Consider the following 115,343-nt stretch of genomic DNA (forward strand, 5'->3'; position numbering starts at 1 on the left):
GAAAGCCCCTCCAACCGCCCCACCCCTCCCCAATGGAAATATTTTCCACAAGAAATTTGTTTTACCGGAAAATAAATCCCATATTTGCACCGTTATTGATAGGAACCAATTGAAAACATCATGAGACAACTACTTTTTACAGTCCTTGCACTTCTGGCATTCGCGACCGGAAGCCAGGCGCAGACAAACAACAAAAACACGAAGAATATGAAAACGACGACATTGACCAAAGCCGACTTTCTGAAGAAAGTCGCCGATTACGAGAAGAGCCCCCAGGAGTGGAAATACCTCGGCGACAAACCCGCCCTGGTTGACTTCTACGCTCCGTGGTGCGGTCCCTGCAAGGCCCTTGCACCGGTGCTCGAGGAGCTGGCCGCCGAATACGGGGATCAGATCCACATCTACAAGATCAACACCGAGGAGGAGCAGGAGCTTGCCGCAGCATTCGGCATCCGCTCGATCCCCACGCTGCTGTTCATCCCGATGGAAGGCAAGCCCCAGATGAGCCAGGGTGCCCTGCCGAAGGCTTCGCTCAAGGAGGCCATCGACAAAGTGATGCTGAGCAAGTAGTGACACTGACGATCGACGCCCAGCTATGCCCGCAGAACCACCGTTGCCCGCTGATTTCGATCTGCCCTGAAGGAGCGATCACCCAGGAGCGGAACAACTCCCTGCCGCGGATCGACTCCGTGAAGTGCATCGAATGTGGCAAATGCGTGAAATACTGCGACATGCAGGCGGTATATAAGGTGAAGGAACATGGACAAACTCTGTAGGATCCGCGATCTGCAGCGGGCCGTACACCAGTTCGAAAGTGCATTCGAAAAACGCTACGGCATCTGCCTGAACGAGGGCATGACGCTGTGCAGCCTCTCGAAAACCGGGCGTCTCTGCCCGGGAGAACTGGGGGAACTGCTGGGTCTCACGCCGTCCAACACCTCGAAAGTGCTCCGCTCGGTGGAACAAAAAGGGCTGGTGAGCCGCGAACTCTGCACCGAGGACCGGCGCCAGACATACTATTCACTCACACACCAAGGATGCGAACTACTCGCTTCGGTCTGCTGCCGGGAGGTGGAAATCCCCGAAATCCTGCGCGACTGGCTCTGCGGGTAGAACGTGACGCAACCGAACACAGCAACGGCTGTCTCCTGTACGGGAGACAGCCGTTCGTCGTTTCTGAATGTCCGGAAGGCTATTCGAGAAAATGGTCTTCCTCGTTGAACGTCGCCGCGAATTCGCTCAACGCCTTGAGGTGGCGGCGCAGCATTGCGACAGCCCCCTCCTCGTCCTGCTCGCGGACGCAGCGCAACAGTTCGCGATGTTCGAAATAGACCTCCTCCTGCGGAACCGTGCAGACCCGGTAGCGCTGGTAATAGCGCAGCACGTCGGGCGTGATGACCAGCAGCATCGAGGCAATCACCGGATTGTGCGCCCCGCGGGCCAGCGCCTGATGGTAGGCAAAGTCCTTCGAGACGCGCTCCTCGGTGTAGAATTTCTCCTCACACTCCTCCAGCGCCCGTTCGATGTTCTCCAGGTCCTCGGCCGTACGGTTGCGGGCGCAGAGTCGGATGGCCTCGATTTCGAGCAGCACACGCACGTAAACCAGCGACGCGAAGTCATACTGCCGGATCTGCAACGCATCGGTGATCATGCGTTCGAGCACCTGCATCTTCTCCTGCGCGACCACCGTGCCGCTCTGGGGGAAGGTCTGGACGATGCCGTAGAATTCGAGTTTCTGGAACGCCGCACGCACATGGGCGCGGCCGACGCCCAACATGTCGGCCAGCCGCCGCTCGGCCGGGAGACGTTCGCCCGGGTGCAAACGCCCGGAGTAAAGTTCCTTCTTGACGTATTTCAGGACGGTTTCCACCTGTTTGATATTTGGCGAGTTGTTCATGGGTAATTCTTTTACAGTACAAATATCGCAAAAAAACCAATCAAACCAAACTATTCCGACGATTTCGGCGCCCTCCTGCAAATTCCGCTCCGCCCAACCCCGACAAAATAGGATCGGACCCCGGATGGAATAAAAAGACAGAGGCCCTTACAGGGGCCTCTGTACTTCATTGCAGGCTATCGCAGTATTACTTCGCGAAGCCCTTGCCGATGGCGAGGAAATCCTCGGCCTTGAGGGCAGCGCCGCCGATCAGGCCGCCGTCCACATCCTCCTTGGCAAAGATCTCGGCAGCGTTCGAGGGCTTGCACGAACCGCCGTAAAGGATTGCCGTCTCCTGTGCCGCAGCACCGAACTTGGCGGCGAGTACCTGACGGATGTAGGCATGAATCTCCTGTGCCTGCTCGGCCGTAGCGGTCTTGCCCGTACCGATGGCCCAAACGGGCTCGTAAGCGATCACAAGGTTCTTGTACTGCTCCTCGGTGAGGTTGTAAACGACCTCCTCGATCTGGGCCTTCACCACGTCGAAGTGCTTGCCGGCCTCGCGCTCCTCGAGGTTCTCGCCGACGCAATAGATGGGGACCAGCCCGTTTGCATAAGCCTGTGCCATCTTCTTGTTGAGCGTCTCGGAGGTCTCGCCGTAGTACTGGCGGCGCTCCGAGTGGCCGAGGATCACATACTTGCAACCCAGAGCCGCGATCATCGAGGCTGCGATCTCACCCGTGTAGGCACCTTTGGCCTCGGTTGCGCAGTCCTGTGCGCCGAGTGCGACGTCCGAACCCTTCAGGGCCTCGGCAACCATCGCCAGATGGGTGAACGGCGGGCAGACGATGAAGTTCACACACGAGCAAACCTCTCCGCGGCCTGCGACAACGCCTTTGGCCAGTTCCACACCCTCGGCGGGAAGCGTGTTCATCTTCCAGTTGCCGGCAACGATTTTCTTTCTCATAGCTGTATAGTTTTGTTATGTTAAACAGTTAAACTTCCGTTCCATGCCTCCGCCCGCCGCATGCGCGGCCGACGAGGGCCTTTGCCCATCCGCCCCGTCCCCGGCTCCAGGCCGGACAGGGGTTTCACTGCGGAGGACGACACATCGGGTCCACCTTTGGCACGCCCCGCGCAAGCCGTCTTCCAAACCGCACCCGCGAGAGACTGCGCGACCGGATTGCCGCACCGAATACCCGATACCTACTCCGCCGCGCACCACGCCTTGACCTCTTCGATCGAGGGGGCTTTCAGGCCGAGTTTGTTTTTCTTGTTGAATCCGCACAGGTCGTTGAAGAACTTGCCGGGGGCGAGCTTGCGGAGCGACTCGACGGTCAGGTAGCCCATCTTCTGAATCACCGGGACCCACTCTTCGGGCACACCGATGGCGATATATGCCTCTGCGGGATCGCTCACGGCCTTCTTCTCGGGACGCATCTGCGGGAAGAACAACACGTCCTGGATCGAAGACTGCCCGGTCATGAACATCGTCAGCCGGTCGATGCCGATACCCATTCCCGAGCAGGTCGGCATGCCGTATTCCAGCGCGCGCACGAAGTCCATGTCGATGAACATGGCCTCGTCGTCGCCCTTTTCCGAGAGCCGCAGCTGCTCCTGGAAACGCTCAAGCTGGTCGATCGGGTCGTTCAGCTCCGAATAGGCGTTGCAGAGCTCCTTGCCGTTGACGAACAGTTCGAAACGCTCCGTCAGATCGGGGTTCGAGCGGTGACGCTTGCTCAGCGGCGACATTTCGCGCGGATAGTCCATGATGAAGGTGGGCTGCGTCAGCTCCTCCTCGCAGTACTGCCCAAAGATGGCGTCGATCAGCTTGCCCTTGCCGAAGGTCTCGTCGATCTCGACGTTGAGCTGCTTGCAGGCCTCGCGCAACTCCTCCTCCGAGCGGCCCGTGATGTCGTATCCGGTCTTCTCGAGGATGGCCTCGGTCATCGTCAGACGGCGGAACGGCGCCTTGAACGAGACCGGCTTGCCATCGATCGTCAGCTCCGTCGTGCCGTTCACAGCCAGCGCCACGCGCTCGAGCATCTGCTCGGTGAACTCCATCATCCAGAGGTAGTCCTTGTAGGCCACGTAGATTTCCATGCACGTGAACTCGGGGTTGTGCGTGCGGTCCATGCCCTCGTTGCGGAAGTTCTTGCCGAACTCGTAGACACCGTCAAATCCGCCGACGATCAGCTTCTTGAGGTAGAGCTCCGTAGCGATGCGCAGGTAGAGGTCTACGTCGAGCGAGTTGTGGTGGGTAATGAACGGACGCGCCGAGGCGCCGCCGGGGATGGGTTGCAGAATCGGGGTCTCGACCTCGACATAACCCCTCTCGTTGAAGAACTCGCGCATCGTGGACATGATCCTGGCGCGGCGGACAAAGGTCTCCTTCACCTGCGGGTTGACGATCAGATCGAGATAGCGCTGGCGGTAGCGCACCTCCGGGTCGGTGAATGCATCGAACGTCTTGCCGTCCTTCTCCTTGACGACGGGCAGCGGGCGGATCGACTTCGACAGCACGGTGAACTTGCGGCAGTGTACCGACAGTTCGCCCGAGTTGGTGTGGAAGGCGAAACCCTCCACGCCGATGAAGTCGCCGATGTCGAGCAGTTTCTTGAAAACCGTGTTGTAGAGCGTCGGATCGCCTTCGGGACAGATGTCGTCGCGGCGGATGTAGACCTGGATGCGGCCCGTGTGGTCCTGCAGTTCGAAGAACGAGGCGCTACCCATGATGCGGCGCGACATGATGCGGCCTGCGATGCGGACGTCCTGGAAATTCTGCTGCGCATCGTCGTAGTTATCGGCGATTTCACGCGCCGTGGCCGTCACTTCGTAACGGGCGGCCGGGTAGGGTTCGATGCCCAGGTTGCGCAACGCCGTGAGCGACTGCCTGCGAAGCTGTTCCTGTTCGCTGAGTTCGATTGCCATATCGTGTGATTTTTATGTATGCTTGTTATCCGTGCAAAATTAGTGAAAAAAGGACAAAATAGCAACTCTTTCGCCAATCGGTTGCACCCGCGGCGCAGCGACCCGGGAAAACCGCACACGGAGATGCCGGCTCCCTGTCGGCGCGGGATGGCCGAAAAAAAGAGCCGAACCATCGTTCAGCCCTTTTTCGCGAAGCCGAGTTTTCGGTAGGCCCAAAAGGCCGCCAGTCCCAGCACGACACCCACGGCGCTCCCCCACACGAGGTCCATCGGGTAGTGTTTCCCCAGGTAGATGCGCGAGTAGCAGATCAGAAGGGCCGAGAGAACCATCAGCCCCGTGAACCACCGCCGGCGGATGACCGAGGCCGACATTGCGGCCAACGTGGCGATGACCGCCGCATGGGCCGAGACAGTCCCGAAGCGGCCGCTCACGGCCTCGACGGGGACATGCACGATCCAGTCGCGGGTGATGCCTGCCGCGGCGAGCGAGTCGGGCATCAGCCGGCGCAGCTGGCGCAGCGAGTCGGAAGCGATCTCCAGCCCTTCGAGTTCGGGGGCGAACATCGGCCGCCAGCGCGGCTGGAAGTCGGGAAGCAGCCCGCCCAGCATGCCGTTGTGCTTGAAAATGCCTGAAACCATGTCCGAAAGGACCAGTGCGGCGATCATCAACACCGTGAAGACAAGCAGGTTGCGCCATCCGTCGCGGCGCCACACGAGCCAGAGAATCAACGCGTAGAGCGGCAGCCACATCGTCGTGCCCGAGACAATCAGCATGAGGCGGTCCAGGCCGGGGCCTCCGTCGAAATTCAGCGTCAGAAAGAGTTGGTGGTCAAAATTATACATCGGTTATCTAAAATTGGAAGTAGATGAAAGGCTGTATGTCGCTGGATTTGATCTGCATGACACACCAGATCATCGCCGCGGCCATCAGGACCTGCAGCATCAGCGGCGCATGGATCACGATCCGCCGCGCAAGGGCATCGACGGCCGACGGCATCAGGTGCAGGAGATACCCCGCGGCGATCAGCGCGAAGACGGCTCCATAGCCCGTGATCACCTGCGGAATCATCGCGGCGTTGAAGTTTTCGAAAATCTGGTGCAGCATCAGCGAGACGGTCTGCATCGACTCGGCGCGGAACATCAGCCACCCCAGGCAGACGATGTTGAACGTCAGGAGCATGCCCGCCGCACGGCTCCACCAGTGCATCTGCGCACCGGTGGCCCTGGCTCCCGGGACGAGCGCCATCCAGAGTTTGTGCAGCGCTAGGGCCACGCCGTGCAGCCCGCCCCAGAGGACGAAGCGCACCGCCGCGCCGTGCCACAGTCCGCCCAGCAGCATCGTGAGGATCAGGTTGCCGTAGGTCCGGATGCGGCCCTTGCGGTTGCCGCCCAGCGAAATGTAGAGGTAGTCGCGCAGCCAGCCCGAAAGCGAGATGTGCCACCGACGCCAGAACTCGGTGATTGTCGCCGACTTGTAGGGCGCGTCGAAGTTCTTCGGGAAGCGGAAGCCCTGCAGCAGGGCGATGCCGATGGCCATATCGGAGTAACCCGAAAAGTCGCAGTAGATTTGCAGCGCATAGCCGTAGATGCCCATCAGGCACTCGAATCCGGAGTAGAGCAACGGCTCGTCGAAGATGCGGTCGACGAAGTTGAGCGAGATGTAGTCCGAAATGATCGCCTTTTTGAACAGACCCGTAAGGATCAGGAAGACACCCGTGCCGAACATCTCCTTCGTGACCACGACGGGATTCTGCCGGATCTGCGGGATGAAGTCCCGCGCGCGGACGATCGGGCCGGCCACCAGCTGCGGAAAGAACGACAGGTAAAAGAGATAGTCGAGCCAGTTGGACAAGGGCTTCAGCTGACCGCGGTAAATATCTATGGTATAGCTCATCGACTGGAAAACGAAGAACGAGATGCCGACCGGAAGGAAGATGTTCCGGAACTGCAGGAAGCCCGGTCCGAACAACTGGTTGGAGATGTCGATGAGGAAGTTCGTGTACTTGAAGTAGCCCAGCATGCCGAGGTTCACCGCGATGCTCAGCACCACCAGCCAGCGTTTCGCCTGCCGGGAGCGGGCCCGCCAGATGCCCCGCGCGATCAGGAAGTCGCTCGCCGCGGCGAAGAGCAGCAGCAGGAAATAGATGCCGCTCGATTTGTAGTAGAAATAGAGCGAGAAGGCGATGACGTAGACGATGCGGGCCATCGGCGCGCGCCGCATGGCGCTGTAAACGAGCAGGAACCCCGCAAAGAGGAAGAGGAACAGCCCGCTGCTGAAAATCAGCGGCGAGGAGGCGTCGTAGGCAAACAGGGCCTGGAGCCTTTCGAGGATGCTGTCCGTTGCGGGAAAGGTCATTGCACGCGCAGGTTAAGGGAAGCGGAGGAGGGAAGGATCCGCCGGTCGACGGCGGCCCTGCGCGCCGAGTCGAGGATGGACTGCTCCGCACGGCGGCGCAGTTCGGCGATCTGCTGCTCGGCACGGACTTCCAGGACGCCGGCGTTGATGGCGTCGAACAGCGCCCATGCCACACGGCGCCCTCCGGCATAATTGATATGGGTGTAGTCCTTGCCCGCCCAGCCGTTCTTGACGAACTGCGCCATGCCGCCCAGGGAACGCATGGCCTCGCACGTGGGCCAGAAGGCCGCACCCGTGTTGCGTGCCGCACGGCGCTGGCAGTCGAGCATGTGGGGGATGGCGTCCATCGCCTCGAATCCCGCATCGGTCTTCACCGAGCGGTCGCTGACGCCCAGCACGAGCACCGCCGCACCCGGGAAGCACTGGCGGACGTAGGCGATCATCTTCTCGATCTGCCCGGAGTAGTTGGTGTAGTTCTTCACGCCCGACTGCATGATGTTCAGCCCGTACTGGAGCACCACCAGATCGTAGCCCAGCATGGCGTTGATCTGGGCGTTGACCGACGGGTTGGTCCAGAACATCGCCTGTCCGTTGTTGCTGCGCACGGAGTAGTTGTCGACCACGACGCCCCGTCCTTCGAAAACCGCCCCGTAGCCGACGAAGCCCTCCGTTCCGGAGAGCACCTTGAAGGCGAGCGAGCGGACACCGGGTGCCCAGACCGCGATCTGCCGCACGGCGCCGTCGCCCTCAATGGCAAATTCGCGGCGTTCGGCATCGTTGAGTGTCACCTCGACGCGGCTGTCGCGGGGCGAGAGGAAGAAGATGCGCGCCGTCGTGCACGAGTCGAGGCGCTGGCGGTAGTCGGTGCTCTCCCAACGGGTCGAGGCCCCGGCCGCAGGCTGGCAGACCCAGCCCGAGACATAGAAATTATCGCGCAGGTGTGCGGGTGCGGCCCGGCGCTGCATGATGTTGTATGCCGTCCAGCCTTTCGACTGGGTTTTGATCGTGCGCCGGAACGCCGTCAGCGGCGAGGCCATCGGAGCGAAGCCCGCACCGCCACCCGAGTAGGCCGTCTGAAGCCGTTCGCGCAGGTCGGCCGTGAGGATGTCGCCCTCGACGAACGAGTCGCCCAGGAAGGCGATGCGCACCGGGCGCGGGGCGTTGAGCAGCGTGTCGCAGAAGGCCCGGATGCGTCCGCTGTCGCTGAAGTCCTCGATTGGGGTCAGCGTCGCGACGAGGCGCATCGAGTCGGGCACGGCGCGTTCGCGGCGGGAGGAGTCGCGGGCCAGAAGCCATTCGTAGGTGATCTGCACCGTGCGCGGGGTGGAGTCGGCCTCGATACGTTCGGCCACGGCTGCCATGTCGATGTGGAACTCCTCCTCGTCGAAGAGCACCGGCTCGGCGGCCGATTCGGCCGCATCCGAATCGTCGAACGAAAGCAGGTCCGAGAGGATGTTGGCACGGCGGAGCTTCACGCCCCCGACGCTTTGCGGCGGAATGAAACTGACGGCCACAAGCACCGCAACAAGCGCCGCGGCAGCCAGCCAGCCGTGGTGGGTGTAGTCTTTTTCGGGGATGTTCATCTGCGGGTCAGTCGCGCCGGCCGAGGATCAGGAAGACGTAGTAAAGCACCGACGCGATAGCGCTCAACGCCGCGACGAGGTACGTGCGGGCCGCCCACGAAAGGGCCTCCCTGGCCTGCGTGAGTTGCACGCCCTGCATCGTGCGGCTCGTCTGGAGCCACTCCAAGGCACGGGCCGAGGCGTTGTACTCGACGGGAAGCGTGACGAGCGAGAAGACGGCCGACATGGCGATCATGCCCACGCCGATCCAGCACAGCAGCTCGTTCTGCGTCGAGGCCAGGAGGACAAGCCCCAGGATGATGACCCACGTGGCGGCCGTCGAGGCGAACTGCACGACGGGAACCAGCTGCGAACGCAGCACCAGCGGGGCGTAGCCGCGGGCGTGCTGCACGGCATGGCCGCACTCGTGGGCCGCCACGGCCGCAGCGGCGACACTCGTCGACGAGTAGACCGAGTCACTCAAGTTGACGGTCATCGTCTGCGGGTTGAAATGGTCGGTGAGGTGGCCGCCGACGTGCGTCACCTTCACGTTATGGATGTTGTTGTCGCGCAGCATCTTCTCGGCGACCTGGGCGCCGGTCAGCCCCCCGGGGAACTGCACGGCCGAATACTTCTTGAAGACCGACTGCAGGCGCGCCTGCACGATGAAGCCGACGATGCCGATGGCAATGATCAGAACGAACATGCCCATCGTCGCGGCGTCGTAGCGCACGGCATGAGGCGCTGCATGGTAACCTGCCTGAAGCAGGGCAATCAAAGGTAGTGTCATAGCGTTTGCTGTTTGGTTTTCCGGTGCGTATAATAGGCTCCCGCCTGCTGCGAGGGCATCAGCACCATATCATTAACGTTCATGTGGGCGGGTAATTGTGCCGCCCATGCAATTGCTTCCGCAATATCGGCGCCAGTGAGCGGTTCGACTCCTTCGTAGACCGCAGCGGCACGCTGCCTGTCGCCGTGGAAGCGCACCTGCGAAAATTCGGTCTCGACCATCCCCGGGCGGATCTCCGTCACTTTGATCCCGGACGAAAGCAGGTCGGCACGCATCGACTGCGAGAGGGCGTGCACGGCGTGTTTCGAGGCGCAGTAGACAGCGCCGTTCTCGTAGGCTTCGGTCCCGGCGATCGAGCCGATGTTGAAGATGTGTCCGCGGCCCGCGGCGACCATCTTGGGCGCGATGACCCGCGTGACGTAGAGAAGTCCCTTGACGTTGGTGTCGATCATGGCATCCCAGTCGCGCGTATCGCCCACGTCGATGTGTTCCAGTCCAGCGGCAAGACCCGCATTGTTGACCAGCAGGTCGATGTGTTCGAGCGGCGAGAGGTTGCGCCGCACCTCCTCCTCGGAGCGCACGTCGAAGACAAGCGTCGTGCAGCGTCCGCCCGCCGATTCGATCTCCGCACGCAGCGTCGCGAGCCGGTCGGAACGGCGGCCCGTGGCGATGACGGCGTATCCCTCCCGTGCCAGCCGGAGCGCCGTGGCGCGGCCGATGCCTGAAGTGGCTCCCGTAATCAATGCCTGTTTTTGCATGGAAAAAACGTTTGTTTCGGGCAAAGATACAAAAAAGTAGAATGGCTGCAAAACAGAATGGCAAGCGGATTTGCAAAACATTAGGGTGGATAAAAAGTGGCGCAACGATAGCGAAAATACGAAATTTATATGTTACTTTGTACAAATTTTCGACACGACAGCACACCGTGAATCTCGCCTTTTTCATCGCACGCCGCATGGCACAGCCCGCACCCGGAAACAAACCCGGGGTGATGGAGCGTATCGCCGTGGTGTCGGTGGCGCTGGGGATGGCCGTGATGATCCTCGCGATGGCCGTGATCATGGGATTCAAAGGCGAGGTGGCCCGCAAGATGACGGGCTTTGCGGCCCATGTCGCGGTGACCGACATAAGGGGCGTGAACGCGCTCGATGCACAGCCCGTGCACCGCAGCGAGCATGTCGAGGAGCTGATACGCCGGACCGACGGATTTGCGGCGATGGCTCCCTATGCCGTCAAGGGAGGCATTGTACGCACGGCCGATGCCGTGGGCGAGGTGATGCTCAAGGGTGTCGAAGCGGATTACGACTGGTCGTATTTCCGCGAATGGCTCGTCGCGGGGGAGCTGCCCCGGGTGGGCGATGCGGTCCGCACGAAGGACATCCTGCTGTCGCGGACGCTGGCCGACAAGTTGCAGCTGGGTGTGGACGACAAGGTCGAGATGCTGTTCGTGGAGCCGGGCGAGATGCCGCGCCGCGACCGGTTCAAGGTGGCGGGGATCTACGAGTCGGGGATGGAGGAGATGGACGGCGTGGTGGTGGTCACAGACATCCGCAACGTGCAGCGCCTCGCGGAGTGGGGGCCGGACGAGATTTCGGGCTACGAGATCCTGACACACTCGCTGGACCAGGCCGACACGTTTGCCCGGACGCTGGGCCGGACACTGCTGTACGACGATGACGAAGACGCCGAGAACCTCGCCGTAACGAGCATCCGGGAGCAGTACGCCCACATTTTCGACTGGCTGAAGGCCCACGATGTGAACGCCGCGGTGGTGATCGCGATCATGCTCGTGGTGGCCTTCTTCAACATGACCTCGGCGTTGCTGATCCTCGTGCTGGAGCGGACGCGGATGATCGGACTGCTGAAGGCGCTCGGAATGCGCAACGGCTCCCTGAGGCGCATCTTCCTCTGGCGCGCGGTGCTGGTGATCCTGCGGGGCCTGGCCTGGGGCAATGCCGTCGGACTGGGGCTGTGTCTGGTGCAGAAATGGACCCATCTGGTGAAGCTCAGCTCCGAAGGATACCTGCTCTCGGAGGTGCCCGTGGCACTGGACTGGGGCTGGTGGCTGGCGCTCAACGCGGGGTTTATCGCAGCGATCGTCGCCCTGCTGGTGATCCCGACGGCCGTGGTCTCCACCGTAAAGCCCGAAGAAACGATTCGATACGAATGAAACCATACAACACAAATCAGACCAAAAAGGAAGAGGTGCGCAAGATGTTCGACAACATCGCACCGAAGTACGACTTGTTGAACCATACGCTTTCGATGAGCATCGACCGCGTATGGCGCCGCCGCGTGGTCAACGAGGTGCGCCGCGCAAAACCCGGGCGCATTCTGGACGTGGCGACCGGAACGGGTGATCTGGCGATCGCCATGGCACGCCGCATCCGCGACGTGCAGGTGCTCGGGGTGGATCTCTCGGAGCAGATGCTCGCCGTGGCACGCCGCAAGATCGAGGCCCGCGGGCTGGACGGACGCATCGTCCTCGATCGGGGCGATGCCGAGCATCTCGCCGTGGCCGACGCCTCGGTCGATGTCGCGACCGTCGCATTCGGGGTGCGCAACTTCGGCGACCTCGAAACAGGACTGCGCGAACTGGCCCGCACAATAAAACCCGGGGGCAAAGTCGTTATTCTGGAGTTCTCGCGCCCCCGCAACCGGGCATTCCGCGCCCTGTACGAGTTTTACTCCTACAAGATCCTGCCCCGCATCGGCGGGCTGGTGTCGCGCGACAAGCAGGCCTACGAGTATCTTCCGGCATCGGTCGGAGAGTTTCCCGCGCCGGAGGCATTCATGGAGATGATGTCCCGGGCGGGATTCCGCAACTGCCGGGCGCGGAGCCAGAGTTTCGGAATCGCACAAATATATATAGGAGAAAGATGAAGACAATACAACGCTATTCGGTCTACGCACTGTTGCTGATCCTCGCCGTGTCGCTCGCGTCGTGCCGCCGCGCCGTGGAGAAGGCCCGGCAAAACATCCGCTTCGAGGGCATTGAAAAGGTCGAACGTCAGGGGCTGACGGGGGCCGAGGTGGTCGTGCGGGTGATGAACAACACGGGATACAAGCTGGTGCTCGAAACCGCGGAAATGGGCGTTTACTACGCCGACAGCCGCGTGGGGACGATCGTCCTGCGCGAGGCGGTCGAAGTGCCCCGGCACACGACGGACAGCTTCCGGACCTTGTGGCAGCTGAAAATATCCGATCCGCTGGCGCTCTACGTGCTGGCCCGGAAGGTCAAGTCGGGCGACCTGTCGCAGGTCGAGGTCTCCTACGCCGTGAAAGGGCGCGGAGGACCGGCTCCCGTGAAAATTTCGCACGAACGGATGCCGGTGTCCGATTTTTTGAATATCTTTGGACTGACGATCGAAGAAGTTAAAAAACAGTTGAAATAATGCGCAGATTGCTTTTCCTCATGCCGATTCTCCTGTGCGCGGCCGTTTCCGCACACGCACAGTCGCTCGACGCCTTCAAGCAGCGTCTGGCGGAGCCTACTCCCGAAGCGACGCTTTTCAACCGGGCACAGGTCGTTGTCAGAGAGCATGACGACGCCGCACGCGCCGTGGCCCAAGCCGCCCACGCCGGGCAGCGTCTCTATTTCGAGGGGTTTCACCGGGTCTGCGTCTTCTCGGACAACGGACCCGCGGCTCGCGACGGGGCCTTTGCCGCCAAGGAGCTCTTCGAAGAGACCTATCCCGATGTGAAGGTTTATGTGGATTACGAGATTCCCTATTTCATCGTTTCGGCGGGCAACTGTCTGACCAAGGAGGAGGCCATCATGCTCAAGGGGCGTGTGTCGGCGACCTTCCCGAAGGCTTTCCTCAAGCAGCTGAAGCGGGAAAAATCCCCAATATCCAACCTTTTGGACAAATAAAAGTCCAATTCAGAAAAATAATTCTTTTTTCTTTGCTTTTCCCGTGCGAATATTTAACTTTGCGGCGTTACGGAACAATTAACTATTAAACGTTTAATACCATGAAAAAGATTGTCTCTTTTGCCATCGTCCTGGCAGCTGTCGCAATGGTAGGCTGCTGTGGAAATTCGAACAAGAAAGCTGCTGAAGGCGCTGCTGCTGCCGCTGCTACGACCGAAACTTCGGCTTGCGCCGGCTGCACCGAGAAGTGCGACGCTGCAACCGAATGCTGCTCCGAGCAGACTGATTCGACCAAGACCTGCAGCGAGAAATCGTGCAGCGAGAAATCGTGCAGCGAGGAGGCCGAGGCAAACAAGTAGTCACCGGTTAGGTTTGAGAGAGGGTGATTCTTCGGAATCCCCTTTTTTTGTTCCCCCACGGAGGTGGCGGGGATTTTGGATCCGGCGGCGAAGCAGGTCCGGGATCGAGCAACGGAGAAACTGAGCAGGGACGGGACAGAACGGCCCCGAGTGGGTCCGGGACCCGGCAAATCCGGGGGCAAGCGAGGCAGGAATCAAGCGGGCGAAATGAGGGGTTTTATCTGCTGAAAAGCCGATCCGCAGGACGGATAAATGGAAAAAGAGCGCTGCTATTTGCAGAATCGGGAAATATTGTGTACTTTTGGGGCACATTTCGGAAAGATGCAGGAGTGGTTGAACTGGCCCGCCTGGAAAGCGAGTAAACCCCTAAAGGGTTTCAGGGGTTCGAATCCCCTTCTTTCCGCCAAAGAAAGACAAATAATCAAGCAATGCACTGTAAAATTCAAATTTACAGTGCATTTTGTTGTTGGACCCAACCAGAAAAATGCAGTTTTAAGCAGATTACCTGTGCCTGTTCGGTGGAACTGAATATGGCTAAAAACGCACGGCAATTTAGCTTTAATTTACTGACATATAACTATATGGTTTCTTTCCAAAATGAATCCGAGTACTTTAAAATAGAAACAAAAGCAATAAAAGGAATCGACCCTGAAAAACGTGAAGCTGCGTTAGAAACAATTATTATCATACCAAATAGTCATATTGTTTCCGATAAAGTTCGATTAGTATTATCGGACAAAAAATCCAAAATGCTTGTCGGAGAAAAAATCATCTGCCAACTGTTAATTGATTCTTCCGGTTCAATAAAAGGCATTAAATACATCATCCCAAACAAAGTCTTTCAACTATTGACCGCACAAGATTTTGATATAATTGATCGGTTATTAAGGGAAACTTTAAATTTTGAGATTGGCGATGAATCTGTTCCATATATGATGCCGGGTATAAAAATCGAGTTATGAATTTGCAAGGGAATCGCCTGACCACATACCTGGGCCACCCAAGGACAGGCAATGGATCATGACGGAGCGGCAGAAGGCCCTTATCCCGAGCAACATTCCCCTGCAGGAGATTCCGCAGCTCATCATCGAAAAACATAGGGGATACACGAAGAACGGACTGCCGTTGCCAATTTCCAATCAAAAGGCGAACATGTATTTGAAGGGAATTTGGGAAACTTATGCAAAGTTATTTTACACCGAAAATATTCGACAATTTTTCCAATGATTCCAAAAAATTTCGATTCAATTCCGCTTCTCGGCGCTCGAAAGCAATCATTTCATCGTAATCTTTTCCGTATCGCATTCGTTTGTTCCACAACTCCGGATCATAAGGATGACCCTGCCAGGTTATCATCTTCCGATCCAGTTTAATTCGTTTGGGGGTATCTCTGCAACCGGTGATGTAATATGCTTCGGCAAGATTATCGGTAAACATGGAAACAAATGCCTCTCTGATACGAGAACATTTCTCATTGATCGAATTGTTCCGGTGATTGGAAATTTTTAAAACACTGTCTTGTATTTTCGTATAATCGCTCCGGTTCGATAATGTTTTATAGATGAAGTTGAGTTTTCGCATATATTCCGGATTGCTTAAATCCCGGAACATAATTCCTCGCGGATAATCCAGAAAGAGAAAATAAACAGCCTTGGCCAACGGCGTCATCTTGATCTCCATATTTCCGTAGTCCGGCAGAAAAATACGATAGTCCGCCGTTATCTCCATACGGCTTAACTGCGGTTGGTGCATGTCCAAAATCTCTCGCAGCAACGTATCATACCCATACCGTTGCAGTATCTCGATATTCTTTTCGACCTCCATCGTCAGCCGATAGGCGATTTCGGAGAAGTCTCGATCCGCGTCTTCACCCGGATACTCATCCGGAAGTTCATCGGGGACGATCTGTAAACTATTGAAAACCTCATGGTTCTTTGCATTTTGCAGAAGCCGTGCAATATCGTCCGGTTTATCCGGAAAGACACAGATAATCTTTCTCTGGCCTCTTTTAAGGTCGTACGCAGCAGTCAACAACATCGGTTTATCCGAGCACGGCACTTTCAGCCGGTTGAATAATTTGTGGGTTAAATCGGCTGTAAAGGATTCTCCCGTCTTAGTCGTTCGATATTCCCCGGGATAATTGTAGCTCAATATTTCGGTTGCCGGTTTTTGGCCATAGTAGATAAAAGACCTGTTTTTGGTTCGAAGCATTTCCGACAATTCATGAAAATTAGCCCGAATATAGGTATGATATGGTTCGCAATATTCAGGTTCCAGATAATAGATGCTTCCCGATGCCAAAAATTGCGGACAACCGCCAGAAAAGGTGAGGGTACGACGCTGCATAATCCATTCTTTTCTGCAAAATACGAAATTATTCCGAGATATTTTTACCATCGCAAGCCTTGCAAAGATAAAAATGCAGTTTATTTCTCCATTACCTTTGTCCAAGCAACAGCCGAAGACGTCCTATGTTGGAATGAATGGAAAAATTAGTATATTTGCTGCGGGGATCTGCGACGGATCGCCGACATATCTTTCCACGAGGAAAGCGTTTGACTGATTCTTTCTAACGAAGTCTGGTAAATTTCAAGCAGGAGAATAGGCAAACCCGTTTCACGCCTATGGTATTTCAGGCGTGGGCTGTTGCTTATTTTACTGCAAGGTTTACCAGAGCCCGTTAGATAGAATAAGTTGACGGTACCACGCTTTCTTTTTGATTACTAACCAGCCGGGGTACGGGCGAAAAACAACTATCTTATGTTTAGTTTTTTATTTGGAAATTCCAAACAAGGAGAGCTCCTGCGACAGAAGTATGCAACGATTATTCAGCGCTTGTCTAATGAAGGGCAAGCCGTCATCTTCAAAGAAACTAAATCTGTAGTGGCATGGGGCGTGGCCAATATGGGCGGTAAAACTATTTTCAAAATTAAAGATAATGGAAGTTCCGACATCGATGTTTCATATTTGTCTGAGAGCCCTTTCTTTGGGAAATTTGAGAAAAGGTGGAGTTTTCCATCTGGCATGGAGCAGAATGAAATAGTTGATAAAATGAACATTGATATTCAAAAACTTTTTACAAATGGACGATAGAAAGAAAAATAGAATTCGGCATTATTGTAAACTATTGAGACTTCCTGCATGGGACACAAAAGACTTATTACAATATATTTCCGTATATTTTGACGCTCCGTGCTCAGTCGAATTCATGTCTATAAAAACAAAAATCCTAAAATTGGATATTATGAATGTTGCCGAACGGTTAATTGAATATTTGGAAATCGAAGAGCGAAATTTTAGGGAATATAAAGCGCAGTATTCAGACACTCCGGATGATATGATTTGGCTGAAGGTTTATCAAGAAATGGATAAGGTAATAAAGCATGAAATTAGCGATGCAAAGGCAATCGCAAATATTAGTGCCGCAAACAGAGGCTGCTATGTCATCGTTATTTTTATTATATTACTTCTCGTTTATTTCTGTTTATTTTAAAATTACAATATAATGAAAAAGTCACTTATTACAATGTTGTTAGGGTTAACTATAATATTGTTAGGAGCAACAATATTATTTCATTCCGAATACAAAAGATGTGGTTTGAACAGATACAGCAATGCGACAGTTTAAAGCGTGAAACTGGGCAAAAGCTAGTGAAGTGTTATTCTCTGATTCAACGGATGCAAACTTATAACTCGATACTGAATATCACATTATCAAACTATAAGATACCATTAACATATTTCAAATCTATATGCGATATGCATACTGATTGGGGCCCATCCATTTGGATTGATTTCGTTGATTATAAGAATGAGGCGGATCGGCAAACACAGGATTTAATCTCGCGGCTAAAGTCCGGGCAATCTAATGTAGAGATACTGAGAATCGAATCAATCCCAAATTGACAAAGACTTTTTATACATCGAATTTCCGTCATCTTCATTTCTGATTTTACTACTCGTAGTTCGTAGCTCTGTTCTGAGGAAAATATATACTTAAATCCTAACATATAAGTAGATCGTCTAAATAGATTGAATACATTATGAAGAATTTCCTATTGATCTTGTTGTTATTACTATGTTCCTGCAATGATACTAAACAAAATGAAATAGACGAACTACAATGCCGACTTTCGCTATTGGAATTGGAAATTGCGGAACGAGATACGCAAATCAAGACTTTGGAAGATAGGATTGATATACTGTCAGACGAAATTGCAAACAATGAATTGGCAAAGAAACAGGCAGAGGCAATTTTCGCCGCAACTATGAATACTGATGATTATTAATTTGTTTCTGTTCCACCATGTGCCGCATTATATTAATTCTTAGCATAACGATTTTTGTATCTTGCGTTTATCATTCTACGAAAGATGAAAATGTTGGCATGGAAGATTTAGCAGAAGAATCGTTACCACCACAATCTTCTTGGTTTGTCAAAAGCACCGATCCTGCCGATTCGGTATGGATTGGTGTGCTCGACCGGATTCCGTTGTCGCCGACTATTGACGAAGAGAGTCTGATCAACGTCTATTTCAAATACAAACAGCCGATAAAAGGCTATGAGGTGACTGCTCGCTGGATGCTTTCCAATGCCCACAGTCGGGATGGATATATCGTCATGAATTTCCGAGATACGAATTCCGGCGCATCATTTCATGTAAATTCCGATGAATACGCCAATTTCAATACGAATGAAGTTGCTCACGCCGACAATTTCAAGGAATATTACGATGGAGATGTTTACTATTTCGAGTATCCGGCCAAAGAGGAGTGGCAGGACAGCCTATATTTACTGGGACATACCCCGCCTTTTCAGTTTCTCGACGTGGATTTTGACGGCAAAGATGAACTGCTCATTTCCGAGTGGGGAAACTATCTCCCCAACAATTATCATCAGGTATATAAAATCCGGGGAAACACTCTTGTCAAACAGGATTATGTGCCGCTTGCCCGGCTTTCTAACAATTCTCAAATAGATACGGTTCATCAAATCATCGTATTGCGTGAACATAACGGGCCTGATGATATAGCGGATCTTTATTTTTCCAAAACCACTGCGCCGGTTCTAAAGATAGAGCCGCCGCAATTAAAAACATGGAGCGGACAATCCATCGTTGAAGAATACGCGAGATTATCATGCCATCGCTTTTCTTTGGATTCTATTTACTCATATCACAATGATTCTCTGTATAAATACCTGAACATTAGCATTGCCTCTAATGAACGACATCGGGAAAGATTGCGCGAATATGAAAAGATTTCCCAAATATTCGATAAATACTACGATCCGTCGTGGGATTTTCCCGGAGATTATACTATCGGAATCGCAGATTTTCCTATGCCTGAATCTTCCAAACGGTTAGTTCTTCGATACAAAACTCTCTTTGCAAAGGAAGCTGAAACTTGGGCAGAACTCATGGATAAGAGTTTTAGGAGATGGTTGTCAAAAGAAATAAAAGTCAAAGATTATTCGGTTGCTAACTATTGGCAGGAGATGAAGTTGATTCGGGCTGCGTCGCTACGGAATTTTTATATGTCCTTGTGTAATGGAGATTTCATTCCCGATCAAGATTACACCCCGATTGATACCGTGGAGATAAACCGGTTATCTTCGGTTGAAGAATATCAAAATACTACCGAGCAAAAGCGGTGGATAGCTTGGTTTAAGTCACGGGAACGAATTTCCCCATTTTTACCACCAAAACTTCGCAAAGTATGGGATAATTGCACCTATAAAGCATGTCATTTAAGGCTCAAACAACTTATGATTCGGCATATGCAAGCTGACTCAACCAAACAAGTTCAAAAAAGAAATTAATGCTTTTATCTTAACTTCACATAACATACAAAAAATTAAGTCCCCCTTTTGAATTATTTAATTTATCTCATAATTTGACTATATCACACAACTTCACTATCTTTGTGTTAACCAAGTGCAACACAGGGCGAAACGATGCAAATTGGCTGTGACTTATTCAGTGCACTTATTGGAGTCGAGACATAACAGACTTACATACAGCGGAATATGGGAAAGATTCTTTCCCCTCTCCTTCCGCAAGAAGCCGAAAGGAAGCATCCGAAGAAATATACATTGCCCCCTAGGGTTTGATTGTAGTTTTGCACACGCGAAAAGAATCAACCCCTAATTGTAATGAACAGATCCGAATTTGAAGAATTGGAATTTCAGTTTCAACAAAGCGAGCAGCCATTGAAGTTGTACCTGCAACAGGCAGGGTGTAAGTTATTCAACCTATCACTATTAGCGTAAAAAATGTGCTGTCGAAAAAGAGAGTATCAAACAGGAGTTGGCTCCCATCAGTTTCAAGCACCCCACTGCAGAACAGACTTTGGGAGAACCGGTAGTACAGGGTGTAGCCTTACTTTTCCCCAACGGACTGCATGCCCACTTCGGGAACGGATCCGAGAAACTGTTGCTGGAACTTCTGACCCATAGTCTTGAAAGTGGCCATGTTTAGCCGGAACGATACGATGCGCTACTTTCTGTGTCCCGGCAGGACAGATATGCGCAAGGGCATCAGTTCATTGTGCGGATTGATGCATGAGAAGATGAAGAGCGAAGCGCGGAACGGAGACGTGTTCATCTTTGTCGGGTCCGGCCGCAAACTCAAGAAACTGCTTCATGCGGAAGACGGTGGCATAGTGATGTACATCAAACGGCTGGAGGCGGGTCGCTTCAAACTGCCGGAATACGCCGCTGAATCAAACAGCTATCCCATGGAATAGTGTGATTCGGTAATGATGGTTGAAGGTATTCAGGGGAACCCGTGGCAGAGGCTCCTGCAAGATTGCAGACTCTTCGATTTAAATAACATGCGGTCGGATGCGCCCGACCCCAACCTGTAATTCCACGAGGATTCGGGTCGGGGTCAGGAAGCACTCCTATTGCTTATTCCTGTAATTTCGCGGTGAGACTCCATATTGTTTCTGGAACTCACGATAGAAATAGGACTTGTTCGAAAAACCGCTATTGTACATCGTCTCAAGCACGGTGTATTTGGTCGTCCGCAACAATTTGCTGGCATGTTCGAGTCGAAGCGTTCGGATAAACTCACTCGGAGTCTTGTGTGTCAACTCCTTAAACTTACGGTAGAGGGTCGCCTTGCTGACTCCGACAAAATCGGCCACCGCCGAAGGACTCAGCGATTCGTCTTCGATATTGGCCAAAATAAACGAAGATACCTCCTCTATCAGTTTTTCATCCTCAGGATGCAGTATGATACCATCCTTCACCCTGACGGACGAAATGCTCGAATTGAAATAATCCTTCAGCAAGTTTTGACGCGACAGCAGATTCTCCACAACCGTGACGATCTGGCGAGGATGGAACGGCTGGGCGATGAAGGCATCGGCCCCGTGGTCGAATGCCTTGATCTGCGCCTCAACCGAAGCATTGGACGAGATGCAAATGATGGGAATGTAGCTGATCCTGGAGTTGCTCCGGATACGGTCAATCAGCATAAATCCGTCGATGGTGTGCATACCCATATCGCAGACGATAATATCGGGATGATGGCTCTCAGTCAACAAAAGCGCATCGGCGCCGTCTTCCGACAGGATGACCGTATATTCCTGCAAGATATCCTTCAACAGATCCCTTATACCGGCCTTCTCCCCGACCACAAACACCGTCTTGTCCCGGGAATTCTCTTCCGGTTTCGCGTCCTGACCGGCAGACTCCTCCGTAACGGAATCCACAACGGCCAATGTCACTGCATCCAACGGAGGAATCGACACCGAAATTTCGACATATTTGCCCAACTCGCTGTTGATGGAAATCTCTCCTCCCAGCTGTTCAATCAACTTCTTTGTAAGATTCAAGCCGATACCGCTGCTCACCGAATCGGTCTGTTTCATGGTATCGAAAACCTTGTACTTGTTGAAAATCTCCGTCATTTGAGAATCGGAAAGTCCCGTTCCCGAATTCCGGAAGACCAACAAAAGACGGCCGTCCGGTGCACTCTGGCTGACAGCAACATGGATATAACCTTTGGGGGCCGTATATTTGAAGGCATTGGACAACAGATTGAAAATGATTTTCTCCAACGTATCGCGATCGGAGCAGAACGTCTCCACCCCGTGAACATCAACCACAAAATCGATTCTGTTGTCGTTCAGTATATCCGTATAGTTATCCGCTACGGAACTTATGATTTCGCTCACTCCAACATATTCGGGTTGCAGCTGCGGCATTTCGACATTGGAACGATGGAACGCCATGAGTTCTTTGATGAGCTGCTGCATCCGCTCGGCATTATTGGCAATGACCCGCAGGTATTTCCGGGTCTCATCCGAGAGGCCCGGCTGCTCCAAAAGATGCTGCGTGGGAGTATAGATCAGCGTCAGCGGAGTGAAAAACTCATGTGCCACGTTGGTAAAGAAATTCAACTTCGAAGCATAGAGTTTCTGCTCATGGCGTTTTTCCGTTTGTGCGATGAGAATCTGCTTGCTCATCTTGATGCGGTTGCGCACCACCGAACGAATCACGATAAAAAGGAGTATGGCTGCCAACAGATACAGACACAAAGCGACACGCCCCAACCACCATGGATAACCGACTTCGATGATCAATCCGTACACAGAATTGCTCCACACCTTGTCCCCGTTGCTGCATTTGAGTTCGAAATAATAAGTCCCTGGGGGCAGCTGGGCAAAAGTCACATCGGGATTGGTTCCCATATCCATCCACGCGTCGGACTGATTGACCAGTCGATAGGCGTATCTGCAATTCTTGTTGTTAATCAGATCATGGGCTATAAAATTCAAGGACACTTGACGCTCGTCATACTTCAGTTTCAATACCCCATCGATGATACGGTCGCTAATTTTCTGCTCACGGTTGTAAATCTTCAACCGGTTGAGGCTTACGCCCGCATTATACATCCTGCGGTGCACTCCCTTTGGATTGAGATAGTTGAGACCGCGCACTCCTCCGAAGAACAACAACCCGCGGCTGTCCTTGAAGAACGCTCCATCGGAAAATTGGTCGTTCTGCAATCCGTCCGTGAAATTATAGTCGACCACCCGCGAAGTCGCCGTCTCGATATGGGAAAGCCCCTTATTGGTGCTAAGCCACAAATCACCCTCATCATCCTTCAAGATGCCGAGAATACTTCGGTCGTTCCACTTTTCGTCAACAACCGGCACCGGGAGGTAATTCCGGTCCAGCCGGTTGAGACCGTAACTTGTACCTATCCACATGAAGTCTCTGTCGCAGAACATACACAGGATATCCCTATCGGTAAGCACGGATTTCGGATTCACGCTCTCCAATGCACGGATTTGCTCGTCGGAATCCACACAGAAGAGTCCCCCACCCCGTGTTCCCAACCAGAGACGATGGTTGTCGTCGGAGCAAAGCGCATAGATCACATCGTTGGTCAACACCTTGTCCTTCGACGAGACGTATTGCCGGACGGATGTCACACCATAAGAACCGTTTTTCTGCTCCAGATGCATCTTGAAGAGTCCGTAGCCGGAGGTTCCGACCCACAGCACCGTATCGTCGTGTGTAAATGCCAAACTGTAAACAGCCTTGAAGAAGGAGTAGTCGCGAGGAATATCCAATTGCTCGATTGCCCCGTTCCGTCTGATGATGGTAATACCGCAGCCTTCGCTCCCCACAAAGATATCGCCACAGCGGTTTTTACGCATCACATAGACCGAGTTCGACTTCAGACCGTCGGCCCGACTCAGATAGTCTTCAATCTCGTCAGTGGACGTCGATAGCATCTTGATGCCGCTACCTTTGGTGCCGACCAATATCCGGCCTTCCTCCACTTCGCAGAAACATCTCACGGCACTGGGCGTAAAGACCGTTCTGAAGGAAGAACTGTAGGGGTGCAGCTGGATGAGCCCCTGGCCGTCGGTACCCACCCACAATATATTCTGACTTCCGGCATAGATGGAGAAGACCGAAATCTGACGCGAAATCTCTTCGATGTAAGCAAAAGTATTCCAGGTCAGATCATAACTGATACATCCGCCGTCAATATAACTCACATACATCAGATTCTCGCGGAGAATGATTTGCGAAACCGTCTTTCCGACAGGAAGCCGAACCACATACTCCTCGTGCATCTGCGCATCATAGACATAGACAAGGCCGCTTTTATGCAACACCGTGTACTCCCCCGACCTGTAGATTTGGGTAGCAGAGGAATCAATCGTCTGAAAAAGGCAATCGGATGCATCGGCAAGAAACGAATTGAAATCCGATTTTTCCACTCCCCCGTTATTCATCAGAAAGATGATGTCTCCAGCATCATTGAGGACAAAGTTCTTCACCTTGTCGGCAAAATCGGTGTGCAGGGGGAGGAATCTGTCTTCGACAGACGAATAACTGAAAAAATCCACCCCTTTGACCAAACACACAATCTCTCCGCCGGGGCCCTTCTGCAGGATAAAGGACTTCTCCTTGTTGGGAATCGTCATCTCCCGAGTCAGAGCATAGCGCCTAACGGAGTAGGTATAACGGTCAACGGCATTGATCCCGTTGTCGGTCGACACCCACAAACGATTGCCCTGCTCTATGATTTGACGAATCACATTATTGCTCAATGATCCGACATCGTCTTTACGATATCGGAGCGTCGTAATATCTCTTCCATTGTAGATATTCAATCCATCCCAAGTGCCAATCCACAAAGTATGCGAACTGTCTTCGTGAATACAGTTGATGGAATTATTGCTCAGACCGTTGATGCCGGAAATGTATTGAACGGCATTCGCGGCACCGACTCCGGAAACCGTAGCAACAAGCAACAAACATGTCAGAAAAACACGTCGGAAATAGGGAGATTTCATATCGCTTTTACCCGTTGGATTGTGTATGAAAAAACAAATATAGTGAAAATTCCAGTTCTCCCATAGACAAGTCCGACCGAAAACAGGCTCCAAAAAAACCGCAAAAGAGTCTTTTGCTCGAGCCGATTCCTGCCTCTGGATTTCGGTGTTATATTTTGAGTTTTTTTATTAGTATACTCTTTTGAGAATATAGTACACCTGCCACAAAACACACAAAAACCAAAATATCAATACATTACAAATGTAATACATATTTCATAACATTCATGAAACATGATTTCTGAAAAATGGAGGTTGTAGACTGATTTGAGAAGCAATCGAACCGACAAATGGCTTTTATGAGGTAATTTTGCTCAAGAAACCCAAACCAAAACACGAAACAAAATGGACATAGCCCAAAGATGTGAAAAAAATCCGATATTGGTTCCCCGAGATTTGAAATCAGGGATCGACGGAATGGAAATTACCTGCCTGCTCAATCCGGGCGTATTCAGATATGACGGAAAAATATGGCTGCTCCTGCGCGTAGCCGAACGCCCCATACAGCAAGACAACAGAATCAGCTTCCCCATTTATAATAAGGACGGAAAAATCGAAGTATTGAGTTTTTCGAAAGACGATCCTGACCTGGATGCATCCGATGCTCGCGTCATTGGGTACAAAGGAAAGAATTATCTAACCACGATGTCTTACCTGCGTCCCGTGTCGAGTACCGACGGTATACACTTCAAGGACGACCCCGATTTTCCGCCCATCTTCGGACAAGGAGAGCTGGAGTCTTTCGGAATCGAGGATTGCCGCGTCGCCGTGATGGATGACGGCTATTACCTCACCTTCACGGAGGTGTCGGCTAAAGCAGTAGGAGTAGGACTCATCCGCACGGTCGACTGGAAGCACTTCGAACGCATGGGCATGATTTTTCCGCCCCACAACAAGGACTGCGCTCTCTTCGAAGAAAAAATCGGCGGCATGTATTATGCCTTTCACAGGCCCAGCAGTCCCGAACTGGGCGGAAACTACATATGGACGGCCGAATCCCCCGACAGGGTACATTGGGGCAACCACAAATGTATAGCCACCATGCGCGACAACATGTGGGACTGTGCCCGTGTAGGCGCCGGCGCTTCACCCATAAAAACCGAAGAGGGATGGCTTGAAATCTATCACGGCGCCGATTACGACAACCGCTACTGTCTGGGAGCGCTGCTCTTGGATTCGGACGATCCGTCAAAGGTCCTGGCCCGCAGTGAAGATCCCATCATGGAACCCATAATGCCCTATGAGCAGTCCGGATTCTTCGGCAATGTCATTTTCTCAAATGGACAACTTGTCGACGGCGACGACATCACCCTCTATTACGGAGCCAGCGACGAGGTCATCTGTCGGGCGGAACTCAAAATATCGGACATCATAAAAACGCTGAAATAATCTGCAGTGATGAACAAATTAAGAAAAGAGTATCTGTTCTTCAAGCAGCAGCCGCACAACATGAAGATCCTGCTCCTTACCAACATGCTCTACGCTCTGGTGCTCCCTGTCGTAGAAATATTTGTGGGAGCTTACATCATGCGCAATACCAGCAACCCCGTAATGGTGGCCTTTTATCAGCTGGCCATGTACATGGGACTCGTAGCCACGTCCGTTGTTAACGGCTTTCTGCTGAAACACCTGAAGTCCAAGGCGCTCTACGCCGCAGGAATTCTCATAAGCGGGATCTCCATGTTCGGCATGATGTCTTTCCGATCTCTAGGATTCACAGAGTTGGGGCTTGCCGGATTTATCATGGGCGGAGCTTCGGGGTTCTTCTGGGCCAACCGCTACCTGCTGGCCTTCTACAACACCAACGACGACAACAGAAATTACTTCTTCGGCCTGGAGTCGTTCTGTTTCTCCATCTCCTCCATCGGCGTTCCCCTGATTATAGGCGCATTCATCAGTCAGGCCGATGGACACGAACTACTTGGCGTCACGCTCGACATCAATGCCTGCTACCGGATCGTCACCATAATCATGGCCCTGATTACCCTGGCCGCATGTTGCGTGTTATGGAGAGGCAAATTCGAAACCTCTACCGAAAACAGGTTCCTGTATTTCCACTACCACTCCCTATGGAGGAAAATGCTGTGGATGTCAGGGCTGAAAGGCATGGTACAGGGCTTTCTGGTGACGGCTCCGGCTATTCTTGTGCTGAAATTCGTGGGAGATGAAGGTGCTCTGGGGCTGATTCAGGGAATCAGCGGAGCCATCACGGCCTTACTGGTCTACATTCTCGGACGAATCGCCCGACCCGAAGACCGGATCCGGATTTTCGTCGGCGGTCTCGTCATCTTCTTTGCAGGGGCACTCTGCAACGGGATATTGTACTCCTCGCTCGGTGTTATCCTGTTCGTCCTTTGCAAAGTCATCTTTCAACCTCTGTTCGATCTGGCCTATTTCCCGATCATGATGCGCACCATCGACATTGTGGCCAAAATAGAACGGCGCAACGAATATACCTACATCATGAGTCACGAAATGGGACTCTTCCTGGGCCGAACATTCGGACTGCTGTTGTTCATCTTTCTGGCCCATGCCGTCTCTCAGGATTTTGCACTCAAATATGCGCTCGTCATCGTAGCAGGCATACAGCTGTTAGCCTACCCTCTTGCCAAGAAAATAACCAACCATCCTATCAACCGAAAACATGAATAAGATAAGCGCGATACTGTTTTGTGCTACCACACTCCTATCCTGCATCTCCAACCACTCGTGGGGCGACAGTGTGGCTCAAGTATCCATTCCCAGAGTTGATTCCATGCCCGACATTCCTGCATCCTACAAGATGCTCGACTGGAGACGGAAAGCCATTGACTACGACCGTTTTGTCTTCGACTGGGACAACTCCGGGCCGTTGGGCCCGCTGATCTGGAAGGACGACTCCCGAAGGAACATCGATCAGACCACCTTCGGCCTCTACACGGCCCTCAAAGATATCCGACAAGGACAACATGCCAACAACGGAGAGTTCCACGAAAGTCTCAACGTACTGACCGCTATCCTGGGCGCAGGTCTGGTGGGCATCGACAAGACAAACCAAGACGGCTACAACTATGTCAGGATGGCACAGAATTACTTCAATGCCGACAACGGGTGGAACATCGTAATGAACAACACCAATCCGCACGTCGCTCAATTGGGAGGCGGTTACGGACGAGACTGGTGGTACGACATACTGCCCAATGCTCTCTACTATGCCGTGTGCGACGTATTCCCGGGAGTCGACGGTGCCGACGCCATTCAGAAAAGCATCGCCGAACAGTTTGTCAAGGCCGACTCCGTACTGAACGGCAACTACGACTACTCGTTCTTCGACTACAAGAATATGAAAGGACACGTCAGCCACATTCCCATGCAACAGGATGCTGCAGGTGGCCATGCCTACGTTTTGCTCTGCGCCTATCACAAATTTGGTGATACCCGCTACCTGGCTCATGCCAAAAGTGCCGTCGAGGCACTCCTGTCGCAAAAAGAAAGCCGTTTCTACGAAGCACTCCTGCCGCTGGGAATCTACACGGCGGCTTATCTCAATGCCACACAGCACACGCAATACGATGTAGCCCGACTGCTGAACTGGGTATTCGACGGCTGCTCCAGCCTGACAGGACGCACCGGATGGGGCATCATCGTCGGCAAATGGGGCGAATACGATGTCAGCGGCCTGCAGGGCAGCATCACCGACGGCGGAGGATATGCCTTCCTGATGAACAGCATAAAACCCGCATGGCCGCTGGTCCCAATAGTCAAATACCAGCCCCAATACGCCACGGCCATCGGAAAGTGGATGCTCAACAACGCCAGTGCCTGCCGCCTGTTCTATCCCTTGGAAATAGACGATATGCACCAGTGGGCCCCCGAACTGAAAAACCTGACCCACAACAACATTGCCTATGAGGGTTTGCGCAAATTCGACGACTATGGCAAAGCCTCCCTGCGCGGAGTGAGTCCCGTGGCTATCGGCGACGGCCCCAAATGGATTGCAGGCAATCCCACAGAGAGTATGTTCAGTGTCTACAGTTCGTCTCCCGTAGGCATTTTGGGTGCACTCATCGACACGACCGATATCGAAGGCATTCTGCGCATCGACTGCAATGCCACGGACTTCTATGCCGACAGAACCTACAAGACCTATCTATATTACAACCCCTACGACGAAAACAGAACGGTGGTCTACAAGACCGAGGCGCATTGCGACCTGTTCGACATTGTCGCCAAGGAGTATGTATTGCACGACGTGACCGGAAATCGGGAAATCGAATTGCCGGCACACGCATCACGCGTGATTGTCGAATTGCCCGCCGGCACACGGCTGCGGGAGCAGGACGGGCAGATACTTACCGATTCGGGGCACGTGATCGCTTACCGCTAACCAGACTATTAACCCAAAAACCATTATCATGAATCTGTTTACTTTTGGCAAATTTCGGATCAAGCAGCTTCCATACATGCTGCTCGTCCTCATTCTGTCGGAAATGCACGCCTTTGCGCAAGAAAAACCTCACACGATTTCGGGTACGGTATACAACGAAACCGGAGAGTCGCTTGTGGGCGTAACCATCATCAACAAGGCCAACGGACAGGGTTGTGTGACCGACGCCGACGGAGCCTTCACCATTGCCGCCCAAATCCACGAGACGCTGCAATTCTCCTTCGTCGGCTACATCACCAGGGACCACACCGTAGAGAACAGCAGCCCTCTGCAAATCACACTGAAGGAGGAGACGCAGAAACTCGACGACGTAATTGTAGTGGGTTATGCCGCACAAAAGAAATCGACCATCACGGGCGCCATCACCAATGTCAATATGAACGACACTGAAAAACGCCGCGTGTCCAATCTCTCACAGGCGCTCCAAGGCCAGATTGCGGGTGTGAACATCACACAGAGCACGGGAGCGCCCGGTGACGAGATCTCGATGATCATCCGCGGCGAAGGCACCATCGGCAACAACAGCCCCCTGTACATCATCGACGGTGTACCTTCACGCACCATGACCTTCCTCAACCCGTCGGACATCAAATCCATATCGGTATTGAAGGACGCATCGGCGGCGGCTGTTTACGGTTCGCGAGCCTCGGGAGGTGTAGTGGTCATCACCACCAAAAACGGCGAAGCAGGCAAGACCAATGTCGAGGTCAATTACTACTACGGGATGCAGCACGCAGTCCGCCTGCCCAAGATGCTCAATGCGTCGCAGTACATGAATCTGATGGAGACGGCATGGAACAACTCGGGATACCAAGGGGCCAACCCCTATACGGCCGACAAGGGCAGAGCCGATTTTGCAGACACAGACTGGCTCGACGAACTCTTCGACATGGGACAAACCCACAATATTCAGGCGACACTCAGCGGCGGCAACCAGAAAGCCAACTACATGATTTCGGCAGGTTACCTCACACAGGACGGCATGGTCGTCTACGACAACGACCGCTACAGCCGGTTCAACCTACGTTCGAATATCAACGCAAAATATTTCAATCGTCTCAATGTTGGGGTCAACGTACAGCTGACCTATGCCATTCAGGACAAATTGAATTCCAAAGGCGATGCTCCCGGCATCATCCGCCACGCCCTGCTGCGTCCCTCGATCATTCCGGTCTACAAGAACCCCAACGACCCGACCTACAAGGCCAATGACCCGTTCACCGATCTCCCCTTCTACAAATTCAACGACAGAAACGGAGGCTGGGAGAGTGACAAATATGAATGGACCTCAAATCCCATTGCTCTGGCCTGCTACACTGATGACCAGCGCAGACAGTACACCTCTTTCGGCAATGTGTTTGCCGAATATGAATTCTTGAAGGACCTCTCGCTGAAGTTCCGCACCAATGTGGGCTTTGACCTGAATCTCTACCACAACAAGAACTTCAGGATCAATTTCGGCGATGACGACGGCGGCGGTTCGGGCAAAGACAAGGGCTTGGGACGCCAGAATCGTCCCTCGGGCCTGGACGAAAATCGCGGCGAGAGCTACACCATCACATGGAACAACACGCTCAATTACATCAAGCAGGTGGGACACCATCAGATCAATGCGGTGGCCGGCACGGAGTTCATCACCAACTACGAATCCTCCATCGGCGCTTCGCGTCTGCGATACGACTACATCAACGACACCTTCCGCTATCTCGATTTCGGTGGCACGGAGTCGGACGTATGGAACAGCGGCAGCGGTGCGGAATGGGCTTTGATGTCCGTATTTGCGTCGGCCACCTATGTTTTCGGCAACAGATACATGATTACGGGGAACTTCCGCGCCGACGCCTCTTCTCGATTCGCCAGCAACAACTCTTGGGGATTCTTCCCCTCGGCCTCGGTAGGTTGGAAAATATCGGAAGAGAACTTCATGAAAAACATATCGTGGTTGTCAGACTTGAAACTGCGAGGCAGCTGGGGGCAGTTGGGCAATCAGGAGATTGACAACTACACGTTCATGACTCTGTTGAAAAAAGACGGCGACAAATATGTGATTTCACGCTACGGAAATCCCGATCTGAAGTGGGAGACCTCCGAGCAGTGGAACGTGGGTATCGATTTTGGAGCCTTCCACAACAAGCTCTACATCTCGGCAGACTATTTTACCAAGACAACTTCCGACATTCTGCTACCCGTCTCGCTGCCTTCGTTTGTGGGAAACGTATCGCCCACCATTGTCAACGCGGGCGTGGTACGCAACCGCGGATTCGAACTCTCGGCCCTGTATCGCGACAAGATCGGCGATTTCAATTTCAGCATCAACGGCAACCTGGCTACCCTGAACAACAAGGTGTTGAAAATGCACCCCAGCCTGCCCCACATCGACGGATTGGCTACCCGGACCACTGTCGGCAGACCCCTCAACTCCTATTATGGTTTTGTGATGGAGGGCATCTATCAGAACGAAACTGAAATCAAGGAGCATCTCCACGCTCTTGCACAACCCTCGGCACGTCCCGGCGACATCCGCTTCAAGGATCTGGACAACAACGGCAAGATTGACGACAAGGATCGCGGATTCTTGGGAAGCCCCATTCCCAAACTCACCTACGGACTCACATTGAACGGCGAGTACAAAGGCCTCAGCGTATCCATATTGTTCCACGGTGTGGCCGGCGTCAAGCGATACAACGATCTGAAGAAGATTCTGAACTACGACTCCCGCCCGTTCAACAGTACGACTGACGCCCTGGATTACTGGCACGGAGAAGGTACCAGCAATTCGGTTCCGCGCCCCTCGTTCACCGACAACGGCGGAAGCAGAATATCGAACATATTCGTAGAAGACGCCTCCTTCTTCCGACTGAAGAATCTCGAAATCGGCTATTCGTTTGCCCGGTTACTCCAAAGGACGAAATCCAATCTTTCGGACTTGAGAGTCTATTTCTCGGCCGAAAATCTATTCACCGTCACCGATTACACCGGACTGGATCCCGAAATCGTCGATTTAGTCGACTACGGAACCTATCCTCAGGCACAATCGTTTACCATCGGGGTCAACATCAAATTCTAACTCAAAAAAAGACGATCATGAAAAAATATATCGCATTATTGGGCATGGCCGGTCTGCTGTCCATGACGGCATGTGACAAATATCTGCACAAGGCTCCCATCGGACTGCTGACACCTGACATCGTCAATACGGAGCCCTCCATTTCCAGCATCCAATATTCGGTCAACTCCTCCTATCAGATGCTGTCGGGAACACTGAATCTGCTCGGTGATTGGAACTGGAACGAAGGGCTTGTCACTCGCAACGATTTTGTCGTCTACGACATCGCTTCGGACGACGCCAACAAGAAATGGAATCCCGACGGCGACCAACCCTGGATGGACGAAATTCACAACTACACGTTTATCGCCTCCAACGGCGCATTCTTCGGTTTCTGGAGTTATCAATACGAAGGGATCTCCCGTTGCAACATGGCATTGAGTTATCTGACCGACGAGAAGATCATCCAAAAGGCAGGCATGGACCAAACCCAAAGAAACCAGCTGTTGGGCGAGGCATACTTCCTGAGAGCGTTCTACTATTTTGATCTGGTGACCAACTTCGGCGATGTCCTTCTTCTGACGCAGCCTATCAAAGATTTCAACGACGCCTATTCCTCAACGACGCGCGTGGCAAAAGAGGAAATCTGGAAACTGATAGACAAAGACCTTCTCTTGGCCAAAGGCTGTCTCTCCTCCGCCAAGTATCCCATAGCGGAAGAGCCTTGGAGGGCATCCAAAGGTGCGGTCATCGCCATGCAGGCCAAAGCGGCACTATACCGGGAAGACTATCAAGGGGTACTTAATGCCATCGGAGAGTTGGAAGGCATGGGATATTACCGTCTCAATGACAATTATTACGATTGTTTCGATGTCACCAAAGAATTTACCGAGGATGAGGTCATCTTTGCCTACAACCATCAGGAGAAGATGATTCCCCGCAACGGCAACGGATTGTGTGCACTTCTGGGATGGGGTTTTCTGGCTCCGACCGAAAGTTTCATCAAGGAGTTCGAAGACGGCGACCCCCGTCTGGACCTGACTGTCAATATCGAAGACAAACTCCTCTACAAATTACTGGGAACATTGACCAAAGACAACCTGGGCAACGATGATTCTCCGAGCAACAAGATATACATCCGCTTCGCCGACGTACTGTTGTGGAAAGCCGAAGCATTGCTGAAGATCGGCAGCACTGCGGAGGGTATAGACATCATCAATCAGGTCAGAGACCGCGCCCGCAACACCGAAGGGATAAACGGGACAAAAGAGCGTCGGAAAGTCTTGCCGCCCCGCGACCGCACGGCCTCGAAGGAGCAGGCCTGGCAATGGCTCATTCACGAACGCCGCGTGGAGTTGGGCATGGAGTCCCATCGGATGAGAGACCTGCGACGCTGGCACATCGCCAAGGAAGTACTCAACGCCAACGGACAATCCTTCTCCGATTGCCATTTCCTGTTCCCCATCCCGCAGCAGGACATTGACAAATCGGGAGGCAAACTGACCCAAAACGAAGGTTATTAAATCAGACAAACAACCAAAAGCCCACGGAGCTAAAGCTCCGTGGGCTTTTTTTAAGTGAAGCCACTAAAGGTATTTTAACGACATCTCGACCTTGTTGGCAATATCCGCAATGCGGGATGTCGGGCGGCGGGACCGAGTGCAGGTACGGGTGCAAACCGAGATCGAGCCCGGGCGGTGGGCGGCAAGGGCCCTGCCCTGCCGGAGCGGAGGGTTAGAACGGATATCCGATGGCCAGGTGGAAGCCGAGGCCGTCCTTAAAGCTGGAAATGTTGTAGTAGCCCTTCTTGTCCGGGTTCGGATAGGGCGTATGGAGCCCGATGCCGAGGTCGGCGCGGATGACCAGGTAGCTGATGTCGCAGCGCAGGCCGAAGCCCGTTCCCAGCGCGATGTCGTTGAGGAATCCCTTCCATTTGAGTTCAGCCCCGGGTCGTTTGGGGTCTTTCTTCAGCAGCCAGATATTGCCAGCGTCGAGGAAGACGGCTCCGTTGAGCCGCCCCATGATGCCGAAGCGGTATTCGATGTTGGCTTCCAGCTTGAAGTCTCCCGTCTGGTCAAGGTAGCCGTTGCGGTCATCCACAGGCGGACGGTAGCTGCCCGGGCCGAGCGACCGGATGGTGAAGGCACGGATGCTGTTGGCTCCGCCGATGTAGAACTGTTCGCTGTAAGGCATCACCTCGGAGTTGCCGTAGGCATAGCCCACGCCGACGAGCAGGCGCGTAGCCAGCCAGTTGTTGCGGCGGCCGATGCGGTGGTAGAACTTCACCTCGCTGACCTCCTTGACAAACTGCGAAAAGCGATTGCCGAAGAGGGTCTGGGGCTGCTTCTCGCCGAAAGCCCGCAGGATGCCCGAAAGCAGGTTGCCCGCCGAGGTGACGCTGTTCTGCCAGTAGAGGCGGCGGTTGCCCGTGGCGCCATAGGTCCTATCGAAGGTGTAGGTATAGTTGATCGAGGGCACGAACTGGTTGCGGAAACTCATGGCGATGGCCGGATTCTCGTCCATCGTCCGGTCGAAGGAGGCGGTCGTGTGGAGCAGCTTATTGTAGGTGAGTTTGAAGACCGTCAGCGAATGGTGGCTGTACGGGGAGGTCTGGAAGTTGTAGCCCGCCGAACCGCTGAAGGCGATCAGCCGGAAGAAGCTGGGGCGGTTCATCAGGTCGACGCCCAGCTGGAACGAGGTGCTCCCCGGGTATTTCTGCCGCCGCGTCATGCTCCGGGGCAGCAGCAGCCGTGGGATGTCGAGGTTGGCATTGAGTCCCAGTTCATAGGAGTTGAGCCGCGAGGGGCTTCCGCCCGAGTTCTTGTTGCCCGTCTGCCATTCGTAGGAGCCGTTCAGTTTCACGGAGAGGACCTCGCCGCCGCGGAAGAGGTTGTTGTTGCTGGCACGGAGGGTGATGCCCGGGCCGATGAAGCTGTTCGACTTCGAGGTTACGTCGGTTTCCAGGGCCACCTCCAGCGGGTAGTCGAACCGGGCGTCGATCTGCACGCCGAGCGTATCGGAGCCGCGCAGCGAGTCGAGCGGCGTGACGCGCAGGTTGACGGAGCGGAAGATTCCCAGTTTGTTGAGGTCGGTCTGCGTGCGGTTCTGGGCATCAACGGTGAAGAGCTGCCCGGAGCGGAGCGTCAGGGCGCGGGACAGGACCCGGGGGCGGATTTTCAGCGGCCGCTGGGCGATGACGGTTGCATCCGGCAGACGCAGCGTATCCACAGGGCCGGATTTGATGTTGCTCAGGCGGACCGTGACGTCGCCCACGCGGTAGGGAACGAGCGCCGCCTCCGGGACATTCGGCTGGAGGTTCAGGCGCAGGGCGACCTGCCGGCGGCCGGCGGTCGTGTCGGCCAGGTACTCCATGTATTCGGGACGGAAATAGTAGTAGCCCCGGTTGCGGAGCAGCTGGGCGATGCGTTTGCGTTCGAGTGTGAGCGTATCGAGGTTGTACTGCGCCCCGATGCGGAGCAGGGAGGTCGACTGAAGGCTGTCGATCAGGCGTTTCAGGCCCCCGTCGACCTGCGGATAGGCAATGGAGCCATAGTGCCATGCCGGGGCGATGTCGAGCGTGTAGCGAACCTTCGCCTTGCGGCCGTGCTTGCGGTAGAGCAGGGAGTCGGCAACGCGGGAGCCGAAGTAGCCGTAATTTTCGAGAACCTGCTCGGCGACCTTCGTCCGCAGCTGCGGCTGGACCTTGGAGATCAGCACCGGCTGCTTGGCCAGACGCTTGTAGAACCAGTATTTGAATCCTTTTTCCCGGGGCGTATAGAGGTAGTTGTAGGCCCACAGTCCGATGGGAAGCGGGGTGCGCAGGTAGGGGCTGTAGAGCGGGTTGTTCGGGGCCACCGACAAGGGCTCCTTCGCCGCCGACTCGGCGGCCGGGGAGAGTACGACCCCCGAATCCGGCTCGATGAGGATCTTTTTCACGCCCGTATACAGCACCTCGTCGCTCCCCAGCCGCCGGGTGGTCGAGCAGGAGGCCGCCAGCAGCAGGGCGCAGAGGGCCAGAACGATATTTCGGATGCGTTGCGGAGTCATTTTCTCGTCTTTTTGGTTTTGGGACGCAGCGGCTTGAACAGGTCGCCCAGGCGCGACAGTTTCTTGCGGATGACGAAACCCACACCCGTTTCGGTGATCTCACCCTCAAGGATGCTCTCGTAGCCCGTATGGCGGAAGAGCTTCAGGTACATGTTGTCGCGTTTGGTGAGCATGTATTCCAGCGAAATGTCGTCGATCAGGTTCTCCTTGAGGTTCTGCGACGGGTCGGTATCGGTGCTGAACTTGCCGCCGATGACCGCCCGCACCCGGTTGTTGAAGAGGCTTTTCGAGAGCCGGTAGGAGTAGTCGGTGCGCTGGCCGTTGGGGTCGTCTTCACCGTGGGAGTCGATGCCGAAGGAGAGGTCCACGCCCTTGAGGTTGTTTTGCGCCCACTGGTTCAGCTCCTTCTGGATGAAGGAGTTGAGCGGATTCTCGGAGCTGACCTTCGCGGTCGTTCCCGGTCCCGTATAGGTGTTGTAGATCAGCAGGTTCATCGCCTGGTTGGCGCGCTGCTCGGCAGTCAGCGAGTTCAGCTGGTTCTGCATGGTGAGGTCCTCGGGAGCCGCCAGTCCGAAGCTGATAGACAGGTCGTTGAGCGTGTTGCGGATGTTGATCGAGATGTCGAAATTCACCGGCCGGGAATCCTGACCGTCGGAGGAGACGTTGGCCCGCACGGTCTCGACGGCCGTGATGTTGAAAGCCGGGTCGGCAAGGTCGCCGATCCATTCGACGTAGCTGTCCGGCTTGATTTTGAAGATCTTCTGCGGGATGACGGGCGGATTGTAGCGCACGCTTCCGCCCGAAAGCACGTATTTGCCCGACAGGCGGACGTCGCCCAGCGGGTTCATCGTGTAGGTGAGGTTGCCGCCGCCCCGCAGGTCGATCCGGTTGTTGCCGTCGGTCGAGAGGTCCACGGCGGCCTGCACGTCGTTGTTGATGTCCACGTTGACAAGCACGTCCATGCCCCCGATGTGCACCTCCTGGGGCGTTTCGTCCGGGGTTCGGGTGTCCAGCTCGCTGAACGAGACGAACGTCACGACGTTCTGCGGCCGCTCCTTCACCTCCACCGGCGAATCCTGCATGACGTAGTTGATGTCCGTGCCGCCGAGCAGGGCGACGTTGCCGCGGACGACGAGTTCGTCCACGGGCCCCCTGGCCGTGGCGCCCAGGTCGAGGTAGGCCTTGCCGTAGACCGCCGTGCCGGCTTTGCGGGGCACGTCAACGAACTGGAAATCCGAGGCCCGCAGCACGAGGTCGGCCGTCATGTGCCCGAAATCGGCGAGGTTGACCCCGCCGCCGATGGTCAGCGCGCTCTTGTTCGGGGCGAAAACCGCATAGTCGTCGAACAGAATGCGGCTGCCGGCGATGCGGATCGTGTCCGCGGAGAGGCCGAACGATGTGCCGATCATCGGGACGCGGATGTCGGTCCCGGCAAACCGCACGCCTCCGTCGAGCGCCAGACGTCCGGGACGTCCGCCCGCATGGAGCCGGGCCTGCAGGCTGCCCGAAAGGCGGAGCAGGTCGGCGGGCAGGAAGACGTTGACCGGCTGCAACGGGAATCCCGGGACACTCACCGTCAGGTCGAGCGGACTTTCGCGCCCCTCGCGGTAGTCGCCCCGAACGGAGAGCACTTCGGCTCCGTCGAGCGTCAGACGTGCATCGGCAAGGTGTCCCCGGTCCTGTTTGTAGAAGAGCCCGAGGTCGACGTTGCCGAAGCGCCGTTTGTCGTAGGTCAGCTCCCCCACCGAGACCCCGCCCCGCAGCGAGAGGCTGTTGGCCCCAAGGTTCAGCGTCAGATTCGCACCCAGCACGCCGTCGACGGGCGGCGCCGAGGGCAGCAGCCCCAATGCCGAGCCGACGTTCAGTCCGGCGATGTCGAGACGGATGCGGTCGGAGGCGTCGCTGCCCGGGATGGTGCGGATCGCGAACCGCTGGTCGCCGTGGCTCATGTCGAGGTCGGCCTCAACGTGCTTGTCGAAGCGGTAGACGAGGTAGTTGTCGCGGTTGACCGTCCACGGCTCAAAGCCGAACAGCGGGTCGGGAGGTGTCACGCTCGCACGGACCAGACTGTCGGTCCACATCGCGCCCAGCCCGAAGCGGAAGCCGGCGCGGCCGGCGCGGTTGCGCTGGTAGAAGTTCGCCTCGCCGGTGTTCCGCACGAGGTGGCCGTGGACTCCGGCCTGCGCGATATTGTCGAGATTCCCGGGGGCATTCGCCAGCCCGAAGGCATATTCCAGCCGCGGCCCGTTCTGGCGGATACAGGCCCTCACGGTGTCGAGGACCACATTCCCGCTGGTCAATCCCTCCGTACGCAGGCGGATCGAGACGGGCAGCGAATCGCAGTTCGTCCCTTCGGCATACAACGCGTCGAAGGCGATCTTACGGGATTTCAGCAGGCTGTTGAGGATGTTGTCGGGCCCGGCCGAGACCCGCAGCGCAAAGTCGGGAAGCGCGGGCTTCAGCTGCTCCATGTCGATGCTCTGCGCGTCGATCTGCCCGGCCAGCACCCGGGCACTCCGGTTCAGTTCCGCAAGCAGCGAGTCGACGGATTGGGGCGTGGAGAACTCCAGCGACAGGTCGCCCGAAGCCGCAGCGGCCCGCGTTGCGGTCGGATCGGTGCGCAGCGAAACGCTCGTCGGACGGATGCGGTCCGTACGGTATTTGTTCCGGATTTCGATGCTGTCCAGCGCGATGCGGGCTGCGTAGGCGCCCTTTTCGGAGGCCGAGGCCGAGGCATCGAGCAGAAACGATCCGCCGATCGGCTCCGAGCCCACGCCCAGAGCCGCCAGGTCGAACCCCAAGACGCGGCCTTGAAGGCCGATGTGCTGTTCCTGCCCGGTCAGCGTCCCGGAGAGGAGCAGCTGCAGCCGGAGCGCCTCGTCGCGATCGGAGATCCGCCCCGAGAGGCGCTGGTCCTCCAGGTCGGCGTCGAGGTCGATGCCCCCGAAGTCGCGTCCGCGGAACTCCGCGCGGGAGAGTTGTGCCCGAAGGCTCGCCCGGGTTCGGGGCAGCAGCGGATCAAAGCCCGCGCCGCGGGCCCGGAGGCTCAGACCGACGATCCCCAGCGAATCGGCCGGGAGGAAGCGGTTGAGCGGGAAGCTGTCGGCCCGGATCTCGGCATCGTAGCTCTGTCCGCGGGGGTTGAACCGCCCCGCGACGGAGAGCCGGCCGCCCTCGGTCGAGAGGATCGAAGCCGTCGAGAAGGTCCCGCTGTCCGCCCCGGCAGAGCCCTGGAGCCGGATCAGGGACGGAATAGCCACACGCCGCCGCAGGGCCGTATCGGGGAGCAGCTCCTTGAGGAAGGCAAGATCCCGGAAGTCGCCCTCGAAGCGGGCCGAAGCCTTCAGGCGGCTGGCGTCGAGCAGGTTTTTAGCCGCGGCATCGGCCTTGAGGTCGAGGTGTCCGGGCGACGAGACTTCGAGCTGTGTCGTTCCGATGTCGTCCAGGGTTCCCGCCGCGGAGAGCGACAGCCGAACGATCCGGTCGTCCAGCACGGACGGGATCGCCTCCGGGGAGAGGTATTTCAGGTCCCGGGTGTTCAGATCGGCCGAAAGAGAGGCCGTGAGCGGCGACGCCGGCTCCAGTTTCAGGATTCCGGCCCCGGCGGAGAGCTCGGCCCGGATTCGCGAGAAGGCGGTTTGCAGGTCGAAATCGGAGAGGGAGATGCCCGATGCATCCATCCCGAAACGCCCGGTCAGGTCGCGGACCGAAAGCCCGCAGCGTTCGGTGAACGCCGTCCGGCAGATGCGCAGCGCAATGTCGGAACCCCGGTTGTAGAGCGAATCGATCGTGAGGTCGAGCGGCGCGAGGGAGATGAACGCCGGGTCGAATCCCGCGGCGGGGCGGTAGTTCAGACGGCCGTATGCAACACGGTTGTCGGTCAGCGCGACGCGGCCGACCCGCACGGTCCACGGTGCGGAGGCCCCGGCCGGGGAGCCGGAAGGATCGGGGGTGTCGGAGATGTCAGGGGTGTCAGGGGTGTCGGAGATGCCGCCCTCCGCTGCGGCCGGTCCGGTGAGGTAGGAGCAGGCGCCCCGGTCGAGCAGGATGCTCGTCACGCAGACCTGCCGGCTGTCCAGCTGCACCCGGCAGGTGTCGATGGTCCCGTCGGCCAGGCGGACGGAGAGATCGGAGACCGCAGGGGAGGTGCGCATCCCGAAGGCGAGGTTCGAGACCGCAATCCGGTCGAGCCCTATCGCCCACGGCAGGGCGGCGGAGCTGTCCGTTTTCTCGACGGGAGCCGCTTCGGTCAGGTTCAGCCGCATGTCCGCATCGGCGAGTAGGAGGCGGGAAATGTTCGCCCGGCAGGCCCCAAGGTCGGCTTCGGCGGATTCGAGGGCGAGTTCCCCGGCAACCACACGCAGGTCCATGCCCGCCAAGGAGTCTTTGTAGTGGGCGGCGACACGTTCCAGGGCGAAACTCCGGATGAGGGCTCTTTTGCGGATCAGCGGCCACAGGGCGGCATCGAGCGAAAGCCTTCCGCAGCGCAGGAGCGTATCCGTCCCATCGGCCAGCAGGGTGTTTTCCACCGTCAGCCGCAGCGGAAAGGCGAGGCGGAGGCGTCCGACGGAGACCTCCATGCCGAGAGTCCGGGAAGCATAGGCCACGGCCTGACGACAGGCCAAGTCCTGGACGGCCGGAATGTAGAGCAGCGCCGGGACCAGCAGCAGGACGAGCAGCAGGACAAGCAGCGTCCGGAGCGTATGTTTGAGAATTTTTTTCAGCATTTCAGAAACAGCGTGTTCGAAATCCGGCAAAAGGCGGACCATCGATCTGCGATTGCGCGTACGTGTTTGCTGTCAAAGCGGCAAATTCGCCGCAAATTACAAAAAAACGACGACCCGGCAATGGAACAAGCCGAAACAAACAGACCTATTCGAGACATTTCCCGACATTTTCCCCAGTCGGTCCGGTCGGAGACAGCAGAGGCGAAAGCCGGCATATTGCCCCACGGGGCGGGTTCGAAGTGGGAAAATCGCCCGGAAAAGGGACCCGGAGGGCGGGGATCACGGCAGGAGGCCATAAAATTCGCCCTGCAACCCCGCTTTTTCAGCTTTTTTCCATACCTTTGCAGTGCAACGGTTCGCCGCCCGGAAGTCCGGGCAATTGACAGGAAAAAGCCGCAACATCCGACAACGGGCTCCTCTGCCGCAAGCCCCTGAGGCCGAAGCGGGAGGGATCAGGGCCCGGGAATCCTGCGCTCCCGATTTTCAGGCAACAGGGCAGGTGTCAGGAGCGGATCGGAAGGTCCGCCGCCGCGAAGGTTTTACAAACCGGAGGGGGGGGGCAAGTTTGCACCCTGCGGAAAAACGCGTCTCGGCACATCTCCGGACGCAGCAGCGGATCGGTGCGGGATTACGGCCGGAGGCCTGTCGTGCGTCCGGCGCGGATCGCGGGAAGACCCGCAAAAGATTGGATGAAACGATTTAAACGAAAAGAATATGAGCTGTTTTTTCAGTCATGCCGGACGGATGGCGATACCGGTTCTGCTCTCGCTGCTGCTGGCCGCCACAGCCTGCAACAAGGACGAAGAAATAACGCTGTCGGACAGCAAACCCAGCATCACCCTCGACAGCGAGACGGGCGTCTACACGGTGAAGATCGGACGCAAGGTGACGATCTCTCCGACCGTGGAAAACGGAGACGAGGCCGCTTACAGCTGGTCGATTGACGGCAAGGTCGTGTCCACGGCCCGCGTGTTCGAATACGTCTTCGACCAGGAGGGCCGCGTCTATGTGACGCTGAGGGTCGAAAACCGCGCGGGATACGACGAGACGGAGGCTCGCATCGACGTGGATCGTCTCGCTCCCCCGTTCATCTCGCTCATCGTGCCGCCGACGGGGCTCTATGTACTCACGGGCCGGGAATACACGTTCGCTCCGGAGGTGCAGAACGGCGAAAACGCCCGCTACGCATGGTATGTGGACGACTCGACCATAGCGGTCTCCTCGGAAAAGGACTACATCTTCATGCGCACTGAACCCGGCACATGCACCCTGCGGCTGACGGCGACGAACGAAGACGGCACGACCGAGAAAACGCTGTCCGTGCATGTCGTGGACGCCATTCCGGTCCACATCGCGTTCATCCCCCAGTCCTACCGGGCCGATCCGCTGGTGCGGAGCGTATCGCTCGGGCGGAAGCTCTTCCTGAGGCCCCAGGTGAGCAACGCCACAGAAGCGGAATATGCGTGGTATGTGGACGGGACCCTGCAGGAGGGCGCAACCGACCGCATGTTCGCCTTCGCGCCGGAGCGAGAGGGCCAATACGAGGTCACATTCCGCGTGACGGACACGGACAAAAGCCCGGCAGCACGCCTCTCGCGCCACATAGCGCGCACGTCGTCGAAGCGGATCACCGAGAAAACACTCCGGGTGACCTGCTACGGGCGCGAAGCGGAACGCGTCATCACGACGATGGGCCAGCCCGCATCGAACCGGGTGCTCGAATTCCTGCCCGCACCCGGGCAGTTCGTCAACGAAGCGGGCATGGGCGAATATAGCGGGCAGAAAACCTTCGAGGAGGCCCGTCTCTACGCCGAAGAGCGTCTGAAAAAGGGCGAGTTCGTATCGCTGGGCAACTTCGGAGGCTATGTGATCCTGGGCTTCGACCACAGCGTGGAGAACAAGGGCGGATACGACTTTTCGATCTGCGGCAACCAGTTCAAGGGAAGCAACGAGCCGGGGATCGTGTGGGTGATGCAGGATGTCAACGAAAACGGCAAGCCCGACGACGAATGGTACGAACTCCGGGGCAGCGAAACGGGCGCTGAAGGAACCGTGCAGGAGTATGCGGTGACCTATTACAGGCCCGCCGGACCCCGTCAGGGAGTGAAATGGACCGACAATCTGGACGGGAGCGGGCAGGTGGCCTATCTGGGACAGTTCCATCCGCAGGACTCCTACTACCCCCTGTGGCTCGAAGAGGAGGCCTACACCTATTACGGTACGGGACTGCGCCAGAACTCCACGCAGGCCCCGAACGGAGACTGGGCGAACAATCCCTTCGAATGGGGATATGTCGACAACATCGGCAGCGACAATCCGAACCCTGCGACCAAAAGCGGCAAGACCCTGTTCAAGATCAGCAACGCCATGACGCTCGACGGAAAGCCCGCCGGGTTGCGCTACATTGATTTCATCAAGGTACAGAGCGCCATCAACGGCAGCTCCGGAGGACTGGGCGAACTCTCGACCGAAGTCACCGGAATGGCCGTCGACGAAAACCTCAACCGATAACCACCCGCTCGGCCCCGCAACGCATGAAACGACTCTTACGACAGATTCTGCCCGCGGCATTATGCCTCTGCACCCTCGGCGGCTGCATGAAGTGGGACTACGGCCGCACGGAGGATTTCACGGCGACAGGCCGGGGAATGTTCATCGTCAACGAGGGCATGTTCCAGTATGGAAACGCCACGCTGTCGTATTACGACCCGGAGACGAAAATCGTCGAAAACGAAGTTTTCTACCGGGCAAATGCCTTCATGCTGGGCGACGTGGCGCAGTCGATGACCCTGCACAACGGCGTGGGATGGATCGTGGTGAACAATTCGCATGTCGTTTTCGCCATCGACCCCGACACCTTCCGCGAAGTGGGACGCATCACCAACCTCACCTCGCCGCGGTACATCCATTTCGTCTCGGACGAAAAGGCCTACATCACGCAGATCTGGGACAACCGCATCTTCATCGTCAACCCCAAACGCTACGAAATAACGGGATACATCGAGTGTCCGGACATGACGGCGGAGTCCGGATCCACGGAGCAGATGGTGCAGTACGGGAAGCATGTCTATGTAAACTGCTGGTCGTACCAGAACCGTATCCTGAAAATCGACACCGAGACCGATCGGGTCGTCGATCAGCTGACCGTCGGCATCCAGCCCGTGTCGCTGGTGATGGACCGCAACAACAAGTTGTGGACCCTCACCGACGGCGGTTACGAGGGAAGCCCCTACGGGTATGAGACCCCGTCGCTCTACCGCATCGACCCCGAAACGTTCTCCATCGAGGCACAATTCCGCTTCCGAAAGGGGGACTCCCCGTCGGAGCTGCAGCTCAACGGCTCGCGCGACACACTCTACTGGATCGACCGCGACGTCTGGCGCATGCCCATTGCCGGGGAGCAGCTCCCGGTACGCCCGTTCATCGAATACAGGAAGACCCAATACTACGGGCTGACGGTCGATCCGGCCAACGGCGACGTCTATGTGGCCGACGCCATCGACTTCCAGCAGCAGGGGCTTGTCTACCGCTATACGGCCAAGGGCGAGCCGATCGACGAGTTTTATGTGGGCGTAACGCCCGGAGCATTTTGCCGGAAATAAATCGGAGAGCATGAAAACTACCCTCTTGTTTCTCGGGATGCTGCTGGCTCCGGCGCTGCTGCAGGCGCAGGGCGGACCGGCGGTCACCGACGTGCCCGAAAGTAGGCACGACGCAGACACATGGCGCGGGAAAGGCGCCATCGCCATCCGGGAAGTCCCGGTCTGGGGCCGGCGCCCGATGAAAAGCATCGGCGTCGAGGAGACGAAGCTCGACTCGGCGATCCTCAAGGAGAACATCGCCCTCTCGATGGCCGATGCACTGACGTTCAACGCTCCGGTATTCGTCAAGCAGTACGGCCGCGCGACCCTCTCCACCGTATCGTTCCGCGGCACAGGACCCTCGCATACGCAGGTGACGTGGAACGGCATGCGCATCAACAACCCGATGCTGGGCATGACCGACTTCTCGATGATCCCCTCCCATTTCATCGACGACGCCTCGCTGCTCCACGGCACCTCGTCGGTCAACGAAACGGGAGGCGGACTGGGCGGACTGGTGAAGCTCTCGACGGCTCCGGCGGCAGTCGACGGATTCGGGCTGCACTATGTACAGGGCATCGGCATGTTCCGGACGTTCGACGAATACCTGCGTCTGACCGGAGGCAACGAGCGCTGGCAGGTATCGACCCGCGCCGTCTTCCACTCCTCGGCCAACGACTACAAGTACCGCAACCGCAACAAGAAGGAGAACATCTACGACGAGGAGATGAACATCGTCGGGTCGTACTACCCAACCGAACGCAACAGGAGCGGCGCGTTCGACGACCTGCACGTATTGCAGGAGGTCTACTACAACTCCGGAAGAGGCGACCGCCTCGGGCTCAATGTCTGGTACCTCAACTCCAACCGGGAACTGCCCCTGCTGACGACCGACTACGCCGACGACACGCAGTTTGAAAACCGCCAGCGCGAACACACCCTGCGCAGCGTCCTTGCGTGGGACCACTACCGCCGGGACTGGAAGCTGGCGGCGAAGGCCGGATACGTGCATTCGTGGACGGCCTACGACTACCGGCGCGACAAGGGCAACGGCACGCTGGAGGCCATGACCCGTTCGCGGAGCAGAATCAACACCCTCTACGGGCAGGTCGATGGAGCCTATGCCGCAGGCAGCAAATGGTTCTTCACGGCCGGGCTGTCGGCACACCAGCATTTTGTCGAAAGCGCCGACAAGAACATCATCCGCCAGCAGGGCGACAAGGCCGTCGTCGGCTATGACAAGGGGCGCATCGAACTCGACGGTTCCCTGTCGGCCAAGTGGCGGCCCACGGAGCGGCTCGGCATGTCGGTCGTCGTGCGCGAAGCCATGTACGGAACATCCTGGTCGCCCATCATCCCGGCCTTCTTCGCCGACTGGCTGCTTTCCAGGCGCGGCAACATCGTGGCCAAGGCCTCCGTCTCGCGCAACTACCGTTTTCCGACGCTCAACGACCTCTACTTCCTGCCGGGCGGCAACCCCGGTCTGAAGAGCGAAAAAGGGGTCGCTTACGAAGCCGGTGTGTCGTTCGCCGTGGGCAGGGAGGGCGTATATGCACTGTCGGGCTCGGCGTCGTGGTACGACCAGCACATCGACGACTGGATTCTGTGGCTGCCGACCACAAAGGGGTTTTTCTCGCCGGTGAACGTCAAAAAGGTCCGCGCCTACGGCGTGGAGATCCGGACCGACCTGAGCGCAGCGCTCACCAGGGAGCTGAAAATAAACCTGAACGGCACATTTTCATGGGCTCCCTCGATCAACGAGGGAGAGCCGATGTCCCCGGCCGACCAGTCGGTCGGCAAACAGCTGCCCTACGAACCGGAATATTCGGCCACGGTGACCGGAAGGCTCTCCTGGCGGCGCTGGGGCCTGCTCTATCAGTTTTGCTACTACAGCGAACGCTACACCATGTCGAGCAACGACATCACGCTCACAGGGCGCCTCACGCCCTATCTGATGAGCAACCTCTCGCTCGAAAAGGGGCTTTCGCTCCGGTGGGCCGACCTGACGCTCAAGGGCACGATAAACAACCTCTTCAACGAGGAGTATCTCTCGGTGCTCGCCCGGCCCATGCCGCGCATGAACTGCGAGTTCTTCATCGGCATAAAACCCAAATGGGGGACGAAAAAGAGGTGAGACCCCCGGCGGGGATCTCTCGCCGGACGGGGAGGCGGCCGCACATTCGGGCCGCGTCAAAAACGAGAAACGCACGCCCCTGCTTTTCTTGTGGAATTTTGTCTATATTTGCCCCGTAAAATCACGACTATGGAATCGCTTAAAGAGTTATACAGAATCGGCAGCGGCCCGTCGAGCAGCCATACGATGGGCCCCAAGCGGGCCGCCGAACAGTTTGCCGAACGTTGCCGCGACGTCGACGCCTACCGCGTGACCCTCTACGGGTCGCTCGCCGCAACGGGAAAGGGCCACCTGACGGATGTGGCCATCCTTTCGGTGCTCGAACAGGCCGCTCCGACCGAAATCGTCTGGAAACCGGAGGTCGTACTCCCCTTCCACCCCAACGGCATGCTGTTCGAAGGGCTGAAAAACGACCGGATTGTCGATGCGTGGCAGATCTTCAGCGTCGGCGGCGGAGCCCTGGCCAACGAGGGTTCGCGCCGCGAAACGCCCCGGAGCATCTACCCGCTGTCGACCATTTCGGAGATCAAGGAGTGGTGCTACCGCGAGGGAAAGACCTTCTGGGAGTATGTGAGCGACTGCGAAGGTCCCGAAATCTGGGACTACCTCGACACCATCTGGGAAACGATGTGCGCAACCATTCAGCGCGGGCTGAACAACGACGGCGTGCTGCCCGGAGGACTGAAGGTCGCCCGAAAGGCATCGACCTACTGGGTCAAGTCGAAAAGCTACACCGACTCGCTCTCCTCGCGGGCCAAAATCTATGCTTACGCGCTGGCCACCTCCGAGGAAAACGCCTCGGGCGGAACGGTCGTGACGGCCCCCACATGCGGGTCGAGCGGCGTCATGCCCGCCGTGCTCTACCACCTGGCCACCTCGCGCGACTTCCTGCGCATCCGCATCCTGAGGGCTCTGGCCACGGCCGGACTGTTCGGCAACGTCGCCAAGACCAACTCCTCCATCTCGGGCGCCGAAGTCGGTTGTCAGGGCGAGGTCGGCGTGGCATGCGCCATGGCTGCCGCCGCCGCGTGCCAGCTCTTCGGGGGAACCCCCTCGCAGATCGAATACGCCGCAGAGATGGGGCTCGAGCACCATTTGGGGCTCACGTGCGACCCCGTGTGCGGACTGGTGCAGGTCCCCTGCATCGAGCGCAACGCCATCGCCGCGGCCCGCGCCTTCGATGCCAACGCCTACGCCACACTCTCCGATGGCTCGCACATGGTGAGCTTCGACAAGGTCGTCGAGGTGATGAACGAAACGGGGCACAACCTCCCGAGCCTCTACCGCGAGACCTCCGAAGGCGGCCTGGCCAAACGCTTCAAACGATAGCAGCCCGGGCCCGCCGGGGGCGGGTCAGTGGCCCGAACCGCGACAAGGGGCCCGAAGAGGGGGAGGGCAAAAGTTTGGAGGTGCGCAGTAACCAGCCGGGCAAAACGGCAGGGAAAAGAGCGGCCGGAGAAGCGCAGTGACCGGAGAGAGGAGGAACCGGGAAAGGAGCGACCGGCCGGGGTGTCTTAAAATAGCCGCCGGGGCCGGCAAGCCGACACCCTCCGGCAGCGGGCATTCAATGCAGCTGCAGCATGATTGCCACACACATCAGATAATCTTTCAGCGGCGTCCGGAGCAAGAACCCCGCCCGCTGGATCTCCGAAGTGACCTGACGGACGGTCAGGTTGAATTTTTCAGCTATTTGGTGGTAAGTCATCTCTTCCAGGCGGCTTGCCAAAAATACATTCCGGGTCAGAGCCGGCATTTTGGCCAGTTCGCGCCGGTAGATCTCGAGGATCTCGGATTGAAACAGTTTGTCGATCTGCTCCTCGTTGGACAGCGTATTGATACTCGACTCGATCCGCCACTGCTCCTTTTTATAAAGTTCGCTCTGGGCCTTGAGCCGGGATTTCCGCTGGCGAAGGTATGAAATGCAGCGGGTCCGGACGTAATTGTAGATATAGCCCTTGATATTCACGGCAAAGTCAAGGTGATCCCGGTGTTCCCACAAATAGACGAAACTATCGGTCGTAATATCCGTTGCCACCTCCATATCGTTTATATAGGAGTATGCGATTCGGATAAAACGCTCCTTGTCGTTGAACAGCCTGTCGAACTCGTCGTCTCTCAATATTTTCGTCGGCTTTCGCATCCCAAATCCTTCGGTAGGGTTTCCAAAGATAGTAATTTTTCCCGAAAATGCAATTCGGAAATTCATCCCCGCCATCCGGTTGTTCGCCGTTCCCCAAGCGCCTGTCCCCGGAGCAGGGAAACTGTTTTTTCGAAAAAACAAAAATTTCAGGAAGCGGATCCATACGCCCAAAGCGCTATCCATCAGAGGTTTGCTTAATTAAACAATTTTACATTATTATTAAATATATTTATTTGCAAAAAATGCTGTAAACCCGGTTCGCTCATGCGTTTAAAGAGAAAGCAACAGAGCAAGCATCTAATCCAAGAACAGAAAAATGGATCGGGAAGTAATATACAGAGCCCTGCGCGGCGAAGCAACCCCAGACGAACTGGAACAGGTGGCACGGTGGCATGCCGAAAATCCGGAGGAGTTCCAGCGCCATGTGGATGAGGTACACATGCAGATCGACATGATGGAGTTATACGGCGAAGAGATCCGGCCCGCAGGCCGGAACGTCGGACCCTGGAGAGCGGCCGTCCGCATTGCCCTGCAGGCCGCCGCCATTCTCGCCATCGGGTTGTTTGTCGGGGGATACATCGGCAAGGAGCACACCTACGACATGCTGGCCGGGCAGATCAACACATTGCAGGTTCCCTACGGCCAACGCCTGAAATTCACACTCCCGGACGGCTCGGTGGTTCAGCTCAATTCCGGGGCCAAGATCGAATATCCGGCCGTATTCCACAAGAAACTCCGCAAGGTGACGCTTTCCGGCGAGGCGGTATTCGATGTCGAATACGACGCAAAGCGCCCGTTCGTTGTGGAAACATTCGCATCGAACATCCGGGTATTGGGCACGAAATTCAATGTCGTGGCCGACGAGCGCCGCCAGCGCTTTTCGACCGCTCTGCTCGAAGGACGCGTGCAAATCACCAATCGGCTCGATCCCGCACAGAAAGACATCATACTGAATCCTAGCGATATTGCCAGCCTCGCAAACGGGCATCTCATCATCGAACCTATAACCGACCCGGAAATATTGTGCTGGACGAAGGGACTTATCAATATTTCGGGACTGCCGTTCGACGAACTGATGGAGAAATTCGAGCGGGCGTTCGACGTGAAGATCAACATCGCCCTCGAGCATCTGCCGGACATCAGGAACGTCAGCGGCAAAATTCGGGTGAACGACGGCATCGACAAGGCCCTCCACATTTTGCAGTATACAGCAGACTTTTCCTACAAGAAAAATTCGGAAACAAATATAGTGACCATCTATTGACCTGGAAAACAAAAGTATAAACCGACCTAAAACGATTTGCTCATGAAAACATAGCCGCTATCCTCAACAGCTTGTTCAACGAAAAAGCCTGCGGGCCTCTACTCCCGCAGGCCGGATAATAGATTGAATCGAGCTTCGTCCAAGACACTAATTAACCTATTATCTAAAACTTTGCAAAGATATGAATAAAACAGTATTCTTCAACAAGTTTCGAAGGCTGTTTGGGTTCGTACTGACAATCTCTTTGCTCGGGAGCGTGCTCGCCGCATCCGCACAGAATGGACGAATTGCCATCAAGATGGAAAACGTCCCTGTTTCCCAGGTTATGAAAGAGATTGAAAATCAAACCCGTTACTTGTTTATCAACAAAGGCGTCGACACCGGAAACCGGGTCAGCATCAACGCCGTTCAAAAAACAATCCAAGAGGTTTTGGCGCAGCTGTTCGCCAACACGGAAATAGCGTATCGGATCGATGGCTCCTACATCATCCTGACCCGAAAGAGCGAGGCCGGAAAGCCGGTTTTCGTGACCGGAAAAATCAGGGATGCCAAAGGAAATCCGATCATCGGAGCCAGCATTCTCGTCCAGGGAACGACAACAGGAGTCAGCTCCGATGCCGAGGGCGGATTCGCGCTTCAGATACCGGGCCCCGCAGCGGACAGGCGACTGGAAGTCAGCTTTATCGGCTACACGCCCGTATCGATCGAGGTGGGCAACCGGACTTCGTTCGACATCAGGCTCGAAGAGGCCGCTTCCGAAATCGAGCAGGTCGTGGTGACGGCTCTCGGCATCAGGCGTTCGGAAAAAGCCGTGGCCTACAACGTCCAGCAGCTCAAGGCCGAAGACATCACGACCGTCAAGGATGCCAACTTCATCAACTCGCTTTCGGGCAAGGTGGCCGGTGTGACGATCAACGCCTCGTCGTCGGGCGTGGGCGGTGCCTCGAAGGTCGTGCTGCGCGGTAACAAGTCGATTTCGCAGTCATCGAACGCACTCTATGTCATCGACGGTATTCCGATGTATAACTTCGGCGGCGGAGGCGGCACGGAGTTCGACTCGCGCGGAGCCACGGAGTCCATCGCCGACATCAACCCCGAAGACATCGAGTCGATGTCGGTGCTGACGGGTGCCGCCGCGGCAGCGCTCTACGGTTCGGAGGCAGCAAACGGCGCGGTGATGCTTACGACGAAAAAAGGACAGGCCGGCGCCTTGAAGGTGACGTTTTCAAGCAATACGGAGTTTCTGAATCCGTTCGTGCAGCCGGAATTCCAGAACCGCTACGGCACGGGCCTGAACGGCCAGCGCAACGGCTCGAAAATTTACAGCTGGGGCGAGAAACTGCGCCCCGCAGCCCGCTACGGCTATGCGCCGGATGATTTTTTCGAGACAGGGCACGTCTACACCAACGCCGTGACGGTATCGGGCGGTACGGACAAGAACCAGACCTATTTCTCGGCCGCTTCGGTCAATTCGGACGGCATCATCCCCAACAACGAATACGACCGTTACAACTTCACGTTCCGCAATACGTCGTATTTTCTGAATGACAAGCTCAAGCTCGATGCGAGTGCCAGCTACATCTATCAGAAAGACCAGAACATGACCAACCAGGGCGTCTATTCGAACCCGCTGGTTTCGGCCTACCTGTTCCCGCGAGGCGAGAATTTCGACCTTTACCGCCGCTTCGAGCGTTACAACGCCGGAACGAAACTCATGGGACAGTTCTGGAGTACGGATATGGAAGGCGGCGACCTGCGCATGCAGAACCCTTACTGGATTGCCCACCGCAACCTGCGCAATACGGACAAGAAGCGCTACATGCTGTCGTTCTCGGCCGGCTATGACATCCTGCCGTGGCTGAATGTTTCAGGACGTGTGCGTATCGACAACTCGAACTCGCTTTACACGCAAAAACTCTACGCCTCGTCGAACACCACGATTACGGAAGGCGGCAAGAACGGCCACTACACCGAAGCCCGTGCCTACGATACGCAGACCTATGCCGACGTGATGCTGAACATCGACAAGACGTTTGGCGACGATTGGTCGCTGACGGCCAACATCGGTGCGTCGATCAACAACATCAAAACCGACGAACTGTCGTACCGCGGTCCGATCCAGGAGAACGGACTTCCGAACATCTTCAATGTCTTCGATCTTGACGACACGAAAAAACGCGCCGAGAAATTCGGCTGGCACGACCAGACGCAGTCGATTTTCGCGTCGGTAGAGGTGGGCTGGAAACAGATGCTTTACCTCACGGTGACGGGGCGTAACGACTGGGCTTCGCAACTGGCCAATTCGCCCGAGTCATCGTTCTTCTATCCTTCGGCAGGTCTGTCGTGGGTTCCCTCCTCGACCTGGGATCTGGGCAAGGCGTTCAGCTACCTGAAAATCCGCGGCTCCATCGCCTCGGTGGGTATGCCTTTCCCGCGGCACCTGACCACTCCGACCTATGAATACGACGCAACGAACAAGGTCTGGAAGGATAAGACGCATTATCCGATCGGCGACCTGAAACCGGAGCGTACCATCACTTACGAGGTCGGTCTGGATGCCCGCCTGTGGCAGCATATCAACCTCTCGGCTTCGTGGTACCTGGCCGACACGAAAAACCAGACCTTCGATCCGTCGCTGCCGCCCTCGTCATCCTATACGACCATCTACCTGCAGACCGGACATGTCCGCAATACGGGTGTCGAACTGTCGCTGGGTTACTCGAAGCAGTGGCGCGGCTTCGGCTGGTCCACGAATTTTACCTATTCATGGAACAGGAACGAAATCCGCGAGCTGGCGGCCAATGCCGTCAACCCCGTAACGGGCGAAACATTGAACCTCACGAAACTTGACATCAAGGGGCTCGGCAAAGCCAAATACATCCTCAAGGAAGGGGGTACGCTGGGTGACCTTTATACGACGTCCAATCTACGGTATAACGAGAACGGTTACATCGAGGTGGACAATACCGGCAACTTGCAGGTTACGGACGAAGGCGAGGATATCTATTTAGGTTCGGTATTCCCTGATGCCAACCTCGCCTGGCGCAACGATTTCAGCTATAAGAGTATCAATCTCAGCGTGCTGCTCACGGCCCGCCTGGGCGGCATCTGCTACTCGGCGACGCAGGCCAATCTGGACCTGTACGGCGTTTCGGAAGCGTCGGCCGCAGCCCGCGATGCCGGCGGCGTGCTGATCAACGGCCGCGAGATGGTCGATGCGCAGAAGTGGTATCAGGCAGTCGGTTCGCAGTCGGGACTTCCGCAATATTACACCTACTCGGCCACGAATTTCCGTTTGCAGGAGTTGTCGCTGGGTTACACGTTCCCCCGCAAGTGGTTCCGCAACAAGATGGGGCTTACCGTATCGTTCGTAGGGCGCAACCTGTGGATGATCTACTGCAAGGCTCCGTTCGACCCCGAGGCCGTCGCTTCGACGGGGCTGAACTATCAGGGTATCGACTACTTTATGATGCCCTCGATGCGCAACCTCGGTTTCAATATCAAATTCCAATTCTAAACGCGTAGAGACCATGAAAAAGATAAACAAAGGATGGTATTCAATACTGCTGTCGGTCGCGCTGTTCGGATTGGCCGCCTGTACAAGTGATTTCGAAGACATCAACCGCAATCCCAATCAGGTTACCGACGACCAGATGGAGGCCCTGAACTACAAGACCGGTACGAAATTCAAGGCTCTGCAGGGCCTTGTGGTTCCCGTTCAGGAGCACATGTACCAGTTCAACGAGTCGCTTTCGGGCGGACCGTTCGGCGGCTATATCGGCGCTACGGTCGATACATGGCAGACCAAGTTCGAGACCTATAATCCCTCGGCCGACTGGCGTAAATGGCCTTTCGCCAATGTCATCACCGAGGCTTACACTCCTTATAAGGGGATCGTGAACGGCTCGGAAGACGAAGTGGCCATCGCTTTCGCCCGCCTGTTGCGTGTGGCCATCATGCACCGCGTGACGGACTCTTACGGCCCTATTCCCTACTCCAAGCTCGAAAGCAACGAATCGGTCTACGTGGAGTACGACTCGCAGGAGGCGGTCTATACGAAGATGTTCGAAGAGCTGGACGAGGCCATCGGGATACTGGGCCGTAACACGACGCTCCCGACTGAAGCATGGAGCCGCTACGACGGCGTCTATTACGGCAACATCGCCCAGTGGCTCAAATACGCCAACTCGCTCAAGCTGCGCATGGCGATGCGTCTCTCCTACGTCAAGCCCGACATCGCCCGCGCGAAGGCCGCCGAGGCCATTGCCGGGGGTGTTATCGAAGCCAACGCCGACAATGCGGCGATGCATGCTGCCGAGAACCGCACGACGCTCATCTACAACGACTGGGGCGACCACCGCGTCGGAGCCGACATACTCTGTTACATGACCGGCTACAAAGACCCGCGTCTGGAGAAGATGTTCCTTGCCAACGACGTCGGCGATTACGTGGGTATTCGCATCGGCATCGACGTGACGAGCAAGTCGCAGGCCGTGTCGAAATATTCCAACATGATCGTTGCTTCGACAACGCCCTACCTGTGGTTTAATGCCGCCGAGGCAACGTTCCTGCGTGCGGAATATGAACTGCGCTGGGGCTCGGAAGAAACGGCCCGGTCACTCTACGAAGCAGCCGTAAGGCTTTCGTTCGAGGAGCGCGGTGCCAGCGGCGCCGACGCCTATCTGGGCCAGGCCGACGTCAAGCCCGCTCCCTACACCGATCCGGTAGGCAACTACAGTGCGACGTCGCGGAGCGACATCGGGATTCCGTGGGCCGACGGCGCCGAGAACTTCGAGCGTAACCTCGAACGGATCATCACCCAGAAATGGATCGCCATCTTCCCGCTGGGTGTCGAGGCGTGGTCGGAGCATCGCCGCACGGGCTATCCGAAGCTGCTGCCCGTGCCCACCGACAAGTCGGGCGGCACGGTGGACGTAGCACAGGGGGCCCGACGGCTTCCATACCCCGTCGAAGAATATCAACAGAACAATGCGAATCTTCAGGCTGCGATCAATACGCTCAATGGCGAGCAGCAAAACGGCAACCGTTCGGGCGACGTGATGGGAACCCGCGTATGGTGGGATTGCAAATCTTATAACAACTAACAGCTATGAAACAGAACTTTATATTCACGCTACTGGCGCTGTTTTCGATGCTGTCGCTCGTCTCGTGCAGCGATTGGACGGAAACGGAAGTACTCGACAGTACGGTTAAAAAGCCCTGGGAGCGAGATCCTGCCCTGTGGGCCGAGTACACCGCGGCATTGAGGGTCTACAAGCAGTCGGAGCATTTCATCGTCTATGCCCGCATGCATAATTCGCCCGAGAAAGCGACCGGAGAGCAGGACTTCATGCGCTGCCTGCCCGATTCGCTGGATATCGTGACGCTGACCAACGCCGACAACTTCTCGAAATTCGACGCCGAGGATATGGCCGTCATGCACGAGAAAGGCACGAAAGTACTCTATCAGGTCGACTATGCCGCTCGTGCGGAGGAATTCGCCAATGCGGCGGCGCTCGACGCCTACCTCGACAAGGTTGTCGCAGCCGTCGCGGCCAACGGCATGGATGGCTACTCGTTCACCACCGACCCGCTCGATGCTGCAGCCACGGCACGAATCGTCGAAAAGCTCTCCGCGGCCAAAGCCGACAGTCAGCTCCTCGTCTTCGAGGGCAACCCCCTGTCGCTCGCCGCCGCCGACCGTGCAAAGATGAACTACGTCGTCCTCGACACCGAAAAACTCGAAAATGTTTTGGATGTAAAACTTCAGGCGCTGCACGCCGTTAACTATGCCGGCATCGAGGCCGAGCGGCTGCTGCTGACCGCCGAAATCAATGCCCCGCTGTTCGATGAAAACCGCACCGAGCACGCCGCCGTCGACGAAATGTCGCGCCGCGTCATCGAGTTCGGCCCGCTGGGCGGCCTTGCGGCTTACAATATCGCCGAGGGCTACTACCATGCGGAGATGAACTACCTGACGATCCGTAGGGCGATTCAAACGTTAAATCCCGCTAAATAGTGAACGTCATGAAAAAATACGGAAAATATCTGATTGCAGCCATTGCGGGACTCGTGGGTTTCGCGGCCTGCGATAATTACGAGGCCGACGACCACAAGTTCGGGAACGTCGTTTATCTCGACGTCGCGGAAACGAACGAAGTGCAACTTGCAACCTTCGGCAACAATAAACCGACTTACGACTGCACATTACAGGCCGAACTGACCTATCCTGCAGGGCAGGACATAGCGGTGACGCTCGCGGTAGACCCGTCGCTCGTCGGAACGTATAACTCCCGCTACGGCACGCAGTGGCCGATGCTCGATGCCAAATACTATGAGCTGTCGACCGAGAGTGTCACGATCGCCGCAGGAAAAACGGCCTCGGACGTCGTGACCCTGCAATTCAAGGAGTTGATGGGACAGGGCGAGGAACAGACGGGAGCGCTTCCCATCGACGAAACCTACCTCGTGCCAGTGCGCATCAGTCATGCCTCGATGGATGTGCTTCACGGTTCCGACGTGGCTTACTACGTCGTCAAACGCTCTTCGGCCATCACCGTAGCAGCACAGCTTACGGACAACTGGATCGAATTCCCGACCCTCGACAAGTATTCCGAAAGCAGCAAGGCCTGGAACGGCCTGCGAGCCATGACCTACGAGGCCTTGATTTACATCGACGAATTCGTGAAAACCAATACTGAAGGCAGCCCCGTCAACATCTCGTCCGTCATGGGTGTCGAGCAGTATCTGCTGCTGCGTATCGGCGACACGAATTTCGAGCGTCAGCAATTGCAGTTCGACGGTTCGGGCAGCGGCTCAGGCTTCGGCAAGTTCCCGGGCAAGGATGCCACAAAGATCCTCGAAACGGGACGCTGGTACCACGTGGCCTGCACCTACGACCAGACGACCCGAACCGTGCGCGTCTATGTCGACGGCAAGATCCAGAGCGAGGTCTCGGGCGTGGGCATCACGACGCAGAACGAGAAGAACTACATCAACCTGGCCATGCGCGCGCTCTACGATCGGTGGAACACCGCTTCCGAGGGCGACAAGGCCCAGTACGAAGAACTGGGCTACGACAAGCTGAGCGAGGCCTATCAGTTCTTTATCGGCCGCTCCTACGACGACTATCGGCCGCTGAACGGCAAGATCGCCGAGGCGCGTGTGTGGTCTGTGGCCCGCACGCCGGAACAGATTTGGGAAAATATGTATGAAATCGAAAACCCGGAGAAAGATCCGACGCTTCTTGGCTATTGGAAATGCAACGATGCTTCGGGGAATACGGTCAAGGACTATTCGATGTACGGCAACAACGGCGTCGCCAAGTACGACATCATTTGGCCGCAGGGCATCGAGATTCCGAAACTTAACGAAAACAACGAGTAACTATGAAGACTATTTTTGATTTGCAAACAGGGATGGTGACGCTTCTTTGCACGGCGGCATTCGCGGGCCTTACGGCCTGCGAGGCCGATGCCGTGATGCAGGAAAGTGGAAAATTGCCCGACAAAGGTTCCATCGAAGGGGTTCATGTGATGTTGTGCAGCAGCAATTCCGTGGAAAATACGGTCGATGTGCTGCTGACCGAAGGAGGGAGCATGACGAAGAACTTCTACCTGAGGCAGACACAGCCGGCGGCGGCGGGATATTCGCTCGACGCATGGTGCGATGCATCTTTGCTCGACGACTACGATGCCGGAGATGAAATCGAACGAACGCTGCTTCCGGAGGCGAATTACGAGTTTCCCGACGGCAATACGCTCGACCTCTCGGCCGCAACGCTGCGTTCGGAATTGAGACGTATCAAGTTCTCAGCAACAGGACTCGCCGCCGGAGAATACGTACTGCCGCTTACGGTCGCTGAACAGGACGCTCCGGACGAAAACAAGACGCTCTACTACAACGTTTCGGTTCGCCAGCCCTACACCGACGAATACGCCCTGCACGATGGCCATGACCTGTTTTTCGTATTCTATATCAACACGAACGATTTCCAACCGCTGTTGGCCTTGGATTACATCATGAGGAAAAAATTGGCTCGCGGAAAGACCGTGGCGTGGTACGATGCCGTAGGCAATATCGTCAACCTGCGTACCGTCCAGATCGGCTACGATGCAGCAACCAGCCGTGCCCTGCTCAACCTTGGATCTGACATGACCTATGTGCTCAGCCAATCGACGAAATATATCCGTCCGTTGCAGGAACACGGATCCAAAGTCTGCATCTCCATCGAAGGCGGAGGTAAGGGTCTCGGGTTCTGCAACCTCACTGATATTCAAATCGAAGACTTCGCCGCGCAGGTCAAAACCGTTATCGAACAATACGAACTCGACGGTGTAAACCTCTGGGACAGAAATTCCGGCTACGGCAAGGAGGGCATGCCGGCCATGAATACGACCTCCTATCCGAAACTCATCAAGGCGATGCGCGAAGCCCTCGGCCCCGACAAGTTGCTGACGCTGACCGTCTACGAGGAACCGACCGCGACCTTCTGGGATACGGAAGCGACAGGCGGAATCGCCGTCGGGGACTATATCGACTATGCATGGTCGGGCTACAACAACGAGAATGAGGCCCCACAACTGCTCGACCCATGGCACCCCGAACTGGAATATGTTTCGGTCTATACGCAAAAGCCGATTGCCAACCTGCCCAAAGAGCGGTACGGTTGCGTCAACTTTCCCATATATTCAACCTCGTCCATAGACAATGGCATAAATGACAAAACATACCAGGTACTTAATAATGACTTCTATGACTGGGTTCCCAAGTACAGGCCGAACAACATCATTGTCTTCGACGATTTGCATAGCAATCTCCAGGACTGTTACGAAGCTTTTTGGGACAATATGTTTGCAGAATGTTGCACTTTTATGGATCCAGAAAATAGGTATTTGCTCGGAAGCAGAAAAGGATACACCTATATGTTGGATATGAACAGACTCTGGACATTATCCGAAGGTATTCAGAATTACGGCAAATGGCTGAAAGACTGGAATTGAAAAAACGGTCAACAAAAACCACCCATGTTCTTCCATTTTATCCTCTCACAGCTCTTTAACCGGAGCAAACAACCAATTAAAATTCAAATGAAACAAAACTTCAAATTATTCGCAGCATTGGCAGCCAGTGCAGCGATGATGATCTCATGTCAGCAGGCAGAAGAATCGATGATGGACAAGACCCAAGAGTCCGTCGTTAAAACACGTGCTTACGGAGACAAAACTCCGAAGGTCACCATTTATGTCGAAACCAATGACGTGAACCCGCTCAATGCCGGCGACTATATGCTCTCCGACGGTACAGCCTACGCCGACATCGTGGAGTTCTTCGCCGCCAATCTCAACAAGGAGACGGTCAACGGCGTGGTGCGTCCGACCCTCTATCTCAACGACAAGATGACCAACCTGCTCGAAAACGGCGGTGCAGTCACCTATGTAGCGGGCCTGCAGGCCAAAGGCATCAAAGTCGTGCTCACCATCCTGCCCAACTGGCAGAATATCGACTTCACGAGTCTCAATAACACGCAGGCCGACCAGCTTGCAACGATTCTCGCCTATGCCGTAAATAAGTACGGACTCGACGGTATCGGATTCGACAACGAGTACGGCGGCACGGTGACCTCCGTTTCCGGTTCGTATGGCAACCTGATCACCAAACTGCGCGCCAAGTTGCCCGCCGGCAAGTTGATTACCCTCTTCCAGTACAATATCGGCAACAATCAGATCGATGCGACAGCCGGAGCCAAACTCGACCACGTCTATTCCAACTTCGGTTACAACACGTATATCAGCACTTCCGGCGTAACCAAGGAGCACTATGCACCGTTGTCGATCAATCTGGGTTCCATCGGTAGCAATGTATCTTATTATGGGGATAGAGCCTATGATTTGACCGAGGCCGCTTATGGTGGAATCATGCACTTCAACCTGCGTACGAGAAACGACTCCGATCCTCTGCCGTTGTTCAACGCCATTGCCGATGGAGCATGGGAGGAAACCGTTACTTGCGAGAATGGAAACCGTCCGCAGGACTGGACGTTCGTCAGCAGCGGTTACACCATCACCTACGACGAGGCTACGGCCGAATAACTCTTCAGAGATGTATTTGTTGACTTGTTTAGAATCGGTTGAGCATCTGTAAGCGACCCGATTTTGACCCGCACATCTTTTGAGGTGTGCGGGTTGTTTTAACGGATGAGAGGCATGGGAATCCGTTCATTCGCGCCACGTGGTGCAATTCGGGGGCATGGACGCTATCACAAAACAATTCGACGGGGCTGCGACCTCCAATCACAACTCCGTCGAATGCTGCTTTTTCAGGTTCCTCAGCCTGGAATACGCGCAAAAAGGTGTTTTTTCACACGCGGATTAGCTGCGGTTTGCGGTTTTCACTCCCCCCCCCTTCTAAAAAAAGGCCGCCCCTCATCTGAGGGGCGGCCTTTTTCAAAGATTCACACGACGGAGAACCGCCCGGCGACATGGCGCCCGGGACTCCCCCGCCTCTGGCTACTGTGCCTGCTGGAGCGTCTCCAGATCGGCCTTCGAACCGACTACAAGGTCGTCGTAATCGCGCAGACCCGTACCGCCGGGGATCAGGTGACCGCAGATCACGTTCTCCTTGAGGTTCTCCAGCGGGTCGACCTTGGCCTGGATGGCCGCCTCGTTCAGCACCTTGGTCGTCTCCTGGAACGAAGCCGCCGAGATGAAGCTCGAAGTCTGAAGTGCGGCGCGGGTGATACCCTGCAGCACCTGGGTCGACGTTGCGGGAACGATGTCGCGCACCTGCACCGGCTGCTGGTCGCGGCGCTTGAGGCTCGAATTCTCGTCGCGCAGCTTACGCAGCGAGATGATCTGTCCGGGCTGCAACGACGTCGAATCGCCTGCATCGGTGACGACCACCTTGTCGTACAACTCGTCGTTCACATCCATGAACTCCCACTTGTCGACAACCTGATCCTCGAAGAAACGGGTGTCTCCCGGATCCTCGATCTTCACCTTGTTCATCATCTGGCGGACGATGACCTCGAAGTGCTTGTCGTTGATCTTCACACCCTGCATGCGGTAGACCTCCTGCACCTCGTTGACGATGTACTCCTGCACCTTCGTCGGACCGAGGATATTGAGGATGTCGCTCGGGGTAATCGCGCCGTCCGACAGCGGGCTGCCGGCCTTCACGTAGTCGTTCTCCTGCACGATGATCTGGCGCGACAGGGGAACCAGATAGCGTTTCACATCGCCCTGCTTCGAGGTGATGATGATCTCACGATTACCGCGCTTGATCTTGCCGAAGGTTACCTCGCCGTCGATCTCCGATACGATGGCAGGATTCGACGGGTTGCGGGCCTCGAAGAGCTCCGTAACACGCGGCAGACCTCCGGTGATGTCACCGCCCGACTTGCCAACGGCACGCGGAATCTTGATCAGGATATCGCCGGCCTTGATGCGGGCGTTGTCCTTCACGACCACGTGGGCACCCACGGGAAGGTTATACTGCTTGACCTCGAGGCCTTCGCGGTCGAGGATCTTGATGACCGGGTTCTTGGTCTTGTCCTTCGACTCGATCACGACCTTCTCCGAAAGGCCCGTCTGCTCGTCGCGCTCGTCGCGGTAGGTGATACCCTCGATGACGCTCTCGTAGGAGGCCTTACCCTCGTACTCCGAAATGATAACGGCGTTGTAGGGGTCCCACTCGCAGATCAGGTCGCCCTTCTTGACCTCGGAACCGTCCGCCATGAAGAGCGTAGCACCGTAGGGCAGGTTATGCGTATAGAGGACAATGTCGGTCTTCGGGTCGACGATGCGGAACTCCGACTGACGCGAAATCACGATATCGATTGCTTCGCCGGCCGTATTCTTGCCCTTGACGGTGCGCAGCTCGTCGATCTCCAGGCGGCCTTCGTATTTCGAAACGACATTGGTTTCGACAGCCGTGCCTCCGGCCACACCACCGACGTGGAACGTACGCAGAGTCAGCTGCGTACCCGGCTCTCCGATAGACTGTGCGGCGATGACGCCGACGACCTCGCCCTTCTGGACCATGCGGGCCGTGGCCAGGTTGCGGCCGTAGCACTTCGCGCACACTCCGCGGCGCGACTCGCAGGTCAGCACCGAACGGATCTCAACCGACTCCAGCGGCGATTTCTCGATGGCTTCGGCAATCGGCTCGGTAATCTCCTCGCCGGCCTTGCAGATCACCTCGCCGGTCAGCGGGTGGATCACGTCGTTCAGAGCAACACGGCCCAGAATGCGGTCGTAGAGCGTCTGCACCACGTCGTCGTTGCGTTTGATGGCCGTAGCCGTCAGACCACGCAGCGTGCCGCAGTCTTCCTCGTTGATGATCACGTCCTGCGCCACGTCCACCAGACGACGCGTCAGGTAACCGGCGTCGGCCGTCTTCAAGGCCGTGTCGGCAAGACCCTTACGGGCACCGTGGGTCGAAATGAAGTACTCCAACACCGAAAGTCCCTCCTTGAAGTTCGAGAGAATCGGGTTCTCGATGACCTGCTGGCCACCCTCGACTCCCGACTTCTGCGGCTTGGCCATCAGTCCACGCATACCGCTCAACTGACGGATCTGCTCCTTCGAACCACGGGCTCCCGAGTCGAGCATCATGTAGACCGGGTTGAAACCGTCGTTGTCCTTGATCAGCGTTTCGATCACGACCTTCGTCAGCTTGGAATTGATATTCGTCCAAACATCGATGATCTGGTTGTAACGCTCGTTATTGGTGATGAGACCCATGTTGTAGTCCTCCATGATGGCGTCCGAACGTTCGTAGCCCTCCTGCACGAGTTTCTCCTTCTCTTCGGGGATGATCACGGCATCGAGGTTGAACGACAGACCGCCGCGGAAGGCCATCCGGTAACCCATATTCTTGATGTCATCGAGGAAGGCGGCCACCTTGTCGGCTCCGGCCTTCTTCATCACCACGGCGATGATGTCGCGCAGCGAACGCTTCGTCAGAATCTCGTTGATGTAGCCCACCTCCTTGGGAACCACCTGGTTGAAGAGGATACGGCCGATGGTCGTCTCCTTTAGCACACGCACCTCGTTGCCCTGCTCGTCCAGGTCGTCGACCATGCACTTCACAATGGCGTGCAGGTCCGCACGGCCCTCGTTGTAGGCGATGATCGCCTCCTCGGCACCGTAGAATATGCGGCCTTCGCCCTTCACGCCCTTGCGGGGCTTGGTGATGTAGTAGAGACCGAGGACCATGTCCTGCGAAGGCACCGTAATCGGCGCACCGTTCGCGGGGTTGAGGACGTTGTGCGAACCCAGCATCAGCAACTGGGCCTCCAGGATGGCGGCATTGCCCAGCGGCAGGTGCACGGCCATCTGGTCGCCGTCGAAGTCGGCGTTGAACGCCGTACATGCCAGCGGGTGCAACTGCATGGCCTTACCCTCGATCAGCTTGGGCTGGAATGCCTGGATACCGAGGCGGTGCAGCGTCGGGGCGCGGTTCATCAGCACGGGGTGTCCCTTGATGACGTTCTCCAGAATGCCCCAGATCACGGGATCCTTGCGGTCGATGATCTTCTTGGCGGACTTCACCGTCTTGACGATACCGCGCTCGATGAGCTTGCGGATCACGAACGGCTTGTAGAGCTCAGCGGCCATATCCTTGGGGATACCCATCTCGTGCATCTTCAGCTCGGGACCGACGACGATGACCGAACGGGCCGAGTAGTCGACACGCTTACCCAGCAGGTTCTGGCGGAAGCGGCCCTGCTTGCCCTTGAGCGAATCCGACAGCGACTTGAGCGGACGGTTCGACTCGTTCTTCACGGCATTGCTCTTGCGCGAGTTGTCGAACAGCGAGTCGACGGCCTCCTGCAACATGCGCTTCTCGTTGCGCAGAATCACCTCCGGAGCCTTGATCTCGATCAGACGCTTGAGGCGGTTGTTGCGGATGATGACGCGGCGGTAGAGGTCGTTCAGGTCCGACGTGGCGAAACGTCCGCCGTCCAGCGGCACCAGCGGGCGCAACTCGGGCGGGATCACCGGAATCACGTTCAGCACCATCCACTCGGGTTTGTTCTTGCCCTCCGAGGCACGGAACGACTCGATGACGTTCAAGCACTTCAGCGCCTCCGACTTACGCTGCTGCGAGGTCTCGGTCGAGGCCTTGTGACGCAGGGCGTAGGACATCGAGTCGAGGTCCACCTGCTTCAGCAGCGTGTAGACGGCCTCGGCTCCCATCATGGCGACGAACTTGTTGGGATCCGAATCGTCGAGCGACTGGTTGCCCTTCGGCAGCGCGGCCAGCACGTCGAGGTACTCCTTCTCCGAAAGCGTGGCCAGGCGCTCGATGCCCTGCTCCGAGGCTGCTCCGGCGTTGATCACGACGTAGCGCTCGTAGTAGATGATCGCCTCGAGTTTCTTCGACGGAATGCCCAGCAGGTAGCCGATCTTCGAAGGCAGCGAGCGGAAATACCAGATGTGCACCACCGGAACCACCAGCGAGATGTGTCCCATGCGCTCGCGGCGCACCTTCTTCTCGGTCACCTCCACGCCGCAGCGGTCGCAGACGATGCCCTTGTAACGGATGCGCTTGTACTTACCGCAGTGGCACTCGTAATCCTTCACCGGACCGAAAATCCGCTCGCAGAACAGACCGTCGCGCTCGGGCTTGTAGGTACGGTAGTTAATGGTCTCGGGCTTCAGCACCTCGCCGCTCGACTGGGCCAGAATCTCCTCGGGGGAAGCCAGGCCAATCGAAATCCGGCTGTAACCATTATTCGGTTTATTGTCTTTGGTAATTGACATATTTATTCTCGTTTTTCTTTTCCTCTAAAATACTCCTTACTCGAGTTTCACCGACAGAGCCAGACCACGAAGTTCGTGCAGCAGCACGTTCATTGCCTCGGGAATACCCGGCTTGGGCAGATTCTCGCCCTTGACGATGGCCTCATACGCCTTGGCGCGGCCCATCACGTCGTCGGACTTGATCGTCAGAATCTCCTGCAGGATGTTGGCGGCGCCGAAGCCTTCGAGCGCCCAAACCTCCATCTCTCCGAAACGCTGACCTCCGAACTGGGCTTTACCGCCGAGCGGCTGCTGCGTGATGAGCGAGTAGGGACCGATCGAACGCGCGTGCATCTTGTCGTCGATCATGTGGCCCAGCTTGAGCATGTAGATCACGCCCACCGTAGCCGGCTGGTCGAACATCTCGCCCGTGCCACCGTCGTAGAGGTAGGTACGGCCGCTGTGCGGAATACCCGCCTCGGCCGTATATTCGTTGATCTGGTCGAGCGAAGCACCATCGAAAATCGGCGTGGCGAACTTCAAGCCCAGCTCGCGGCCGGCCCATCCGAGCACGGTCTCGTAGATCTGGCCGAGGTTCATTCGCGAAGGCACACCCAGCGGGTTCAGGCAGATGTCGACGATCGTTCCGTCCTCGAGGAACGGCATATCCTCGTCGCGCACGATGCGGGCAACGATACCCTTGTTACCGTGGCGGCCGGCCATCTTGTCACCCACCTTCAGCTTACGCTTCTTGGCGATGTAGACCTTGGCCATCTGGATGACGCCCGTCTGCGGGAGCTCGTCGCCGTTGGTAATGTTGTATTTCTCGCGCTTGATGGCAGCGTCGGCCTTCTTCCACTCGATGGTGTAATTGTTGACGGTGGCCTCGATGAGCGCATCAGTGTGGGCATCGCCCGTCCAGTTGCACGTTCCAAGGTTCAGGTAACCCATCACCACGCCGGTCTTCTCGTCCGACGACTTGCGGGCGATCTCCTCCAGCATCTTCTGCGAGAATTTCGTCCCCGAGGGATAGAGTTCCACCCCGAAGTAGTCCGTGATGCCCGTAGTGGTCTTGCCCTGGAGCAGCGTCCACAACTTGCCGACCAGACGCTTCGTCAGTTCCGCAATTTCGGCCGCGAACTTCTCGTCGAGCTTGTCCAACTGTGCCTTCTCGGCGCTCTTGCTCTTCTTGCCCTCCTTGTTGGCGCGGCTGTAGAGTCGCGTGTCGATCACCACGCCGTGCAGCGACGGCTGGGCCTTCAGCGAGGCATCCTTCACGTCGCCGGCCTTGTCGCCGAAGATCGCGCGGAGCAGCTTCTCCTCGGGCGACGGATCGCTCTCACCCTTCGGGGTGATCTTACCGATCAGGATGTCGCCCGGGTGGATGTTGGCACCGACACGTACGATACCGTTGGCGTCGAGGTCCTTCGTGGCGTCCTCCGAGACGTTGGGAATATCCGACGTAAGCTCCTCGACACCGCGCTTGGTGTCGCGGACCTCCATGATGTACTCGTCGACATGCACCGAGGTGAAGATGTCCTCCCGCTGGATACGCTCCGAGATCACGATGGCGTCCTCGAAGTTGTAACCCTTCCAGGGCATGAACGCCACCTTGAGGTTGCGGCCCAGGGCCAGCTCGCCGTGCTGCGTCGAGTAGCCTTCGGTCAGAATCTGGCCCTTGGTAACCTTGGCGCCCGTCAGCACGATGGGACGCAGCGTCACCGATGTATTTTGGTTGGTACGACGGTAACGCGGCAGCGTGTAGGTCGTCACCTCCGGAGCGAACGATGCCAGGATCTCATCCTCCGTACGCTCGTATTTGATCTGGATCTTCGTCGCATCGGCGAAAACCACCTCACCGTCGCCTTCGGCTACGATCTGGATGCGGCTGTCGGAGATCATGTCCTTCTCGATACCCGTGCCGACGATCGGGGCTTCCGAAGTCACCAGGGGCACGGCCTGGCGCATCATGTTCGAACCCATCAGCGCACGGTTGGCGTCGTCGTGCTCCAGGAACGGGATAAGGCTCGCGGCGATCGAGGCGATCTGGTTCGGAGCGACGTCCATCAGGTCCACATCGTTGGCCGTCACCACGGGGAAATCGGCGCCTTCACGCGCCTTGATACGATCCGGCTCCAGGAAATTGCCCTCCTCGTCGATCGGGGTGTTCGCCTGTGCGGCGACCAGGTCTTCCTCCTCCTCGGCCGAATAGTAGTGGATGTGCGAATTGTCCATATCGACCTTGCCGTTCTCCACACGACGGTAAGGCGTCTCGATGAATCCCATCGGGGAGATCTTCGCATAGACGCACAGCGACGAGATCAGACCGATGTTCGGGCCTTCCGGCGACTCGATCGGGCACAGACGTCCGTAGTGCGTGTAGTGCACGTCTCGCACCTCGAAACCGGCGCGGTCACGCGACAGACCGCCGGGACCGAGGGCCGACAGACGGCGTTTGTGCGTGATTTCGGCCAGCGGGTTGATCTGGTCCATGAACTGAGAGAGCTGCGAGGTGCCGAAGAAGGAGTTGATCACCGACGAAAGGGTCTTGGCATTGATCAGGTCCACCGGCGTGAACACCTCGTTGTCGCGCACGTTCATGCGCTCGCGGATCGTACGCGCCATGCGCACGAAACCGACCGAGAACTGATTCGACAGCTGCTCGCCCACCGTGCGGACGCGGCGGTTCGACAGGTGGTCGATATCGTCGACGTCGGCTTTCGAGTTGATCAGCTGGATCAGGTATTTGATGATAGCGATGATGTCCTCGCGCGTCAGCGTGCGGATGGCCGGATCGGTGTCCAGATCCAGTTTCTTGTTGATGCGGTAACGGCCCACATCGCCCAGGTCATAGCGTTTGTCCGAGAAGAACAGCTTCTCGATGACGTCGCGCGCAGTCGCCTCATCGGGCGGCTCCGAAGCGCGCAACTGCCTGTATATATAAACCACGGCCTCCTTCTCGGAGTTGCACGGGTCTTTTTGCAGCGTATTGTAGATGATCGAAAAATCGATGCCCGAAAGGTTCTCCTTGTGCAGCAGAATCGTCTTGGCGCCGCTCTCGAGGATTTGGTCCACATGCTCCTCCTCGAGGACCGTCTCGCGGTCCACGATCACGTTGTTTCGCTCGATGGAAACCACCTCGCCCGTGTCCTCGTCCACAAAGTCCTCGACCCACGTCGAGAGCACCCTGGCGGCCAGCTTGCGACCCACGGCCTTCTTGAGGTTGGCCTTGTTGACCTTCACCTCGTCCGCCAGGTCGAAGATTTCCAGAATCTGCTGGTCGGCCTCGTAACCGATGGCGCGCAGCAGCGTCGTGACGGGCAGCTTCTTCTTACGGTCGATGTACGCATACATCACGTTGTTGATGTCCGTAGCGAACTCGATCCACGAACCCTTGAAAGGAATGATTCGTGCCGAGTAGAGTTTGGTTCCGTTCGTGTGCATGCTCTGCCCGAAGAACACGCCCGGCGAACGGTGCAGCTGGGATACGATGACACGCTCCGCACCGTTGATGACGAACGTACCCCGTTCGGTCATGTAGGGGATCGTACCGAAGTACACGTCCTGAACGACAACGCCGAAATCCTCGTGCTCGTCGTCCGTACAATAGAGCTTCAGCTTGGCTTTCAGCGGAACGCTGTAGGTCAATCCGCGCTCCAGACACTCCTCAATCGAGTAACGGGGCGGGTCGATATAGTAGTCGATAAACTCCAGAACGAAATTGTTCCGGGTATCCGTGATGGGAAAATTTTCCTGGAAGACCTTGTAAAGACCCTCGTTCTTACGGTTTTCGGCCGTGGTGTCCATCTGGAAAAAGTCCCGGAATGATTTAAGCTGTATCTCCAGCAAATCCGGATACGGAACCCGGTTCTTTACCGTCGAAAAGCTAATTCTTTGTTGTGTTTTTGCTGCGGACATCGTAAAATCCAAATTAGTTGAAGTGTAATGGGTTACGCTCCCCAAAAAGTGCGGGTCATTATCCCGGCAATGCTCCCGTACGAAGGCGTTGCTGGCCCCGGGAGCATCCTATATTCCAAAAACCGGACACAGCTCCTGATCGGCACTTCCGGTCTTTAGACCAAGAAAAGGCATAGAGCTTACACCGCCGGTAAGCCCTACACCTGTTCGTCTTCTATTGATGCTTAAGCAGCAATGCTACTTGAGCTCAACTTCAGCACCTGCTTCCTCGAGCTGGCCTTTGATCTGCTCAGCCTCCTCCTTGGAAACACCCTCTTTTACAGCCTTGGGAGCACCGTCAACCAGAGCCTTGGCATCACCCAGCGAAAGACCTGCGATGTCCTTCACAACCTTGATAACCTGGAGCTTGGCCTGACCTGCAGCCTTCAGGATAACGTCGAACGACGTCTTCTCTGCGGCAGCAGCCTCGCCTGCGCCTGCAGCGGGGGCTGCAACGGCAACAGCGGCAGCAGCCGGCTCAATGCCATACTCCTCCTTGAGGATCTGTGCGAGTTCGTTTACCTCGGTAACCTTCAGGTTTACCAGTTCTTCAGCAAGTTTCTTTACGTCTGCCATAGTTGTAAGCTTATTAATTTGTTTTTGATTCTTGTTTGTGAAATTAGTTGTTTCTCGATTCGAGCGTCTTCACGAGGCCCGCAATCTTTTGGCCTGCATTAGCCTGCAATGCAGAAATAACATTCTTGGCCGGGGACTGGAGCAGTGCGACGATGTCGGCGATAAGCTCTTCCTTCGACTTGATGTTACACAGAGCGTCCAGCTGATTGTCACCCACGTAAACGCACCCTTCGGCAAAAGCCGCCTTCAGAACGGGCTTCTCCGACTTCTTGCGGAACTCCTTGATCAAGACAGCGGGAGCTTTCGCAACGTTGGTGAACATAATCGAGGTAGGACCCTCCAATACTTTTACCAGATCAGCATCGGCCTTCTCCACCTTCTCGAGGGCTTTGCCCAGGAGGGTGTTCTTTACGACCACCAGCTTCACGTCGCTCTCGAAGCACTTGCGGCGCAGGGCAGCGGTCTGCTCTGCGTTCAGCGACTCGATATCGGCGATATAGAAGTGAGGATAAGCCTGGAGCTGCTCGGCAAGGCTGTTAATTACAACCAGTTTTTCTTCCTTAGTCATCTCTTGTCTCCTCCTTCTTATTTGGTTTCTACTGATTTGGAATCAATCTGCACGCCGGGGCTCATGGTGGTCGAGAGATAAATACTCTTCACATAAGAACCTTTGGCAGCAGCCGGTTTCAGCTTGAGAATCATATTCAGCACCTCTTTCGCGTTGTCCACGATCTGATCTGCCGAGAACGAAACCTTGCCTACCGTCGTGTGGATAATACCGAATTTGTCGACCTTGAAGTCGATCTTTCCGGCTTTTACCTCCTGGACGGCTTTACCGACTTCCATCGTAACCGTACCGGTCTTGGGGTTAGGCATCAGTCCGCGGGGACCCAAAATACGGCCCAGCGCACCGACTTTTCCCATCACATTGGGAGTACAGATGATCACGTCAACGTCGGTCCAGCCGGCCTTGATCTTGTCAACATACTCGTCCAGACCTACGTAGTCCGCACCTGCGGCCTGTGCCTCAGCCTCCTTCTCGGGCGTACACAGCACCAGCACGCGCACCGTCTTACCGGTTCCGTGGGGAAGCGTCACCACGCCGCGAACCATCTGGTTCGCCTTGCGGGGATCGACTCCCAAACGTACGTCGATATCCACCGAAGCGTCGAATTTCGTGAACGTAATTTCCTTCAGAAGAGCGGCTGCCTCCGAGAGTTTGTAAGCCTTACCGGCTTCCACCTTAGCGTAGGCGATCTTTTGATTTTTTGTCAACTTACTCATCTTCTTCGCAATTACATATTAGGAAATTCTCCGACGACACTGATACCCATACTGCGGGCAGTACCGGCAACCATGCGCATAGCGGATTCCAGCGTGAAGCAGTTCATGTCAGGCATTTTGTCCTGTGCGATTTCGCGGATCTGATTCCACGTCACCTGACCGACCTTGTCGCGGTTGGGCTGTGCGGAACCTTTCTGTGCTTTAGCTGCTTCCTTGAGCTGGATAGCTACGGGCGGCTGTTTTACAACAAAGTCGAACGACTTATCGCTGTAAACCGTGATGATGACCGGAAGAACCTTTCCCGCCTTGTCCTGCGTACGAGCATTGAATTGCTTGCAGAAGTCCATGATATTGACTCCCTTAGAACCCAATGCGGGACCAACCGGGGGCGAAGGATTGGCGGCACCACCTTTGATCTGCAATTTAATAAATGCAGCAACCTCTTTTGCCATAGTTTTCCTTGGTTAATTATTCTTTTTCTACTTGGGTGAAACTCAACTCCATAGGAGTTTTGCGCCCGAATATCTTCACCGATACCGTGAGTTTCTTGCGCTCGTTGTCGACTGCCTCGATAGTACCTTGGAAGCTCGAGAAAGGACCGTCCGTAACCTTGACGGTCTCGCCGACAAAGAAGGGTATTTCGTTCTCCTCCTCCTGTGCGTTCAGCTCGTCGACACGGCCGAGGATGCGCGCTACCTCCTGCGGACGCAGGGGCGTGGCGTTCATCTTGCGGCTGTCCTCTTTGGTGTCGCCGAGGAAACCCAGCACATTGGGGGTATTGCGAATAATAATCGGAATCTGACCTACGAATGCAGCCTCCACCAACACGTAACCCGGATAAGAGACCTTCTCCTTGGAGACCTTCTTTCCGTTACGGATCGTGTAGACTTTTTCGGTAGGAATCAGCACCTGGGAAATGTAGTCCTCAAGGTGGTTGTGGCGGATCTCAGCCTCGATATACTCTTTGACCTTCCCCTCCTTGCCACCGATGGCGCGGACAACATACCACTGTTTCTTAATCTCGCTCATCGTTCCAGCAAACAATTAACGACCGAGACCTCCCAGGGTCTTGTAAATGGCGGCCATCACGTTCTCGAACGTCACGTCCATCGCCAAAACGACTACGGCGAAGATGACCGAAGCTACCATCACGACGATCGTGGAGCTCTGGAGCTGCGGAAACGTCGGCCACGTTACCTTGTTTACAAGCTCGTTGTAAGATTCTTTAACGTATTTGATCATATCTTCGTCTTTTACTTTGGCAGGAGCAGAGAGATTCGAACTCCCATCAACGGTTTTGGAGACCGCTATTCTACCCTTGAACTATGCTCCTAAGTGACAGAAAGCGTACAGCAGTCCGTACTGCTTTCTGTCTATTTTATTTGTCGCCTAAAAATCACTGGCGACAGTGGTTGGCGTTCGGCCTTCGCAAGCAAGCTTCCGACGGCCTTGTGCGCCTTGAACTACTTCACGATCTTCAGGATCTGACCTGCACCTACCGTACGGCCACCCTCGCGGATTGCGAAACGCAGACCTTCGTTGATAGCAACGGGGTAGATCAGCTTCACGGTGATGGTCACGTGGTCACCCGGCATGACCATGTCGACGCCTGCGGGCAGGTGAACCTCACCCGTTACGTCCATCGTACGCAGGTAGAACTGGGGACGGTAGTTGTTGTGGAACGGCGTGTGACGGCCACCCTCCTCTTTCTTCAGGATGTAGACCTCAGCCTCGAACTCGGTGTGCGGAGTGATCGAACCCGGCTTGGCAACAACCATACCGCGCTTAACCTCCTTCTTATCGATACCGCGGAGCAGCAGACCTACGTTGTCGCCGGCCTCGCCCTCGTCGAGCAGCTTGCGGAACATCTCGACACCCGTACAGGTCGACGTGAGGGTCTTCTCCTCGAGACCTACGATCTCAACGGGATCACCTACATGGATCACACCGGTCTCGATACGGCCCGTTACAACGGTTCCACGGCCGGTGATCGAGAACACGTCCTCGACAGGCATCAGGAACGGCTTCTCGTTCTCACGCGGGGGAACGGGGATATAATCGTCAACGGCAGCCATCAGCTCCATGATCTTCTCCTCCCACTTCGGCTCGCCGTTCAGGCCGCCGAGTGCGGAACCACGGATGATGGGAGCGTTGTCGCCATCGTACTCATACTTGGAAAGCAGGTCGCGAACCTCCATCTCGACCAGGTCGAGCATCTCGGGATCGTCCACCATGTCGCACTTGTTCAGGAAAACAACGATGCGCGGTACGTTCACCTGACGGGCGAGCAGCACGTGCTCGTTGGTCTGGGGCATCGGACCGTCCGTAGCGGCAACGACCAGGATAGCACCGTCCATCTGAGCAGCACCCGTAACCATGTTCTTCACATAGTCGGCGTGGCCCGGGCAGTCTACGTGAGCGTAGTGGCGGTTGGCCGTCTGGTACTCAACGTGCGAGGTGTTGATCGTGATACCACGCTCTTTCTCCTCGGGGGCGTTGTCGATCGAGTCGAACGAACGGAGTTCCGACAGACCGTTCTTAGCCAAAACAGTCGTGATAGCAGCGGTAAGGGTGGTCTTACCGTGGTCAACGTGACCGATGGTACCGATGTTTACGTGCGGTTTCGACCGGTCGAATTTTTCTTTTGCCATAGTATTAAGTATTTAAAGTATTGTTAAAAATTGTCCCAAAGTTTTAAAATTCATTTCGCAGAACAAGCGAGCGACACAAACTCTCCATCATCACCGATCGGAGGCGTTCGTATCACACGCTGCTGCGTACTGGAGCGGAAGACGAGGCTCAAACTCGCGACCCTCAGCTTGGAAGGCTGATGCTCTATCAACTGAGCTACTTCCGCAAAAACAAACCGTATCAGAGTATCCCCTCCCTCACACCGCCTTGCGACGGCGCCGGGTCTGCAACTCCAACCGGCTCTTTTTTTTTGTGGGAAGTGATGGATTCGAACCACCGAAGGCGTACGCCAGCAGATTTACAGTCTGCCCCATTTGGCCACTCTGGTAACTTCCCTTGTCTTGCTCCTCTCCCATACGGAACAGCCTTTTCACTCGGCTTCTTCCTGTTTTATCCGGGCTTGACTTCACCTGCGCGTTGCGCCGCTCGTCTTGCCCTTTCGGGGAGGCTTCGCTCCACCGACGCTCTTCGTCGCGAAAACACCTCGTCTCTCTCGAAACTCCCAGTCTCAAAAGGTTTGTCGCATCAAACAAGTCCGACCGTCATCCTCTTTTTCGACTGCTGCCATCGGCAGGGTCTTTTCCACTCATCCTCGCGTCGGCTTTCCGAGCCGATGGAGGGATTCGAACCCCCGACCAGCTGATTACAAATCAGCTGCTCTGGCCAACTGAGCTACATCGGCAGTATTCACCGTTTTGGATTGCAAAAGTAGGCATAAAAAATTTATCGCGCAAATTATTCGGGATAAATTTTCTACTTTTTTACTCTTCTCAAAGAACCGCGCCCAATCGTGCTGACTTCAGGGGCGAAATCGGGTGCAAAGATAGGAAAAGTTTTGGATAACGCAACACCTACCGCAAAAAATATTATCTCTCCAGACCAAGCGGGCCACCCCACCGCCCGAAAAGCGCCCCGGAAGCCCCTAAAAACCCGTCCCAGAGACTGAATGCCAATCTTTACGGGCAACCCCGGATCCGCGCATTTCCCCGATCTCCGGCGCCGGAAACCTGCGCCCTTGCCCCGCATGCGCCGCACCAGGCCGCTGCCGTCGCCCCCTCCGGAATCCGGCAGTGCACCGAAAAATGAAGCCTCAGGGAGGAGGTACTCCGACATCCCCGGCGGGCGGTGGCCTATTTTTTCCGGATCGAATGGATCAGCTGCGCGGGCGTCGCCTGGAGGTAATTCTTGCAGAAACGGCTGAACTGCGTGTAGTAGCGAAACCCGTACTTGTTCATCAGCTCCTTGGTGCTGCCCTCGCCGTCGCGGATGTCGGAGAAGACCTTCAGCGCCTTCTGGCGCATCATCCAGTGATAGACGCTGTCGTTGAAGTGCTCGGCGAAACGGCGTTTGAAGACCGAAAGGCTCATGCCCGCCAGCGAAGCCAGTTCGGCAACGCCCTGCGCCTTGTCGTAATTGTTGCAGACGAAGACGCGGAAATTGTCCTGCGGCTGAATGATCGACTGGAAAAAGTAGGCATGTTCGGTCGGCGTGTAGAGCACCTTGATCATCATGAAAAGCTCGGTGGCCTTCACCCGGTGGTAGCGGACGCAGTCGAACAACTGGTGGATTGTAAACAAGGTGCTCAAAAGCTGCTCGATGGCCGGATGCATCGAAAGCATGGGGGCCGATTCGGTCGGGACGGCCGAGTCATAGGGCATCACCTTGTCGAAAATATCCTGCTCGCAGAATTCGATGCGGTGGATGAGCGACAGCACGACCACATGCGTCTCGTCGTCCCGGGCCGTCACCACGAAGCGTTCGCTGCGGGCAAGGCACACGCATTGTTTCGACACAACAGGCCGCACCGTATCGCTTCCGTCCCTCAGGCGCAAAGACCCGGACATCACGAAGAGGATGCGCACCATGCGGTCCGCGGGGAACGTCACCCCCTCTCCGGCTGCAAACGTGAGCTGCGAAAAGCGACAATAGGTCGACTCGCCGATGCGGCGGAACGGCGCCGGAAACGTGGAACAACTACTGCAATCCGCAGAGCAGCCCTCATTCAATGCCGACTCTTCAAACTGCGGTTGGGGTTGGTTATCCATAATTTATTGATCCGTGTAACGAGTTTTATCTGTTAAAAATACAAAAAAAAAGCAGAAAAGCGAGCATCTCAGCCCCCGGAATGTCCCAAAAAAAGTCCCCGCCACGACCGGCAGGGACTCTGAAAGTTGTTGTAACGACGGACCAACCGCCTATTTGTAACTAATGATCAGAATTTTCGAAGACTCCCAGAACCGCACGGGATCGGTGATGAGCAGTTTCTCGACCACCTTGTTCGGATCGGTCTTCAGTTCGTAGGAACCTTCGGGATGCGAAGTGACGATCGACACCCGCTTCTGCCCGACGGGAATCTCCGACAGCAGGCGCGAATCGGCCATCGTAAAGCTGTCGAAATTGCGGTTCCGGCCGACGGTCAGCGTCCGCCCGATGAACCCCTGTTTGTTGACGATCTGCGCATCGCGCAGTTCCTTCTCGGCCCCCACGATGTAATAGACCGTGTTGAGTTGGTTCTGCAGCTCGACCTTCTCGCCGCTCAGGTTCTCGACCTCGGCACTGCGGACGGCAACCTCCTCGGTCAGGTTCTTCACCTCGACGCCCATCCGATCGAGGCTGGCGTGCAACTGCTCCACCTCGGTTTTCTTCTCCGCCAGCTGGCCGCTCATGTCAGCGATCATCTTCTCCAGACCGTCGATATGCAGATTGGCCTTGCGCAGCAGGGCTGCCGAACGCTGCAGCGACTCGATCTTCGTATGGTTTTCCTGCAGCAGGCGGTCGATGGCCCTGATGTCGTTGCTGATCTCCTCGACGGGACGGCGCCCTCCCTCCGCCTCCTCGGATACGGTGATCAGGGCCTCGCGCGACTTGATCAGCGCAAGGTTCTCCGAAATGGCGTTGATGTCCGCAAACACGGCATTGATCAGCGAGTCCTTCGCGTTGACGACCAACACCAGCGAATCGCTCCTGTTCTCAGCCTCGACGGCAACCTGCCTGCTCACGCAGGAGGCAAGGAGCGCCACGGCGACAGTCGCCGCAGCAATTGTCAGATGCTTCATTTTGTTTTTCATGATTCCGACTGTTTAAAAATTAAAGATTACGCTCTTGTTTGCCTTCAAGTACAAATATATAATAAAAAATAAAATCCCGCACCCGTTTTTTCGCAAAGACCGAAAAAAATTCCCGCAAACGGGCAGGGGCATGAAAAACAACGGGCCGCAACCCTCGGTTGCAGCCCGTTATTTCGTAAATGCGCAAGCAGTCTTACTTCGCATTCTTCTTATCGTAGCGTTTTGCGTAGCGGCTCATAAACTTATCGACGCGACCAGCGGTGTCAACCAACTTCATCTTACCGGTGTAGAACGGGTGCGAGGTGTTGGAAATTTCCATCTTATACACGGGATAGGTTTCGCCGTTCACTTCGATGGTCTCTTTTGTCGAAACGGCGGACCGACACAAAAACACGACGTCGTTGGACATGTCCTTGAACGCCACCAAACGATAATTCTCCGGATGAATACCCTTTTTCATTTCGCTGTTTTTGTTTTTAATTAATGCTTAAGCGCGACAAAGGTACGAATTAATTCGCAACAAACAAGCCCGCGCGTAATTTTTTTCGCTCCCGATGCACTTCGGGGTTGCGCATTCTGAATACTTTTTCTATCTTTGCGCCACGAAAGCGCTCCCGCGGGCGCTGGACCGGGCCCATAGCTCAGTTGGTCAGAGCAGCGGACTCATAATCCGAAGGTCGTGGGATCATGCCCCTCTGGGCCCACTCAAAACCAAAGACTTGCATCGCTGCAAGTCTTTTTTTGTTGGTCCCTCCCGGCGCGGCCCGGCTGGAGACTCGGCCGGGAGGGGGCACCCCGCCGAATCAACCACACGCTCAACAGCACGCGCCGCGATTCGAAACCGCCTCCCGCCGGCAGAGCTCCCTCCGACATGACCATCCGCCAACATGACCCATTCGCCGGCATGGCCCGGCCCTTCGGAGAAAACTCACCACTGCAGAGCGCGCCGCACGGCGGGGAGGGCGATACGGGTGCCGCCGTCGGGCCGCACCCGCAACCCGGCATCCGGGCCCGGATTATTTCCGCTCGTCGACGATGCGGATCTCCTTGCGGCGAATCTTGCCGCTGATGGTCTTGGGCAGCGACTCCACGAATTCGACCACGCGCGGATATTTATATGGTGCCGTGATCCGTTTCACATGATCCTGCAACTCCTTGACCAGCGCCTCTCCGGCCTGCCCGCGGTAAGCTTCGGCAAGCACGACCGTCGCCTTGACGACCTGACCGCGGATCTCGTCGGGGACGCCCGTAATAGCGCATTCGACCACCGCCGGGTGGGTCATCAGGGCACTCTCCACCTCGAACGGCCCGATGCGGTAGCCCGAACTCTTGATCACATCATCGGCGCGCCCCGCGAACCAGTAGTAGCCGTCCTCGTCGCGCCAGGCCACATCGCCCGTGTAGTACACCCCGTCGTGCCACGTCTGGCGGGTCAGTTCTTCGTTCCGGTAGTAGCCCTTGAACAGGCCGAAGGGCCTGTCACGGTCGGTACGGATCACGATCTGCCCCTGCTCGCCGTCCTCGGCCGAACGGCCGTCGGGCGTCAGGAGGTCGATCCGGTACTGGGGATTGGGCACGCCCATGCTCCCGGGTTTGGACTCCATCCAGGGGAACGTGGCCAGCGTCAGCGTCGTCTCGGTCTGCCCGAAGCCCTCCATCAGCCGGATGCCCGTCAGCCGCAGGAAGGTGTCGTACACGGCCCCATTCAGCGCCTCGCCCGCCGCAGCGACAATGCGCCGGCGGGGAGGGCGCCTCCGCCGCGGGGTTTTGCCGGAAGTCCGCACCGGCGCCGAAACACGCCCGGCATCGTGAATCCGGGAACTGTCGTTCCGGAACCTGCGGACATCCAAGCCCCACACAACCGCCCGCCACGGCCCATGAGCGGAAAAATAGCGTATATTTATAGTATCGTGCCATTTTTTATGCCTTGCGTGTTCGTTTGTTTCCTGAAAATAATTACTTTTGCAAAAAGACCGTGAAAGCATTCGCAAGTCATTTCCTTTACAAAACAAAACCTCACGGTTTACAAAGGAAACGAACCGGATGATTTTCGGACACGACAACCGCCAATCATGAACCCCTAATATTGAACTTATGAAATCGAACCCAAACCACACCCTGTTCCGCACGCTGCTCGCGGCGGGACTCATCGCAGCCGGGCTCTGCTCCTGCGGCCCCAAGCACAACACCCTCACCCAAGAGGAAATTGCCGACGGCTGGCAGCTGCTCTTCGACGGCAAAAGCCTCGACCAATGGAAAGACTTCAACGGAGACTCGCTCTCGATGCCCTGGCGCGTGGTGGACGGATGCATTCAGGCCGCCGGCGACGGGGACGACCTGTCGGGCTACATCGTCACCAAAAAGCAGTATGAGAACTTCATCCTCGACTGGGACTGGAAACTCTCCTACGGCGGCAACAGCGGCATGCTCTACCACGTGGTCGAGAATCCCTATTTCAAGGTTCCCTACGTCACCGGCCCGGAGTATCAGCTGATCGACAACGAAGGCTGGGAGGCCACCAACGCCCCGACGCGGCTCGAAGAGTGGCAGAAACTGGGCGTGGACTACGCCATGCACCTGCCCGCCGCCGATTCGCTGCAGGTCAACCCGCAGGGCGAGTGGAACTCGTCGCGCATCGTCTGCGACAACGGTCACGTGGAGCATTGGCTCAACGGCCGCAAGATCCTCGAATTCGAAGCCTGGACCAACGACTGGTTCGCCCGCAAGAACAGCGGAAAATGGGAGATGGCGCCCGAATACGGACTGGCGCACCGCGGCGTGCTGTGTCTCCAGGACCACGGTTATCCCGCATCGTTCCGCAACCTGAAAATCAAGGAGCTGCCCCGCAAGGCCGGCCGCAAGGTCGAGCTCTTCAACGGCCGCGACCTCACGGGATGGGAAGTATACGGAACCGAGAAATGGTATGTCAACAAGGATGGCCTGCTGGTCTGCGAGAGCGGTCCCGACAAAGAATACGGCTACCTCGCCACGCGCGAATACTACGATGATTTCGACCTGACCCTGGAGTTCAAGCAACTCGCCAACGGCAACTCCGGAGTCTTCTTCCGCTCGTTCGTCGAGCCGCCGGTGAAGGTCCACGGCTGGCAGTGCGAAGTGGCCCCGAAGAACCACGACACGGCGGGCATCTACGAGTCCTACGGCCGCGGATGGCTGGCCCAGATCCCCGACGAGAAGGAGTCGATCCTCAAGAAGCGAGACTGGAACACGCTGCGCCTGAGGGTACAGGGCGACCGCGTGCAGACGTGGCTCAACGGCCAGGAGATGGTGGACATCACCGATGCGAAGATCGGAGCCGCACAGGGACGCATCGCCCTGCAGATTCACGACGGAGGCGGCATCAAGGTCCTCTGGCGCAACATCCGGCTGACGACCCTCTAAACAAACGGCGGTTCCCCATCGGAGGGGACCGCTGTTTCTTCGACCCTTTTATGGACTGCATCCCCAAAAAACACAACCTGAAATACTATGAGTAACCGCAGAGATTTTCTGAAAAAGGCCGGCGGACTGGCCCTGCTGACCATCGTGCCGCGCAGCGTGCTCGGAGGCTCCAAATTCATCGCCCCGAGCGACCAGCTCACGAAGGGCATCATCGGCGTGGGCGGCATCGGCAAGAGCAGCTATCACTTCACCTCCGACGACGCGTGCCGTCTGGTGGCGGTCTGCGATGTCGACCGCAAACACCTTGAAAGCGCCGTCGCTCTGGGCCGCAAGAAGTTCGACAAGACCCTCGAAAGCTATCACGACTACCGGGATCTGATCACCGACCCCAATGTCGACATCGTACACATCGCCACCCCGCCCCACTGGCACGGCATCATGGCCGTCGAGGCGGCCAAGGCCGGCAAGGACATCTGGTGCGAGAAGCCCATGACGCGCACCATCGGCGAGGGCAAGCGCGTGGTGGAGGCCGTCAGGCAAAACGGCCGCATCTTCCGGCTGAACACCTGGTTCCGCTTCCAGGACACCTTCTACGGACTGGGAACGACGGTCGAGCCGCTCAAGAAACTCGTCGACAGCGGTCTGCTGGGGTGGCCCCTCAAGGTGACCATCTCCGGAACCACGGGATTCGCCTGGAAATTCTTCTGGGTGGGACAGGAGAACCTCAAGCCCCAATCCGTCCCGGAGGAGCTGGACTACGACATGTGGCTCGGACCTGCTCCCTACAAACCCTACAACAAACACCGCGTGCACGCCACCTTCCGCGGCTACTGGGACTACGACGGAGGAGGACTCACCGATATGGGCCAGCACTACATGGACCCCGTGCAGTATCTGCTGGGCAAGGACGACACCTCGCCCGTGAAGATCGAGGTCGACGCTCCGCAGCAGCATCCCGACGCCGTGGGCATCTGGCGCAAGATCGTATATACCTACGATGACGGCTGCCAGATTGTGCTCGAAGGCGAGGGATACGAAAGCAAGGGCAAGGTCCCCTACATCGAAGGCCCGCTGGGCAAGGTCTATCAGGGTTTCGAGTGCACGATCCCCGACGTCATGGAGAAGATCGCCGAGATGCCCGACCCCGAGCCGCAGAACACCGATTTCCTGGCATGCGTGCGCAACCGCGAGCCCTTCGCCCTCGACGAAAACAAGGGACACCGCAGTTCCACGCTCGTAAACCTCGGGGCATGCGCCCTGCGCCTGAACCGAACGCTGCATTTCGACCCCGACAAGCAACTCTTCGTGGGGGACGAGGCCGCCAACCGGCTCATCGACCAGCCGATGCGCACGCCGTGGAAAATCTGATAACGCCCAAAACCTGAAAAAATCATGAAAAAGCTATTTATCACCATACTCCTCGCCGCCCTGATGCCCTTCGCAGCCGGTGCGCAGGACGCACGCCAGCGCACCCCCGAGACGATCGTGGCGGACGCCCTGGCCCAACTCCCGGCCCAGACCCCCAAGGCGTTCGACGGCCTGATGCAGGAACTTGCGGCGACCGGAGCCGACGGAATACGGATGATGGCCGCCATGCTCGTGCCCGCGGCCGAAGGAGAGAACGCCCCCGTGGAATATGCCATCAACGGAGTGGTGAGCTACGTGACCGCCGCAGGCCGCGAAGCGTTGGCCCGGGAGATTAGCGCCGGACTCTCGGCAGCCGTGGAGGCCACGACGGACAAAGCCAACCAGGCATTCCTGCTCTCGCAGCTGCAACTGTGTGCAACGGCGGCCGAAGCCTCCGTATTCGTGAAATACGCCGCAGACGAATACCTCGCCGACCACGCCATACGCGGACTGATCTCCACGCCCGGAACCGACGGGGAGATCCTCGCGCTGATCGACGCAAGTCCGGCTCCGAACGCCCTGCTGGCCTATGCCGCCGCGGAGAAGGGTCTTGCGGCTGCAGAACCCGCACTCCTGAAATGGGCTGCAGATCCCAAGACCAACACGCCGACGAAAGAGAGTATCCGGAACGCACTGGCCAAATGCGGCACCGCCGCCTCGATCGCGCCGCTCGCAGCTGCGGCAAAGGCCGAAGGATACGCCTTCACGGCAACGGATGCAACGGGTGCCTACGTCGCCCTGATCACGCGGCTCGCGGCTGCCGGACAGAGCAAGGCCGTCGCTGCTGCCAGAGCTTTGCGGAAAGCCGACATGCCCCGGAACATCCGGATCGCCGGTCTGGAGATCGTCCTCGGCCAGGATGCCAAAAAGCAGACGGCGGAACTGCTCGCCGCGCTGAAAGACGCCGACCGCGAATACCGCTGTGCGGCGCTCGACTTCGCCACCGACTTCGCCGACAACGCCCTGTACGCCGCAATCGCGAAGAGAATGCCCTCGCTCTCCGACGCCGCGAAAACCGACGTTGTGAGCTGGCTCGGAGCTCGCCATGCCGCATCGCAGGTCGGCACCGTGACCGCAGCCATCGCCTCGGCCGACGAAGAACTGGCCCGGGCCGCCATCCGCGCCGCCGGAAGGATCGGAGGAGAGGAGGCCCTCGACGCGCTCATCGCGCAGCTTGGAGGCGCACATGCCCAAGAGGCGGAGGATGCTCTCGCGGCATTCAACGGAGAGACCAGCGCCGCATTTGTCGCGGCACTCGACAAAGATCCCGCCACGCAGGCCAATGTCCTGAAACTCGTCGCCAAAAGGCGCATCAGCCCGGCGGCCGAGAAGGTATTCGCCCTGCTCGACTCCCCGAACGGAGAGGTGCGCGCGGCGGCCTACGAGGCGCTGGCCGGAGTTACGACCCCCGCAGACTTCAACAGGCTGTGCACCCTGCTGAACGAGGCCCAGGAGAGCGACGTGGAGGCCCTGCAGGCCGGATTGAAGAACGCCCTGGCCAAAGAATCCTCCGACATGCAGTACAGGATGGTGTCAGAGCAGATGGCCGCCGCTCCCCAGAAGGCCCTTTACTATCCCCTGCTGGCACAGGCCGCCGGCAAAGAGGCGATCGACGCCCTGCTGACCGCCGACGACCGCGAAGCCGCATTTGCGGCTCTGCTCACGGTGGAGAACCCCGCCATGACCGACGTGCTCTACCGGCTCGCCGAAAAGAACCCCGCATGGACCGACGACGCCATTGCGCGCTATGCGGAGTTCGTCTCGAAGTCAGCCGATACGCCTATGCGCAAATACCAGCTGTACCGCCGCGGACTGGAGGCGAACCCCTCGCCCAAGGTGCAGCACATGCTGCTCAAGGCACTCGCCCGGACCCCGGTATTCCCGGCACTGACGCTCGCCGCCAACTACATGGACGAGCCCGCACTGGCCGAAGCCGCCGCCATGGTCGTGAAGACCGTCGTTGCGAAGAACCCCGAGCTGGGAGGAGAGACCGTAGCCGCAGCCCTGAAAAAGGCACTGGAGATATATGTCGAACTGGCCAAAACCGACGCCGATGCCGGTTACGCCGTCGACGAGATCAAGGGGCTTCTGGCCAAACTCCCCGCCGAAGGGTATCTCCCGGCATCGCTCGACCCGAGCGAATGGGAAGCCGTGGTCGGCAATCCCGAGACCCGCAAGGCGATGAAGGCCAAGGCGCTGGCGAAAGCCCGACAGGAGGCCCGGGCCGCGATGGAGAAGAACTGGACCGCCGCCCAAGGTGTCCTGACCGGAGCCGCCGACGGAGGTGTGATCGGATCGGCGAAGAGTTACGAAAACTTCGAGCTGATCTTCGAATGGAAGACCGAAGGCGCAGCCATGATGGGGATCCGCTCGATCCCGCAGATCGCACTCGGAGGGGAGGAGTCCGGAGCCCTGACGGGCAACACGCTCCACGCCGACCACACACCCCGGGCCGCCGCAAACGGTCCGCAGGAGTGGAACACGATGCAGGTGAGGGTGGTCAACGACCGCGTGACGGTCACACTCAACGGCATCACGACCGCCGAGAACGCAATCCTCGAGAACGCATGCAAGCGCGAGATCGCCGCCTACACCCAGGGACAGATCCTGCTCATCGCCGGAAACGCACCCCTCGCCATCCGCGAAATGTATATTCGCGAACTGCCGGCCACGCCGCGCTTCGAGCTCCTGGAGGAGGAGGCTGCCGAAGGCTTCGAGGTGCTCTTCGACGGAACCTCGATGCACAAGTGGACCGGGAACTTCTCCAACTACATCCCCGTCGACGGAACGATCTACGTGACGGCCCAGTACGGCGGTTCGGGCAACCTGTACACCCGGAAGGTGTACGGAGATTTCATTCTCCGCTTCGAATTCGCCTTCGACAAGGAGGGGGTCAACAACGGCATCGGCATACGCACCCCCATGGGCGTCGACGCCGCCTATCACGGCATGGAGATCCAGGTGCTCGACCATGACGCCCCAATCTACAAGGACCTGCACGTATACCAGCAGCACGGATCGGTCTACGGAATCATCCCGGCCAAGCGTGTGAAATTTCCGCCCCTGGGAACCTGGAACGTCGAGGAGATCCGCGCCGTGGGCGACCGCATCACCGTGACGGTCAACGGCGAAGTGATTCTCGACGGAGACATCCGCCAGGCCTGCCAGGGACACAACGTCGCCCCCGACGGCGGGAAGCACAACCCCTACACCGTGGACCACAACAACCATCCCGGACTCTTCAACACCTCGGGACACATCGGTCTGCTCGGACACGGTCCCGGCATCAAGTTTCGCAACATCCGCATCAAGGAACTGCCCGCTCCGAAGGCTAAAAAATAGCCCCGCCCTGCCGAAAACGAACCCGCCCGAATTTCCGGGCGGGTTTTCGCGAAACACAGGCCCGAATATCGCAAAAATTGTGTTATATTTGCAAAGAATAGGCCGGAGAGCATCTCCGCGCCGTCAAGTGCAACGTAAGAAACCTAAAAGAAAAACACCATGTTCATCCCTTATGCAATCGGTTACGGGCAGATCCTCGTAATCGTGTTGGTAGTCATCCTGCTCTTCGGAGGCAAGAAAATCCCCGAACTGATGCGCGGACTGGGCCGCGGCGTCAAAGAATTCAAGGATGCCGTCAACAAAGACTATACGGCCGAAGACAACAAACCCGAAGACAAATCGGGAGCCGGGAAGACCGAATAATCACACCTGTTTCGCGGCGGCAAACCAATGAACATGAAAAAAAAGGATCCGGAATCGACCGATATGACGTTTTTCGAGCACATCGACGCCCTGCGACCTCATCTGGTGCGGGGTGTGATGGCAATCGGAGTCATCGGACTGGTAGCCTTCTTCTGCAAGAGTTTCATTATCGACACGGTGCTGTTCGGGCCCCAAAGCCCGGACTTCCCCACCAACCGCATGCTGACATGGGTGGGCGCCCGCTGGGCCCATATGGCCGAATGGCTCAACAGCGTGCTCGGGACATCGTTCGACACCAATCCGGAGACCTTCCGCATCGCCAACGACCGGTTCTCGATCATCAACACCTCGCTGTCCGGACAGTTCAACCTCCACATGAAGATCTCGCTCCTGACGGGGCTGGCATTGGCCATGCCCTACACGCTGTGGGAGTTCTGGCGCTTCGTGAAGCCAGCACTCACACCGAAGGAGATTCAGGGAACCCACCTGTTCGTATTCTGGGTGTCGCTCTGTTTCTTCGGAGGCCTGCTGTTCGGCTATTTCGTCATGGCGCCGCTGTCGATCAACTTCTTCGCCAACTACCAGGCCAGCGAGTTCATCACCAACATGTTCGACATCAGCGACTATCTGACAACCGTCATCATCGTCTCGATAGCCTGTGCCTTCATGTTCGAACTGCCGCTACTGATCTACTTCCTGACCCGCATGGGGCTGGTTTCGGCCGGATTTCTCCGCAAATACCGACGCCATGCATTCGTCATCCTGCTTGTCGTCGCGGCCATCATAACCCCGCCCGACATCTTCAGCCTCATTCTGGTGATCCTGCCGCTATACGGGCTGTATGAATTGAGCATCAAACTCGCAACCCGGATCGAGCGCAGACACGCCGCCGAAGAGTACCCGACGGAGGAAACGACGGAATAAGTGAAGAGATGGAGCGAACAAATGCAACGAAACCCGTCACGATCGTAGCCATCGGGGCGGGCAACCGAACCAACAAATACCTCGAATATGCCATCCGCAACCCCGACCGGCTGAAACTGGTCGGCGTCGCGGAACTCAACGACATCCGTCGCCACGCAATAGCCGCAAAATTCGGACTGATGCCCGAACAGTGCTTTGCCGACTACAACCGGTTTTTCGAAAATCCCCTACCGGCCGATGCCATACTGATCGGGACGCCCGAAAACATGCACTTCGATCCCTGCATGAAGGCCATCGAGGCGGGTTACAACGTCCTGCTCGAAAAGCCCATCGCACAGACGCTGCCCGAGTGCTGCCGCATCGCCGAAGCGGCACAGCGCAAAGGAGTCATCGTCGGCGTATGCCACGTCCTGCGATACCACCCCTACTTCATCAAGATCAAGGAGATCGTCGACTCGGGGCAGCTGGGCGAGATCATATCGATCAACCACCTCGCAGCCGTGGGGCTCGACCGGACCACACACGGATTTGTCCGCGGCATGTGGCGCCGGGAGGAGATCACCAACCCGATGCTGATCTCGAAATGCTGCCACGACATCGACTTCCTGCTGTGGCTCACCGAAGCACGCTGCCGCAAGTTGTCCTCGTTCGGATCCCTGCGCTGGTTCCGGGCCGAGAACGCCCCGGAGGGGAGCACGGACCGGTGCATCGACTGTCCGCTGGAAAAGGAGTGTCCCTATTCGGCCGTGGACCTCTACTACAACCGTCGCGACTGGATTTCGAATTTCGACGTCCCGGAAGGCACGACCATCGACGAAGTCATACTCCGCCAGCTGCGCACGGGCGACTACGGCCGATGCGTGTTCCGCTGCGACAACGACGTGGTGGACCACCAGATCGTGTCCATGGAACTGGAGAACGACATCACGATCTCCTTCTCGATGGATGCATTCACCCTCGGCGACCAGCGAGAGACCCACATCCGGCTGACTCACGGCGAGATCGACGGAGACGAACGCATCCTGCGCGTGCGCCGCTTCCGAGGCGGGGATGAGCAGGTATACGACTTCTCCGACATCCTCGGCACCCCGTTCCACGCCGGGGCCGACCTGAATCTGATCGAGGACTTCGTCGACACGATCAGCCGCAGGGAGCACCGCTTCCGTACATCGATCGGCAAATCGGTCGAAAGCCACCGCATCTGCTTCGAAGCGGAACGCAGCAGGCTATCCGGGCAGACCGTGATCCTCGACCGAACACGCTGACCGGCAACAAGCAACACACCCTCCGACCTGCCGCCCGGCGCGCATCAGCGGATTCCGTATTTCCGGAAAATCCGGCGCAGCTGCGGTTCGAGATGGCGGGTCATGTACATGAAACCCTGATCGGAGGGATGCGAACCGTCGACCGTCCCGAGGTGATCCGTGCCGATCATTCCCCGCGAGTCGATGAAGTAGATGTTCCGGTCGTGTTTCATCAGCCGCCGGACTCCCGCTTCGGCGGCGGCGCGCTTGTCGGATTCGAATTTCCGCGCCCGGAGGTTGAAATTCACGGTTTCGCGAATCTCGGTCTGAATGAAGATCAGCGGCGTCGATGGATGCGCCCTGCGGACGGTCGCCACGAAGGCGTCGAGCCGCTCCTCGATCTCCCCGCCACTCGGGTTGGAGAAGGCATCGAACACAAAGGCGTCGGCATCCATCCCGGCCAGCATCCGCGCAAATTCAGGTTGCAGCCTGCACTGTCCGCTGTAACCGAGATTCAGGAAATCGAGCCCCATCCGGCGGGCCAGCCGTGCTGTCCAGGTCATGCCGGGGCGCCCGGCCGAAGCACCGTGGGTGATGCTCGACCCGAACACCACGATCCGGTGACGGAACGGGTTCGGAACGGACTCGATGCGGCAGTCCGCATCGATGCCCAGCTCCAGCGAAAGCACCTCGTCCCACAGGGGCAGGTAGAGGAGGCAGGTCTTTTCCCCCGCATCCATATATTCGACCAGCGCGCTGTCGTGGTTGTCGCCCCTGGGCCATCCGAAGCCGGCGGAGATCCACTGCCCGTCGCGCTCGATGTAGAGGTCGAGACCTTTGCGGGCGATAGGGGTCATGTTGTGCCCCAGGGCATATCCGCCGGTTTTCCACCGGGCCCGGATCGTCCGGCTGTCGGTGCGGAAGACGACGGCCAGTCCGGTGGAGAAGGTCGAATAGGTCTTCACCGGCGGCCAGAGGTCATAACGGGCCGTGTCGACCCGCTGGAACGGATGGGGCGTGGGCATGCTCTTGCCGATGAGGGTCAGCGTTGCGGCATCGACGTAACGAAGCAGCGGCTTCTCCTGCGCCGTGGCGGCATGGAGCGTCAGCAGCAGCACGGGCAGCACGAAGTTGCGGAAAACGAGGGAAAGGTTCTTCATGGTATCGGAATTTAAGGGTATTCGGGGTGACCGGCCGGCAGACTCCGCAGTTACGGGGTGCATAAGCGGAATTGCGGTCCGAGGGCCGCACCCGCACGGTGACGCGGCGGCACACAGCATTCCGGTTCCGCAAAAGGCATGCGGCCGATGCGGGGAGGAGCCGTCCTCAGGCTGTCGGCTTGCGGCCGATGCGGCCCGTGAAGGCCGATGCCGTCGGATAAATCCGCGGGGATTCCCTCCGGACAGGCGGCAGGCCGCACCACCAAAAGCGCTCTTTTCTTCATCATGGACAAAGCGGTCAATCCACCGGACGCAGCCGAATTCCGGACCATCCGGCGGAACTCGCCGACAAAAAAATCGTTACAACATCAAAGATAATTCAAAAAAAGCAAAAGACGCAATCCCAGGTCCTGCTTTTTCGGTCTGATTGCGGACCAAGGGGTCGGCGGCGGCGCGCCAGGAGGACAGTCTGCCTCATCCGGCCAAGGCAGACGAAACGGGGAGCAGGCGGCGGTTCCGGGGCCGAAACATCCATTCGGCGATCGCCGGGCCCGGGCGTTTTTTCCGCGGCAAAGGCTCCGAATGTCCCGAAAAATTGCTACCTTTGTCACAAATAAACCCTATTTATACTATGGAATTCGAAGGAAGCGTTTACAAAATACTGCCCGTGACGAAGGGAACGTCGACGCGCGGCGAGTGGCAGCGTCAAGATGTGGTTTTCGAAATGAACGAAGGCTCTTTCACGCGCAAAATCTGCGTTACGTTCTTCAACAAGCCCGAAGACGTGGCCCGTCTGAGGGAGGGTGCGACCTACAACGTTTCGGTCAACATCGAGTCGCGCGAATACAACGGCCGCTGGTACACCGACATCCGCGCATGGCGTTTGCAGCCCAAGCAGGAGGCTGCGGCTCCGATGCCCGACATGCCGCCCATCGGCGAGGAGCCGTCCTACGCATCTTCGCCCGCACAGGTCGACGACCTGCCCTTCTAAACAAAAATTCCGGGACCGCCAAACAGGGGAGGGGAAGGAATAGAGCGCATCAGGCTTTCAACCGAAGCGCATCGGAGACGACAAACAAGGTCTCCGACCCCTACAAACAGAAAGTCCCGGGACTTTCAAACGGATGCAAAAAATCCGGTCTTCGACAATTGAAGGCCGGATTTTTTATGGTTCCGGTCGCAAAAAAATCCGGATGCGCCTATGGCACATCCGGATTCATTTTTCGCGGTCCGACTATTTTGCGGGAGCAACCTCGAGCTTCTCGGCCGTAGCGGTCGAATCAACCGAAACAGGCTCCACATAGGGAGTGACGTCGATCAGCTCAACCTCGAATTCCAGCGCCTCGTTGGGGCCGATGTCACGACCTGCACCGCGGGCACCGTAAGCCAGGTCGGAGGGAATCCAGAGCATGATCTTACCGCCCTTGCCCACCAGCTGCAGACCCTCGGTCCATCCGGGAATCACGCGATTGAGCGGGAACTCGACGGGCTCGTCCTTGTCGAAATCATCGGGACGCTGCTTCTTGATCATCTCCTGCTGCTCCTTCGAACGGTTGGCGAACTTCGAGGAGTCGAACACCTTGCCTTCGCGGGTACGGCCCGTATAGTGCACCTTCACCACGTCGCGCGGATCCTTGGGCATGATCGAAGCGTCGCCCTCCTCGGTGACCTTATAGAGCAGGCCCGACTCGGTCTTCTTCACACCGGATTTCTTCTCCATCTTCTCCAGCCACACCTTCGAAGCCTCGGCATTCTCGGCCGGACGCTTCACCATGAAGTAGTACTGCAGGTACTGGTTGACCTCGTCCTCGGTCATTTTGGCGTTGTTGTCGCGCACGTTCTGCATGGACTCGCCGATCCAAACCAGCTGGATGGGCATGCCGCTCTGTGCGATGTTGTAACCGATGTCGTTACCGAAGGCATAGGAGATCTCGGCACGCTCCTCCTCGCTCTCGAACATCTCGGGATCGGCTGCGGGATACTCCACTTTGGTCGAGTCGCCGCCGGCCAGACGTACACTGTCCGCCTCGGCACGCTTCTCGGCCACGGCACGCGCACGCTCGCCGCGCTTGGTCATGAAATACTCGCGCAACAGTTCGAGCGACTTGTCGTGCTCCTGGGAGGCTTTGCCCAGGGCGCTCTCCTGGATGCCCTTGTCCACGGCCTTGAAATCGAACGGAATATCCTTCATTTCATAGCTCATGCCATAGCCGATGTTGGCTCCGAGCGCATACGACAGGGAGTCGAACTCGGACAGGCTGCCCAGCTGTACCCCGCCCTTGTTTCCTCCGCAGGAGGCGAGCATTGCGGCACCTGCAAGCACCGCAGCAAAATAGATCTTTTTCATTGTTGTTTTTTACTATATTTGATGTTTACCTGTTATACATTCGTCGGAACAACCGCACGCGCAAAGACAGGCAAACCGGGCGCAGCAGTGAATGTATCCGGCGCTGCCGGGAGCCGCCTGTCCAAGCGAATGTTTATTTTCGGCAAAGATATAAAAATTTTGTTAACGAAATGATTCCGAGCAACTATTTTGGCGAAAACCCCGGACCGGCCGTTCGGTCGTCGAGACCCTGCTGCCGAACGGAGCCTCAACGTCGCCGCGAGCGGGTCGCGTATTTGTCGAGGTCGACGAGTTCGATCTCGAAATAGAGCGTCGCATTGGGAGCCACGCCCAACTCCTTGTTGCCCTCGGCACCGTAGGCCACCGACGAAGGCATCCAGGCGTTGATCTTGCCGCCCTTGCCGATGAGCTTCACGCTCTCCTGCACCCCGCGCCGCAGGTCGCGGACCAGCGAACGCACCGTATCGCCCCGCTCGTAGGAGGAGGCGAGTTCGTCGCCCGACGCCGTGCGGATCACCCACCGCAGGGCCACGCTGTCGCGGTCGGATGTGGGCACCTGATCCTGATCCCCGACAGCCTCAACGGTGTAGGTCACACCCGACGATGTGCGGGCATAGGAGCGGTTCGACTTGACGATGTCGAGGAGGAACTGCTCCTCGTAGGCACGCGCCTTCTCCGGAAGGGCGTAGTTCACATAGCTCAGATAGAACGTCTCGGCATCGGCCGTCGAGAGTCTGGTTTTGTCGCGGAACATGTCGCGGATGCCTTCGCAAACGGCGTTCACATTGATCGTCGAATCCATTTTCAGCAGGTTCGCGCCCACGTTCATGCCGATGACGTAGGCCACCGAATCGGTATCGTTGCGAAGTTTCACACCGCCTCCGCCCGAGTTTTTCGAGCAGGCCCCGGCCAGCAGCACGAGGACCGGGAGAATCGAAAAGGTCTTTTTCATCATGATCGAATCGTTTGTGCAAAGATAGTGCAAGGCGCGGGCAGAAGCAAATAAATCTGTCCCGGCGCACAGGTTCCGTCCGGACACCTTTCCGGCAAATGCCGCGCAGGCGGAGGATGCCTACCGCCCCTCCCGGCGGCTTTTGCCCGAAAAGACCAGGATCAGCAGGCACCCCACGACGGCGGCCGTCAGCGAGCCCATCAGGATCGCGATCTTGCCGCGGTCGATCAGAGCGGAGTCGGTGAAGGCCAGCGAATCGACGAACAGCGACATCGTGAACCCGATACCGCCCAGGCAGGCCACGGCCAGCAGCATGCGCCACGTCGCCCCCTCGGGCAGCTCCGCCAGACCGCTCTTCACGGCGCCCCAACTGGCAAGGAAGATGCCCAGCGGCTTGCCGAGGACCAGACCGAAGAAGATACCCATGCCGATCGACCCGATTTCGGGCGAGCAGTGGAAAATATTGAGGTATTCGTGCGACGAGATCTCGACGCCGGCGTTGGCCAGCGCGAAGATCGGCATGATCAGGAACGTGACGTAGGGCGCCAGGGCGTGCTCCAGGCGGTAGCTCATGCCCACCGAGTTGGCCGACAGGTCGTGCATGCGCCGCAGGTAGAAACGCTGCTCCTCGTTGGGGAAATCCTCCTGCGAGGCGGCGCGGAGCATCAGCGTATTGAGCCATCGCATCTTATGGGCGAAATACTCCTTGCTGTAACGCGGATCCATCGGGATCAGCAGCGCCATGGCCACACCCGAGATGGTCGAGTGGACGCCCGAGTAATAGAACAGCCCCCAGACCACGAAGGCCGGGACCAGATAGGCGAACATGCGTTTCTCGCCCATCTGCTTCAGGAAGTGAACCCCCAGCATGATGAGCAGCGCCAGCAGCAGGCAGCCGATCTGCACCTTGCCGCCATAGAAAAGCGCGATGACCAGAATGGCTCCCAAGTCGTCGGCAATGGCCAGCGCCGTGAGGAAGATTTTCAGCGACACGGGAACGCGGTTGCCCAGCATCGACAGGATGCCGATGGCGAAGGCGATATCCGTGGCGGTGGGGATTCCCCAGCCGTTTGCGGCCGCCGTGCCGTGGTTGAACACCATGAAGAAAAGCGCAGGGACCAGCATGCCGCCCGCTGCGGCCAGCACCGGAAGGATGGCCCGCCGCACGGATGAAAGTTGCCCGCAGACGATCTCACGCTTGATTTCAAGCCCCACGGCAAAGAAGAAAATCACCATCAACCCGTCGTTGACGAACTTCTCGACGGTCATGCCCCGCGGGAAAATCCAGTTGATCACTCCGTCCGGAGAGTGGACCATCAGCGAAAGGTCGGTCTGCAGCAGGTGGTGGTAATAGAGTTTGGTCAGGGGAAGATTGGCCAGCAGCATGGCGGCGATCACGCACACCAGCAGCACGACGCCTCCGGCCCAGGGTGCTTCCAGGAAGTTGCGCCCCCGAAGCCCCATCATGTGGCGCTGGCGAACCCAGCGGTACATCGAAAAAAGTCGCATTTGTCGATCGTTTTTAAAGTTCGTTAGACTTGAGGGTCTGCCCGCAGAGCTTCCAGAGCATGCGGGCGCCCGTGATGGCGTCGATCCGCCCGTCGGGAGCGGGGCACACCTCCACCACATCGAAGCCGATGATACGGCGTCCCGAGCGGGTGAGCGTGTCGAGCAGCCAGACAGCCTGGTTGAACGTGAGGCCGCCGGAAACCGGCGTTCCGGTGTGCGGACAGTTTTCGAAGGTCAGGGCGTCGATGTCGAAGCTCACGTAGACCTTCTGCGGCAGTGCGTCGACGATGCGCCGGCACTGTGCATCCCACGTCTCGCCGCGGAACAGGGCGCCCGCGAGCGAAAGGTCGTCGAACGTGGCGATGCGCCCGGACGAGGCGGCCAGCGCCGCCTCCGACTCGCTGAAGTCGCGCACGGCGACCTGGGCGATCGTCGTCACCTGCGGCACGTCGCGCAGGACATTGAACATGATCGAGGCGTGGGAGAACTCGAAGCCCTCGTAGGCATCGCGCAGGTCGCAGTGCGCATCGACGTGCAGGATGCCGAACGCCTCATGGCGCGCACCCAGCGCCCGGATCAGCCCGTAGGGCGTCGAATGGTCGCCGCCGACCAGCCCCACGATCTTGCCCGCCTCGAGCCAGCGCGAGGCCTGCGCCCCGATGTTGGCATTCATCGCCATGCAACCCTCGTTGACACGGCGGACCTTGCGCACGACATAGTCGTCCTCCGGGCTGCCGCCTCCTTCAAGGTGGTCGATCACCCGTGCGGCATCGGCCCGCAGGCGCTGCGAAGCCTCCAGCAGCGAATAGTCCACATCGGCCGTGGCGATGCCGCGGCGCCAGGCGCCGGGTGCCAGCGGATCGTGGAAATCCAGCTGCGTCGAGGCTTCGATAATGGCGTCGGGGGCATAAGCCGCTCCGGCCCCGTAGGAGACCGTCACGTCCCACGGCGCCGAAATCAGCACCAGTTCCGCCGTCTCGGGAACGAACGGGAGCCCGAAATAGGATCCGTTGTCCACGCCGACTCCATCCGGATCGAAGTTTTTCTGTTCCATAAATACGCTTTTTAATTGCAAAGGTACGCATTTTTTATTTTTTATCTATATTTGTTTGCTCAAAGACGAAAAACGACAAATTCCCATATCATGAAAATCATTGCCGACAGCGCCATTCCCTTTCTGAGAGGCGTTCTGGAGCCGTTCGCCGAGGTGGAATACCTCCCCGGAACTACCATTTCGGCCGCCGACGTCCGCCACGCCGACGCGCTGGTGATCCGCACCCGCACGCGGTGCGACGAAAAACTCCTGGCCGGATCCCGCGTGGGGATCATCGCCACGGCAACCATCGGTTTCGACCACATCGACACGGCGTGGTGCGCGGCCCACGGCATCGAAGTCACGACGGCCGCCGGCTGCAATGCCCGGGGAGTCCTCCAATGGGTCGGCGCGGCTCTGGTCCACCTGTCCCGCACGCAGGGATGGCAGCCCGCCGAACGCACGCTGGGGATCGTGGGCGTGGGACACGTCGGATCGCTCGTGAAAGCATATGCCGAAGGGTGGGGATTCCGCGTCGTCTGCTGCGACCCGCCGCGCGAGGAGCGCGAGCGGTGCGGATTCCGAACGCTGGAGGAGGTGGCCCGCGAGGCCGACATCCTCACCCTGCACACGCCGCTCGACGCTTCGACCCGCCACATGGCCGACAGCCGGCTGTTCGGACTGATGAAACCCGGCGCCGTGCTTCTGAACTCCTCGCGCGGGGAGGTTGTCGACGGCGGGGACCTGCTCCGGAGCGGTCTGGAATGGGCGCTCGACGTCTGGGAGCACGAACCCCACCTCGACCCGGCACTGCTGGAAAACGCGCTGCTCGCCACACCCCACATTGCGGGCTACTCCGAGCAGGGCAAGGCCAACGCCACGGCAATGGCCGTCGCCTCGCTGGTCCGCCGGTTCGGACTGCCGCTCGAAGGATGGTATCCGCCCCAGGCCGCCCCGACACTCCGACGGCCGATCCTCTGGCAGGAACTTTGCCGGACCATCGACGGGGTGTACGACATCGCCGCCGAAAGCCGCAGGCTCAAGGAGCGCCCCGGAGACTTCGAATCCATGCGCGACCACTACGCCTACCGCCGCGAGTATTTTTAGCACCAACGGCACGGATCAGGCTCTCTCCGCCCTCCGAAAAAGGCGAAACAGGCTTTTTATTAGCGAATTCGCCCTTTTTTGATTACCTTTGTCCGCGATTATCAGTTAAGAACCATGTACCGGAGAGTCATAAAGCCCGTACTTTTCTCGCTTACCATCGAGCAGGCCCACCACGCGGTGCTGCTGTTGCTGCGCATCATCGGGCTGATACCCGGAGGCCGCTGGCTGTTGCGCAAATGTTACGCCGTAGAGCATCCGGCCCTCGAACGCGAGGTGTTCGGCATCCGTTTCGCAAACCCCATCGGACTGGCCGCCGGATTCGACCACAACGGCGAGGCCTTCCGCGAACTGGCCGCACTGGGATTCGGATTCATCGAGGTGGGAACCGTGACACCCCGTCCGCAGGCGGGCAACCCGCGGCCGAGGGTCTTCCGCTTCCCCAAGGACAACGCCATCATCAACCGCATCGGACTGGCAAACCGCGGGCTGGAGGCGACCATCCGCCACCTGCGGCGCCCGCACGACGGCGTGATCGTGGGCTGCAACATCGGCAAAAACACCGCGACACCCGCCGAAAACGCGCCGGCCGACTACCTCAAACTCTTCCGCAACCTCTACCAGTATGCGGACTATTTCACCGTCAACATCAGCTGCGACAACGCCTGCCGTGAAGGCACGGCCTACACGCGCGAACATATCTTACAGATACTCAACCCGCTGTTCGACTTCCGCCGCGGGCAGAACCAGTTCCGCCCGATCATGCTCAAAATATCGCCCGACATGCCGGACGAGGTGATCGACCAGATCACCGACATCCTGCTCGAAACGCCCCTCGACGGAATCGTGGCCACCAACGGAACCCACAGCCGCAAGGGACTCCACACAAGCCGCACGACGCTCGAAAAAATCGGCAGCGGACGCCTCAGCGGCGCCCCGCTCACACGCCGCGCCGTGGAGATCGTGCGCCGCGTCCACACCCGTTCGGGCGGGACCTACCCCATCATCGGGGTCGGCGGACTGATGTCGCCGGCCGACGTGCGCGCAATGCTCGACGCCGGAGCCGACCTCGTGCAACTCTACACCGGATATGTCTACAACGGCCCCGGAATGGTCAAGGAGGTATGCCGCGAACTGATCGCCGCGGCCGAGGAACAGGCTGCCGCACGCGCCGCCCAAGAGGTTGCCCAAGCATCCGCCCAAAACGCGGTAACCGGAGAACCCGGAGAAAATCCCGCAGCATCCGCCCCGAAGGCTGCCGGAAACACCGGCGACGCTGAAAACATCGGGGAGACAGGGAGTGCCGAAAACACAGAAAACCCCGAAACCAACGAAAGCGCCGCAGCCGCAGCCAAGGCATCCGGCGGCGCATCGGAAGAGGAACGACATTCCGAACCCGGACAAAGGCCCGAGTCCGGACAAAAATAGGCCATACATGAAGGCAACCATCATCACCATCGGCGACGAAATACTCATCGGGCAGATCGTCGACACCAACTCGGTCTCCATCGCCAAGCATCTCAATGCGGCGGGCATCGTGGTCCGCGAGAAAATCTCGATCGGCGACGACCGCACGCAAATCATCGAAACCGCCGAACGGGCCCTCGCCGACTCGGAGGTGACCGTCATCACCGGAGGACTCGGCCCCACGAAGGACGACATCACCAAGAAAACCCTCGCGGAGCTCTTCCACAGCGACATGCGCTGCGACGAACGGGTGGCCGCGCACGTCGAGAAGATGCTCACCGAACGCGGCATCGAGTTCAACGAGCTCAACCGTTCGCAGGCGATGGTCCCCGCATGCTGCACGGTGCTGTTCAATGCCCACGGCACGGCCCCGGGCATGTGGTTCGAGCGCGGCAGCCACGTGATCGTCTCGCTGCCGGGCGTGCCCTTTGAGATGGAGCACCTGATGGAGGACGAGGTCATGCCCCGCCTGAAAGCCCACTTCGCACTGCGACAGATCGTCCACCGAACGATGATCACCGCAGGACTGCCCGAGTCGATGCTCGCCAAACGCATCGAAGCGTGGGAAAACGCCCTGCCCCCATATCTGAAACTGGCCTATCTGCCCAATCCGGGCTCCGTGCGCCTGCGCCTGTCGGCCTACGAGGTGGAGGGCGAAAGCGTCGCCCGCGAAATCGAAAGCCGGTTCGAGGCCCTGCGCAGGATCATTCCCCACAACATCATCGGATTCGAAACCGCGACCATGCAGGAGCTGGTACACAAAATCCTCACCGAACGCTCGCTGACACTCGCCACGGCCGAAAGCTGCACGGGAGGATCGATCGCCGCACGCTTCACGGCCATGCCCGGCGCTTCGGCCTATTTCCGCTGCGGCGTGGTGTCGTACAGCAACGAGTCCAAGGTCGATCTGCTGGGTGTCGACCCCGCGAACATCGCCCGCTACGGCGCCGTGAGCGAGCAGGTGGCCCGCCAGATGGCCGAAGGGGCCCGGCGTGCGGCAGGCGCCGACTATGCCGTGGCAACCACCGGAATCGCAGGACCTTCGGGCGGTTCGGCGGAAAAACCCGTCGGCACGGTCTGGATCGCCGTGGCGACACCCCGGAAGACGGTCGCAATCCTCAAACAATGCGGCACCGACCGGGGACAGATCATCGACCGCGCCAGTGCCTTTGCCATCGGCCTGCTGCGCGACTGTCTGAACGGGCATCAAACGCCTCCCGCCGAAACCGGGCACCCCGGCATGAGCCCGGAGCGCACTCCCCGCTGACACCTCCGCGGAAGAGCGAAAAGGAGGGACGAATAACTTCTCCGGCCAAAAAAAAGAGGCCCGCTTTTGCTATTTGCCGAAAAGATTGTATATTTGCACTCCCTTAATCGGGTTTTAACCAAAAATAATCAAACAATGAAAGTTTGCGAAATCACAGGCAAGGTGGCGATCGTGGGCAATAACGTCTCGCACTCGCACCACAAGACCAAGCGCAAATTCAGCCCCAATCTGAAAACCAAGCGCTTCTGGTCCGAGCAGGAGGGTCGCTGGATTACCCTGAAGGTATCCGCCGCCGGCATGAAAACAATCAACAAGAAAGGGCTTGCAGCCGCTCTGCGCGATGCTGCCGCACCCAAAAGCGTGTACTAAAAACAACGAGTAACAAATGGCAAAGAAAGGCAACAGAGTTCAGGTCATCCTCGAGTGCACCGAACAGAAAGAGAGCGGCGTTGCGGGAATGTCCCGTTACATCACCACCAAGAACAAGAAAAACACCCCCGATCGTCTGGAGCGTAAGAAGTACAATCCTTTCCTCAAGCGGGTTACCGTTCACCGTGAAATCAAATAGCAAAGAAGCTCTATGGCAAAGAAAGTAGTCGCAACACTGAAAACCGGCACGGGTAAGCAGTTCACCAAGTGCATCAAGATGGTCAAATCGGACAAGACCGGTTCCTACATGTTCAAGGAAGGAATCATCGCCAACGACCAGGTAAAGGCTTTCTTCGAGGAGAAGAAATAAGTATTTTAAGAGCAGAACTCTTAAATACAAAGGGCATCTTTCGGGATGCCCTTTGTGTTTTTTATGACCGGAATAATTGCTACCGCCGCACGGTCTCCCGGATCAGACGGCGGGTATTACGAATGAACTCCCCAACACCGTGCACGGTCTTCACGTATTCGCACGCCGCGACGGAAAGCTCTTTGCGCCGCGCCTCGTCCCCCATCAGCGTACGGACCGCATCGACAAACAGGTCAACCTTGTCAAATCCGTCACCGAGTACCGGCCCTATATAGATTCCAAAACGCGAGGTCATCCCGTCCGGGTCTTGGCAACTCACCAGCAACGTGCCGCAGGCCAGCGCCTCAAGGAACGTCACGGGCAGCGCCTCGTGGATAGACGTATTGATCAGAATTTTCGCCTCACGAATGCGGCGAAATTTCGCCTCGCCCTCAAGGTGGCCCACAAAATGGAGGTTGGGAATACCGGTGCGATAGGGAGCCATGATCGCCTCGTTACGCTCCTTCTCGAGTTGAGCCTGACCCACCAAATAAAACTCGTATTCGGGCATACGCCGGGCAATCTCGCAGAACAGCCACGCCCGTTTGACCGAAGCGATGCGTCCGACGAAAACCACTTCATCACGCTTGACACACGTTTCGGGATCAAAGCCCGTCTCCACGTCGATCGGGTTGGGTAAATACGCAACGGGGGTCTTCTCGGCGAGACGGTAGAGAATACGGGCCTTGTCGGCAAGGTAGCGCCCTTGGGAGACGAACGACACCCGCCCCTGAGCGTAAAGCCGATGCACGGATTCATAAATACTGGTCTTCCAGTAGCATGTCTCGGGATACATCCCCACAGTCTGAATCTCCAGCCAATCGGTCCAAGGCCTCGGGTCCTGAACCCAGAACAGCAGCGGCGTATGGCTTTTACCCTCGTAACTGAGCATATCCCAGGTCATCTCGGGAGAGAAGTAGAGATCATAGCGCTTGCGCTTCAGCCAGCGGGCGATGAAATGACGCCCCGGCAAGCGGTAAAGAAACACATCGTCCACGCGGATGCGGGAGGCTGCCGACAGTCCGTGATGCCGCCCAATCAAAACGTCGATCCGGATGTCATCGCAGGGAATATATTTGGCGATGTAATTACGCGCGAGGAATCCAATGCCACCGAAAGCCGTACCGCCACCGCCGAAGAACTCGTCGACGATCAAGGCAACCCGCAACGGTTTGGGGCCCGACGGTTTTTTCCGCAGGAAAGCCGGAAGTACCTTCTGCATCGCCTGACACAGTTGCAGTCCGAAACAAACCGACCGATACGGCGTCCGGGTCAGATAATGATAATAAAGACCTTTCAACGCATTGGGGCAGAGAGTCGACGACCATGGTTTGCGGGCCCCGGTATAGTGGACAATGACGGCTTCGGAGCTCCGTTCAGGATAATCGCGGACATGCTCCGTGGTGAAATTGAACCGATCGGGCAGTTCGAGGATCCGTCCTCGACAGACAATATTGATCACATCCTGATCCTGGAACCGAATACGGTCCTCCATTTGTCGCGTTGTGTCGCACAGCCTGTCGAAAAGTTTCTCCCGACGCATTGCCGCCAAATTGAGCAACAGCACGCCGGCATTGATGTATAATTCGTCCTGTTCAAACCCGATCTCCGGTTTGTAATGGATTCGCTCGATCCACCGATCACACACACCTGCACACAAGAAGTCGCCAAGTTCCATATTCCACAACTCCTCAAGACTCCCTTGTACAACCAGATCGGTATCCAGATAGAGGGCTTTGTCCACCTGCGGAAAGAGTTCAGCAATGGCGTATCTATAATAAGTATGCCGCGAAATATGGGGAATGTTAAGTTTCAGCCCCCGAAAAGCGGCGTCGTCGATAACCCGGAAGTCCAACCGACAATCCGCATGCCGCCCGGCCACCGAGGCAAGCCGGCCCCGACTCTTCTCCGAAAGGCCATCGGTCAATATATAACAGTCAATTGCCTGGTCCGGATTGTTCTCCAGCATGGAAACCAGCATCACGCAGCCATGCTGCGCATAGCTCTCGTCGAAAGCGACGAAAAGATTTATTCGCTCCTGGGAATGCATGACAAAGAAAATCAGAACTTGTGCACGGCGCGCACGAGGAACTTGTTGTATTTCGGAATCTCGATCACATAGGGCGGCTCGATGGCCATATGGCTCGTGTAGGCGTTCTTCTCGTCCATCTCGGTCGAGGAGAAATAGTAGACCAGACGGTCCATGCGCTCGCCGCCGGCACCCTTGAGCGCATCGTTGAACTTGTTGCGCGCCTGGCGGTTGTTCTGCACGCGCGAGCCGCCGTTGTAGTTGTGGCCGATGGACAGCAGTTCGTCAATGGCCGGAAGATACCAGCCTTCACCCTTGTCGCGGCACCATTTGAATGCCGGGAAATCGTCCCACGAAAGATTGTTCGCTGCGATGTACTGAGCCACCAGCTCCATGTTCGCCATCCCGTCGGTGCGGTTGTCGGCACCCGCAAGGCGCAGGTCCGGTTTGCGGAACTCGCTCCAGTGGAGGTAGATTTCATCGAGCGAGACGACCAGTCCGTGCTGACGATCGTCCGAAAGATGGCAGATCACACCCCGGACGCCGTCCCGGTCGTAGAGTTCGCCGATTTCGTATTGTTTGAGCACATACTGCCCGCCCGGAACAGCCGGCACGGCCGAAGCGGCCGGAGTGGCCGGGGTCTCGGAAGCGGCCGGGGTTGCCGGAGTGGCCGGAGTCTCGGAAGCGGCCGGGGTTGCCGGAGTCAGCGGTATCGCGGGGACGGTTTTGGTGTAATACTCCTTTTCGCCGTTGGCATACTGAATGTAGAGGATCTGCGCAACGGGGAGCACGTAGGTCGGACCGTCGGGGTTCGAAAAACGCTTGTAGCGCACCGCTTCGGGTGTGATTTCGAGCACTTTGGCTTCGATCTTCGCGGCATCGGTCTTGACGATCAGATCCTGAGCGGAGGCCGTCAGCGCGCAGCACAGCGCTGCGAGCAACAACAGAATGGTTCGTTTCATCATTATCAATACAGGTATATACGACAAATATAACGCTTTTTTTCAAATTTTCGTGTCATCTGCGGCTTCGTGACGGCACTTTTAGCGATCGGAACCTCTTTTTCGGTCCGGAAGCGGGACGGGGCCGGCTCCATTCCGCCGGTTCGCCGCCCCGGCGCCGCAGCGGCTCGTTCGGAGGGCGGAACATTTTGACGAAGTGCCCGCTCCGATTTTGGTAGCGTCCTGCATTTTTCGTATCTTTGCAAAGGATTAAAATCCATAAGACATGGCATTTTTCGATATTTTCAAAAGGAAACAGGATACACCGCCCTCCGGGGAGCAGGTGCAAAAACAGCAGGAGGAACTCTCCGCCGGGCTCGAAAAGACCAAAACGGGTCTGTTCTCCAAACTGGCGCGGGCCGTGGCGGGGCGGTCGACGATCGACACCGAGGTGCTCGACGACCTCGAGGAGGTGCTCATCTCGTCGGACGTGGGCGTGGAGACGACCGTGAAGATCATTCGCCGCATCGAGGAGCGCGTGGCCCGGGACAAGTATATGAATGCCTCGGAGCTGCAGTCGATCCTGCGCGAGGAGATCGCGACACTGATGGAGGAGGCACACGGATCGTCGGCACATTTCGGGCTGGACGCCGCCGAGGGAGAGCCCTATGTGGTGATGGTCGTGGGCGTCAACGGCGCCGGCAAGACCACGACCATCGGCAAGCTGGCGGCACAGCTCGGCAAGGCCGGCCGGAAGGTCTGGATCGGCGCGGCGGACACGTTCCGCGCGGCGGCCATCGACCAGCTGCAGGTGTGGGCCGACCGTGCCGGGGCGACGATGATCCGCCAGCAAATGGGCTCCGACCCCGCATCGGTGGCCTTCGACACGCTCACCTCGGCCAAGGCCAACGCCGCCGACGTGGTGCTGATCGACACGGCCGGACGTCTGCACAACAAGATCAACCTGATGAACGAGCTGACGAAAATCCGCAACGTCATGGGCAAAGTGATCCCCGGAGCGCCGCACGAGGTGATGCTCGTGCTCGACGGATCGACGGGTCAGAACGCCTTCGAGCAGGCGAAGCAGTTCACGCAGGCCACGCAGGTCACCTCGCTCACCATCACCAAGCTCGACGGCACGGCCAAGGGCGGCGTGGTGATCGGCATCAGCGACCAGTTCCACATTCCGGTGCGCTACATCGGCATCGGCGAAGGCATCGACCAGCTGCGCATCTTCAACCGAAAGGAGTTCGTCAACGCGTTGTTCGGCAATGAAAAAAATTAACGTCATAACACTCGGCTGTTCGAAAAACACGGTCGACAGCGAACATCTGATGGCCCGGCTCGCCGCCGCAGGCTACGAGATCCTCTTCGACAGCGACCGCACGGACGCCAAGGTCGTGGTGATCAACACCTGCGGATTCATCGGCGACGCCAAGCAGGAGTCGATCGACATGATCCTCCGCGCCGCGGCGGCCAAGCAGGCCGGGAAAATCGAGCGGCTATTCGTCGTAGGATGCCTCTCGGAACGCTATGCCGACGAGCTGCGGGCCGAGATTCCCGAGGTGGACGACTATTTCGGCGCACGTTCGTGGGACGGCATCGTCCGCGCATTGGGGGCCTCGGAGGACCCGGCGCTGGCCACCGAACGCCACCTGACGACCCCGAAGCACTATGCCTATCTAAAGATTTCGGAAGGCTGCAACTGGAAATGCGGCTATTGTGCCATCCCGCTCATCCGCGGCAGCCACGTCTCCGTCCCGATGGAGGAGCTGGAGGAGGAGGCCCGCAAACTGGCCGGGCAGGGTGTCCGGGAGTTGATGGTCATTGCGCAGGACACGACCTACTACGGCATCGACCTCTACGGCCGGCGGATGCTCGCCGAGCTGTTGCGCCGCCTGTGCCGCATCGACGGCATCGAATGGATCCGGCTCCACTACGCCTACCCCGCCGGATTCCCCGACGATGTGATCGAAACGATGGCTTCGGAGCCGAAAATCTGCAAATACCTCGACATTCCCTTCCAGCACATTTCCGACGCACAGCTCGCATCGATGCACCGCCGCCACACCAAAGCCGAAGCTCTGGAGCTGATCGGCCGTCTGCGCCGGACGATCCCCGATCTGGCGCTGCGCACGACGCTGCTGGTGGGTTATCCGGGCGAGACGGAGGCCGATTTCGAAGAACTGCTGGACTTCGTGCGCGAGGTGGGATTCGATCGGCTGGGAGTCTTTCCCTACTCGGAGGAGGAGGGGACCTGGTCGGCCGGGAATCTCCGCGACGACATCCCCGAGACGATCAAGCAGCAACGCGTGGAGCGCATCATGGCGCTGCAGAACGAAATATCGCTCGAAAACAACCGCCACCGCGTGGGGAGCACCGAACGGGTGATCGTCGACTCGCGTCAGGGCGACTGGTATGTCGGCCGCACGCAGTACGACTCGCCCGAGGTGGATCAGGAGATCCTGATTCCGGCCTCTGAGCGCCGCCTGCTGCGCGGGCATTTCTACAAGGTGGAGATCACCTCGGCCGCCGACTACGATCTCTACGGCAGGGTCGCAGGCAAGTAGAGGCCGGGGGCGGCGACCGGAAACATTGCAGGCAAACGAAACAGCCTCTTGAAATATTATTTGCTTTTTAGCGTTCTTTTACGTACCTTTGATGTCGGAACGACACCCTTGACAGGTCGGAGAGTTTTACCGGTGCGCAGGTTGCTTGGTTTTGGAACCGCACGGACTTTTTCCGCCGCTGAAAGGCAATCCGGAATTTACCCGAAGGCCATGGCCGACAAAAGCGTGATAACGAACATCGAAGCCCGTGTGCGGCAGTTGATCGACGACCACAAAAGGCTGTCGGCCCTCTGTGCGGAGCTGACTGCGCAGCGCGACACGCTCCGCTCCGAGAAACGCTCGCTCGAAGAGCGCGTCCGGGAGTTGGACTCCGACCTGGCACGCATGCAGTTGACCGAAGGGCTTGCGGGCGGAGGTCGGAACCGGGAAAAAGCGCGGGCGCGCGTCAACCGTCTTATGCGGGAGGTGGACAAGTGCATCGCGCTGCTGGGACAGCCACTGGAGGCCCCGACGACGCAGAAGGCCGAATAAACGGTCCGAAGAAAAGGCGCCGGGGAGAGCTGAACCGGGGGGGGGAAAAAACCCGAACTGGAGACCGAGGGCCGAAGACTGGGCCGGAAGGCCGAAGAAGAGGACGAAGAAATAAACGAAACGAAAAAAATGGCAAAGCAGGCAATAACCCTCAAAATAGCAGGCAAAAGCTATCCGTTCAACATCGAGAGCGGGAAGGAGGAGATGTACCGGCTTGCCGAACGGGAGGTGAACAGCTACCTCGCACTGATAAAACAACAGAATATCAAGAACTGGAACGACCAGGACTATCTGTCGATGACCGCGCTGAAATTCGCCATCGCGAATGTCGGAATGCGGCAGAGCCGGGAGGTGGATGACGAAGATCTCCGACAGCTCGAAAAAATCGGCACGGAAATAGATGCGTATCTGAACGACCCGAAAAAGTAACCCGTCCGGAGGCCGCCCAAGGGATGACCGAGGGAGTGCGTGAACGAGAGGGTCCCGGAAAGACCGGCCGAAGGAGAACCGAGGGAAACCAAGGAAGGACCGAGGGAGTCCGTGAACGAGAGGACCCCGAAAAGACCGGCCGCGGGAAACCCAAGAAAATCAAGGGATCCCGAGGGAAAGGAAAACCCGGGAAAGGTCGAGGAAGACGGGAAACCGAAAGAAGCGAGACGCATCGAACGAAAAACGTTCTTTTACATACAAAGAATCTACCCGCATAGATTCCTTATAGCTTTGCGAAACTGAACATTATTTAAATTGGGGCAACTCAAGGCATTTCAAAATCAGGCCTTACTACCCTCACGGGGAGTACGTTACGGCGTACCGTTGGAAGATTGCGATTGTCGGAGCCCCCACACATGACTGATCGGCAGATTCGTCAAACAAGAGTAAGGAATCCTATGCGGTTTTTTTATGACTACAGTCAAAAACCCTAATTAATAACTAAAAACAAACAAAGACCCATGCATAGCAGTATCATTTTGGCTGCCTCGATCTCTGCCGTGGTCGCCGTTGCAATCTACGCGGTCATTACGAACCTCGTGGTCAAGACGTCGATCCGCAAGCGACGCGAAGCCGCCGTCAAGGAAGCTGAAGCCGAGGGAGAGATGATCAAGAAGGAGCGTATCCTTCAGGCAAAGGAAAAGTTCATACAGCTCAAGAGCGAATACGACCGTCAGGTCAACGAGCGCAACCAGAAAATCGCCCAGAGCGAGCAGCGCGCCAAGCAGATCGAGCAGAACCTGCAGAACCAGCAGCGTGAACTGGAAAACAAACTCCGCGAGAACGACCGCCTGAAAGAGCAGATGCGGAACCAGCTGCAGATCCTCGAACACAAGAAGGAGGAAGTCGACCAGATGCAGCGCGAACAGAACACGCGTCTGGAGCAGATCTCGGGCATGAGTTCCGAGGAGGCCAAGAACATCCTGATCGAGAACATGAAGGCCGAGGCCAAGACCGAAGCCGCTGCCTACATCAACGAAACGGTCGAAGAGGCCAAGCTGACCGCCACGAAAGAAGCCAAGCGGATCATCGTAGCGTCGATCCAGCGCGTGGCGACCGAAACGGCCATCGAAAATGCCGTGACGGTGTTCAACATCGAGAGCGACGAGGTCAAAGGCCGCATCATCGGCCGCGAGGGCCGCAACATCCGCGCCCTGGAGGCCGCAACCGGCATCGAGATCATTGTCGACGACACCCCCGAGGCCATCATCCTCTCGGGCTTCGACCCCGTACGCCGCGAAATCGCCCGCCTGGCCCTGCACCAGCTCGTCACCGACGGCCGCATACACCCCGCACGCATCGAGGAGGTTGTGGCCAAGGTCCAGAAGCAGATCGAGGAGGAGATCGTCGAGGTCGGCAAGCGCACGACGATCGACCTGGGAATCCACGGACTCCACCCCGAGTTGATCCGCATGATCGGCAAGATGAAATACCGCTCGTCCTACGGACAGAACCTGCTGCAGCATGCCCGTGAAACGGCGAACCTCGCAGGCATCATGGCCTCGGAGCTGGGGCTCAACCCCAAGATCGCCCGCCGGGCAGGCCTGCTGCACGACATCGGCAAGGTGCCCGATGACGAACCGGAACTGCCGCACGCAATCATCGGCATGAAACTCGCCGAGAAGTTCAAGGAGAAACCCGAGGTCTGCAACGCCATCGGCGCCCACCACGATGAGGTGGAGATGACCTCGCTCATCGCCCCGATCATCCAGGTCTGCGACGCCATCTCGGGAGCACGCCCCGGAGCACGCCGCGAAGTGGTGGAGAGCTACATCAAGCGTCTGAAGGAGATGGAGGACATTGCCCTCTCGTACCCCGGAGTGATGAAAACCTACGCCATTCAGGCCGGCCGCGAACTGCGCGTGATCGTCGGTGCCGACAAGCTCTCGGACCAGGAGTCAGAGAGCCTCTCGCACGACATAGCCAAGAAGATCCAGGACGAAATGACCTACCCGGGTCAGGTGAAGATCACCGTCATCCGCGAGACACGGGCCGTTTCCTACGCGAAATAGCCCTCATGTCCCGAGAGCGCCCAGGCGGCGCCCGACAACCCCAAGTCCCTCCCCTGACAAGGAGGGACTTTTCATACGTACATGCCTCGGCGGCGCGACCGAAAGGAGAGCCTCAGCGCCGGAAACGGGGGATTCAGAAACTTTTTCATACCTTTACATCCATGAACAGGGAGCTCGAAGAATACATCGAGCGGGAAATCATCCCCCGATACGAAGATTTCGACGCCGCACACAGCACGGACCACGTCCGGACGGTCATTGCGCGGAGCCTTGAGCTGGCCGCACATTACGACGTGGACGCCGACATGGTCTACACCGTAGCCGCCTACCACGACACGGGTCTCGCCTACGGCCGCGAACGGCACCACATCGATGCCGGGCGCATTCTTGCGGGCGACGCCCAACTGCGCCGCTGGTTCGGCGAAGAACAGATCGCCATGATGCGCGACGCCGTGGAGGACCACCGTGCCTCATCTCAAGGCGAACCCCGCACCATTTACGGCCGGATCGTGGCCGAGGCCGACCGGGCAATCGACCCCGAAACGATCATCCGCCGCACTGTGCAGTACGGGCTGGCGCACTACCCGGAACTGGACCGCGAAGGGCACTATGCCCGTTGCCTTGCCCATTTGCAGCAGAAATACGCCGAAGGCGGCTACCTGCGGCTCTGGATTGCGGAATCGGAAAATGCCAGGCGCCTCGAAGAACTGCGCGGCGTGATTCGCGACCCGCAACGGCTGCGGAAGATGTTCAACGCCGCATTCGACTCGCAGACCGGCGAGTAGACAGCCTCGCAAAGGCCGGGTAGCCCCGGGTAGATGCGGGAAACAGGAACCCGCCGTCGGAGCAGCTCGCAAAACGATCTGTCTCGGGAGCCGCTCACAAAATACCCCGACGTCGGAGCGGCTCGCAAAACGGCCCATCTTCAGAGCCGTTTGCAAAAGATCCCGCCTTCGGAACGGTTCGCCAAACAGCCGCCGTCGGACACCGCTCGCAAAAAATCCCGGACGCCACTTGCCGGCATCCGGGATTCAGGAACAAAGCGATGCGAAGTCTACTCGCGATCGAGCGGGAAATACTTCATATACTGTACCCGCTGGTAGAAATCGCCCTTTGAGGAGCCGTAATCCATGCGTCCGCGGAATTCGTCGAGCGACTCGAAACCCTGACGGGCTGCCCACGCGTCGATGAAGCGGTTCATCTCCCCGATCACCTCGTAGCCGTGTTTGTGGATCGCCGTGCAGACCTGCACCGCCGCCGCGCCGCAGAGCAGTGACTTGACCGCTGCAGCCCCGTCGTGGACACCGGTCGAAACGGCGATATCCAACTGCGGGAGCGCGTGGGCGCACAGCGCCGTACTGCGCAGCACGTTGCGCAGTTCGCTCGGCTCGCTGAACGGATTGCCGTTCACCAGGCTCATCTTCTCAATGTCGATATCCGGTTCGAAAAAGCGGTTGTAGAGCACCAATCCGCAGGCCCCGCGGCCCAACAGCACATCGCCGACCGACAGCACGTTCGTAAGCCGCATCGGCAGCTTCACCGACACGGGGATCTTCACCGCGGCGACGACCTTGCGCACGATCTCGGCATAATGGCTCTCGATCTCCTGCGCCGCGGCGAGACGATCCGTCGGAAGCAGGAAGATGTTCAGCTCCAGGGCCGAAGCTCCTGCCTGCTGCATGGCCGCGGCATATTCGATCCACGCGTCGCCCGCACCGGCACAGTTGATGCTGCCGATGACGGGAACACCCGTCCCGGCGGCATCGGAGACCAGCTTCAGCAACTCCGCCTTATAGGCTTCACCCAGATAGCGCTCGAGGTATTCCCCGGCATCGCCGTAACCTTCCATGCGGTCGAGCGAGGCAGCCTGGCGGTAGATCTGCTCCTCGAAAATTGATTTCAGCACCACGGCGCCCGCACCGTTGCGAACACACTGTTCGACATTGCCGATCGAGGCAGTGTAGGGCGAACTGCTGACTACGATGGGGCTGGAAAGATCCAGCCCGAGGTATTTCGCTTTCATAGAATAAATCACTTACGGTTTGTATTTATACGAACGGAATCTTCACCACTTCGGCCTTCACGGGTTTCTCGCGGATGACCACTGCGATTTCCGTGCCCGGTTTGGCATGGGCCGCCTCGACATAGCCCAGCGCCACGCCGACTTTCAGACAGGGGGACATGGTCCCCGAAGTGACATGACCGATCGCGGTTCCGTCCGGCGCGGCGATCGTGTAGCCGTGGCGCGGAATACCCCGCTCGACCATTTTCAGACCCACCAGTTTGCGTCCCACGCCCTCGGCCTTGAGACGCTCCATTGCGGCACGGTCGATGAAGTCCTTGCCTTCGGCGAATTTGGTGATCCACCCCAGTCCGGCTTCGAGCGGCGACGTCGTGTCGTCGATGTCGTTGCCGTAGAGGCAGAAGCCCTTTTCCAGACGCAGGGTATCGCGCGCGCCGAGGCCGATGTTCTTCAGCCCGAACTCCTCGCCGGCCTCCCAGAGGGCCTTCCAGAGTTTGTCGCCGTCTTCGTTGGCGATGTAAATCTCGCAACCGCCCGAACCCGTATAACCCGTGATCGAGAGGATGGCGTCGCACCCGGCGACGGGCATTTTCCTAAAGGTATAATACTCCATCTCCTCCACCGGCTCGGCACACATTTTCTGCACGATCTTCATGGCCAGCGGTCCCTGCACGGCCAGCTGGCAGATTTCGTCCGAAGCATTGTAAAGTTCCTTGCCGTGACCGGCCTCCATGCCGAAGGCCTTCCCCTCGGAGCAGATATGCTCCCAGTCCTTGTCGATATTGGCGGCATTGACGCAGAGCATGTAGGTTTCGGCGTCGATCCGGTAAACCAGGACGTCGTCGACAATACCCCCGCGCCCGTTGGGCATGCAGGTATACTGCACCTTGCCGTCGAAAAGTTTCGAAACGTCGTTGGTCGTGATGCGCTGCAGCAGATCGAGCGCCCGGGGGCCCTTGACCCAGATTTCGCCCATGTGGCTCACGTCGAAGACCCCGGCGCCGTTGCGCACGGCCATGTGTTCGTCGGTGATGCCCGTAAATTCGATGGGCATGTTGTATCCCGCGAATTCGGCCATCTTGGCACCCGCGGCGATGTGGTACTTGGTGAATACGGTGGTTTTCATATGTATCGAGTGTTTGATGCTGGCTTCATGTATTTAAAATCCCGCTCCCCGGCTCCGAAATCTCCCGCCGGAAGGGGAAGCAGCGGGACGGCTGATTACTCCGAACGGCGTTTGACCCCCAGGCGCGGACAGCGGTGGAACTCCTTCGTGCGGTCGAACAGGTAACGGTAGGTGGTGTGCACCTTGTGGCGCGCAGCGCAGACGTAGGTCTCGATCATGCGGTTCATCACGGGATTGAAATCGCCGATCCAGGCCAGCTCCATCGACTTGTAGGGATTTTTCGTCCGTTCGAGGAACTGCCAGTACTTGACCATGATGGCCGATTCGACGCCCTTGCCGTGGAACTCCGGCGTGATGCCGAAAATGAGCCCGAAAATGCGGTCGCACGACTTGCGCACCTTCAGATCCCACATCAGCCACAGCTTCTGCCACAAGCCGAATTTGCCGTTGAATTTGCCGATCAGGCGGTTCAGGTCGGGAATGGTGATGAAAAAACCGATCGGCTCCTCGTTGAAATAGGCGAAGAAAATGATGTTGGGGTCGATGATCGGCTTCATCTCCCGGACCATCGCCAGCGCCTCCTCCTGCGTCATCGGTTTGACTCCCGAGAACAGGGCCCACGCCTTGTTGTATATGACGCGGAAACTCTCGGCCGCCTCCTCCAGATTGTTCATGTCGATGTTCTCGACCCGGTAACCCGGCACGGTGTAGAGCCGCTCGGCACGGGCGAAAATCTGCTTGTTGGCCTCCGAATCGTTCACCCGCCAGATAAAGCTGTGCTGGTTGAAGTAGTTCTTGAACCCGTAGTTTTCGAACAGATCCCTGTAGTAGGGCGGATTGTAGGGATTCTTGTAGAGCGGCTGGAATTCGTAACCCCCGACCAGCAGCCCCCACCAGTCGCGGCGCTGCCCGAAATTGATCGGGCCGTCCATGGCCTCCATGCCGCGGCTGGCGAGCCACATGCGCGAAGCGTCGAAGAGCATGTCGGCGACCTGCTGTTCATCGATCGACTCGAAGAACCCGCAACCGCCCGTCGGCTGCTCTTCGAGGGCGGCCTTCTCCCGGTTGTAGAACGCCGCGATGCGGCCGACGACCTCGCCCCGCGCATTGCGTGCCACCCAGCGAATGGCCTCGCCGTCGGCGAAAAGTTCGTTCTGTGACGGATCGAAAACCTTGAGGACATCCACGTCCAGCGGGCAGACCCAGTTGCGGTTTCCCTTATAGATTCGTTTCGGAAGATCCAGCCACTCGCGCTCCAGGGCGGAAGTGGTGACCTCCTGCAGGCTATATTTCACCTTGTTCATCTTGTCTTGCGGTTATTTTCAGCGTTTCCGATTTCAAAGGTAACAATTTTTTCCTTATTTTTGTTTTCGGAACCGGATACTTTCCATTCCGCGCCGCCGAAGTCCCGCCGAGGCAGGGATTCGGCGGCCGGCAAGGCCCGCAAACGACACCCACGGCGGCGCAAACGCGGATCCGAACCGGAAAACAGCACCTCAACACAGAGACCGAACAAAACGCGCAATCGATGAACAAAAGCCTGGAACAATACATGCCCGACGGGAACAAACTCCCCTACAGCTTCATGAAATACCGGATCCACAAAATCCTGCTCGTATGCTGCAGCTACGACGGCTACATTCTGGAGGAGGACGGACGCATTGAGTCGCAGATCAACCAGGAGTACATCGACCTCAACATGTCGAACCCGCCGTCGCTGACGCGCGTCAGTTCGACCGCCGAAGCGCTCGAGGCGCTCGATCGGGACGATTCGTTCGATTTCATCCTCACGATGTACAACGTCGGCGAACCCGACGTCTTCTCGTTCGCCAAGATCGTCAAGGAGCGGCACCCGAATACCCCCGTGGCGCTGCTGACCTCCTTTTCGAAGGATATCTACCGCCGCATCGAGGAGCAGGACCGATCGGGCCTCGACTACATCTTCTCGTGGCACGGCAACACGGAACTGATCATCGCCATCATCAAGCTGATCGAGGACAAGATGAACGCAGACGAGGACATCCGCGAAGGGGGCGTGCAGGCCATCCTGCTCGTCGAGGACTCGATCCGCTTCTATTCCACCTATCTGCCGGAGATCTACAAACTGCTGCTGCTGCAGAACACCGAATTTCTGAAGGATGCCTTCAACGAGCAGCAGCAGGTGCTGCGCAAGCGCGCCCGGCCGAAAATCCTGCTGGCCCGCTGCTACGAGGAGGCCGTGGAGCTGTACGAACGTTACAAGAAAAACCTGCTGGGCGTGATCTCCGACGTGGGCTTTGTGATCCACCGCAACGACCCGCCCGAGAGCGAGAAACTCGACGCCGGGATCGACCTGTGCCGCCGCATCCGCGAGGACAACCCGCTGATGCCCGTTCTGTTGCAGTCGTCGCAGGTAGCTTTCGGCAAACAGGCCGCGGAGCTGGGTGCGGGATTCATCGCCAAGAACTCCAAGACGCTGCTCTCGCAGCTGCACGACTACATCGCCGTGGAATTCGCCTTCGGAGACTTCGTCTTCAAGGACCCGGACACGGGGGCAGAGATCGGCCGCGCAAAGGACCTGACGCAGATGCAGCAGATGATCGCCACGATCCCCGACCGGGCGTTCGAATACCACACCTCGCAGAACCACCTATCGAAATGGCTCTATTCGCGGGGACTGTTCCCGCTGGCGGCGTCGATCCGCCAGTATAACAAGAGCCACTTCTCGTCGGTCGAAGAGCACCGCCTCGTGCTGGTCGGGCTCATCCGCGACTACCGCACACTGCTCGGACAGGGCGTCGTGGCGCGTTTCGACACCGAGACCTACTCCGACGCCGTGGCCTTCGCGCGCATCGGCGAGGGTTCGCTCGGCGGCAAGGCCCGCGGCCTGGCGTTCATGAACTCGATGCTCATGAAGCACCGCCAGTACGACAAGCACGAAAACGTGCGCATCATGATCCCGCGGTCGGTGGTCATCGCCACGGAGTTCTTCGACGACTTCATCCAACACAACGGACTGAAATACATCATCTCGCAGGATTTTTCCGACGAGGAGATCCTCTCGGAATTCGTCAGTTCGGTGCTCCCGTTCCGGCTGCGCGAGGCGCTGAAAAGCTACATCCGCACCGTGCGCACGCCGCTGGCCATCCGCTCGTCGTCGAAACTCGAAGACTCGCACTACCAGCCTTTCGCCGGCATCTACTCGACCTACATGATCCCCTATGTCGACAACGAGGACCAGATGCTGCGCCTGCTGCTCAAAGCGGTCAAAAGCGTCTACGCCTCGGTCTATTTCGCGACGTCGAGGGCCTACATCCAGTCGTCGCAGAACCTCATCTCGGAGGAGAAGATGGCCGTGATCATTCAGGAGGTGTGCGGCACGGAGCAGGACGGGCTGTTCTTCCCCACCTGTTCGGGCGTGGCCCGCTCAATCAACTACTACCCCATCGGCGACGAACGCCCGGAGGACGGCGTCTGCAACATCGCCATGGGGCTGGGCAAACTGGTCGTGGACGGAGGACGCACGCTGCGCTTCTCGCCCCGCTACCCGCAGAAGGTGCTCCAGACCTCGACGCCCGAGCTGGCGCTGCGCGACACACAAAGCGAAGTGCTCGCCCTGAGCCTCCGTCCCGAGGAGTTCCGCACGTCGATCAACGACGCGGTGAACCTGCACCGGCTGAGCCTGACCCAGATCGGCGGCTTCCGCAACTCGAAATTCGTCTGCTCGGTCTGGGACCGCGAGAACGAACGCATCTCCGACAGCCCGTTCGACCGCGGTCGCAAGGTCATAACGTTCAACAACATCCTCAAGTACAACACCTTCCCGCTGGCCGAGATCATCTCCGACATCCTGCAGATGGGCGCCGAGGAGATGCGCTGTCCCGTGGAGGTGGAATTTGCCGTCAACATGGACGTGGCGCCCGGACAGCGACAGGTTTTCAACCTGCTGCAGATCCGTCCGATCATCGACAACCAGGACAACCGGGCCATCGACTGGAACGAGGTCGACACCTCCCGGGCGCTGATCTACGGCGAACAGGCCCTCGGCATCGGGCAGATGACCGACATAGCCGACATCATCTATGTGAAATCAGAGGCCTTCGACTCGCTGGCGACCGAGAAGATTGCCGAAGAGCTGCTGACGCTCAACGGCAGCATGCGCGATCAGGGACGGCCCTACATCCTCGTGGGCCCCGGCCGCTGGGGCTCCTCGGACCCGTTCCTCGGGGTGCCGGTCAAGTGGAACCACATCTCCGAGGCCAAGGTGATCGTCGAATGCGGCATCGCGAAGTTCGACGTGGAGCCGTCACAGGGCACGCACTTCTTCCAGAACGTCACTTCGTTGGGCGTGGGCTATCTGACGATCAACCCCTTCCGCGGCGACGGGCTCTTCCGCGAAACGGAGCTCGACGCCCGGCAGGCGCTGTACGACGGAACCTACCTGAGGCAGGTGCGTTTCGAGCGCCCGCTGTGGGTCTGCATCGACGGACGCTCGAACAAAGGCATGGTGTGCGAAGGGCAAAACGATTAGGATCTAAAATAATTTTTCCCGAAAAGATTACAATCTGTCGGAAATATTTTTATATTTGTGAAAGGATAGAATCCGAACAGGACATGCAAACCAACCAAAAACCGATAGAGCTATGAACGTTAACAAAATTATGGCGGAACTCGAGCGCAAACATCCCGGCGAAAGCGAATACCTGCAGGCCGTGCGCGAAGTTCTGATGACCGTGGAGGATGCTTACAACCAGCACCCGGAATTCGAAGCCAACCGCATCGCCGAACGCATCGTGGAACCCGACCGGACCTTCACGTTCAAGGTCGTATGGGTCGACGACAAGGGCGACGTACAGGTGAACACGGGTTACCGCGTGCAGTTCAACAACGCCATCGGCCCCTACAAGGGCGGACTGCGCTTCCACCCCTCGGTGAACCCCTCGATCCTGAAGTTCCTCGGCTTCGAACAGATCTTCAAGAACGCGCTGACGACCCTCCCGATGGGCGGCGCGAAGGGCGGCTCGGATTTCAACCCCAAAGGCAAGT

General features: G+C 57.5%; 87 protein-coding genes and 6 tRNA genes (1 of these 93 running past the window's edge). 53 read left to right on the plus strand and 40 right to left on the minus strand.

The annotated features are described in order from the left end of the window. Nucleotides 1-120: 120 nt before the first annotated feature. Genes trxA through QZ460_RS05400 form a run of 3 tightly spaced genes read left to right on the plus strand, consistent with a single transcriptional unit; the run spans nucleotide 121 to nucleotide 1,113 of the window. Nucleotides 121-570 carry a thioredoxin gene (trxA, locus tag QZ460_RS05390; protein ID WP_290540562.1) on the plus strand — a complete coding sequence of 150 codons (450 nt, stop codon included), beginning with the start codon at nucleotides 121-123 and terminating at the stop codon, nucleotides 568-570. Next, a complete protein-coding gene (locus QZ460_RS05395) occupies nucleotides 570-776 on the plus strand; it encodes a 4Fe-4S binding protein (protein ID WP_290540563.1) in 207 nt (68 codons plus the stop codon). The genes trxA and QZ460_RS05395 overlap by 1 nt, the downstream gene beginning before the upstream one ends. Then, nucleotides 760-1,113, plus strand: coding sequence for a MarR family transcriptional regulator (locus tag QZ460_RS05400; RefSeq protein ID WP_290540564.1), 354 nt, complete (start codon nucleotides 760-762; stop codon nucleotides 1,111-1,113). The genes QZ460_RS05395 and QZ460_RS05400 overlap by 17 nt, the downstream gene beginning before the upstream one ends. Nucleotides 1,114-1,192: 79 nt before the next feature. Here the strand turns inward: QZ460_RS05400 and QZ460_RS05405 are convergent, their stop codons facing one another. From QZ460_RS05405 to QZ460_RS05440, 8 genes are all read right to left on the minus strand, one after another. Then, nucleotides 1,193-1,897: an FCD domain-containing protein gene (locus QZ460_RS05405; protein ID WP_290540565.1), complete on the minus strand. Its 705-nt coding sequence runs from the start codon at nucleotides 1,895-1,897 to the stop codon at nucleotides 1,193-1,195. A 187-nt stretch (nucleotides 1,898-2,084) separates the two neighbouring features. Beyond that, entirely contained in the window at nucleotides 2,085-2,843 is a 759-nt protein-coding gene (gene tpiA / locus QZ460_RS05410; RefSeq protein ID WP_290540566.1) for a triose-phosphate isomerase, read from the minus strand. A gap of 239 nt (nucleotides 2,844-3,082) precedes the next feature. Continuing rightward, on the minus strand, nucleotides 3,083-4,807 hold the full coding sequence (lysS, locus tag QZ460_RS05415; protein ID WP_290540567.1) for a lysine--tRNA ligase: 1,725 nt from the start codon (nucleotides 4,805-4,807) through the stop codon (nucleotides 3,083-3,085). A gap of 176 nt (nucleotides 4,808-4,983) precedes the next feature. Then, the gene (locus tag QZ460_RS05420; RefSeq protein ID WP_290540568.1) at nucleotides 4,984-5,649 is read right to left on the minus strand and encodes a phosphatase PAP2 family protein; all 666 of its coding nucleotides are present in this window, start codon (nucleotides 5,647-5,649) and stop codon (nucleotides 4,984-4,986) included. A 7-nt stretch (nucleotides 5,650-5,656) separates the two neighbouring features. Beyond that, nucleotides 5,657-7,162, minus strand: coding sequence for an MBOAT family protein (locus QZ460_RS05425; RefSeq protein WP_290540569.1), 1,506 nt, complete (start codon nucleotides 7,160-7,162; stop codon nucleotides 5,657-5,659). Next, nucleotides 7,159-8,745, minus strand: a complete 1,587-nt coding sequence (locus tag QZ460_RS05430; RefSeq protein WP_290540570.1) for a hypothetical protein — start codon at nucleotides 8,743-8,745, stop codon at nucleotides 7,159-7,161. Before QZ460_RS05430 ends, QZ460_RS05425 begins: the two co-directional genes overlap by 4 nt. 7 nt (nucleotides 8,746-8,752) lie before the next feature. After that, entirely contained in the window at nucleotides 8,753-9,514 is a 762-nt protein-coding gene (locus tag QZ460_RS05435; protein WP_290540571.1) for a zinc metallopeptidase, read from the minus strand. Further along, complete coding sequence (locus tag QZ460_RS05440; protein ID WP_290540572.1) at nucleotides 9,511-10,272, minus strand: SDR family NAD(P)-dependent oxidoreductase; 762 nt, start codon at nucleotides 10,270-10,272, stop codon at nucleotides 9,511-9,513. The genes QZ460_RS05435 and QZ460_RS05440 overlap by 4 nt, the downstream gene beginning before the upstream one ends. A 167-nt stretch (nucleotides 10,273-10,439) precedes the next feature. Here QZ460_RS05440 and QZ460_RS05445 point away from each other — a divergent pair, with 167 nt between their 5' ends. The 7 genes from QZ460_RS05445 to QZ460_RS05475 all read left to right on the plus strand — a co-directional run bounded on the left by QZ460_RS05445 (nucleotide 10,440) and on the right by QZ460_RS05475 (nucleotide 14,709). Continuing rightward, nucleotides 10,440-11,684, plus strand: a complete 1,245-nt coding sequence (locus tag QZ460_RS05445) for an FtsX-like permease family protein (protein ID WP_366934991.1) — start codon at nucleotides 10,440-10,442, stop codon at nucleotides 11,682-11,684. Further along, nucleotides 11,681-12,397: a bifunctional demethylmenaquinone methyltransferase/2-methoxy-6-polyprenyl-1,4-benzoquinol methylase UbiE gene (gene ubiE, locus QZ460_RS05450; protein ID WP_290540574.1), complete on the plus strand. Its 717-nt coding sequence runs from the start codon at nucleotides 11,681-11,683 to the stop codon at nucleotides 12,395-12,397. The genes QZ460_RS05445 and ubiE overlap by 4 nt, the downstream gene beginning before the upstream one ends. Further along, the gene (locus QZ460_RS05455) at nucleotides 12,394-12,909 is read left to right on the plus strand and encodes a hypothetical protein (protein ID WP_290540575.1); all 516 of its coding nucleotides are present in this window, start codon (nucleotides 12,394-12,396) and stop codon (nucleotides 12,907-12,909) included. Before ubiE ends, QZ460_RS05455 begins: the two co-directional genes overlap by 4 nt. Next, nucleotides 12,909-13,388: a hypothetical protein gene (locus QZ460_RS05460; RefSeq protein ID WP_290540576.1), complete on the plus strand. Its 480-nt coding sequence runs from the start codon at nucleotides 12,909-12,911 to the stop codon at nucleotides 13,386-13,388. The genes QZ460_RS05455 and QZ460_RS05460 overlap by 1 nt, the downstream gene beginning before the upstream one ends. Nucleotides 13,389-13,489: 101 nt before the next feature. Beyond that, entirely contained in the window at nucleotides 13,490-13,747 is a 258-nt protein-coding gene (locus tag QZ460_RS05465; protein WP_290540577.1) for a hypothetical protein, read from the plus strand. 315 nt (nucleotides 13,748-14,062) lie between these two features. Beyond that, nucleotides 14,063-14,153: transfer RNA gene (locus tag QZ460_RS05470), tRNA-Ser, on the plus strand. Nucleotides 14,154-14,277: 124 nt separating this feature from the next. Continuing rightward, nucleotides 14,278-14,709 carry a hypothetical protein gene (locus QZ460_RS05475; RefSeq protein WP_290540578.1) on the plus strand — a complete coding sequence of 144 codons (432 nt, stop codon included), beginning with the start codon at nucleotides 14,278-14,280 and terminating at the stop codon, nucleotides 14,707-14,709. Nucleotides 14,710-14,935: 226 nt separating this feature from the next. On the opposite strand, the gene QZ460_RS05480 is transcribed toward QZ460_RS05475, so the two are convergent. After that, on the minus strand, nucleotides 14,936-16,093 hold the full coding sequence (locus tag QZ460_RS05480) for a hypothetical protein (RefSeq protein ID WP_290540579.1): 1,158 nt from the start codon (nucleotides 16,091-16,093) through the stop codon (nucleotides 14,936-14,938). Nucleotides 16,094-16,507: 414 nt separating this feature from the next. Between QZ460_RS05480 and QZ460_RS05485 the strand changes: the two genes are divergently transcribed. The 5 genes from QZ460_RS05485 (at nucleotide 16,508) to tnpB (ending at nucleotide 20,494) form a co-directional block, all read left to right on the plus strand. Then, nucleotides 16,508-16,840, plus strand: a complete 333-nt coding sequence (locus QZ460_RS05485; RefSeq protein ID WP_290540580.1) for a hypothetical protein — start codon at nucleotides 16,508-16,510, stop codon at nucleotides 16,838-16,840. A gap of 151 nt (nucleotides 16,841-16,991) precedes the next feature. After that, nucleotides 16,992-17,240: a hypothetical protein gene (locus tag QZ460_RS05490; RefSeq protein WP_290540581.1), complete on the plus strand. Its 249-nt coding sequence runs from the start codon at nucleotides 16,992-16,994 to the stop codon at nucleotides 17,238-17,240. Between the two features lie 550 nt (nucleotides 17,241-17,790). Continuing rightward, complete coding sequence (locus tag QZ460_RS05495) at nucleotides 17,791-18,036, plus strand: hypothetical protein (protein ID WP_290540582.1); 246 nt, start codon at nucleotides 17,791-17,793, stop codon at nucleotides 18,034-18,036. Nucleotides 18,037-18,134: 98 nt separating this feature from the next. Further along, entirely contained in the window at nucleotides 18,135-19,568 is a 1,434-nt protein-coding gene (locus tag QZ460_RS05500) for a hypothetical protein (RefSeq protein WP_290540583.1), read from the plus strand. A 671-nt stretch (nucleotides 19,569-20,239) separates the two neighbouring features. Then, on the plus strand, nucleotides 20,240-20,494 hold the full coding sequence (gene tnpB, locus QZ460_RS05505; protein ID WP_290540584.1) for an IS66 family insertion sequence element accessory protein TnpB: 255 nt from the start codon (nucleotides 20,240-20,242) through the stop codon (nucleotides 20,492-20,494). A 156-nt stretch (nucleotides 20,495-20,650) separates the two neighbouring features. On the opposite strand, the gene QZ460_RS05510 is transcribed toward tnpB, so the two are convergent. Continuing rightward, the gene (locus QZ460_RS05510) at nucleotides 20,651-24,574 is read right to left on the minus strand and encodes a hybrid sensor histidine kinase/response regulator transcription factor (protein WP_290540585.1); all 3,924 of its coding nucleotides are present in this window, start codon (nucleotides 24,572-24,574) and stop codon (nucleotides 20,651-20,653) included. 384 nt (nucleotides 24,575-24,958) lie between these two features. On the opposite strand from QZ460_RS05510, the gene QZ460_RS05515 reads away from it, so the two are divergent. From QZ460_RS05515 to QZ460_RS05535, 5 genes are read left to right on the plus strand one after another with little or no spacing between them, the layout of a single operon-like run. Next, nucleotides 24,959-26,002, plus strand: coding sequence for a glycoside hydrolase family 130 protein (locus QZ460_RS05515; RefSeq protein WP_290540586.1), 1,044 nt, complete (start codon nucleotides 24,959-24,961; stop codon nucleotides 26,000-26,002). 9 nt (nucleotides 26,003-26,011) lie between these two features. Further along, nucleotides 26,012-27,265: an MFS transporter gene (locus QZ460_RS05520; RefSeq protein WP_290540587.1), complete on the plus strand. Its 1,254-nt coding sequence runs from the start codon at nucleotides 26,012-26,014 to the stop codon at nucleotides 27,263-27,265. Next, nucleotides 27,258-28,979 carry a hypothetical protein gene (locus QZ460_RS05525; protein ID WP_290540588.1) on the plus strand — a complete coding sequence of 574 codons (1,722 nt, stop codon included), beginning with the start codon at nucleotides 27,258-27,260 and terminating at the stop codon, nucleotides 28,977-28,979. The genes QZ460_RS05520 and QZ460_RS05525 overlap by 8 nt, the downstream gene beginning before the upstream one ends. A 28-nt stretch (nucleotides 28,980-29,007) precedes the next feature. Next, nucleotides 29,008-32,106 (plus strand): TonB-dependent receptor, encoded by a 3,099-nt coding sequence (locus tag QZ460_RS05530; protein ID WP_290540589.1) that lies wholly within the window; start codon nucleotides 29,008-29,010, stop codon nucleotides 32,104-32,106. Between the two features lie 17 nt (nucleotides 32,107-32,123). Continuing rightward, complete coding sequence (locus QZ460_RS05535) at nucleotides 32,124-33,608, plus strand: RagB/SusD family nutrient uptake outer membrane protein (protein WP_290540590.1); 1,485 nt, start codon at nucleotides 32,124-32,126, stop codon at nucleotides 33,606-33,608. Nucleotides 33,609-33,819: 211 nt separating this feature from the next. On the opposite strand, the gene QZ460_RS05540 is transcribed toward QZ460_RS05535, so the two are convergent. Beyond that, nucleotides 33,820-36,132, minus strand: coding sequence for a BamA/TamA family outer membrane protein (locus QZ460_RS05540; RefSeq protein WP_290540591.1), 2,313 nt, complete (start codon nucleotides 36,130-36,132; stop codon nucleotides 33,820-33,822). Beyond that, nucleotides 36,129-40,859, minus strand: coding sequence for a translocation/assembly module TamB domain-containing protein (locus QZ460_RS05545; protein WP_290540592.1), 4,731 nt, complete (start codon nucleotides 40,857-40,859; stop codon nucleotides 36,129-36,131). The genes QZ460_RS05540 and QZ460_RS05545 overlap by 4 nt, the downstream gene beginning before the upstream one ends. 714 nt (nucleotides 40,860-41,573) lie before the next feature. On the opposite strand from QZ460_RS05545, the gene QZ460_RS05550 reads away from it, so the two are divergent. The 4 genes from QZ460_RS05550 (at nucleotide 41,574) to QZ460_RS05565 (ending at nucleotide 47,903) form a co-directional block, all read left to right on the plus strand. Then, nucleotides 41,574-43,370 carry a PKD-like domain-containing protein gene (locus tag QZ460_RS05550; RefSeq protein ID WP_290540593.1) on the plus strand — a complete coding sequence of 599 codons (1,797 nt, stop codon included), beginning with the start codon at nucleotides 41,574-41,576 and terminating at the stop codon, nucleotides 43,368-43,370. A gap of 23 nt (nucleotides 43,371-43,393) precedes the next feature. Beyond that, the gene (locus QZ460_RS05555; protein ID WP_366934989.1) at nucleotides 43,394-44,461 is read left to right on the plus strand and encodes a glutaminyl-peptide cyclotransferase; all 1,068 of its coding nucleotides are present in this window, start codon (nucleotides 43,394-43,396) and stop codon (nucleotides 44,459-44,461) included. A gap of 10 nt (nucleotides 44,462-44,471) precedes the next feature. Continuing rightward, nucleotides 44,472-46,574: a TonB-dependent receptor gene (locus QZ460_RS05560; protein WP_290540594.1), complete on the plus strand. Its 2,103-nt coding sequence runs from the start codon at nucleotides 44,472-44,474 to the stop codon at nucleotides 46,572-46,574. 129 nt (nucleotides 46,575-46,703) lie between these two features. Continuing rightward, a complete protein-coding gene (locus QZ460_RS05565; RefSeq protein ID WP_290540595.1) occupies nucleotides 46,704-47,903 on the plus strand; it encodes an L-serine ammonia-lyase, iron-sulfur-dependent, subunit alpha in 1,200 nt (399 codons plus the stop codon). A gap of 235 nt (nucleotides 47,904-48,138) precedes the next feature. Here QZ460_RS05565 and QZ460_RS05570 read toward each other — a convergent pair whose 3' ends face one another. Further along, complete coding sequence (locus QZ460_RS05570; protein ID WP_290540596.1) at nucleotides 48,139-48,693, minus strand: sigma-70 family RNA polymerase sigma factor; 555 nt, start codon at nucleotides 48,691-48,693, stop codon at nucleotides 48,139-48,141. A 337-nt stretch (nucleotides 48,694-49,030) separates the two neighbouring features. Here QZ460_RS05570 and QZ460_RS05575 point away from each other — a divergent pair, with 337 nt between their 5' ends. The 7 genes from QZ460_RS05575 (at nucleotide 49,031) to QZ460_RS05605 (ending at nucleotide 60,069) form a co-directional block, all read left to right on the plus strand. Beyond that, nucleotides 49,031-49,978 (plus strand): FecR family protein, encoded by a 948-nt coding sequence (locus QZ460_RS05575; protein ID WP_290540597.1) that lies wholly within the window; start codon nucleotides 49,031-49,033, stop codon nucleotides 49,976-49,978. Between the two features lie 298 nt (nucleotides 49,979-50,276). After that, nucleotides 50,277-53,495, plus strand: a complete 3,219-nt coding sequence (locus tag QZ460_RS05580) for a TonB-dependent receptor (protein ID WP_290540672.1) — start codon at nucleotides 50,277-50,279, stop codon at nucleotides 53,493-53,495. Between the two features lie 13 nt (nucleotides 53,496-53,508). Then, nucleotides 53,509-55,083, plus strand: coding sequence for a SusD/RagB family nutrient-binding outer membrane lipoprotein (locus QZ460_RS05585; protein WP_290540598.1), 1,575 nt, complete (start codon nucleotides 53,509-53,511; stop codon nucleotides 55,081-55,083). A gap of 5 nt (nucleotides 55,084-55,088) precedes the next feature. Further along, nucleotides 55,089-55,997, plus strand: coding sequence for a glycoside hydrolase family 18 (locus QZ460_RS05590; protein ID WP_290540599.1), 909 nt, complete (start codon nucleotides 55,089-55,091; stop codon nucleotides 55,995-55,997). An 8-nt stretch (nucleotides 55,998-56,005) separates the two neighbouring features. Then, complete coding sequence (locus QZ460_RS05595; protein ID WP_290540600.1) at nucleotides 56,006-57,364, plus strand: DUF1735 domain-containing protein; 1,359 nt, start codon at nucleotides 56,006-56,008, stop codon at nucleotides 57,362-57,364. Between the two features lie 2 nt (nucleotides 57,365-57,366). Continuing rightward, complete coding sequence (locus QZ460_RS05600) at nucleotides 57,367-58,980, plus strand: DUF1735 domain-containing protein (RefSeq protein WP_290540601.1); 1,614 nt, start codon at nucleotides 57,367-57,369, stop codon at nucleotides 58,978-58,980. Between the two features lie 87 nt (nucleotides 58,981-59,067). Then, the gene (locus QZ460_RS05605) at nucleotides 59,068-60,069 is read left to right on the plus strand and encodes a glycosyl hydrolase family 18 protein (protein WP_290540602.1); all 1,002 of its coding nucleotides are present in this window, start codon (nucleotides 59,068-59,070) and stop codon (nucleotides 60,067-60,069) included. 417 nt (nucleotides 60,070-60,486) lie between these two features. Here the strand turns inward: QZ460_RS05605 and rpoC are convergent, their stop codons facing one another. The 16 genes from rpoC to QZ460_RS05685 form a co-directional block, all read right to left on the minus strand. After that, nucleotides 60,487-64,746 carry a DNA-directed RNA polymerase subunit beta' gene (gene rpoC / locus QZ460_RS05610; protein ID WP_290540603.1) on the minus strand — a complete coding sequence of 1,420 codons (4,260 nt, stop codon included), beginning with the start codon at nucleotides 64,744-64,746 and terminating at the stop codon, nucleotides 60,487-60,489. Nucleotides 64,747-64,782: 36 nt separating this feature from the next. Then, nucleotides 64,783-68,643, minus strand: a complete 3,861-nt coding sequence (rpoB, locus tag QZ460_RS05615; protein WP_290540604.1) for a DNA-directed RNA polymerase subunit beta — start codon at nucleotides 68,641-68,643, stop codon at nucleotides 64,783-64,785. A gap of 237 nt (nucleotides 68,644-68,880) precedes the next feature. After that, nucleotides 68,881-69,258: a 50S ribosomal protein L7/L12 gene (rplL, locus tag QZ460_RS05620; protein ID WP_015548061.1), complete on the minus strand. Its 378-nt coding sequence runs from the start codon at nucleotides 69,256-69,258 to the stop codon at nucleotides 68,881-68,883. Nucleotides 69,259-69,301: 43 nt separating this feature from the next. Continuing rightward, a complete protein-coding gene (gene rplJ, locus QZ460_RS05625; protein WP_290540605.1) occupies nucleotides 69,302-69,826 on the minus strand; it encodes a 50S ribosomal protein L10 in 525 nt (174 codons plus the stop codon). A 17-nt stretch (nucleotides 69,827-69,843) separates the two neighbouring features. Then, entirely contained in the window at nucleotides 69,844-70,542 is a 699-nt protein-coding gene (gene rplA / locus QZ460_RS05630; RefSeq protein ID WP_044054614.1) for a 50S ribosomal protein L1, read from the minus strand. Between the two features lie 11 nt (nucleotides 70,543-70,553). Beyond that, nucleotides 70,554-70,994: a 50S ribosomal protein L11 gene (gene rplK, locus QZ460_RS05635; protein WP_290540606.1), complete on the minus strand. Its 441-nt coding sequence runs from the start codon at nucleotides 70,992-70,994 to the stop codon at nucleotides 70,554-70,556. Nucleotides 70,995-71,010: 16 nt separating this feature from the next. Further along, complete coding sequence (gene nusG, locus QZ460_RS05640; RefSeq protein WP_015548064.1) at nucleotides 71,011-71,571, minus strand: transcription termination/antitermination protein NusG; 561 nt, start codon at nucleotides 71,569-71,571, stop codon at nucleotides 71,011-71,013. 15 nt (nucleotides 71,572-71,586) lie between these two features. Further along, entirely contained in the window at nucleotides 71,587-71,784 is a 198-nt protein-coding gene (secE, locus tag QZ460_RS05645) for a preprotein translocase subunit SecE (protein ID WP_290540607.1), read from the minus strand. 17 nt (nucleotides 71,785-71,801) lie between these two features. Further along, a tRNA-Trp gene (locus tag QZ460_RS05650) sits at nucleotides 71,802-71,875 on the minus strand. Nucleotides 71,876-72,005: 130 nt separating this feature from the next. Then, entirely contained in the window at nucleotides 72,006-73,193 is a 1,188-nt protein-coding gene (tuf, locus tag QZ460_RS05655) for an elongation factor Tu (RefSeq protein ID WP_290540608.1), read from the minus strand. A gap of 130 nt (nucleotides 73,194-73,323) precedes the next feature. Continuing rightward, nucleotides 73,324-73,399, minus strand: a tRNA-Gly gene (locus QZ460_RS05660). Between the two features lie 87 nt (nucleotides 73,400-73,486). Next, a tRNA-Tyr gene (locus QZ460_RS05665) sits at nucleotides 73,487-73,569 on the minus strand. A gap of 272 nt (nucleotides 73,570-73,841) precedes the next feature. Continuing rightward, a tRNA-Thr gene (locus QZ460_RS05670) sits at nucleotides 73,842-73,915 on the minus strand. Nucleotides 73,916-74,363: 448 nt separating this feature from the next. Further along, nucleotides 74,364-75,278: an AraC family transcriptional regulator gene (locus QZ460_RS05675; protein ID WP_290540609.1), complete on the minus strand. Its 915-nt coding sequence runs from the start codon at nucleotides 75,276-75,278 to the stop codon at nucleotides 74,364-74,366. 150 nt (nucleotides 75,279-75,428) lie between these two features. Further along, the gene (locus QZ460_RS05680) at nucleotides 75,429-76,301 is read right to left on the minus strand and encodes a hypothetical protein (RefSeq protein ID WP_290540610.1); all 873 of its coding nucleotides are present in this window, start codon (nucleotides 76,299-76,301) and stop codon (nucleotides 75,429-75,431) included. A 193-nt stretch (nucleotides 76,302-76,494) separates the two neighbouring features. Then, nucleotides 76,495-76,761 carry a type B 50S ribosomal protein L31 gene (locus QZ460_RS05685; protein WP_015548070.1) on the minus strand — a complete coding sequence of 89 codons (267 nt, stop codon included), beginning with the start codon at nucleotides 76,759-76,761 and terminating at the stop codon, nucleotides 76,495-76,497. Nucleotides 76,762-76,931: 170 nt separating this feature from the next. Between QZ460_RS05685 and QZ460_RS05690 the strand changes: the two genes are divergently transcribed. Further along, nucleotides 76,932-77,005: transfer RNA gene (locus QZ460_RS05690), tRNA-Ile, on the plus strand. 312 nt (nucleotides 77,006-77,317) lie between these two features. Here QZ460_RS05690 and QZ460_RS05695 read toward each other — a convergent pair. After that, nucleotides 77,318-78,451 carry an AMP-binding protein gene (locus QZ460_RS05695; protein WP_366934990.1) on the minus strand — a complete coding sequence of 378 codons (1,134 nt, stop codon included), beginning with the start codon at nucleotides 78,449-78,451 and terminating at the stop codon, nucleotides 77,318-77,320. Here QZ460_RS05695 and QZ460_RS05700 point away from each other — a divergent pair. From QZ460_RS05700 to QZ460_RS05725, 6 genes are all read left to right on the plus strand, one after another. Next, nucleotides 78,396-79,700 carry a DUF1080 domain-containing protein gene (locus QZ460_RS05700; RefSeq protein WP_290540612.1) on the plus strand — a complete coding sequence of 435 codons (1,305 nt, stop codon included), beginning with the start codon at nucleotides 78,396-78,398 and terminating at the stop codon, nucleotides 79,698-79,700. The two genes, QZ460_RS05695 and QZ460_RS05700, sit on opposite strands and share 56 nt — an antisense overlap. Before the next feature lie 87 nt (nucleotides 79,701-79,787). Then, on the plus strand, nucleotides 79,788-81,068 hold the full coding sequence (locus QZ460_RS05705; protein WP_290540613.1) for a Gfo/Idh/MocA family oxidoreductase: 1,281 nt from the start codon (nucleotides 79,788-79,790) through the stop codon (nucleotides 81,066-81,068). A 24-nt stretch (nucleotides 81,069-81,092) separates the two neighbouring features. Then, the gene (locus QZ460_RS05710) at nucleotides 81,093-84,449 is read left to right on the plus strand and encodes a DUF1080 domain-containing protein (RefSeq protein WP_290540614.1); all 3,357 of its coding nucleotides are present in this window, start codon (nucleotides 81,093-81,095) and stop codon (nucleotides 84,447-84,449) included. A gap of 159 nt (nucleotides 84,450-84,608) precedes the next feature. Then, nucleotides 84,609-84,812, plus strand: coding sequence for a twin-arginine translocase TatA/TatE family subunit (gene tatA / locus QZ460_RS05715; RefSeq protein ID WP_290540615.1), 204 nt, complete (start codon nucleotides 84,609-84,611; stop codon nucleotides 84,810-84,812). A gap of 27 nt (nucleotides 84,813-84,839) precedes the next feature. Beyond that, nucleotides 84,840-85,736 carry a twin-arginine translocase subunit TatC gene (gene tatC, locus QZ460_RS05720; protein WP_290540616.1) on the plus strand — a complete coding sequence of 299 codons (897 nt, stop codon included), beginning with the start codon at nucleotides 84,840-84,842 and terminating at the stop codon, nucleotides 85,734-85,736. An 8-nt stretch (nucleotides 85,737-85,744) separates the two neighbouring features. Further along, nucleotides 85,745-87,001, plus strand: a complete 1,257-nt coding sequence (locus QZ460_RS05725; RefSeq protein WP_290540617.1) for a Gfo/Idh/MocA family oxidoreductase — start codon at nucleotides 85,745-85,747, stop codon at nucleotides 86,999-87,001. A gap of 44 nt (nucleotides 87,002-87,045) precedes the next feature. On the opposite strand, the gene QZ460_RS05730 is transcribed toward QZ460_RS05725, so the two are convergent. After that, nucleotides 87,046-88,140, minus strand: coding sequence for an SGNH/GDSL hydrolase family protein (locus tag QZ460_RS05730; protein WP_290540618.1), 1,095 nt, complete (start codon nucleotides 88,138-88,140; stop codon nucleotides 87,046-87,048). A gap of 631 nt (nucleotides 88,141-88,771) precedes the next feature. On the opposite strand from QZ460_RS05730, the gene QZ460_RS05735 reads away from it, so the two are divergent. Further along, a complete protein-coding gene (locus QZ460_RS05735; protein ID WP_290540619.1) occupies nucleotides 88,772-89,131 on the plus strand; it encodes a DUF3127 domain-containing protein in 360 nt (119 codons plus the stop codon). A gap of 243 nt (nucleotides 89,132-89,374) precedes the next feature. Here the strand turns inward: QZ460_RS05735 and QZ460_RS05740 are convergent, their stop codons facing one another. From QZ460_RS05740 to QZ460_RS05755, 4 genes are all read right to left on the minus strand, one after another. Next, a complete protein-coding gene (locus QZ460_RS05740; protein WP_290540620.1) occupies nucleotides 89,375-90,487 on the minus strand; it encodes an FKBP-type peptidyl-prolyl cis-trans isomerase in 1,113 nt (370 codons plus the stop codon). A gap of 247 nt (nucleotides 90,488-90,734) precedes the next feature. Then, on the minus strand, nucleotides 90,735-91,439 hold the full coding sequence (locus QZ460_RS05745) for an FKBP-type peptidyl-prolyl cis-trans isomerase (RefSeq protein WP_290540621.1): 705 nt from the start codon (nucleotides 91,437-91,439) through the stop codon (nucleotides 90,735-90,737). A gap of 120 nt (nucleotides 91,440-91,559) precedes the next feature. Then, the gene (nhaA, locus tag QZ460_RS05750) at nucleotides 91,560-92,948 is read right to left on the minus strand and encodes a Na+/H+ antiporter NhaA (RefSeq protein ID WP_290540622.1); all 1,389 of its coding nucleotides are present in this window, start codon (nucleotides 92,946-92,948) and stop codon (nucleotides 91,560-91,562) included. Nucleotides 92,949-92,961: 13 nt separating this feature from the next. Then, complete coding sequence (locus QZ460_RS05755; RefSeq protein ID WP_290540623.1) at nucleotides 92,962-94,002, minus strand: agmatinase family protein; 1,041 nt, start codon at nucleotides 94,000-94,002, stop codon at nucleotides 92,962-92,964. Nucleotides 94,003-94,092: 90 nt separating this feature from the next. Between QZ460_RS05755 and QZ460_RS05760 the strand changes: the two genes are divergently transcribed. The 6 genes from QZ460_RS05760 to QZ460_RS05785 all read left to right on the plus strand — a co-directional run bounded on the left by QZ460_RS05760 (nucleotide 94,093) and on the right by QZ460_RS05785 (nucleotide 98,558). Beyond that, nucleotides 94,093-95,088, plus strand: a complete 996-nt coding sequence (locus QZ460_RS05760; RefSeq protein WP_290540624.1) for a 4-phosphoerythronate dehydrogenase — start codon at nucleotides 94,093-94,095, stop codon at nucleotides 95,086-95,088. A gap of 114 nt (nucleotides 95,089-95,202) precedes the next feature. Beyond that, complete coding sequence (locus tag QZ460_RS05765) at nucleotides 95,203-96,513, plus strand: quinone-dependent dihydroorotate dehydrogenase (RefSeq protein ID WP_290540625.1); 1,311 nt, start codon at nucleotides 95,203-95,205, stop codon at nucleotides 96,511-96,513. 7 nt (nucleotides 96,514-96,520) lie between these two features. After that, a complete protein-coding gene (locus tag QZ460_RS05770) occupies nucleotides 96,521-97,819 on the plus strand; it encodes a competence/damage-inducible protein A (protein WP_290540626.1) in 1,299 nt (432 codons plus the stop codon). Nucleotides 97,820-97,954: 135 nt separating this feature from the next. After that, nucleotides 97,955-98,188, plus strand: a complete 234-nt coding sequence (rpmB, locus tag QZ460_RS05775) for a 50S ribosomal protein L28 (RefSeq protein WP_290540627.1) — start codon at nucleotides 97,955-97,957, stop codon at nucleotides 98,186-98,188. Between the two features lie 16 nt (nucleotides 98,189-98,204). After that, complete coding sequence (gene rpmG, locus QZ460_RS05780; protein ID WP_015547264.1) at nucleotides 98,205-98,387, plus strand: 50S ribosomal protein L33; 183 nt, start codon at nucleotides 98,205-98,207, stop codon at nucleotides 98,385-98,387. A 12-nt stretch (nucleotides 98,388-98,399) separates the two neighbouring features. Then, nucleotides 98,400-98,558 (plus strand): DUF4295 domain-containing protein, encoded by a 159-nt coding sequence (locus QZ460_RS05785; RefSeq protein ID WP_290540628.1) that lies wholly within the window; start codon nucleotides 98,400-98,402, stop codon nucleotides 98,556-98,558. Between the two features lie 79 nt (nucleotides 98,559-98,637). Here the strand turns inward: QZ460_RS05785 and QZ460_RS05790 are convergent, their stop codons facing one another. Then, on the minus strand, nucleotides 98,638-100,647 hold the full coding sequence (locus QZ460_RS05790; RefSeq protein WP_290540629.1) for a glycosyltransferase: 2,010 nt from the start codon (nucleotides 100,645-100,647) through the stop codon (nucleotides 98,638-98,640). 11 nt (nucleotides 100,648-100,658) lie between these two features. Further along, nucleotides 100,659-101,588, minus strand: a complete 930-nt coding sequence (locus QZ460_RS05795; protein ID WP_290540630.1) for a hypothetical protein — start codon at nucleotides 101,586-101,588, stop codon at nucleotides 100,659-100,661. A 265-nt stretch (nucleotides 101,589-101,853) separates the two neighbouring features. Between QZ460_RS05795 and ftsY the strand changes: the two genes are divergently transcribed. The 6 genes from ftsY (at nucleotide 101,854) to QZ460_RS05825 (ending at nucleotide 107,954) form a co-directional block, all read left to right on the plus strand. Next, nucleotides 101,854-102,852 carry a signal recognition particle-docking protein FtsY gene (gene ftsY, locus QZ460_RS05800; RefSeq protein WP_290540631.1) on the plus strand — a complete coding sequence of 333 codons (999 nt, stop codon included), beginning with the start codon at nucleotides 101,854-101,856 and terminating at the stop codon, nucleotides 102,850-102,852. Further along, nucleotides 102,839-104,137, plus strand: a complete 1,299-nt coding sequence (gene rimO / locus QZ460_RS05805) for a 30S ribosomal protein S12 methylthiotransferase RimO (RefSeq protein WP_290540632.1) — start codon at nucleotides 102,839-102,841, stop codon at nucleotides 104,135-104,137. Before ftsY ends, rimO begins: the two co-directional genes overlap by 14 nt. A 210-nt stretch (nucleotides 104,138-104,347) precedes the next feature. Continuing rightward, nucleotides 104,348-104,668, plus strand: a complete 321-nt coding sequence (locus QZ460_RS05810; protein WP_290540633.1) for a hypothetical protein — start codon at nucleotides 104,348-104,350, stop codon at nucleotides 104,666-104,668. Nucleotides 104,669-104,797: 129 nt separating this feature from the next. Next, nucleotides 104,798-105,097, plus strand: coding sequence for a cell division protein ZapA (locus QZ460_RS05815; protein ID WP_015547271.1), 300 nt, complete (start codon nucleotides 104,798-104,800; stop codon nucleotides 105,095-105,097). A 521-nt stretch (nucleotides 105,098-105,618) separates the two neighbouring features. Then, entirely contained in the window at nucleotides 105,619-107,169 is a 1,551-nt protein-coding gene (gene rny / locus QZ460_RS05820; protein WP_290540634.1) for a ribonuclease Y, read from the plus strand. A gap of 161 nt (nucleotides 107,170-107,330) precedes the next feature. Then, nucleotides 107,331-107,954, plus strand: coding sequence for an HD domain-containing protein (locus QZ460_RS05825; protein WP_290540635.1), 624 nt, complete (start codon nucleotides 107,331-107,333; stop codon nucleotides 107,952-107,954). Nucleotides 107,955-108,223: 269 nt separating this feature from the next. Here QZ460_RS05825 and QZ460_RS05830 read toward each other — a convergent pair whose 3' ends face one another. The 3 genes from QZ460_RS05830 to QZ460_RS05840 all read right to left on the minus strand — a co-directional run bounded on the left by QZ460_RS05830 (nucleotide 108,224) and on the right by QZ460_RS05840 (nucleotide 111,622). After that, nucleotides 108,224-109,192, minus strand: coding sequence for a dihydroorotate dehydrogenase-like protein (locus QZ460_RS05830; RefSeq protein ID WP_290540636.1), 969 nt, complete (start codon nucleotides 109,190-109,192; stop codon nucleotides 108,224-108,226). Between the two features lie 25 nt (nucleotides 109,193-109,217). Then, nucleotides 109,218-110,318 (minus strand): glycine cleavage system aminomethyltransferase GcvT, encoded by a 1,101-nt coding sequence (gene gcvT / locus QZ460_RS05835; protein ID WP_290540637.1) that lies wholly within the window; start codon nucleotides 110,316-110,318, stop codon nucleotides 109,218-109,220. A gap of 95 nt (nucleotides 110,319-110,413) precedes the next feature. Then, nucleotides 110,414-111,622 (minus strand): hypothetical protein, encoded by a 1,209-nt coding sequence (locus QZ460_RS05840; RefSeq protein WP_290540638.1) that lies wholly within the window; start codon nucleotides 111,620-111,622, stop codon nucleotides 110,414-110,416. Between the two features lie 224 nt (nucleotides 111,623-111,846). On the opposite strand from QZ460_RS05840, the gene QZ460_RS05845 reads away from it, so the two are divergent. After that, nucleotides 111,847-114,828, plus strand: coding sequence for a PEP/pyruvate-binding domain-containing protein (locus QZ460_RS05845; protein ID WP_290540639.1), 2,982 nt, complete (start codon nucleotides 111,847-111,849; stop codon nucleotides 114,826-114,828). A gap of 112 nt (nucleotides 114,829-114,940) precedes the next feature. Then, nucleotides 114,941-115,343, plus strand: the 5' end (the start) of a protein-coding gene (gene gdhA, locus QZ460_RS05850; protein WP_290540640.1) for an NADP-specific glutamate dehydrogenase. 935 nt of this gene lie beyond the right edge of the window; the window shows 403 of its 1,338 coding nt (coding positions 1-403); the start codon lies at nucleotides 114,941-114,943; its stop codon lies off the right edge, out of view.

The sequence above is a fragment of the Alistipes sp. genome (genome assembly GCF_020026455.1).
In the GTDB taxonomy this organism is placed as follows: Bacteria; Bacteroidota; Bacteroidia; order Bacteroidales; family Rikenellaceae; genus Alistipes.

Bases quoted from the DNA above. Each gene is read 5' to 3' on its own strand.
- QZ460_RS05705 (WP_290540613.1), top strand. From the start codon at position 79,788: ATGAGTAACCGCAGAGATTTTCTGAAAAAGGCCGGCGGACTGGCCCTG.
- secE (WP_290540607.1), bottom strand. From the start codon at position 71,784: ATGATCAAATACGTTAAAGAATCTTACAACGAGCTTGTAAACAAGGTA.
- QZ460_RS05580 (WP_290540672.1), top strand. From the start codon at position 50,277: ATGGAAAACGTCCCTGTTTCCCAGGTTATGAAAGAGATTGAAAATCAA.
- QZ460_RS05435 (WP_290540571.1), bottom strand. From the start codon at position 9,514: ATGACACTACCTTTGATTGCCCTGCTTCAGGCAGGTTACCATGCAGCG.
- QZ460_RS05735 (WP_290540619.1), top strand. From the start codon at position 88,772: ATGGAATTCGAAGGAAGCGTTTACAAAATACTGCCCGTGACGAAGGGA.
- QZ460_RS05535 (WP_290540590.1), top strand. From the start codon at position 32,124: ATGAAAAAATATATCGCATTATTGGGCATGGCCGGTCTGCTGTCCATG.
- QZ460_RS05465 (WP_290540577.1), top strand. From the start codon at position 13,490: ATGAAAAAGATTGTCTCTTTTGCCATCGTCCTGGCAGCTGTCGCAATG.
- rny (WP_290540634.1), top strand. From the start codon at position 105,619: ATGCATAGCAGTATCATTTTGGCTGCCTCGATCTCTGCCGTGGTCGCC.
- QZ460_RS05740 (WP_290540620.1), bottom strand. From the start codon at position 90,487: ATGAAAAAGATCTATTTTGCTGCGGTGCTTGCAGGTGCCGCAATGCTC.
- QZ460_RS05585 (WP_290540598.1), top strand. From the start codon at position 53,509: ATGAAAAAGATAAACAAAGGATGGTATTCAATACTGCTGTCGGTCGCG.
- QZ460_RS05565 (WP_290540595.1), top strand. From the start codon at position 46,704: ATGGAATCGCTTAAAGAGTTATACAGAATCGGCAGCGGCCCGTCGAGC.
- tnpB (WP_290540584.1), top strand. From the start codon at position 20,240: ATGCGCTACTTTCTGTGTCCCGGCAGGACAGATATGCGCAAGGGCATC.
- QZ460_RS05795 (WP_290540630.1), bottom strand. From the start codon at position 101,588: ATGAAACGAACCATTCTGTTGTTGCTCGCAGCGCTGTGCTGCGCGCTG.
- QZ460_RS05685 (WP_015548070.1), bottom strand. From the start codon at position 76,761: ATGAAAAAGGGTATTCATCCGGAGAATTATCGTTTGGTGGCGTTCAAG.
- QZ460_RS05680 (WP_290540610.1), bottom strand. From the start codon at position 76,301: ATGAAAAACAAAATGAAGCATCTGACAATTGCTGCGGCGACTGTCGCC.
- QZ460_RS05700 (WP_290540612.1), top strand. From the start codon at position 78,396: ATGAAATCGAACCCAAACCACACCCTGTTCCGCACGCTGCTCGCGGCG.
- QZ460_RS05710 (WP_290540614.1), top strand. From the start codon at position 81,093: ATGAAAAAGCTATTTATCACCATACTCCTCGCCGCCCTGATGCCCTTC.
- nhaA (WP_290540622.1), bottom strand. From the start codon at position 92,948: ATGCGACTTTTTTCGATGTACCGCTGGGTTCGCCAGCGCCACATGATG.
- QZ460_RS05810 (WP_290540633.1), top strand. From the start codon at position 104,348: ATGGCCGACAAAAGCGTGATAACGAACATCGAAGCCCGTGTGCGGCAG.
- QZ460_RS05770 (WP_290540626.1), top strand. From the start codon at position 96,521: ATGAAGGCAACCATCATCACCATCGGCGACGAAATACTCATCGGGCAG.
- rpmB (WP_290540627.1), top strand. From the start codon at position 97,955: ATGAAAGTTTGCGAAATCACAGGCAAGGTGGCGATCGTGGGCAATAAC.
- QZ460_RS05520 (WP_290540587.1), top strand. From the start codon at position 26,012: ATGAACAAATTAAGAAAAGAGTATCTGTTCTTCAAGCAGCAGCCGCAC.
- rplJ (WP_290540605.1), bottom strand. From the start codon at position 69,826: ATGACTAAGGAAGAAAAACTGGTTGTAATTAACAGCCTTGCCGAGCAG.
- ftsY (WP_290540631.1), top strand. From the start codon at position 101,854: ATGGCATTTTTCGATATTTTCAAAAGGAAACAGGATACACCGCCCTCC.
- QZ460_RS05460 (WP_290540576.1), top strand. From the start codon at position 12,909: ATGCGCAGATTGCTTTTCCTCATGCCGATTCTCCTGTGCGCGGCCGTT.
- QZ460_RS05400 (WP_290540564.1), top strand. From the start codon at position 760: ATGGACAAACTCTGTAGGATCCGCGATCTGCAGCGGGCCGTACACCAG.
- QZ460_RS05530 (WP_290540589.1), top strand. From the start codon at position 29,008: ATGAATCTGTTTACTTTTGGCAAATTTCGGATCAAGCAGCTTCCATAC.
- QZ460_RS05550 (WP_290540593.1), top strand. From the start codon at position 41,574: ATGAGCTGTTTTTTCAGTCATGCCGGACGGATGGCGATACCGGTTCTG.
- QZ460_RS05480 (WP_290540579.1), bottom strand. From the start codon at position 16,093: ATGCAGCGTCGTACCCTCACCTTTTCTGGCGGTTGTCCGCAATTTTTG.
- QZ460_RS05605 (WP_290540602.1), top strand. From the start codon at position 59,068: ATGAAACAAAACTTCAAATTATTCGCAGCATTGGCAGCCAGTGCAGCG.
- rimO (WP_290540632.1), top strand. From the start codon at position 102,839: ATGAAAAAAATTAACGTCATAACACTCGGCTGTTCGAAAAACACGGTC.
- QZ460_RS05555 (WP_366934989.1), top strand. From the start codon at position 43,394: ATGAAACGACTCTTACGACAGATTCTGCCCGCGGCATTATGCCTCTGC.
- QZ460_RS05420 (WP_290540568.1), bottom strand. From the start codon at position 5,649: ATGTATAATTTTGACCACCAACTCTTTCTGACGCTGAATTTCGACGGA.
- QZ460_RS05825 (WP_290540635.1), top strand. From the start codon at position 107,331: ATGAACAGGGAGCTCGAAGAATACATCGAGCGGGAAATCATCCCCCGA.
- QZ460_RS05515 (WP_290540586.1), top strand. From the start codon at position 24,959: ATGGACATAGCCCAAAGATGTGAAAAAAATCCGATATTGGTTCCCCGA.
- QZ460_RS05790 (WP_290540629.1), bottom strand. From the start codon at position 100,647: ATGCATTCCCAGGAGCGAATAAATCTTTTCGTCGCTTTCGACGAGAGC.
- QZ460_RS05845 (WP_290540639.1), top strand. From the start codon at position 111,847: ATGAACAAAAGCCTGGAACAATACATGCCCGACGGGAACAAACTCCCC.
- QZ460_RS05440 (WP_290540572.1), bottom strand. From the start codon at position 10,272: ATGCAAAAACAGGCATTGATTACGGGAGCCACTTCAGGCATCGGCCGC.
- QZ460_RS05575 (WP_290540597.1), top strand. From the start codon at position 49,031: ATGGATCGGGAAGTAATATACAGAGCCCTGCGCGGCGAAGCAACCCCA.
- tpiA (WP_290540566.1), bottom strand. From the start codon at position 2,843: ATGAGAAAGAAAATCGTTGCCGGCAACTGGAAGATGAACACGCTTCCC.
- QZ460_RS05600 (WP_290540601.1), top strand. From the start codon at position 57,367: ATGAAGACTATTTTTGATTTGCAAACAGGGATGGTGACGCTTCTTTGC.
- ubiE (WP_290540574.1), top strand. From the start codon at position 11,681: ATGAAACCATACAACACAAATCAGACCAAAAAGGAAGAGGTGCGCAAG.
- QZ460_RS05595 (WP_290540600.1), top strand. From the start codon at position 56,006: ATGAAAAAATACGGAAAATATCTGATTGCAGCCATTGCGGGACTCGTG.
- QZ460_RS05830 (WP_290540636.1), bottom strand. From the start codon at position 109,192: ATGAAAGCGAAATACCTCGGGCTGGATCTTTCCAGCCCCATCGTAGTC.
- rplL (WP_015548061.1), bottom strand. From the start codon at position 69,258: ATGGCAGACGTAAAGAAACTTGCTGAAGAACTGGTAAACCTGAAGGTT.
- QZ460_RS05760 (WP_290540624.1), top strand. From the start codon at position 94,093: ATGAAAATCATTGCCGACAGCGCCATTCCCTTTCTGAGAGGCGTTCTG.
- QZ460_RS05840 (WP_290540638.1), bottom strand. From the start codon at position 111,622: ATGAACAAGGTGAAATATAGCCTGCAGGAGGTCACCACTTCCGCCCTG.
- rpoB (WP_290540604.1), bottom strand. From the start codon at position 68,643: ATGTCCGCAGCAAAAACACAACAAAGAATTAGCTTTTCGACGGTAAAG.
- QZ460_RS05430 (WP_290540570.1), bottom strand. From the start codon at position 8,745: ATGAACATCCCCGAAAAAGACTACACCCACCACGGCTGGCTGGCTGCC.
- QZ460_RS05545 (WP_290540592.1), bottom strand. From the start codon at position 40,859: ATGCTGAAAAAAATTCTCAAACATACGCTCCGGACGCTGCTTGTCCTG.
- rplK (WP_290540606.1), bottom strand. From the start codon at position 70,994: ATGGCAAAAGAGGTTGCTGCATTTATTAAATTGCAGATCAAAGGTGGT.
- QZ460_RS05590 (WP_290540599.1), top strand. From the start codon at position 55,089: ATGAAACAGAACTTTATATTCACGCTACTGGCGCTGTTTTCGATGCTG.
- QZ460_RS05815 (WP_015547271.1), top strand. From the start codon at position 104,798: ATGGCAAAGCAGGCAATAACCCTCAAAATAGCAGGCAAAAGCTATCCG.
- QZ460_RS05525 (WP_290540588.1), top strand. From the start codon at position 27,258: ATGAATAAGATAAGCGCGATACTGTTTTGTGCTACCACACTCCTATCC.
- QZ460_RS05695 (WP_366934990.1), bottom strand. From the start codon at position 78,451: ATGAGTCCCGCCGCGAGCAGCGTGCGGAACAGGGTGTGGTTTGGGTTC.
- nusG (WP_015548064.1), bottom strand. From the start codon at position 71,571: ATGAGCGAGATTAAGAAACAGTGGTATGTTGTCCGCGCCATCGGTGGC.
- QZ460_RS05425 (WP_290540569.1), bottom strand. From the start codon at position 7,162: ATGACCTTTCCCGCAACGGACAGCATCCTCGAAAGGCTCCAGGCCCTG.
- lysS (WP_290540567.1), bottom strand. From the start codon at position 4,807: ATGGCAATCGAACTCAGCGAACAGGAACAGCTTCGCAGGCAGTCGCTC.
- tatA (WP_290540615.1), top strand. From the start codon at position 84,609: ATGTTCATCCCTTATGCAATCGGTTACGGGCAGATCCTCGTAATCGTG.
- QZ460_RS05725 (WP_290540617.1), top strand. From the start codon at position 85,745: ATGGAGCGAACAAATGCAACGAAACCCGTCACGATCGTAGCCATCGGG.
- QZ460_RS05765 (WP_290540625.1), top strand. From the start codon at position 95,203: ATGTACCGGAGAGTCATAAAGCCCGTACTTTTCTCGCTTACCATCGAG.
- QZ460_RS05745 (WP_290540621.1), bottom strand. From the start codon at position 91,439: ATGAAAAAGACCTTTTCGATTCTCCCGGTCCTCGTGCTGCTGGCCGGG.
- QZ460_RS05730 (WP_290540618.1), bottom strand. From the start codon at position 88,140: ATGAAGAACCTTTCCCTCGTTTTCCGCAACTTCGTGCTGCCCGTGCTG.
- rpoC (WP_290540603.1), bottom strand. From the start codon at position 64,746: ATGTCAATTACCAAAGACAATAAACCGAATAATGGTTACAGCCGGATT.
- QZ460_RS05540 (WP_290540591.1), bottom strand. From the start codon at position 36,132: ATGACTCCGCAACGCATCCGAAATATCGTTCTGGCCCTCTGCGCCCTG.
- QZ460_RS05675 (WP_290540609.1), bottom strand. From the start codon at position 75,278: ATGGATAACCAACCCCAACCGCAGTTTGAAGAGTCGGCATTGAATGAG.
- rplA (WP_044054614.1), bottom strand. From the start codon at position 70,542: ATGAGTAAGTTGACAAAAAATCAAAAGATCGCCTACGCTAAGGTGGAA.
- QZ460_RS05510 (WP_290540585.1), bottom strand. From the start codon at position 24,574: ATGAAATCTCCCTATTTCCGACGTGTTTTTCTGACATGTTTGTTGCTT.
- QZ460_RS05785 (WP_290540628.1), top strand. From the start codon at position 98,400: ATGGCAAAGAAAGTAGTCGCAACACTGAAAACCGGCACGGGTAAGCAG.
- QZ460_RS05500 (WP_290540583.1), top strand. From the start codon at position 18,135: ATGGAAGATTTAGCAGAAGAATCGTTACCACCACAATCTTCTTGGTTT.
- gcvT (WP_290540637.1), bottom strand. From the start codon at position 110,318: ATGAAAACCACCGTATTCACCAAGTACCACATCGCCGCGGGTGCCAAG.
- rpmG (WP_015547264.1), top strand. From the start codon at position 98,205: ATGGCAAAGAAAGGCAACAGAGTTCAGGTCATCCTCGAGTGCACCGAA.
- tatC (WP_290540616.1), top strand. From the start codon at position 84,840: ATGAACATGAAAAAAAAGGATCCGGAATCGACCGATATGACGTTTTTC.
- QZ460_RS05755 (WP_290540623.1), bottom strand. From the start codon at position 94,002: ATGGAACAGAAAAACTTCGATCCGGATGGAGTCGGCGTGGACAACGGA.
- QZ460_RS05475 (WP_290540578.1), top strand. From the start codon at position 14,278: ATGGCTAAAAACGCACGGCAATTTAGCTTTAATTTACTGACATATAAC.
- trxA (WP_290540562.1), top strand. From the start codon at position 121: ATGAGACAACTACTTTTTACAGTCCTTGCACTTCTGGCATTCGCGACC.
- QZ460_RS05455 (WP_290540575.1), top strand. From the start codon at position 12,394: ATGAAGACAATACAACGCTATTCGGTCTACGCACTGTTGCTGATCCTC.
- QZ460_RS05495 (WP_290540582.1), top strand. From the start codon at position 17,791: ATGAAGAATTTCCTATTGATCTTGTTGTTATTACTATGTTCCTGCAAT.
- QZ460_RS05490 (WP_290540581.1), top strand. From the start codon at position 16,992: ATGAATGTTGCCGAACGGTTAATTGAATATTTGGAAATCGAAGAGCGA.
- QZ460_RS05405 (WP_290540565.1), bottom strand. From the start codon at position 1,897: ATGAACAACTCGCCAAATATCAAACAGGTGGAAACCGTCCTGAAATAC.
- QZ460_RS05560 (WP_290540594.1), top strand. From the start codon at position 44,472: ATGAAAACTACCCTCTTGTTTCTCGGGATGCTGCTGGCTCCGGCGCTG.
- QZ460_RS05485 (WP_290540580.1), top strand. From the start codon at position 16,508: ATGTTTAGTTTTTTATTTGGAAATTCCAAACAAGGAGAGCTCCTGCGA.
- tuf (WP_290540608.1), bottom strand. From the start codon at position 73,193: ATGGCAAAAGAAAAATTCGACCGGTCGAAACCGCACGTAAACATCGGT.